Source organism: Rhodococcus sp. NPDC003382, assembly GCF_053589135.1.
This window is the reverse complement of the sequence record NZ_JBSFRH010000022.1, coordinates 1-104,332: the sequence shown is the minus strand read 5'-3', so window position 1 is coordinate 104,332 and position 104,332 is coordinate 1. Positions and strand designations below refer to the sequence as shown.

Annotated in this window: 90 protein-coding genes, 4 tRNA genes and 1 pseudogene; 38 read left to right on the top strand and 57 right to left on the bottom strand. The window is 67.7% G+C overall.

All coding sequences use genetic code 11. From position 1 onward, the window contains the following. Positions 1-102 precede the first annotated feature (102 nt). The 7 genes from ACWDUD_RS16635 to ACWDUD_RS16605 are packed head-to-tail and all read right to left on the bottom strand — an operon-like array spanning position 103 to position 8,238. The gene (locus ACWDUD_RS16635) at positions 103-1,452 is read right to left on the bottom strand and encodes a wax ester/triacylglycerol synthase domain-containing protein (protein ID WP_248673954.1); all 1,350 of its coding nucleotides are present in this window, start codon (positions 1,450-1,452) and stop codon (positions 103-105) included. 22 nt (positions 1,453-1,474) lie between these two features. Further along, on the bottom strand, positions 1,475-2,680 hold the full coding sequence (locus ACWDUD_RS16630) for a vWA domain-containing protein (protein WP_450110006.1): 1,206 nt from the start codon (positions 2,678-2,680) through the stop codon (positions 1,475-1,477). After that, positions 2,680-3,570: an AAA family ATPase gene (locus ACWDUD_RS16625; protein WP_450110005.1), complete on the bottom strand. Its 891-nt coding sequence runs from the start codon at positions 3,568-3,570 to the stop codon at positions 2,680-2,682. The genes ACWDUD_RS16630 and ACWDUD_RS16625 overlap by 1 nt, the downstream gene beginning before the upstream one ends. Further along, on the bottom strand, positions 3,567-4,442 hold the full coding sequence (locus tag ACWDUD_RS16620; RefSeq protein WP_450110004.1) for an XdhC family protein: 876 nt from the start codon (positions 4,440-4,442) through the stop codon (positions 3,567-3,569). Before ACWDUD_RS16620 ends, ACWDUD_RS16625 begins: the two co-directional genes overlap by 4 nt. Positions 4,443-4,461: 19 nt before the next feature. Beyond that, complete coding sequence (locus ACWDUD_RS16615; RefSeq protein WP_450110003.1) at positions 4,462-6,858, bottom strand: aerobic carbon-monoxide dehydrogenase large subunit; 2,397 nt, start codon at positions 6,856-6,858, stop codon at positions 4,462-4,464. Then, positions 6,855-7,352 (bottom strand): (2Fe-2S)-binding protein, encoded by a 498-nt coding sequence (locus tag ACWDUD_RS16610; protein WP_248673958.1) that lies wholly within the window; start codon positions 7,350-7,352, stop codon positions 6,855-6,857. The genes ACWDUD_RS16615 and ACWDUD_RS16610 overlap by 4 nt, the downstream gene beginning before the upstream one ends. 4 nt (positions 7,353-7,356) lie before the next feature. Then, the gene (locus ACWDUD_RS16605; RefSeq protein ID WP_450110002.1) at positions 7,357-8,238 is read right to left on the bottom strand and encodes an FAD binding domain-containing protein; all 882 of its coding nucleotides are present in this window, start codon (positions 8,236-8,238) and stop codon (positions 7,357-7,359) included. A 145-nt stretch (positions 8,239-8,383) separates the two neighbouring features. Between ACWDUD_RS16605 and ACWDUD_RS16600 the strand changes: the two genes are divergently transcribed. After that, a tRNA-Arg gene (locus ACWDUD_RS16600) sits at positions 8,384-8,460 on the top strand. Here the strand turns inward: ACWDUD_RS16600 and ACWDUD_RS16595 are convergent. The 4 genes from ACWDUD_RS16595 to ACWDUD_RS16580 all read right to left on the bottom strand — a co-directional run bounded on the left by ACWDUD_RS16595 (position 8,426) and on the right by ACWDUD_RS16580 (position 11,826). Continuing rightward, complete coding sequence (locus tag ACWDUD_RS16595; protein ID WP_450110001.1) at positions 8,426-10,114, bottom strand: recombinase family protein; 1,689 nt, start codon at positions 10,112-10,114, stop codon at positions 8,426-8,428. The two genes, ACWDUD_RS16600 and ACWDUD_RS16595, sit on opposite strands and share 35 nt — an antisense overlap. A 1-nt stretch (position 10,115) precedes the next feature. Next, positions 10,116-10,763, bottom strand: coding sequence for an ImmA/IrrE family metallo-endopeptidase (locus tag ACWDUD_RS16590; RefSeq protein WP_450110000.1), 648 nt, complete (start codon positions 10,761-10,763; stop codon positions 10,116-10,118). 27 nt (positions 10,764-10,790) lie between these two features. Continuing rightward, positions 10,791-11,180 (bottom strand): helix-turn-helix domain-containing protein, encoded by a 390-nt coding sequence (locus ACWDUD_RS16585; RefSeq protein WP_450109999.1) that lies wholly within the window; start codon positions 11,178-11,180, stop codon positions 10,791-10,793. A gap of 160 nt (positions 11,181-11,340) precedes the next feature. Next, positions 11,341-11,826 carry an antirestriction protein ArdA gene (locus ACWDUD_RS16580; RefSeq protein ID WP_450109998.1) on the bottom strand — a complete coding sequence of 162 codons (486 nt, stop codon included), beginning with the start codon at positions 11,824-11,826 and terminating at the stop codon, positions 11,341-11,343. Between the two features lie 24 nt (positions 11,827-11,850). Here ACWDUD_RS16580 and ACWDUD_RS16575 point away from each other — a divergent pair, with 24 nt between their 5' ends. After that, positions 11,851-13,428 (top strand): IS1634 family transposase, encoded by a 1,578-nt coding sequence (locus tag ACWDUD_RS16575; RefSeq protein WP_450109997.1) that lies wholly within the window; start codon positions 11,851-11,853, stop codon positions 13,426-13,428. Here ACWDUD_RS16575 and ACWDUD_RS16570 read toward each other — a convergent pair. The 9 genes from ACWDUD_RS16570 to ACWDUD_RS16530 form a co-directional block, all read right to left on the bottom strand. After that, the gene (locus tag ACWDUD_RS16570) at positions 13,388-13,789 is read right to left on the bottom strand and encodes an antirestriction protein ArdA (protein ID WP_450109996.1); all 402 of its coding nucleotides are present in this window, start codon (positions 13,787-13,789) and stop codon (positions 13,388-13,390) included. The genes ACWDUD_RS16575 and ACWDUD_RS16570 overlap by 41 nt on opposite strands. A gap of 139 nt (positions 13,790-13,928) precedes the next feature. Next, on the bottom strand, positions 13,929-14,309 hold the full coding sequence (locus tag ACWDUD_RS16565) for a hypothetical protein (protein WP_450109995.1): 381 nt from the start codon (positions 14,307-14,309) through the stop codon (positions 13,929-13,931). A gap of 32 nt (positions 14,310-14,341) precedes the next feature. After that, positions 14,342-15,352, bottom strand: a complete 1,011-nt coding sequence (locus tag ACWDUD_RS16560; RefSeq protein ID WP_450109994.1) for a DNA-methyltransferase — start codon at positions 15,350-15,352, stop codon at positions 14,342-14,344. Then, positions 15,349-16,302 carry a replication-relaxation family protein gene (locus tag ACWDUD_RS16555; protein WP_450109993.1) on the bottom strand — a complete coding sequence of 318 codons (954 nt, stop codon included), beginning with the start codon at positions 16,300-16,302 and terminating at the stop codon, positions 15,349-15,351. Before ACWDUD_RS16555 ends, ACWDUD_RS16560 begins: the two co-directional genes overlap by 4 nt. Next, entirely contained in the window at positions 16,299-18,449 is a 2,151-nt protein-coding gene (locus tag ACWDUD_RS16550) for a type IV secretory system conjugative DNA transfer family protein (protein ID WP_450109992.1), read from the bottom strand. Before ACWDUD_RS16550 ends, ACWDUD_RS16555 begins: the two co-directional genes overlap by 4 nt. Further along, entirely contained in the window at positions 18,439-18,666 is a 228-nt protein-coding gene (locus tag ACWDUD_RS16545) for a hypothetical protein (RefSeq protein WP_450109991.1), read from the bottom strand. The genes ACWDUD_RS16550 and ACWDUD_RS16545 overlap by 11 nt, the downstream gene beginning before the upstream one ends. A gap of 168 nt (positions 18,667-18,834) precedes the next feature. Beyond that, positions 18,835-19,032 carry a hypothetical protein gene (locus tag ACWDUD_RS16540; RefSeq protein WP_450109990.1) on the bottom strand — a complete coding sequence of 66 codons (198 nt, stop codon included), beginning with the start codon at positions 19,030-19,032 and terminating at the stop codon, positions 18,835-18,837. Then, the gene (locus tag ACWDUD_RS16535) at positions 19,029-19,310 is read right to left on the bottom strand and encodes a hypothetical protein (RefSeq protein ID WP_450109989.1); all 282 of its coding nucleotides are present in this window, start codon (positions 19,308-19,310) and stop codon (positions 19,029-19,031) included. The genes ACWDUD_RS16540 and ACWDUD_RS16535 overlap by 4 nt, the downstream gene beginning before the upstream one ends. A gap of 97 nt (positions 19,311-19,407) precedes the next feature. Continuing rightward, positions 19,408-19,716: a hypothetical protein gene (locus tag ACWDUD_RS16530; RefSeq protein ID WP_450109988.1), complete on the bottom strand. Its 309-nt coding sequence runs from the start codon at positions 19,714-19,716 to the stop codon at positions 19,408-19,410. A gap of 130 nt (positions 19,717-19,846) precedes the next feature. Between ACWDUD_RS16530 and ACWDUD_RS16525 the strand changes: the two genes are divergently transcribed. From ACWDUD_RS16525 to ACWDUD_RS16490, 8 genes are all read left to right on the top strand, one after another. Then, a complete protein-coding gene (locus tag ACWDUD_RS16525) occupies positions 19,847-20,521 on the top strand; it encodes an NBR1-Ig-like domain-containing protein (RefSeq protein WP_450109987.1) in 675 nt (224 codons plus the stop codon). 215 nt (positions 20,522-20,736) lie between these two features. Further along, positions 20,737-23,169: a type I restriction-modification system subunit M gene (locus tag ACWDUD_RS16520; protein ID WP_450109986.1), complete on the top strand. Its 2,433-nt coding sequence runs from the start codon at positions 20,737-20,739 to the stop codon at positions 23,167-23,169. Further along, positions 23,166-24,401 carry a restriction endonuclease subunit S gene (locus ACWDUD_RS16515; protein ID WP_450109985.1) on the top strand — a complete coding sequence of 412 codons (1,236 nt, stop codon included), beginning with the start codon at positions 23,166-23,168 and terminating at the stop codon, positions 24,399-24,401. The genes ACWDUD_RS16520 and ACWDUD_RS16515 overlap by 4 nt, the downstream gene beginning before the upstream one ends. Beyond that, positions 24,398-25,123 (top strand): TIGR02391 family protein, encoded by a 726-nt coding sequence (locus tag ACWDUD_RS16510; RefSeq protein ID WP_450109984.1) that lies wholly within the window; start codon positions 24,398-24,400, stop codon positions 25,121-25,123. Before ACWDUD_RS16515 ends, ACWDUD_RS16510 begins: the two co-directional genes overlap by 4 nt. After that, on the top strand, positions 25,120-28,206 hold the full coding sequence (locus ACWDUD_RS16505) for a type I restriction endonuclease subunit R (RefSeq protein ID WP_450109983.1): 3,087 nt from the start codon (positions 25,120-25,122) through the stop codon (positions 28,204-28,206). Before ACWDUD_RS16510 ends, ACWDUD_RS16505 begins: the two co-directional genes overlap by 4 nt. Then, positions 28,193-28,921: a M48 family metallopeptidase gene (locus ACWDUD_RS16500; protein ID WP_450109982.1), complete on the top strand. Its 729-nt coding sequence runs from the start codon at positions 28,193-28,195 to the stop codon at positions 28,919-28,921. The genes ACWDUD_RS16505 and ACWDUD_RS16500 overlap by 14 nt, the downstream gene beginning before the upstream one ends. 3 nt (positions 28,922-28,924) lie before the next feature. Then, on the top strand, positions 28,925-30,706 hold the full coding sequence (locus ACWDUD_RS16495) for an ATP-dependent nuclease (protein ID WP_450109981.1): 1,782 nt from the start codon (positions 28,925-28,927) through the stop codon (positions 30,704-30,706). Beyond that, the gene (locus ACWDUD_RS16490) at positions 30,703-32,145 is read left to right on the top strand and encodes a UvrD-helicase domain-containing protein (protein ID WP_450109980.1); all 1,443 of its coding nucleotides are present in this window, start codon (positions 30,703-30,705) and stop codon (positions 32,143-32,145) included. Before ACWDUD_RS16495 ends, ACWDUD_RS16490 begins: the two co-directional genes overlap by 4 nt. A gap of 142 nt (positions 32,146-32,287) precedes the next feature. Here ACWDUD_RS16490 and ACWDUD_RS16485 read toward each other — a convergent pair whose 3' ends face one another. The 4 genes from ACWDUD_RS16485 to ACWDUD_RS16470 form a co-directional block, all read right to left on the bottom strand. Next, entirely contained in the window at positions 32,288-32,905 is a 618-nt protein-coding gene (locus tag ACWDUD_RS16485; RefSeq protein ID WP_450109979.1) for a hypothetical protein, read from the bottom strand. A 110-nt stretch (positions 32,906-33,015) separates the two neighbouring features. Next, positions 33,016-33,783 (bottom strand): hypothetical protein, encoded by a 768-nt coding sequence (locus ACWDUD_RS16480; protein ID WP_450109978.1) that lies wholly within the window; start codon positions 33,781-33,783, stop codon positions 33,016-33,018. A 143-nt stretch (positions 33,784-33,926) separates the two neighbouring features. Further along, entirely contained in the window at positions 33,927-34,268 is a 342-nt protein-coding gene (locus tag ACWDUD_RS16475) for a hypothetical protein (RefSeq protein ID WP_450109977.1), read from the bottom strand. Positions 34,269-34,486: 218 nt separating this feature from the next. Continuing rightward, positions 34,487-34,846: a sigma factor-like helix-turn-helix DNA-binding protein gene (locus ACWDUD_RS16470; RefSeq protein ID WP_450109976.1), complete on the bottom strand. Its 360-nt coding sequence runs from the start codon at positions 34,844-34,846 to the stop codon at positions 34,487-34,489. A 190-nt stretch (positions 34,847-35,036) separates the two neighbouring features. Between ACWDUD_RS16470 and ACWDUD_RS16465 the strand changes: the two genes are divergently transcribed. Continuing rightward, on the top strand, positions 35,037-35,204 hold the full coding sequence (locus ACWDUD_RS16465) for a hypothetical protein (protein ID WP_248673960.1): 168 nt from the start codon (positions 35,037-35,039) through the stop codon (positions 35,202-35,204). A gap of 11 nt (positions 35,205-35,215) precedes the next feature. On the opposite strand, the gene ACWDUD_RS16460 is transcribed toward ACWDUD_RS16465, so the two are convergent. Then, positions 35,216-35,878 carry a PaaI family thioesterase gene (locus ACWDUD_RS16460; RefSeq protein ID WP_450109975.1) on the bottom strand — a complete coding sequence of 221 codons (663 nt, stop codon included), beginning with the start codon at positions 35,876-35,878 and terminating at the stop codon, positions 35,216-35,218. A gap of 236 nt (positions 35,879-36,114) precedes the next feature. Here ACWDUD_RS16460 and ACWDUD_RS16455 point away from each other — a divergent pair, with 236 nt between their 5' ends. Beyond that, positions 36,115-36,921, top strand: coding sequence for a DUF5602 domain-containing protein (locus tag ACWDUD_RS16455; protein ID WP_450109974.1), 807 nt, complete (start codon positions 36,115-36,117; stop codon positions 36,919-36,921). A 98-nt stretch (positions 36,922-37,019) separates the two neighbouring features. On the opposite strand, the gene ACWDUD_RS16450 is transcribed toward ACWDUD_RS16455, so the two are convergent. Both ACWDUD_RS16450 and ACWDUD_RS16445 read right to left on the bottom strand, forming a co-directional pair. Continuing rightward, positions 37,020-38,135, bottom strand: coding sequence for a glycosyltransferase (locus tag ACWDUD_RS16450; protein WP_450109973.1), 1,116 nt, complete (start codon positions 38,133-38,135; stop codon positions 37,020-37,022). 37 nt (positions 38,136-38,172) lie between these two features. Further along, the gene (locus ACWDUD_RS16445; RefSeq protein WP_450109972.1) at positions 38,173-39,318 is read right to left on the bottom strand and encodes a helix-turn-helix transcriptional regulator; all 1,146 of its coding nucleotides are present in this window, start codon (positions 39,316-39,318) and stop codon (positions 38,173-38,175) included. A 114-nt stretch (positions 39,319-39,432) separates the two neighbouring features. Between ACWDUD_RS16445 and ACWDUD_RS16440 the strand changes: the two genes are divergently transcribed. After that, a complete protein-coding gene (locus ACWDUD_RS16440) occupies positions 39,433-40,179 on the top strand; it encodes a Mut7-C RNAse domain-containing protein (RefSeq protein ID WP_450110009.1) in 747 nt (248 codons plus the stop codon). Positions 40,180-40,187: 8 nt separating this feature from the next. Here the strand turns inward: ACWDUD_RS16440 and ACWDUD_RS16435 are convergent, their stop codons facing one another. Together ACWDUD_RS16435 and ACWDUD_RS16430 are read right to left on the bottom strand one after the other, a co-directional pair. Next, entirely contained in the window at positions 40,188-40,592 is a 405-nt protein-coding gene (locus ACWDUD_RS16435; RefSeq protein ID WP_450109971.1) for a DUF1304 domain-containing protein, read from the bottom strand. Beyond that, positions 40,589-41,053, bottom strand: coding sequence for a hypothetical protein (locus ACWDUD_RS16430; protein ID WP_450109970.1), 465 nt, complete (start codon positions 41,051-41,053; stop codon positions 40,589-40,591). The genes ACWDUD_RS16435 and ACWDUD_RS16430 overlap by 4 nt, the downstream gene beginning before the upstream one ends. A gap of 88 nt (positions 41,054-41,141) precedes the next feature. Here ACWDUD_RS16430 and ACWDUD_RS16425 point away from each other — a divergent pair, with 88 nt between their 5' ends. Together ACWDUD_RS16425 and gdhA are read left to right on the top strand one after the other, a co-directional pair. Beyond that, entirely contained in the window at positions 41,142-42,179 is a 1,038-nt protein-coding gene (locus tag ACWDUD_RS16425; protein WP_450109969.1) for a helix-turn-helix transcriptional regulator, read from the top strand. Positions 42,180-42,521: 342 nt separating this feature from the next. Beyond that, positions 42,522-43,865: an NADP-specific glutamate dehydrogenase gene (gdhA, locus tag ACWDUD_RS16420; RefSeq protein ID WP_197256804.1), complete on the top strand. Its 1,344-nt coding sequence runs from the start codon at positions 42,522-42,524 to the stop codon at positions 43,863-43,865. 60 nt (positions 43,866-43,925) lie between these two features. On the opposite strand, the gene ACWDUD_RS16415 is transcribed toward gdhA, so the two are convergent. Genes ACWDUD_RS16415 through ACWDUD_RS16405 form a run of 3 tightly spaced genes read right to left on the bottom strand, consistent with a single transcriptional unit; the run spans position 43,926 to position 46,547 of the window. Beyond that, complete coding sequence (locus ACWDUD_RS16415; RefSeq protein ID WP_450109968.1) at positions 43,926-44,129, bottom strand: hypothetical protein; 204 nt, start codon at positions 44,127-44,129, stop codon at positions 43,926-43,928. Positions 44,130-44,141: 12 nt separating this feature from the next. After that, positions 44,142-45,407 (bottom strand): fatty acid desaturase family protein, encoded by a 1,266-nt coding sequence (locus tag ACWDUD_RS16410; protein WP_450109967.1) that lies wholly within the window; start codon positions 45,405-45,407, stop codon positions 44,142-44,144. 42 nt (positions 45,408-45,449) lie between these two features. Next, entirely contained in the window at positions 45,450-46,547 is a 1,098-nt protein-coding gene (locus ACWDUD_RS16405; protein WP_450109966.1) for a ferredoxin reductase, read from the bottom strand. A gap of 149 nt (positions 46,548-46,696) precedes the next feature. Here ACWDUD_RS16405 and ACWDUD_RS16400 point away from each other — a divergent pair, with 149 nt between their 5' ends. Both ACWDUD_RS16400 and ACWDUD_RS16395 read left to right on the top strand, forming a co-directional pair. Further along, complete coding sequence (locus tag ACWDUD_RS16400; protein ID WP_307846587.1) at positions 46,697-47,338, top strand: TetR family transcriptional regulator; 642 nt, start codon at positions 46,697-46,699, stop codon at positions 47,336-47,338. Positions 47,339-47,361: 23 nt separating this feature from the next. After that, on the top strand, positions 47,362-48,195 hold the full coding sequence (locus tag ACWDUD_RS16395; RefSeq protein ID WP_197256765.1) for an alpha/beta fold hydrolase: 834 nt from the start codon (positions 47,362-47,364) through the stop codon (positions 48,193-48,195). 11 nt (positions 48,196-48,206) lie between these two features. Here the strand turns inward: ACWDUD_RS16395 and ACWDUD_RS16390 are convergent, their stop codons facing one another. Next, entirely contained in the window at positions 48,207-48,788 is a 582-nt protein-coding gene (locus ACWDUD_RS16390) for a TetR/AcrR family transcriptional regulator (protein ID WP_197256763.1), read from the bottom strand. A gap of 91 nt (positions 48,789-48,879) precedes the next feature. Here ACWDUD_RS16390 and ACWDUD_RS16385 point away from each other — a divergent pair, with 91 nt between their 5' ends. Continuing rightward, the gene (locus tag ACWDUD_RS16385) at positions 48,880-49,728 is read left to right on the top strand and encodes an acyl-CoA thioesterase (RefSeq protein WP_307846585.1); all 849 of its coding nucleotides are present in this window, start codon (positions 48,880-48,882) and stop codon (positions 49,726-49,728) included. On the opposite strand, the gene ACWDUD_RS16380 is transcribed toward ACWDUD_RS16385, so the two are convergent. The 3 genes from ACWDUD_RS16380 to ACWDUD_RS16370 all read right to left on the bottom strand — a co-directional run bounded on the left by ACWDUD_RS16380 (position 49,713) and on the right by ACWDUD_RS16370 (position 52,768). After that, positions 49,713-51,080, bottom strand: a complete 1,368-nt coding sequence (locus ACWDUD_RS16380; RefSeq protein WP_197256760.1) for an MFS transporter — start codon at positions 51,078-51,080, stop codon at positions 49,713-49,715. The two genes, ACWDUD_RS16385 and ACWDUD_RS16380, sit on opposite strands and share 16 nt — an antisense overlap. A 76-nt stretch (positions 51,081-51,156) precedes the next feature. Then, positions 51,157-52,053 carry a type IV toxin-antitoxin system AbiEi family antitoxin domain-containing protein gene (locus tag ACWDUD_RS16375; RefSeq protein WP_197256758.1) on the bottom strand — a complete coding sequence of 299 codons (897 nt, stop codon included), beginning with the start codon at positions 52,051-52,053 and terminating at the stop codon, positions 51,157-51,159. A 172-nt stretch (positions 52,054-52,225) separates the two neighbouring features. Next, the gene (locus ACWDUD_RS16370; protein ID WP_307846583.1) at positions 52,226-52,768 is read right to left on the bottom strand and encodes a TetR/AcrR family transcriptional regulator; all 543 of its coding nucleotides are present in this window, start codon (positions 52,766-52,768) and stop codon (positions 52,226-52,228) included. Between the two features lie 214 nt (positions 52,769-52,982). Here ACWDUD_RS16370 and cmrA point away from each other — a divergent pair, with 214 nt between their 5' ends. Continuing rightward, positions 52,983-53,786: a mycolate reductase gene (cmrA, locus tag ACWDUD_RS16365; RefSeq protein ID WP_197256754.1), complete on the top strand. Its 804-nt coding sequence runs from the start codon at positions 52,983-52,985 to the stop codon at positions 53,784-53,786. On the opposite strand, the gene ACWDUD_RS16360 is transcribed toward cmrA, so the two are convergent. Further along, on the bottom strand, positions 53,783-55,585 hold the full coding sequence (locus ACWDUD_RS16360; protein ID WP_197256752.1) for a helicase HerA-like domain-containing protein: 1,803 nt from the start codon (positions 55,583-55,585) through the stop codon (positions 53,783-53,785). The genes cmrA and ACWDUD_RS16360 overlap by 4 nt on opposite strands. Positions 55,586-55,672: 87 nt before the next feature. Here ACWDUD_RS16360 and orn point away from each other — a divergent pair, with 87 nt between their 5' ends. Continuing rightward, the gene (gene orn, locus ACWDUD_RS16355) at positions 55,673-56,272 is read left to right on the top strand and encodes an oligoribonuclease (protein ID WP_197256750.1); all 600 of its coding nucleotides are present in this window, start codon (positions 55,673-55,675) and stop codon (positions 56,270-56,272) included. An 83-nt stretch (positions 56,273-56,355) separates the two neighbouring features. Next, positions 56,356-56,433 (top strand) — tRNA-His (locus tag ACWDUD_RS16350). A 160-nt stretch (positions 56,434-56,593) separates the two neighbouring features. Here ACWDUD_RS16350 and ACWDUD_RS16345 read toward each other — a convergent pair. After that, positions 56,594-57,733 (bottom strand): L,D-transpeptidase, encoded by a 1,140-nt coding sequence (locus ACWDUD_RS16345; RefSeq protein ID WP_197256748.1) that lies wholly within the window; start codon positions 57,731-57,733, stop codon positions 56,594-56,596. 350 nt (positions 57,734-58,083) lie between these two features. Here ACWDUD_RS16345 and ACWDUD_RS16340 point away from each other — a divergent pair. After that, a tRNA-Lys gene (locus ACWDUD_RS16340) sits at positions 58,084-58,156 on the top strand. Positions 58,157-58,208: 52 nt separating this feature from the next. Here the strand turns inward: ACWDUD_RS16340 and ACWDUD_RS16335 are convergent. Both ACWDUD_RS16335 and ACWDUD_RS16330 read right to left on the bottom strand, forming a co-directional pair. After that, complete coding sequence (locus tag ACWDUD_RS16335; RefSeq protein WP_197256746.1) at positions 58,209-58,976, bottom strand: L,D-transpeptidase; 768 nt, start codon at positions 58,974-58,976, stop codon at positions 58,209-58,211. Positions 58,977-59,149: 173 nt separating this feature from the next. Continuing rightward, entirely contained in the window at positions 59,150-59,371 is a 222-nt protein-coding gene (locus ACWDUD_RS16330) for a DUF3618 domain-containing protein (protein ID WP_197256744.1), read from the bottom strand. Positions 59,372-59,442: 71 nt separating this feature from the next. Here ACWDUD_RS16330 and bcp point away from each other — a divergent pair, with 71 nt between their 5' ends. Next, positions 59,443-59,916, top strand: a complete 474-nt coding sequence (bcp, locus tag ACWDUD_RS16325) for a thioredoxin-dependent thiol peroxidase (RefSeq protein WP_197256742.1) — start codon at positions 59,443-59,445, stop codon at positions 59,914-59,916. On the opposite strand, the gene ACWDUD_RS16320 is transcribed toward bcp, so the two are convergent. Next, positions 59,913-61,292, bottom strand: a complete 1,380-nt coding sequence (locus ACWDUD_RS16320; RefSeq protein ID WP_450109965.1) for a M20/M25/M40 family metallo-hydrolase — start codon at positions 61,290-61,292, stop codon at positions 59,913-59,915. The two genes, bcp and ACWDUD_RS16320, sit on opposite strands and share 4 nt — an antisense overlap. A 199-nt stretch (positions 61,293-61,491) precedes the next feature. Between ACWDUD_RS16320 and ACWDUD_RS16315 the strand changes: the two genes are divergently transcribed. After that, positions 61,492-62,355 carry a cyclopropane mycolic acid synthase family methyltransferase gene (locus ACWDUD_RS16315; RefSeq protein ID WP_197256740.1) on the top strand — a complete coding sequence of 288 codons (864 nt, stop codon included), beginning with the start codon at positions 61,492-61,494 and terminating at the stop codon, positions 62,353-62,355. A 90-nt stretch (positions 62,356-62,445) separates the two neighbouring features. Further along, positions 62,446-63,300, top strand: a complete 855-nt coding sequence (locus ACWDUD_RS16310) for a TetR/AcrR family transcriptional regulator (RefSeq protein WP_248673983.1) — start codon at positions 62,446-62,448, stop codon at positions 63,298-63,300. 15 nt (positions 63,301-63,315) lie between these two features. On the opposite strand, the gene acpS is transcribed toward ACWDUD_RS16310, so the two are convergent. Together acpS and ACWDUD_RS16300 are read right to left on the bottom strand one after the other, a co-directional pair. After that, positions 63,316-63,717 (bottom strand): holo-ACP synthase AcpS, encoded by a 402-nt coding sequence (gene acpS, locus ACWDUD_RS16305; protein WP_248673984.1) that lies wholly within the window; start codon positions 63,715-63,717, stop codon positions 63,316-63,318. Positions 63,718-63,734: 17 nt separating this feature from the next. After that, the gene (locus tag ACWDUD_RS16300; RefSeq protein WP_450109964.1) at positions 63,735-73,028 is read right to left on the bottom strand and encodes a fatty acid synthase subunit beta domain-containing protein; all 9,294 of its coding nucleotides are present in this window, start codon (positions 73,026-73,028) and stop codon (positions 63,735-63,737) included. Between the two features lie 927 nt (positions 73,029-73,955). Between ACWDUD_RS16300 and ACWDUD_RS16295 the strand changes: the two genes are divergently transcribed. The 4 genes from ACWDUD_RS16295 to ACWDUD_RS16280 all read left to right on the top strand — a co-directional run bounded on the left by ACWDUD_RS16295 (position 73,956) and on the right by ACWDUD_RS16280 (position 75,477). Then, positions 73,956-74,038: transfer RNA gene (locus ACWDUD_RS16295), tRNA-Leu, on the top strand. Positions 74,039-74,232: 194 nt separating this feature from the next. Then, the gene (locus tag ACWDUD_RS16290) at positions 74,233-74,655 is read left to right on the top strand and encodes a transcriptional regulator (RefSeq protein ID WP_197252928.1); all 423 of its coding nucleotides are present in this window, start codon (positions 74,233-74,235) and stop codon (positions 74,653-74,655) included. Next, positions 74,652-75,020 (top strand): DUF3817 domain-containing protein, encoded by a 369-nt coding sequence (locus tag ACWDUD_RS16285; protein ID WP_197252927.1) that lies wholly within the window; start codon positions 74,652-74,654, stop codon positions 75,018-75,020. Before ACWDUD_RS16290 ends, ACWDUD_RS16285 begins: the two co-directional genes overlap by 4 nt. Positions 75,021-75,045: 25 nt before the next feature. Beyond that, positions 75,046-75,477, top strand: a complete 432-nt coding sequence (locus tag ACWDUD_RS16280) for a protein-tyrosine phosphatase family protein (protein ID WP_450109963.1) — start codon at positions 75,046-75,048, stop codon at positions 75,475-75,477. Here ACWDUD_RS16280 and ACWDUD_RS16275 read toward each other — a convergent pair. Next, positions 75,474-76,715 (bottom strand): oxygenase MpaB family protein, encoded by a 1,242-nt coding sequence (locus tag ACWDUD_RS16275; protein WP_450109962.1) that lies wholly within the window; start codon positions 76,713-76,715, stop codon positions 75,474-75,476. The genes ACWDUD_RS16280 and ACWDUD_RS16275 overlap by 4 nt on opposite strands. Before the next feature lie 57 nt (positions 76,716-76,772). Between ACWDUD_RS16275 and ACWDUD_RS16270 the strand changes: the two genes are divergently transcribed. Next, on the top strand, positions 76,773-77,420 hold the full coding sequence (locus ACWDUD_RS16270) for a TetR/AcrR family transcriptional regulator (protein ID WP_450109961.1): 648 nt from the start codon (positions 76,773-76,775) through the stop codon (positions 77,418-77,420). Between the two features lie 181 nt (positions 77,421-77,601). Then, positions 77,602-78,888, top strand: coding sequence for an MFS transporter (locus ACWDUD_RS16265; RefSeq protein ID WP_450110008.1), 1,287 nt, complete (start codon positions 77,602-77,604; stop codon positions 78,886-78,888). Positions 78,889-78,951: 63 nt separating this feature from the next. Here ACWDUD_RS16265 and rdgB read toward each other — a convergent pair whose 3' ends face one another. From rdgB to clpS, 7 genes are all read right to left on the bottom strand, one after another. After that, positions 78,952-79,572, bottom strand: a complete 621-nt coding sequence (gene rdgB / locus ACWDUD_RS16260; RefSeq protein WP_450109960.1) for an RdgB/HAM1 family non-canonical purine NTP pyrophosphatase — start codon at positions 79,570-79,572, stop codon at positions 78,952-78,954. A 1-nt stretch (position 79,573) separates the two neighbouring features. After that, the gene (gene rph / locus ACWDUD_RS16255) at positions 79,574-80,362 is read right to left on the bottom strand and encodes a ribonuclease PH (protein WP_450109959.1); all 789 of its coding nucleotides are present in this window, start codon (positions 80,360-80,362) and stop codon (positions 79,574-79,576) included. 21 nt (positions 80,363-80,383) lie between these two features. Continuing rightward, positions 80,384-81,145, bottom strand: coding sequence for a cyclic nucleotide-degrading phosphodiesterase (locus ACWDUD_RS16250; protein WP_248674002.1), 762 nt, complete (start codon positions 81,143-81,145; stop codon positions 80,384-80,386). Between the two features lie 146 nt (positions 81,146-81,291). Next, the gene (locus tag ACWDUD_RS16245) at positions 81,292-81,918 is read right to left on the bottom strand and encodes a rhomboid family intramembrane serine protease (protein ID WP_197256203.1); all 627 of its coding nucleotides are present in this window, start codon (positions 81,916-81,918) and stop codon (positions 81,292-81,294) included. Positions 81,919-81,964: 46 nt separating this feature from the next. Further along, positions 81,965-83,074 (bottom strand): P1 family peptidase, encoded by a 1,110-nt coding sequence (locus ACWDUD_RS16240; protein WP_450109958.1) that lies wholly within the window; start codon positions 83,072-83,074, stop codon positions 81,965-81,967. Beyond that, positions 83,071-83,649 (bottom strand): oxidative stress transcriptional regulator AosR, encoded by a 579-nt coding sequence (gene aosR, locus ACWDUD_RS16235; protein ID WP_450109957.1) that lies wholly within the window; start codon positions 83,647-83,649, stop codon positions 83,071-83,073. The genes ACWDUD_RS16240 and aosR overlap by 4 nt, the downstream gene beginning before the upstream one ends. Before the next feature lie 25 nt (positions 83,650-83,674). Then, entirely contained in the window at positions 83,675-84,010 is a 336-nt protein-coding gene (clpS, locus tag ACWDUD_RS16230; protein ID WP_197256209.1) for an ATP-dependent Clp protease adapter ClpS, read from the bottom strand. A 68-nt stretch (positions 84,011-84,078) separates the two neighbouring features. Here clpS and ACWDUD_RS16225 point away from each other — a divergent pair, with 68 nt between their 5' ends. From ACWDUD_RS16225 to ACWDUD_RS16215, 3 genes are read left to right on the top strand one after another with little or no spacing between them, the layout of a single operon-like run. Beyond that, positions 84,079-85,413: a nicotinate phosphoribosyltransferase gene (locus ACWDUD_RS16225; protein ID WP_307846540.1), complete on the top strand. Its 1,335-nt coding sequence runs from the start codon at positions 84,079-84,081 to the stop codon at positions 85,411-85,413. A gap of 5 nt (positions 85,414-85,418) precedes the next feature. After that, positions 85,419-85,997, top strand: a complete 579-nt coding sequence (locus ACWDUD_RS16220) for an isochorismatase family protein (protein ID WP_450109956.1) — start codon at positions 85,419-85,421, stop codon at positions 85,995-85,997. Between the two features lie 25 nt (positions 85,998-86,022). Continuing rightward, a complete protein-coding gene (locus ACWDUD_RS16215; RefSeq protein ID WP_450109955.1) occupies positions 86,023-88,053 on the top strand; it encodes an ATP-dependent DNA helicase in 2,031 nt (676 codons plus the stop codon). 40 nt (positions 88,054-88,093) lie between these two features. On the opposite strand, the gene glgP is transcribed toward ACWDUD_RS16215, so the two are convergent. After that, positions 88,094-90,673, bottom strand: coding sequence for an alpha-glucan family phosphorylase (gene glgP, locus ACWDUD_RS16210; RefSeq protein ID WP_450109954.1), 2,580 nt, complete (start codon positions 90,671-90,673; stop codon positions 88,094-88,096). Between the two features lie 232 nt (positions 90,674-90,905). Here glgP and ACWDUD_RS16205 point away from each other — a divergent pair, with 232 nt between their 5' ends. From ACWDUD_RS16205 to ACWDUD_RS16195, 3 genes are all read left to right on the top strand, one after another. Then, on the top strand, positions 90,906-92,918 hold the full coding sequence (locus ACWDUD_RS16205) for an alpha-1,4-glucan--maltose-1-phosphate maltosyltransferase (protein WP_248673994.1): 2,013 nt from the start codon (positions 90,906-90,908) through the stop codon (positions 92,916-92,918). Between the two features lie 86 nt (positions 92,919-93,004). After that, complete coding sequence (gene glgB / locus ACWDUD_RS16200) at positions 93,005-95,158, top strand: 1,4-alpha-glucan branching protein GlgB (protein ID WP_231610882.1); 2,154 nt, start codon at positions 93,005-93,007, stop codon at positions 95,156-95,158. A 28-nt stretch (positions 95,159-95,186) separates the two neighbouring features. Then, positions 95,187-96,635: a metallopeptidase gene (locus tag ACWDUD_RS16195; protein WP_450109953.1), complete on the top strand. Its 1,449-nt coding sequence runs from the start codon at positions 95,187-95,189 to the stop codon at positions 96,633-96,635. Between the two features lie 72 nt (positions 96,636-96,707). Here ACWDUD_RS16195 and ACWDUD_RS16190 read toward each other — a convergent pair whose 3' ends face one another. After that, positions 96,708-97,595 (bottom strand): tetratricopeptide repeat protein, encoded by an 888-nt coding sequence (locus ACWDUD_RS16190; protein ID WP_450110007.1) that lies wholly within the window; start codon positions 97,593-97,595, stop codon positions 96,708-96,710. 93 nt (positions 97,596-97,688) lie between these two features. Further along, positions 97,689-98,048, bottom strand: coding sequence for a DUF3817 domain-containing protein (locus tag ACWDUD_RS16185; RefSeq protein ID WP_420752989.1), 360 nt, complete (start codon positions 98,046-98,048; stop codon positions 97,689-97,691). Positions 98,049-98,350: 302 nt separating this feature from the next. Between ACWDUD_RS16185 and ACWDUD_RS16180 the strand changes: the two genes are divergently transcribed. After that, entirely contained in the window at positions 98,351-99,469 is a 1,119-nt protein-coding gene (locus tag ACWDUD_RS16180; RefSeq protein WP_450109952.1) for an alpha/beta hydrolase, read from the top strand. A 95-nt stretch (positions 99,470-99,564) separates the two neighbouring features. On the opposite strand, the gene ACWDUD_RS16175 is transcribed toward ACWDUD_RS16180, so the two are convergent. From ACWDUD_RS16175 to ACWDUD_RS16165, 3 genes and pseudogenes are all read right to left on the bottom strand, one after another. After that, the gene (locus ACWDUD_RS16175; protein ID WP_450109951.1) at positions 99,565-100,341 is read right to left on the bottom strand and encodes an alpha/beta fold hydrolase; all 777 of its coding nucleotides are present in this window, start codon (positions 100,339-100,341) and stop codon (positions 99,565-99,567) included. Positions 100,342-100,508: 167 nt separating this feature from the next. Continuing rightward, entirely contained in the window at positions 100,509-103,793 is a 3,285-nt protein-coding gene (locus ACWDUD_RS16170) for a protein kinase domain-containing protein (protein WP_450109950.1), read from the bottom strand. 259 nt (positions 103,794-104,052) lie between these two features. Further along, a pseudogene (locus ACWDUD_RS16165) lies at positions 104,053-104,332 on the bottom strand (acetyl-CoA C-acyltransferase); the annotation flags it as partial.

Sequence of the window (104,332 nt, the reverse complement as noted above, 5' to 3'; positions counted from 1 at the left end):
CGTCTCACGGTGTACGGCGGCCCGACGGTGTGGGGGGGGGGGGCGAAGCGGGGGTTCGTGGGGGGGGGGTCCTGCCCCCCCCCCACCCCCACACCGCAGGGGTCAGCGCTGCAGCCGGGCGAGTATGTCGGCCAGGTGATTTGCCAGCTCGACCTGCTCGGGGACGATCGCGGGATCGGCCACCAGGGTGATCCCCAGCTCGCCCGCGTACGACAGCACCGCGAAGGTCACACCCGCGTTGCCGGGGGTGACCACCAGCGGCACCAGCGACCGCACCCGGAACCCGGCCAGTTCCACGGGCTCGGCCGGGCCGCGCAGATTGGTCACGAACGTGTGCACCATCCGCTGGTGATCGATGAACAACCGGAACAATCCGAGCCGGCTGAGCGCCCGGAACGCCGATCCGAGCGGCCCGCCGGACGACGCACGATCCGGAAGATGTTCGCGGGCAGCGCTCGTCGCCGCGACGATCCGCGCGAGCCGGGTCTCGTCGTCCGCGATCGCCGGTACCGAGACGGGGCGGACACCGGTGGCGTTGCCGAGACGGTCCGCGGTCGTGCTGCGGCGCCCCGAGATCGGCACCGACACCACCAACCGGTCGGGATGCTCCCCGCGAGCTCGCAGGACAGCCAGCATGGCCCCGGTCACTGCCGTCACGACGACATCGTTGACGGTGCCGTGGTGGCGGTGCGCCAGGGATGTGACGTCGGCCAGCGGAACGGTGATCCGTGTGAGACGCCGTCGGCTCGACGTCGGCCGGTTCAGCGAGGTCGGCTCGACGAGGCGAGGCCACCTTCGGCCGAAACCGAGTTCGCGCAACCCCGCGAATCCTCGGCGCATCGCGACCGGGAGCGCTCGCACGGCGGCGAGCTTCGCTCGCGCGGCATCGGCCGCCAACGTCTTCCGGCTCGGCGGTGGCTGCGGGAAGACCGGGCCGGCGACCAGCGGTCCGCCGTCGGTCAGCGCCGCCAGCACCGCCAAGCCGCCGAGGCCGTCGGCGAGCACATGGTGCAGGACCACGATCAGGGCACTTCGTCCGCCCGATCGGTCCGTCACCAGTCGCGCCTGCCACAACGGACGGTCGTGAGGAAGGGGGGTGCAGACGAATTCGGCTGCGAGGTCGAAGAGTCGGCGTTCGTCTGCCGGTACGGGCCAATCCTGTTCGGCCAGATGCTGTTCGAGGGTGAAACCCGGGTCGTCGACCCACACCGGACGGCCACAGCCGAACGGCACTCGCTGCAGTCGCTGTCGCAGCCGCGGAATCGAGGGAATCCGCTCTGCAAGGTGCGTTCTCAGCGTCGACAGATCGGGCCCGGGCGCTGCGTCGAACTCGAGGATCGCACCGATGTTCATCGGTACCGGTCCACGATCGGTCGCGAGCACGGTGAGGTCCGCCGGACCGGCACGCTCGATCCGGACCCGGTTCGATGTGTCGGGGTTCGCGTTCGACACGGAGATCACCTCCAGCACCGGATCATCGCGCCGCGACGACGGTTTCGAGCACGTCGTGCAAGGCGCCGAACGTGTCCGCGGGCAGCAGCGCATCGCAGTACGGCAGCGCCGCGGCCATCGCCCCGGTACTCGGCGTGAAGCCCGGGCTTCCGGCGCGGGGATTGAGCCACACGACGCGGTGCGCGCGACGGCGGATCCGCGCCATCGTCCGCGCCAACGCGGCCGGTTCGTCGCTGTCCCAGCCGTCCGAGGCGATCACGACGATCGCGCCGCGCAACAGGTGCCCGCGGTGCGATCCGAGGATCTCGGCGAGACTGCCCGCGATGCGGGTGCCGCCGAACCGGTCGGCGACCTTCGCGTTCGCCTCGTCGACGGCCCGCTCCACGGAACGGTGGGCAAGGGTCGCGGTCAGACGGGTCGGCGCGGTCGCGAATGCGAAGACCTCCGCATCACCGGACCGGACCGCCGCCCGCATCAGGTGCAGGTAGATCTCGGCGTAGCCGCGCATGGACCGGCTCACGTCGCACAGCACCACGATCCGGCGGCGGCGCCTGCGGGGCTGCGAATGCACCAGCCGGACGAGTTCGTAGCCGGTGTGCCGGGACCTCGCGATGCTCGCGCGCAGGTCGATGCGTCCGCTGGTGCGCTGTTCCCGACGGCGTGACCGGCGGGTCGGCCACCGCACCGCGAGTTGCTCCAGCGCGGCGCCGAGATCGCGCAGCGCCGCCGGATCCATGTCCCCGAACCTCTGGTCCGCGGACCCCGCCAGCGCGGAGGCCAGCTGCTCCCCCGGCCTGGTGCCGTCGCGGGTATCCACCACCGCGGAACGGGTGATCCACGGAACGGAGGCCGCGGCGTGGGAGGTGGAGGCACGGGCGTCCGCGGCGTTCGGCTTCCCGATCGGATCGGCGCCGTGCCGGGCGCTGTCGTCGGGCCCGGTGCGCCGCGCGTGCGGATCCAGTTGCAGCGCGGCGTGATCGAACACGGCGGTGAACGCGTCGTCGAATCCGGCGAGGTTGTCGTAGCGGTCGACGAGCGACAGCCGCGCAACCCAGTACAGGCGGCTGCGGGTGCGCGGCGGGTGCAGGTGCAGCGCGCGGCTGAGGGTCGCGGACGCGTCGGCGGGCACCGCGACACCCCCGGCACGCAACCGGTCGACGAGCGCGACCGCGAATGCGGCGCGGTCGACACCGCGCAGCACGCCTCCGTCGTCGGGTTCCTGCGGCATCACGGGGTTCCCGCGAACTCCCCGTAGGCGCCGCGGATCGTGTCGAGGTCGTCGGGGGTCTTGGCGAGGGCGGCCAACCCGGTCGCGTCGGACCGCACGAGATCGGAGACGCCGAGCGCGGCGAGCGCGGACACCCAGTCGATGGTCTCGGCGATCCCCGGAGCCTTGTCCAGGTCGAGGGTGCGCACGGTCGCGACGAACTCCGCGGCGCGGGCGATCAGCGCCGCGTTCGCGACGGGCACGGTGCGGCGCAGGATCGCGACCGCTCGTTCCCGGTCGGGATAGTCGATCCAGTGGTACAGGCAGCGGCGGCGCAGTGCGTCGTGCAGATCGCGACTGCGGTTGGAGGTGAGCACCACCACCGGCCGCCGGGTCGCGGCGAGGGTGCCCAGTTCCGGCACGGTGACGGCGAACTCGCCGAGGAATTCGAGCAACAGCGCCTCGAATTCGTCGTCGGCACGGTCGATTTCGTCGACGAGCAGCACCGGTGCGGTGGGGCCGCGGTGTCGCACGCACTGCAGGACGGGCCGTTCGAGGAGGAATTCCTCCGAGTACAGGTCGGCCTCGTGCAGGGTGTCGCCGCGAGACTCGGCGAGGCGGATGGCGAGCAGCTGCCGCTGATGGTTCCAGTCGTAGAGGGCTTCGCTAGCGGTGAGCCCCTCGTAGCACTGCAGCCGGATGAGCGGCGCGCCGAGTGCCAGGGCGAGTGCCTTGGCCGCGGTGGTCTTCCCCACTCCCGGTTCGCCTTCGAGCAGCAGCGGCCGGCCGAGTTCGACGGCGAGGAACAACGCCGTGGCGGTTCCCTCATCGAGCAGGTAGTCGTGCGCGTCGAACCGGCGGATCACATCGTCGACGTCGGTGAACGTCGGGGCCGGGCCGGGCACCGTCACGCCGCGTGCTCCTTCTCGTAGGCGCGGCGGCAGCCGGGGCAGCAGAACCACACATCGGTGCCGTCGCGGTTCAGGTGCGGGGTGGAGTCGGTGACAGTCACGGTCATGCCGCACACCGGGTCGACGGCGGTGATCGGCTGCGGCGCGGACACGGTCGGTGCCACCTCGCCGCTGCGGATCGTGCGCACCACGTCCGCGACGATGGACAGGCCGATCTCCGCGGCGGTGCGGGCTCCGATGTCCAGGCCGGCCGGGGTGTGGATGCGGGCGAGTTCGGCGGCGGTGGCGTCGAACTGCTCGAGGACCGCGGGCCCGCGCTTGCGGCTCGCGACCAGGCCGATGTACGCGGCACCGGCGTCGAGGCCGGAGCGGATCACCGCGGCCTCCTCCCCGCCGAGGCTCGCGACGATCACGGCGGTCGCCCCGTCCGGCACGTCGGTGCCGGGCAGCCGGACCACGGCGAGGTCGAGGAGCTCCCCGAACGCCGCGACCGCCTCGGCGATCGGTGACGTCCCGAAGATCGCGAGGATCGGCGCCGGCAGTTGCGGTTCCAGGAAGATCTCCATGGCGCCTCCGGATTGGCAGGGATTGACCGCGACGGTCGCGCCGGGCGCCTCGGGAAAGTCGCCCGCGTCCCCCGGCAGCACCCGCAGCAGCACACTCTCACCGGTATCGAGCGCCTCGCGAGCGGCGACGCGCACGGAATTCTCGGTGCACTGCCCACCGACGAAGCCCTCGATGGTGCCGTCGCCGAGCACGAGCGCGCAGTCCCCGGATCTCGCGGACGTCGGCTTCTGTGCCCGCACCACGGTGGCGCGGACGAACGGCCGGCGGTCGGCGGAAAGCTGCGCGGCCCGCGCGGTGAGGTCCATGGTTCTCTTCACCCTCCCGTCAGATCGGTGGTGTCGCCCGGCCCTGCATCGCCTCCCACACCCGCGACGGCGTCAGCGGCATGTCGGCGTGCCGCACCCCGAACGGTTTCAGTGCGTCGACGACGGCGTTGACGACGGCAGGCGGGGACCCGACGGTCGCGGACTCGCCGATACCCTTCGCGCCGATCGGGTGGTGCGGCGACGGGGTGACGGTGAATCCGGTCTCGAGGTGCGGCACCTCGAGCGCAGTCGGGATCAGGTAGTCCATGAAGGAACCGCTGAGACACGTTCCGTTCTCGTCGAATTCGATCATCTCCATCAGCGCCATCCCGATGCCGTCGACGATGCCGCCGTGCACCTGGCCCTCGATGATCATCGGGTTGATGCGGGTGCCGCAGTCGTCGACGGCGAGGAACCGCCGCACCTTCACCTGCGCGGTACCCGGGTCGATGTCGACGACACAGAAGTACGCGCCGTACGGGTAGGTGAGATTCTCGGGGTTGTAACAGATCTGGGCTTCGAGCCCGCCCTCGATCCCCTCCGGCAGGTCGCCGGCGCCGTACGAGCGCATGGCGATGTCCTGGATCGTGACGGCCGCGTCGGGGTCGCCCGCGACGTGGAAGCGTCCCTTCTCCCATTCCAGGTCGGCGACGGACACCTCGAGCATCCCGGATGCGATGATCTTCGCCTTGTCGCGGACCTTCCGGGCGACCAGCGCGGCCGCGGCGCCCGAGACCGGGGTCGAGCGGCTGCCGTAGGTGCCGAGCCCGAACGGGGTGTTGTCGGTGTCGCCGTGCACGACGTCGATGTCCTGGGGTGGAATGCCCAGTTCCTCGGCGACGATCTGCGCGAACGTCGTCTCGTGGCCCTGCCCCTGCGTCTGCACCGACAGCCGCACGACGGCCTTGCCGGTCGGGTGCACGCGCAGCTCGCAGCCGTCGGCCATGCCCAGGCCGAGGATGTCCATGTCCTTGCGGGGCCCGGCCCCGACGGCCTCGGTGAAGAACGACATGCCGATGCCCATGAGTTCGCCGCGCTCGCGCCGCTCCGCCTGTTCGCGGCGCAGCTCGTCGTAGCCGATCATGTCCATGGCCTTGCGCATCGTCGTCGCGTAGTCGCCGGAGTCGTACTTCCACCCGGTCTTGCTCATGTACGGGAACTGGTCCGGGCGCAGCAGGTTCTTCAGCCGCAGCTGCGCCGGGTCCATGTCGAGGTCGTAGGCGAGGCAGTCCACGAGCCGTTCGACGAAGTACACGGCCTCGGTGATGCGGAACGAGCACGCGTACGCGACGCCGCCGGGCGCCTTGTTGGTGTAGACGGCGGTCATGTGGCAGTAGGCGGCTTCGATGTCGTAGCTGCCGGTGAACACGCCGAAGAATCCGGCCGGGTACTTCACCGGGGCCGCGGTGCCGTTGAAGGCGCCGTGGTCGGCGAGGACCTGCGAGCGGATCGCCAGGATCTTGCCGTCCTTGGTGGCCGCGATCTCCCCGACCATCACGTAGTCGCGGGCGAATCCGGTGCTGACCAGGTTCTCGCTGCGGTCCTCCATCCACTTGACCGGTTTGCCGGTCAGCAGCGACGCCACGATCGCGCACACGTAGCCCGGGTAGATCGGAACCTTGTTGCCGAAACCGCCGCCGATGTCCGGGGAGATCACCCGGATCTTGTGCTCGGGCAGACCTGCGACCAGCGCATACAGGGTGCGGTGCGCGTGTGGGGCCTGGCTAGTGGACCACAAGGTCAGCTTGCCGGTGACGCGGTCCAGGTCGGCGACGGCCCCGCAGGTCTCCATCGGTGCCGGGTGCACGCGCGGGTAGACGATCTCCTGGCGGCTCACCACGTCGGCCTTCGCGAACGCGGCGTCGGTGGCGGCGGCATCGCCGGTCTCCCAGTCGAAGCAGTGGTTGTCGGTCTTGCCGTCGAGGTCGTCGCGGATCACCGGCGCGTCCTCCGCGAGTGCCCGGCGGACATCGATCACCGGGTCGAGCTGCTCGTATTCGACGTCGATGAGCTCGAGCGCGTCGCGCGCGGAGTAGCGGTCCTCGGCGACGACGAACGCGACCTCCTGCCCGAAGAACCGCACCTTGTCGGTGACGAGGACAGCCTGCACGTCGTTGGACAGGGTCGGCATCCACGCCAGGCCCTTGGCGGCGAGGTCGGCGCCGGTGACAACGGCTTTGACCTTGGGATGCGCCTGCGCGGCGGTGGTGTCGATGCTGACGAGTTTCGCGTGTGCGACGGGGGCGCGCAGGATCGCCAGGTGCAGCATCCCGGGCAACTGGACGTCGTCGACGTAGTTGCCGCGCCCCCGGATGAAGCGGGGATCCTCCTTGCGGAGCATCCGGCCGTGCCCGCACGGTGTGCGGTCGTTGTCTACGGTCTCGGGATCCTGCCGGTCGGGTTCGACGGCGGTCATGACACTGCTCCCTCGGATTCGGTGAGCTGTTCGGCGGGGGCGTGTTCGGCGGCCCAGCGCACCGAACGCACGATGGTCGTGTAGCCGGTGCAGCGGCAGATCTGGCCGGAGATCGCCTCGCGGATGGTGGCTTCGTCGGGGTCGGGATTGCGGTCGAGCAGGGCGCGCGCGGTGATCATCATGCCCGGCGTGCAGAACCCGCACTGCAGGCCGTGACACCGCATGAACCCTTCCTGGACCGGGTCCAGCACGCCGTCCTTCTCGAGCCCTTCGACGGTGAGGACGTCGTGCCCGCCTGCCATCGCGGCGAGCGTCGTGCACGACTTGACGGGTTCACCGTCGACGGCGACGACGCAGGTGCCGCAGTTGCTGGTGTCGCATCCCCAGTGGGTTCCGGTGAGCCCCAGGTGGTCTCGCAGGAAGTGCACGAGAAGCGTCCGAGGTTCGATCTCCGCGGTAACAGGCTCCCCGTTCACCGTCATCGAAACCTGCATGAGTTCAGCCCCTTTCGGAAACTGCGAGCCGTTCGACGGAGCGGCGCAGCGTGCGTACGGTCAGTTCCGACGCGAGATGACGCTTGTAGTCGGCTGTTCCGCGCTGATCGGCGTCAGGGTTGCACGCGGCCGCGGCTCGCGCGCCGGCCTCGCGGAACAGTTCTTCGGAAGGTTCGGCGCCGCGCAGGAATTCGCCGAGTTCGGCGAGCGCGTCGGGATCGGGACGCACCGCGGTGAGCGCGACCCGCGCCTGCTCGATCGTCTTCCCGTTCATCCACACTGCCGCCCCGGCGGCAGCGATGGCCCAGTCCCCCGCACGCCGTTCGACCTTCGCGTATGCGCTGGATCCGTTGCCGTGGCGCGGCAGGCGCACCTCGACGAGCAGTTCGTTGCTCGCGGCGGCAGTCTCGTAGGGACCGAGCTCGAAGTCGGCGAGCGCAAGCTCCCGGGTTCCGGACGGTCCGCGCAGCACGCACGTGGCGTCGAGCGCGGTGCACACCGTCGACAGATCCTCGGCAGGATCGGCCTGGCACAAGGACCCGCCGAGGGTGCCGCGGTTGCGGACGACCGGGTCGGCGATCACTTTCTCCGCGTCCCGGAAGATCGGGAACACCGCCGCGAGTTCGTCGGACTCGAGCAGTTCGCGGTGGCGCACCATCGCGCCGATCCGCACGACGTCGTCACCGACGTCGATGTAGCCCAGCTCGCCGGCGAGGTCGTTGATGTCTATCAAGAACTCGGGGTTCGCCAGCCGCAACTTCATCATCGGCAGGAGGCTGTGACCGCCGGCGATGACCCTCGCCTCGTCCCCCAGCTTGTCCAGCAGCGCGATCGCGTGGTCGACGCCGGTCGCGCGTTCGTACTCGAATGGCCCTGGTACCTGCATGTGAAACACCTCACATCCGGTTACATGCGCAGTGTATCGTCGCGGCAGGATCCTGCAGGAGAATCGGGCGATTCCGACCGGATCGACAACTCACCGCCTGCCCGAAATTCCCGATCACGGGCAGAGCAGATACGATGCTCCTCGCGCCTCCGTAGCTCAGGTGGATAGAGCAAGAGCCTTCTAATCTCTAGGTCGCAGGTTCGAATCCTGCCGGGGGCACCAGAATTGTTTCATTCAAACCTTCGTCCCAGGACGAAGGTTTGTTGTTTCTGCTAATTACCTCCGTTAACGACGGCATAGCCGACTCGTCAGGCCCCGTCGCACGCTCCCCCGCATCACCGGTTGCCGCGTTTCCGGTGAGCGTCTTGAACGGCTCGTGCAGCGTGACGCGCACGTCGTCGTCCTCGACGTAGATCTTCTCGAAGAACGCCTGGTTGTAAAGCCGACGTACGTGCGGCCCGGCTGCCAAGTAGCCGCGGTAGCAGTTGGTGGCATAGTCCAGCGCCCGTTGCAGGTTGGCTTCGACGTCGTCGATCGCCACGTTGGCCGCTGACAGCCGCTCTTCGACTGCGCCCAGTTGTCGCGCGATGCGGTCCTGCTCGCTCTTGAGGAGGTCAAGCGGCACGGCCCCGGCGTAATGGGCCTGGAGCAGCCGGGTGCGCTCGGTAAGGAGCCGCTCCTTCTGATTCGAAAGGTCCCGCACTTCGGCGTCGATGCCCGCACGCGTGGCCGCAATCTCGGCCCGCAGCCGAGCTTCGATCTGACGCCGCACCTCGGGATCGAGTTGGATCGTCCGATAGGCGTCCTCGACCAACTCCTCGACTACCGAGATGAGCACGGCTTTGCGGGTGCAGCCGTTGCCTTTGCTGTGGCGCCCCAAGCAGATGAAGTAGGGGTAGACCGTGCCGTAGCGGTTCTTGGACATCGTCACGATCAGGCGGCTGCCGCAGCCGCCGCAGAAGACGCTCGACTTGAGGTAGTGCGGGTGCTCACGGGAGCGCTCGCCGGTAGCCCGAGCGTCGAGCACCTCCTGTACGCGCGCCCAGGTGGCTTCGTCGATCAGCGGCTGATGCCGGCCCGGGTACTGGACGCCGCGGTAGGTCACCTCGCCCTTGTAGTACGGCGTCCGCAGGATCTTGTGCACTGAATTGATTGCCAGCGAGCGGCCCGGTGACCGGGTAGTTGGGCGTGAGGTCAGGCCGCGCTCTTCCAAGGCGACGGCGAGACGGCGCAGTGTCCAGTCCCCCGTCGCGTAGGCCTGGAACGCCCAGGTAATCAGCGGCGCGCGGTCCGGATCGATGGCGACGGTGCGAACCTCGCGCCCCTCGGCGTTCAAGGCGGCGACGTTGCGGTAGCCAAGCGGCGCTTTGCCGGGCGTGCCACCGGTCTTGACCTTCTGTTCCATCCCCTTGAGTACCTCGGTGGCCAAGTTGCGCGAGTAGAACTCGGCGATCGAGCTCATGATGCCGTGCAGCAGCATGCCCGAGGCGGTCTCGTCGATGTTCTCGGTGGCCGAGACCAGCGTGGCACCACTCTTGCGAATCGCCAGGTTGATTTCGACGTCGTCGACGCGGTTGCGCGCCAGGCGATCTACCTTGTGTACCAGGACGTAGTCGACCGGGTGGTCCGCGATGAAACGGAGCAGTTTCTGCAGTTCCGGGCGGTCGGCCGAGCGGGCTGATTCGCCCCGGTCGACAAACTCTTCCACCACCACAGCGCCGATGGCCGTGGCCTTGCGGCGGTTAGCTTCGCGCTGCGCCGGAATCGAGTAGCCCTCCGGATCGCCGTCCCGCTCGGCCTGCTCCTTGGTCGACACCCGGATATAGGACACCGCTACCGCCGGTTCGGCTGGGTCGGTGCGTTGCGACGGGTTCATGTCAGGCTCCTTGCAGGGCCGGAGCGGCCCGGTAGTAGCGGATCGTGGCGGCAGCGGAGGAACGGCGAGGCGGACGGCAGCGCGCCGTGCGCTCGACCAGGCCGGTCTGCGCCAGGCGGACGGCAATGGCTTGCTCGGATACCTGGAAGTGGCGGGCGAGGTCGCGCGGACGCTGCAGGCCATTGCCCCAGGCACGCTTGAGGAGGCGGCGCGGCACCAGCAGGCAGCCTGCGAAGTAGTCTGCGGCCTGTTCAGCTTGATCGGCAGCGGACGTGGTGGCGGAACCGGCGTAGAGCCGGCTGGCGGCACCGTGGTCGATGATGTGCTTGTACTCGTGGGCCAGCGTGAAGCGTTGGCGGGTAAAGCTTTCGGCGCGGTTGAGCTGGATGATCCAGGCGTGGCCGTTCCAGAAGCTGGCGCCGGACACTGGCGCCTCGACGTATTCGATTTGGAGCTTCGGCAGCTCAGCGATCAGATCGCTCGGGGTTGGCCCGTCGTTGATGCGGTGCAGTTCCAGCAGGCGGTTGGCATGCAGTTCGGCGACGCGAAGGGCTTCGGCGAAGGTGATGCGGTCGCGGGCGGGGATCACCGTGCGCAAGGAGGCCAGGACGCTGCGGTTCTCGTAGTGGTTAGTGATGCGGTGGGTCATGGCGTCTCCTTTCACGGTGAATCGTTGTTATTCGTCTTGCCCAGGTGCGGGACCGGCGGTGTGGTCGAGCGTCAGGCCGTGGCGCTGGGCGACGGCGGCGAAATGCTGCTCGATCTCACGGACGGCGTCGGCGGGCATGGCTTTGTACTTGGTGCGCAGGTACGGGGTCAGGGTGGGCAGTTCGCCTTCTGGAATCCAGTCGGCGGCGGCAAACAGGTCGGCGACCGGCAGTTCCAGCGCTGCGGCGATAGCGCGCAGGTTGTCAGGCCGGGGCTGGGGAATGTCGCCGAGTTCGAGCCGGGTGACAGTCGCCTTGGCGACCTGGGCGCGGCGGGCGACTTCGCTGGCTGATAAGCCGAGCTCGCCGCGTCGCGTGCGGATGGTTTGCGCCAATTTACCTGCTTGTTCGGGGTTCATATTTTTCCTCTCCAATTACTATTCTTATTATATTTCTCCCGTTCAATTCATTCAACGATTTTCGACATTTCCACAACGGCGAAAGCGACTAGTAGGCGAGGATTTCCTTGATAATTTCTGATTATTTTGGAGGCGTACCGCTTATCCCCGGCAGATGGGGCTATGCCCGCCCGTCAAATACCCAGATGCCGCCGTCATCGGCAGGATAGAAGTGCAGGTCGCCGTCCAGCTGCATGTCCCGGGCCAGCGCCTCGGTGTCGATGCGGGCGTAGGGGCGCAGCGAGTCGGGGACGGAGTTGTCGAGGAGCTGCTGGTAGCCGAGGTCGTCGATGAGCTGCTCGGCGTACGCCTGTTCGGATTCATAGTGGCCGAGGTAGGCCGCCTCGAAACGGTCGAGCGCCGTCTCGTCGCCGTCTTGGATGTCTGCCCAGGCGGCGAACGCCAAGCCGTGCGCCGCAATGCCGCGGGCGATGCGACTGACCAGTTCCAGTGAGTCGTGTTCGTAGATGCGCGCCTCGCCGAAGCCTTCGTAGTCATGGATGGCGTACTCCTCGGCACCGCCTGACTTGCACAAGTTGACGGAGATCTCGGGGGTCTGCCGATGTTTCCGCTGGTAGCGGGATCGCGTGCTGCCGATTCGGGGCACTAAACAGTCGGTAGGATCTGGCGGGTGGCGGCGTACATTCGCAAGGTCCGGACCGCGTCGGGGGCGACGGCGGTGCAGATCGCGGTCAAGCAGGGTGGTCGCCGGACGATCGTCGAGCATGTCGGCTCGGCCCACACCGACAGCGAATTGGCTGCGTTGATGCAGCTGGCCCGCAGCAAACTCCACGCCGGCCAGGAAGAACTCGACCTGGGACTGGATGTGCCCGACGACTCCAGGAAGGGGCCGTCGGTGATCACCGCGAAGCGCTCGCGTTGGCTGATCGAGATGATCGAGACCGCCTGGCATCGGATGGGTTTCGACGTTGTTGACGACGAGGCCTTCTTTCAATTGGTCCTCGCTCGACTCGTGGAGCCGACCTCGATGAGCGACACGGCCAGGGTCGTCGGCGAGATCGGCCTGGACCCGGTCCACCGCAACACCTACGCGAACGCCTTGAAGCGCTGCGCCACCCGTGATTACCGGGATCGGGTCGCGACGCGATGCTTCGAGCACGCCGCCGCAACCGGTGGCCTGTCGCTGGTGCTCTACGACGTGACCACCTTGTATTTCGAGGCCGAGAAGGAAGACGGTCTGCGCAAGGTCGGGTACTCGAAGGAACGACGGGTCGACCCGCAGATCGTCGTCGGCCTGCTCGTCGACCGGACCGGCTTTCCGCTGGAGATCGGTTGCTTCGAAGGCAACAAGGCCGAAACCCACACCATCGTCCCGATGATCCGGCAGTTCCAGGCCCGACACGACATCACCGGTGTCGAGATGGTCGTCGCGGCCGACGCCGGCATGCTCTCCGCTGGCAACCTCGCAGACCTCGACGCCGCCGGTCTGAAGTTCATCGTCGGCTCCCGGATCACCAAGGCGCCGGCCGATCTGGCAAATCATTTCCATTGGAACGGAGACGTTTTCGTCGACGGTCAGATCATCGACACCGTCACGCCCCGACATGCGAAGAGCAACGTCAACAACGTCAGGAAGCGGACCGAACCCGTCTGGGACGCGGCCGGGCATCCCCAGTCCTGGCGGGCGATCTGGCAGTACTCGACCCGTCGAGCGGTGCGCGACAACCAGACGCTGAACGCTCAGGAAGCCCGTGCACGGGCGGTCGTCGACGGCGGCAAGGCACCGAAAGCGACGCGATTCGTCAAGGCCACCACCAGCGGCCGCACCGTCGACGAAGTGGGCCTCGAGCGGGCCCGATCCCTGATCGGGTTGAAAGGTTATGTCACCAACCTGCCCGCGACCTTGATGGCACCGGGCGAGGTCATCGGCAAGTACCACGACCTGTGGCATGTCGAGCAGTCGTTCCGGATGTCGAAGACCGACCTGCGGGCCCGGCCGATGTTCCACCACACCCGCGACGCGATCGAAGCCCATCTCACGGTCGTCTTCACTGCACTTGCCGTCGCCCGCTACCTGCAGGCCGAGACCGGGACCTCGATCCGCTCTCTGGTCCGGACTCTGCGTCCCCTGCAGGAAATCGCCATCACGATCGCCGGCCACCCGCACACGGCAACCGACCCGCTCGATCCCGACGCGACCCGCATCCTCACAGCCCTGGGGCTACAGGTCCGCGGACCGGGGCACTAAACCTGTGCAAGTCAGGTTGGATGTCTGCCCAGGCGGCGAACGCCAAGCCGTGCGCCGCAATGCCGCGGGCGATGCGACTGACCAGTTCCAGTGAGTCGTGTTCGTAGATGCGCGCCTCGCCGAAGCCTTCGTAGTCATGGATGGCGTACTCCTCGGCACCGGGTTCGGGCGCGGCCGCCAGCATGGCCCGGATGTCGGCCTGGAGATCGGCGGGATCGCGGCCGGCATCCAACCAGGCGCCGTGCAGGCGGCCGGCGTTGTAGTCGGCCAGTGACGCCACGTAGATGCGTGGGCCGGGCGTCGAGCGACGCTCCGAGCTGGCTTCGTCCTCGCCGTGGGTTGAAGGTTGTTCATGGGACATCGTCACCTCCTTTCGTGTGCAGTTGATGAGTGGGCGGCGGGAGCAGGCAGTGAGGCGAACCTCGAACTGCCACTCCCGCCGCCCGTTCCCCTGATTGGAGGGGAACACCGAGCTGACCTCTCGCCTTGAGGGTCAGGACTCAGCCGACGCCGTCGCCGCTTGTCTTGCGACTCCCCCGCGGCGGGCTCTTGGGCGCCGCGCCGGCCGCGAACAGGGCGGCGATGGCCTCGCGGCGCAAGGCGGCCTCGCGTTCGATGTCGGCTAGCGCCGTGTCGGCCTTACTGGCGAGCTCCGGAGCGGACTTGGCCGCCTCGATGTGGGCGACCAGGGCGGCCCGGAATTCGTCGGTGATAGTGCTGCCGCGCAGCTGGGCGATCAGGCTCAGCTGGGCGTGCATTTCCGGTTCCAGCCGGATGGCCAGCGTCTTGACGCCGCCACTCTTGCTGGTCGGTTCGTCCGGAATGGACATGGCTACCTCCTCGGTGTTGGTGCGGCCGGTGAACGTCGGGATGACGGTCACTGCAGCCGCAGGGCACCGACGAGGCCGCCGGACTATCCGGTCGCGCACCGGGGTCCGGCCCGGGCGTCGCAGATCCTGGCCTCAGCCAGGGCGGCGAAGTCCCCGCTCAGTTCGATGCCGAGCCAGTCGCGCCGGAGCTGTTCGGCGGCTACCGCGGTGCTGCCGCTGCCGAGGAAGGGGTCGAGGACCAGGCCCGGCTCCCGCTCGGCGCGGCAGGCGCAGGTCGGTCCCAAGGCTGCCCGTGTGGCGGTGCCGCCGAGGGCCCGGATGGTCCGGCGGTGCCACGGGGCGCGGCAGCGCACGCAGCGGGCTTCCGGGCATCCGGCTTGGATGGCGCGGGCCGCCAGCGCAACCGGGTAGGTGGCGTGGTGGTCGCTGCGGGAACTGCTGGTGGCCAGATGCCAGACGTCGCCGGGGTTCTTGCCGAGCGGGTGCCCGACCCGTCCGGCGGCCTTCATCCTGGCGAGGCCGGCGGCGTCGTCCCCGTTGGGACCGCGCCAGGGCTCACGCGGCCGCCGCTTCGCCGCACGTAACCGGCTGGCCGGTTGGGAGCGGTGCGGTACGCGGACGGCATCGAGGTCGAAGAAGTAGCGCGGCGCCCGGGCTAGGACGTAGATGACCTCGTAGGTGCAGGACAGCCGGTCACGGACGCTGGTGGGCATCGGGTTGGTCTTGGCCCAGACGACCTTGTTGCGCACGATCCAGCCCTCAGCCTGCAGGGCCAGTACCAGCCGTTCCGGCGCTAAGGCCAAGCTCTTGGCGGGCGCGCCTTGACTGGCGTGCGTGAGGTAGCTGTCGCCTACATTCAGCCAGACGGTGCCGGTCGGCACTAAGACGCGCCGGAGTTCGCGGGCCACTGCCGTCAGGGCGGCTACCCAGTCATCGACATGCGGTTCGAGGCCGAGTTGCCCGGCGGCGCCATAGTCGCGCAGCCGAAAGTACGGCGGGCTGGTAAGGACCATGTCGACGCTGCCGCCCGGCAGGACGCGCAGGCGGGTGAGAGCGTCTCCGACCAGTACCTGGTTACGGGGCAGGCCGCTCACGGGGCGTCTCCGGCCACGAGGGCGGGCAGGTCGTGAGGGTCGAGGATTCGGAACAGCTCGTCCGGCAGTCCCGGGTCCTTGGCGATGGCAGCACCTAGGGCATCACGCCGGCGCGCCTCAGTGATCAGCCAAACCACGAGCGGAAAGACCCCACTGGCCTGCTGCTCAAGGCCGCTGCGGCGGTAGGCCTCGTACTCAGCGCACTTGCCCAACAGCCGCGGCAGGCTTTCGGTGCCGAGATCGAGTTCGAAGAACCAGCTGTCCTCGAAGTCACCTGCGGCTGTGACGGCGTACAGGTCCGGCTTCAGGGTGCTCAAGCCGCCGCCGAGGTGGGGATAGCGGCGATGGCAAGCCGGTTCGGTCTCGACCCGCAGCAGTTCGATTGCCCCGGTGGAGGCGGTCTGCCGCAGCCGCAGGTGCAGGTCAGCCACGGCCAGGGTGTGCTGCAGGAAATGCAGTGACGGCTCGAAGCTGCGCCGTCGAGGACCGGCGCTGGACTTTTCCCGAAGCAGTCGGTCGCCGGCCGCGTCGAGGTACCAGACGAAGGAGGCTGAGCCGGCACGGACTCCCCCGACCCGGCGCTGGAGGGTGCCGAGCAGGCGATCACGGCGCAGCCGCTCCAATACGCGCCGGCAGACGCGGGCGGCGGACACATCGCTGGCGTGGTCAGTGAAATGAAGGGCCTGGACCTGCCTGGTAGTCAGGAAGCGGTGGGCAGCCACGGTGTCGAGAATGGCCCAGTCCCGCTCCGACAGCCCGTCGCGAATCACCGCCAGCCGGCGCCGCCCGACCCGACGCCCGGTTAGTAAGGAGAGACGAGACGAATCGTCACGAGTCGTCACCCCTGACACGCCCGATTTCGCCCCCACCTGCGAAGAGATCTGCCCCGTCGACCACACGACCGGGTAGCCGGCCGGTACGCCGTCGCCTGGGGAGCGTCGGCCCGTCATGACGTCCCCCGGCGGCGTCGCCCCAAGGCCGCTTCGTCCAGTGGCACGTCGGGGTGGAGCAATTCGGCGAAGCCGGCTTCAATGGCGGCGCGCGGTTGCCCGAAGCGAGCCCGGGAACGGGCGCGGATATCCCCGGGGTCGCTGCTTGGCGGCGGTGGCGGCAGCGTCACGCCCGAGGCCCACGGCTGGGCGGCGTTATCCCGCAACAGGCTGGCGTAGACGTGGTAGGCCGGCAGGGCCGTGAAGTCCTCCGGGCTGAGCACGGCCTGCCCGGCGCACATCGCCTTGGCGTCGGCGGGGCTCAACTGGAAGCAGATCCGCGACCGGGCATTGGCCTCGAAAGCTGCCCGCATCGCCGGGGACAACTGGTCGCGGTATTGATGCGCCAGATGGAAGCCCGCACCGAGACTGCGCGACGTCGCTAGGGCGTCCGACAGGTCGGTCGGCAGGTGCAGGTAGTCCTGGACCTCATCGATGTAGACCATCACCGGCGGCCGCTGGTGGGCGGGCACAGCAGCCCGCTCACGAATCGCCTGCCACAGTTCGGCCAAGATCAGGGCGCTCAGCAGCTGCGCTGCCTCCGGACCGAGGACGCCCTTCTGAAGCGGGACCAGCAGGACCTTGCCCTCGGCGAGAACCTGACGCAGATTGAAGCGCGGACGGCGCTGCCCCAACGTGGCGCGCAGTCCCGGCTGCAGCAGCGGGCGCAGCTTGTTCTGGAGTGGTGCCACGATCTGGCTGCGCGCCTCGTCGGACAGCCCCTCGAACCACTGCCAGAACGGACCGGCCGCAATCGGATCGTCGCGCAAGGCGTGGGCCGTGGCCGCGCGCCGGAAGCCGTGATGGGTGAGCAGCAGGGGCAGCATCACCAGGCTGGCGTCATCCCGGCGCGCCAGCACCGCCAAGGCGTTTTGCAGGATGTCGGCACTGCGCGGTCCAAGGGCGTCACCGTGGAGGGCATGGAGGACGCCGAACACTGCGTCGGCGCCCAGCTCGGCCCGCCGGCCCTCCGTACGCATTAGCGGATTGATGCCGACCGGGGCCTGATCGAGCGGATCGAACACCACGATGTCGTCGCGGCGCGCGGCCGGAATGCGGGCCAGTACGTCGCGGACCAGATCCTTCGGCTCGATGACGACCACAGACCGGCCGGCTTGCATGTCGCTGACGATCAGGTTGAGCAGCAGGGTCGACTTGCCGGTGCCGTTGGGACCGAGCACCCAGGTGTGCCGCAGCGCATCGGTAACGCCGTAGCCCAACTGGCCGCTGACGCCGGGAGCGGTGGCCTGGGCGACGATCCGGGCATGAGGGTCGGCGAGCAGCCGGGGACGGACAGGACGAGGGTGGCGGGGAGGCAGGCCTGGCAGTTCGCGGTCGTCGTCGCTGATCGGCCAGCCGAGCAGCCCTCCGACCTCCTGGACGTTGAGGTGCAGCGGCCAGCGCCAGGGGGCGCGGGCATCGTTCAGGCCGCGCGGATGTTCGGCGGTGATGGCAACCTGCACGCCCGGACTCTCCGCCGTCCCCAGCGCTCCGAGCAGTTCGAGCAGCAGCGTGTGCCGACGATCGGCGGTGACGGCTGCGGCGCCCAGGCGGAAGGTCAGGGCGAATCCGTGCTGGCCCCGCTTGGCCTTGATCGCGGCGCGCCGGTCGGCATCGCGCTCGGGAAGCAGGCCGAAGCGCAACTTGTCGGTCCAGGTCTGACGAGCGGCGAGCCGCGCGGTCGGCACGGCCTGCGGGAACTTGCGCGGGCCGAGCACGGCCTGAATGACGAGCTGCTCGCCAGCTCGGACTCCGGTCAGGGCGCTGAGGACGGCGCGGGTCGTGGCGGTCGCGTCGGCGGGCTGCACGGCCCGGTCGCGATCCGTCAGGCGAATCTGGCGGACGGTCTGGACTGCTGCTCGCGCGTCATCCCAGTCGATGACCAGGGCGCCAGGCACTAACTGCTCGATATGACGGCGCAGGACCGCGCGGTAGCTCTCGGGTGCAGCCACTAGGTAGCGCACGCCTCGGTGGTCGGTACGGGCCTCCAGCACGATCGGCGGGGCGGCGCGATCGGCAGCCAGTCGGCGCAGGAGCGCGAAGGCAGCCTCTTCGGTCAGGACCGGCGGCCAGATGACTTCCTGCCACACCGATCGCTCACCCGTCATCGCGGACCTCGCGGGCAGGCGTGCCTGCCTCCGGCGGGCGTTCGGCAGGGGCTGCGCCCTGGGCGGCTGCCTCGGCTTCGGCCTCTGCCAGGGTCTGGGCAATGACGGCGCGGCTCAGCTTGCGCAGGTCGGGTGGCTGTCGCCGTATGGCGCGGATCGAAATACGGCGCTCGCGGCGGATTTTTTCATTGTTTGCATTTCGTCGTGTTCGTGACATGGGTACACCTCCTTTTTGGTTAATTGCCGCCAAGAGCGTTCAATTCGTTGATCGTTCTGTTCCTAGTGTGCGTTCAATTCGTTGAACGGTCAACCATTTGCGTGCATTTCACAACAGCGATAGGAACGGCATTTTCGGAGATGAAAGTCCGCCATTTTCAGGTCGGAATTACCAGCGTCCGCGGTACCGGCGCACGGCCGCAACGATGACCATTCCGAGGGCGAGCACGCCGAGCGCCGTCACCACGAACGGCAGCACGGCCCGCAGCACCTGCACGGCGCAGTAGAGGGCGACGGCGCCGACCAGCAGGCTGACGCAGGCGCCGACCAGCTGGTCGATCCACGACTTCGGGGCGGAGTCGCTCATGTCTGGCGTCGTGGTGTGCGGGTGTTGCGGCGCATATCCGCTCGGGCCTGCACATAGGCAGCTTCGAGGCGCTCGACCGATCGATCCGCTTCCGTCGTGATGCGTTCAATTGCAGCGGCCGTCTGGGCTTTCTGATCGCGCACTTGTTGACGGCGATCTGCATATTGTTCGATCGGGTCGACGATCAGCACGATGAACGCCTTGGCGAGCCCAATACAGATCGCCGACGCGGCGAGCCACAGGACGCAGAACTCAATCACGAGGCCAACGGTGGTCACGACGACCACTCTCCTATCCAGTCCCGCACGTCACGCGCAATCGAGCTCGCGACACCAGGGAGTCGGGCTGTCGATGACATGGTGAACTTCCTCCCGCTCAGAAGCGGAATCGAGCGACTTCGGCACCGACGTACTCAGCAAAGCAATCGACGATGTGATCGAGGCGCGCAGCCACATTGGGGTCGCCATTGCTCTGAAATGCTGCCTCGCGGCTGAGCATGCCAGTAATCTGCAGGCCAGTTGCCGCGACCATGCCAGCGGCCTGCACGCGGGTACTGGCGATGAGGCCACGGGCAACCTCGCGGTTTTGCAGACGAGCGAGATCTCTGCCTTCGGTGCGGGTGAAGGTGTCGGGTGTTTGGGCGGCGACAAGGCTGCTGTTGGGGCGGGAGACGATGGTGGACATTGGATTGCCTTCGCGTTTGAGGTCGGTCGGATCATCGAGGTAAGTCAGTGACTCCGACCCAATACTTCGACTGATTGCGAACATAGGCCGGGTACTTGGCGTTGGGCGAACTCCAAACCATGCTGGTGGTATGGGCAGTGGAGCGGCACTGACCGCACTGGGACACCAACTGCGATACCTGCGCCAGTCAGCCGGTATGACCCTGGTCGAAGCAGCCCGACAGCTGCGCGCCACCAAGGGACACCTCAGCAACATCGAGCGAGGGCGAGACCGTCCCGGACTGGCAATCGTGGCCTTCTACGAGGAGCGCTTCAACGGCGATGGACAAGCCTTCGGACTGTACGTCGAAAGCGTCACGTCTTGGCGACCACGACAGCGTCAACCAATTGCCTCACGTCCGCGCTACCCGATACCCGGCGATGGCTCGACGTTCGTCGCCGACATAACGGTGCCAGACGGCACGATCATGCCGCCATTCTTCATCTTTCAGAAGGTCTGGCGAGTACGGAACAGCGGGACCGTGCCGTGGATCGGTCGGTGGTTGGTACGGGAGGGGGTGCCGGGTGGCTACGGCGTGCCACGATCTCCTTACCGAGTACCCATCCCCGACACGCAGCCGGGCGAAGAGGTCGATCTCGTGGTGCCGGTGCAGGCCCAGGCATTGGAGGGATCGTCTCAAGCGCATTGGAAGATGAAGGACGCTGACGGCTGGGAGTACTTTCCGGACCGCTACCCTGCGGGGATCGTGCTGTCGATTGTGGTGCGAGCGGGGGCACCTGCGCCTGAGATTCAACGTCGTGACTAATGAGATCAAATCGGCATCGCCGCCACCGACCGTTGCGAGGGCTTGCGCATCATGTCGGCCTCGCTGATCGGAAACCTGTGCATCCGTCGCGTTGTCGGTGCCTTCTGGCATGCTGAGACGCGACCAAACGGAGAGTCAAGAATCTTCGCACATTTGTTCGAATAAATGGTAAAATGGCATCACGTATGCCTACGGACACAACAGGAAGACCAGCTGTGGCGCTTAAGAAGTCAGACCTCTACTCATCACTGTGGGCAAGTTGTGACCAGCTTCGCGGCGGCATGGACGCCAGCCAGTACAAGGACTACATCCTGACGCTTCTGTTCGTGAAGTACGTCTCCGACAAGGCAAAGACCGGCCGCGACGGCCTAATCGAGGTGCCCAACGGCGGCTCGTTCGACGACATGCTTGCCGCCAAGGGCGACAAGGAGATTGGCGACCGTTTCAACAAGATCATTGCCAGGCTTGCCGAAGCCAACGACCTGCGCAATGTCATCGACCAGGCCGACTTCAACGACGAGGAGAAGCTCGGCAAGGGCAAGGAGATGCAGGACCGCCTCTCCAAGCTAGTCACCATCTTCAACGACCTCGACTTCCGCGGCTCGCGCGCCGAGGGTGACGACCTGCTCGGCGATGCCTACGAGTACCTGATGCGCCACTTTGCCACCGAGTCAGGCAAAAGCAAGGGCCAGTTCTACACGCCGGCCGAAGTCTCCCGCATCCTCGCTAAGGTCGTCGGCATCGGGCCACAGACCCGCCAGGACCAGACCGTTTATGACCCGGCCTGTGGTTCCGGTTCGCTGCTGCTCAAGGCTGCCGCCGAGGCGCCGCGCGGCATGACGATCTATGGCCAGGAGAAAGACAACGCCACCTGGGCGCTGTCGAAGATGAACATGATCCTGCACGGCAATGAGATCGCCACGATCGAGAAGGGCGACACCATTACCAACCCGCAGTTCACCAAGGGCGACCGCCTGCGGACCTTCGACTACATCGTCATGAACCCGCCGTTCTCGGTGAAATCCTGGAATAACGGCCTCGAAAAAGACTACGGCCGCTTCGAGTACGGCCGCCCTCCGGAGAAGAATGGCGACTACGCCTTCCTGCTCCACGCGCTCACCTCGCTTAGGAGCACCGGCAAGGCCGCGATCATCCTGCCGCACGGCGTGCTGTTCCGCGGCAACGCCGAAGCTACTATCCGCACCCGCTTGCTCAAGCAAGGCTTTATCAAGGGCGTCATCGGCCTGCCTGCAAACCTGTTCTATGGCACCGGCATCCCCGCTTGCATCGTGATTCTCGACAAGGAGAACGCCCAGGCCCGCACTGGCGTGTTCATGATCGACGCTTCCAAGGGTTTCATGAAGGACGGCAACAAGAACCGCCTGCGCAGCCAAGACATCCACAAGATCGTCGACACGTTCACCAGGCAGGTCGAGATCGACCGCTACTCGCGCATGGTGCCGATGGGCGAGATTGCCGACCCGAAGAACGACTACAACCTCAACATCCCGCGCTACATCGACTCCTCCGAACCCGAAGACCTGCAGGACCTCAGTGCCCACCTGTATGGCGGCATCCCTAACGCCGACCTCGATGCACTCGCACCCTATTGGGACGCCTTCCCGCAACTCCGTGGCCAGCTCTTCAAGCCGAATCGGCCCGGCTACAGCGACCTCACCATCGACGTCAGCGAAGTTCAGCAGGCGATCCTGGACTCGACCGAGTTCCAGAAGTCTGCCGATGAGGCGAGGGCTCTCATGACCGACTGGTTTGCCGCCCATCGCGACGCGCTCGCGGCCATCGACGAGAAGACCAAGCCCATCGACCTGATCGCCACGATCAGCGACGACCTGCTCGTGCGCTTCAAGCCCGTGCCCCTGCTCGACGAGTACGACGTCTACGAGCAGCTCATGACCTACTGGCATGACACCATGCACGACGACGTTTTCCTGATCATGAACGACGGCTGGCTCGGCGCGGCCAAGCCACGCAAGACGATCGAGGACAAGGACCGCAAGCTGGCCGAGAGCCCCGACCTCGTCATCGGCAGCGGACGCAACGCACAGAAGTACAAGATGGATCTCATCCCGCCGACACTGATCGTGGCGCGGTTCTTCGCCGACGAGCAGGCCGAGATCGACGAACTGGCAGCCGCAGCCGAGGAAGCTACGCGTGCCGTCGAAGAGTACATCGAAGAACACGCTGTCGAAGACGGGCTACTGGCTGATGCTGTGGACGACGACAAGATTTCCAAGGCGCTCGTGGCCACGCGCCTGAAAGCGATCAAGGCTGGCGGCGACCCCGACGAAATCAAAGCGCTGCAACACGCTACCAAGCTGTACAACACTGAAGCCGCCGCAAAGAAGGCCCTCAAAGATGCCAAGGGCGAGCTTGACCTCGCAACACTCAAGAAGTACGGCGACCTGACCGAGGATGACATCAAGACACTGGTGCTTGACGACAAATGGTACGCAACGGTTGTGCGCCGCGTGGCCGGTGAAGTTGAAGCATTGACGCTCGACCTGGTTGCGCGCATTCAGCAGCTCGGTAAACGATATGCCGAGACAGTTAGTGAACTCGACGCTGAGCTGGAAGAAATCGAAGCCAAGGTTGCGGGTCACCTCGACGCGATGGGGGTTCGTTCATGACTGCCGCAGCAGGTTGGCCACGCGTACGACTGGGTGAAATTGGGCAGAGTTTGATCGGACTTACGTATAGCCCTAGTAACGTGAAGCGCTCCGGGACTCTGGTGTTACGTTCGTCTAATATCCAGAATGGAAGTCTGTCTTTTGACGACAATGTCTATGTCGACTCGATTATCCCCGAAAAGATTCGAGTGCGCGAAAACGACATCCTGATTTGCGTCCGAAACGGCAGCCGTCGGCTCATTGGTAAGAGTGTATTGCTCGACCATAGGGCGGTAGGTCAGACTTTCGGCGCTTTCATGGCAGTCTATAGATCCGATGCAAACCCATTTCTTCAGTATTTTTTTCAGTCCGATGACTTCAAGATCCAAATTGATGAACATTTGGGCGCCACTATCAATCAGATTACAAACGGTAGCCTTAATAGCTTTACTGTCGCGTTGCCAAGCGCAGCCGAGCAGGCACAGATCGTCGCGACGCTTGGCAGCATCGACAATCTGGTTTCCACCCTCGAACGCCTCCTCGCCAAGAAGCAGGCGATCAAGCAGGGAATGATGCAACAGCTCGTAACGGGCCGCACGCGTCTGCCAGGGTTCGCCGATCCGTGGACCGAAACCAGGCTTGGCACCCTAGGAAAGTGCATCCGTGGAGTGGGGTACGACCCTGGCCAAGATCTTTCGTCTAGCGATCGGCCACATACCATCCGACTGCTTCGCTCGAATAACGTGCAGCGCAGTCGGATCGACCGTGATGGTCTGCAGTTTGTTCACGAGCGCCGTGTTGCGCCGTCTCAGGTTCTTGAGTACGGCGACATCGTTATCTGCATGGCTAACGGTAGCCGTGCGCTAGTTGGGAAAGCTGCGCGCTTTGAGCCAGCAGTGGGTGAACCGCGCTACACATTTGGCGCTTTCATGGGCGCGTTCCGCACCGACAAGTCCATTGCAAGCTCTAGATTCGTTGCCGAGATTCTCGAAACGCATGCTTTTAGGGGATGGCTTGATGTGATCCTGTCGGGGTCAAGTATCAATAATTTGCGACCAGGAGACGTCGAAGGATTCACTACAATCATACCTGGTCTCACTGAGCAAATGGCCATCGCGGACACCCTCGCGGATGCAGATGCTGAGATTAACCTGCTGCACGAACGCCTTCGCAAGGCTCGCGACACCAAGACCGGCATGATGCAGCAGCTCCTGACTGGCCGTACGCGTTTGCCTGTGGAGGCTGCGTCATGAATACCGAGTGGGCGATCGAGCAACTTGACGATTTTATCAAGGCCACCACGGTGACCTATGTCCCTTCTCCGCCAGGCTCTGCTGGATTCCATAGCTACAAGACAGCGATTCCCGAGGATGAGATTGTCAAACGTGCTCAAGTCGTAGAACAGATCCTTGATCGAATCGTTCCGACTTGGCGAACGGACGTGCAGAAAAAGGACCGACAGAAGTGGTCAGTCCACTACGAAGCATCGATTCGAGCCCGTGAGGCGCTCGTTCGCGCCGAGGAAGTTCGGGAGAACCTCGGTGAGAACGCTCCGGAACTCTCTGCTGCCGAACTTCATCCGTGGATCTGGGAGGGTGCCAAGTCGCTCTGGCAGTCCGGCCACTACCGCGAAGCAGTCGGCGGCGCGATTCGAAAGCTCAATGCCGAAACACAGAACAAGGTGGGTCGTCGCGACGTAAGCGAAACCGACCTGTTCAAGCAGGTGTTTTCGACGGATGAGCCGAAACCTGGCAAGTCACGGCTGCGACGCATGAAGGACGACGGCAGCGATACTTACAAGTCGGTGCAGCGTGGCGTGATGACCTTCGCCGAAGGGGTCTTTGCGGGCATCCGCAATCCGCTGAGCCATGAGGTCGACCAGGAACTGTCAGAGCAGGAGGCGCTGGAGTACCTGGCTGCCCTCAGTGTTCTGGCCCGCTGGGTTGATGAGTCCGACGTGGAGGCTGCTTCATGAGTGATGTTGGACAAATTGAACGCAAAGCGCAGGACCGCGTGGTGGCGCTGTTTCGCGACCAGCTCAGCTACGAGTATCTGGGTAACTGGGAGTACCGTGACGGCAACTCGAACGTCGAGATCGAGCTGCTCGTCCAGAACCTCAAGGCACGCGGCTACGACGACAGCCTCATCAACCGCGCGCTCGACCAACTCGGCAAGGCTGCCTCGGTTGGTGCCGGTCACGACCTCTACGAGGCGAACAGGGACGTTTACGGGCTGCTGCGCTACGGCGTGAAGGTCAAGCCCGGTGTCGGCAAGCAGACCGAGACCGTCTGGCTGATCGACTGGAAGAACCCGGAGGCGAACCACTTCGTCGTCGTCGAAGAAGTCACCGTCGCCGGGCAGCACACCAAGCGCCCCGACGTAGTGCTCTACGTCAATGGGCTGGCGCTCGCCACGCTCGAACTCAAGCGCTCCAAAGTTGCCGTCTCCGAAGGCATCCGGCAGACCATCGGCAACCAGAGGCCGGAGTTCATTCGCTCGTTCTTCTCGACCGTGCAGTTCGTCTTCGCCGGCAACGACGTCGAGGGGCTGCGCTACGGCGTCATCGACACCCCGGAGAAGTACTGGCTGGAGTGGAAAGAGTCGTCCAACGTCGCTGACCCGCTCGACCGGGCCCTACTGCAGCTGTGCAGCAAGCCGCGGCTGCTTGAACTGATCCACGACTTCGTCGTCTTCGACGCGGGCGTCAAGAAGGGGCCGCGCCACAACCAGTACTTCGGCATCAAAGCCGCCCAGGACCGCATCGCCAAGCGCGAGGGCGGCATCATCTGGCACACCCAAGGCTCGGGCAAGTCCCTGACGATGGTGTGGCTGGCGAAGTGGATTCGCGAGAACCAGCCTGACGCCCGCGTCCTGCTGATCACCGACCGCACCGAACTCGACGAACAGATCGAGAAGGTCTTCAACGGTGTCAACGAGCAGATCTACCGCACCAAGAGCGGCGCCGACCTGATTAGCACGCTCCACGCCAGCGAGGAATGGCTGATCTGTTCGTTGGTGCACAAGTTCCGTGCCGCTGACAGCGACTCCGAGGACGATGAGGCGACCGCCGAATTCATCAAGGAGCTGCACGCCCGCGTCCCGAAGGACTTCAAGGCCAAGGGCAACATCTTCGTCTTCGTCGACGAGGCCCACCGCACCCAGTCCGGCAAGATGCACACCGCTATGAAGGCGCTGCTGCCCGAGGCGATGTTTATCGGCTTCACCGGTACCCCGCTGCTGAAGGCCGACAAGGCCACCAGTATCGAGACCTTCGGCAGCTTCATCCACACTTACAAGTTCGACGAAGCTGTCGCCGACGGTGTCGTCCTCGACTTGCGTTACGAAGCCCGCAACATCGATCAGGAACTGACCAGCCCCGAGCAGGTCGACAAGTGGTTCGAGGTCAAGACCAGGGGCATGACCGACCTGTCCAAGGCTGAACTCAAGAAGCGCTGGGGCACCATGCAGAAGGTCGTCTCAAGCGAGCCGCGCGCCAAGCAGATCGTCAACGACATCCTGCTCGACATGGAGACCAAGCCCCGCCTGATGGATGGGCGCGGCAACGCCATGCTCGTCGGCTCAAGCATCTACCAGGCCTGCAAGTTTTACGAGATGTTCGTCGCGGCCGGCTTCAAGGGCAAATGTGCCATCGTTACCAGCTACACCCCGAATGCCAGCGACATCGCTAAGGAAGACTCCGGCGCCGGCAAGACCGAGAAGATCCGCCAGTACGACATCTACCGCAAGATGCTGGCCGACTACTTCGACGAACCCGAAGACGCGGCCGTGAACAAGGTCGAGGAGTTCGAGCAGGCCGTCAAGCGGCAGTTCATCGAGAACCCTGGCCAGATGCGGCTGCTGATCGTGGTCGACAAGTTGCTGACCGGCTTCGATGCGCCGAGCGCGACCTACCTCTACATCGATAAGAAGATGCGCGACCATGGGCTGTTCCAGGCTATCTGCCGGGTCAACCGCCTCGACGGCGACGACAAGGACTACGGCTACATCGTCGACTATCAGGACCTGTTCAACTCCATCGAAGACGCCGTCGGCGACTACACCTCCGGCGCGCTCGACGGGTACGAGAAGAAGGACATCGAGGGCCTCCTGACCGACCGTATCGAGAAGGCCCGCGAGAACCTCGACGAGGCCCTCGAACGGATCCGCGCCCTCGTCGAACCCGTTGCGCTCCCGAAGAATACGCTTCAGTACCAGCAGTACTTCTGCGCAGTGGAGCAGGGTAACGTCGAACAGCTCAAGGCCAACGAGCCGAAGCGCGTCGAGTTGTACAAGGCAGTTGCCGCCGTCACCCGTGCCTACGCCAATCTGGCCAACGACATGACCTCCGCTGGCTATAGCGCGGCCGAGGCTGAGGCAATCAAGGCGGAGATCGCCCACTACGTCGACGTACGCGCCGAGGTGAAGCTGGGTGCTGGCGAAGATGTCGACTTCAAGCAATACGAAGCCGGTATGCGGTTCCTGCTCGACACTTACATCCAGGCCGGCGCATCTGACGTCGTCTCCAACTTCGAAGACACCGGCCTGATCGATCTGATCGTCAAGCTCGGTGCCGGTGCGGTCGACAAACTGCCTGCCGGGATCAAGAAGGACCCCGAGGCCGTTGCCGAGACGATCACCAACAACATGCGCAAGGTAATCGTCGACGAGCACGCCATGAACCCGAAGTACTACGACAAGATGAGCGAACTGCTCGACGCCATCATCGAACAGCGCCGCCAGCAGGCTATCGACTACCAGGAATATCTGGCGAAGCTGCTTGACGCCGCGAAGAAGCTCGGAGCCAAAGAGTCGGACGTAAAGTATCCCGACTGGGCGGACAACGGCGCACGACGCGCCTTGATCGACTTCGGATGGCCTGACCAGACGCTGCCGATCCAGGTCGACACTGCGATTCTGACGAGCAAGCCGCACGACTGGGTGGGTAACTCGATGAAGGAGAAGGTCGTCAAGCGAGCGATCCGCCGTACGCTGCCGGACGGCTTCGACCGACTCGACGAATTATTTGAACTGGTAAAGGCGCGCGATGAGTACCGCTAATGCCTACCTCACTGTCCGTGGCATTGACATTGACGTCATCTACAAGGACATCAAGAATCTCCACATCGGGGTCTACCCGCCGATGGGCCGCGTGCGCGTAGCCGCCCCGACACGGCTCGACGACGACCAGGTGCGCCTGGCCGTGATTCAGCGTCTGCCGTGGATCAAGCGGCAGCGTGACAAGTTGCGCTCCGCCGAGCGGCAGTCTGAGCGCGAGATGGTGACCGGCGAATCCCACTACGTCTGGGGTGTCCGTCGCCGGCTCAAGGTAGTCGAGCGAGCAGGCCGGGCGCACTTCGAGATTGACGGCGAGCGGCTGGTACTTTACGTACCTGCCGACACCTCGATTGAGAAGCGCCGTGACTACCTCGACAAGTGGTACCGCGACCAGCTTCGCCAGGCGCTTCCCGAACTTATCTCCAAGTGGGAGCAGGCGCTCGACGTGAGCGTGCCGAAGTGGACTATCCGCCGCATGAAGACCAAGTGGGGCTCGTGCAACCGCGAAACCCGGCACTTGTGGGTCAACGCCGAACTCGCCAAGAAGCACCCCGACTGCCTGGAGTACATCATCGTCCACGAGATGACGCACTACTTCGAACGCAACCACGGCGAAAGGTTTACGAGCCTGATGGATCAGTACCTGCCGGATTGGCGCAGTCGGCGAGAGCAGCTCAATAGGTCTCCACTTTCCGACGAGCAATGGAAGGGCGAGTAGTTGATGGAGATCCGACGCATCGACATTCAGAACTTTCGGGGAATCAAGTCCCTTACATGGAACATCCCAGCAGGCCGCCGCTTTCTGGCACTTATCGGGCCGGGCGACAGCACCAAGTCGAGTATCTTGTCTGCTATCGACATGGCGCTTAGCGACAGATGGAACTTGTCGTTCACAGACACAGACTTCTATCAAGCAGACGTGAATAACCCGATCTCAATTCGAGTGACGCTCACGGGATTGCCTCCCGAACTTCGCCAGCATCACGTGCTCGGTCTGCATCTAAGTGGTCTGGATGCCGCCGGTGAGCTTCATAAGGACCCCGAAGACGACCATGAAGTCTGCGTCACTATTTGTTTGACGGTCGACAGTGAACTCGAGCCTAAGTGGACAGTCTTCCGACCAGGTAAGGGCACGGACGAGGCAGCAGTTAGCTCGGCCGCTCGGCGCTTGATCGGTACCTACAAGGTGGACGAGCGCATCGATGCGCACCTGCGGTGGACCAAGACATCTGCTCTTGGCCGACTTACCCAAACCAAACACGGAGCCACGAAGCTTCTCGTGGAGGCCAATCGAACCGCCCGTGCAGCCGTCGCGGGCTCAATCCCAGAGGACCTTGGACAGCTGGCCAAGTCCATCCAGGAGAAGATGCATGACCTGGGGAGCGGCGTATTTGAGTCTTTACAGCCCGGTCTCGATCAGTCGCTTTCAAATTCATCGGGGAACCTTGCGCTATACGAAGGCACGGTCCCGCTGACCAATTACGGACTCGGTAGCCGGCGTCTCGCAGGCATCGCAGCGCAGCAGCTTGCACACGACGGCAAGGCGTTCCTCCTTGTCGATGAGATCGAGTACGGACTTGAGCCGCACCGATTGGTCAACTTGCTAGCACAACTCAGGCGCACAGACATTCCGGGCCAGGTGTTCGTCACCACTCACTCGCCAATCGTTCTAAGGCACCTTGACGCCGAGGATCTCGCTGTAGTTCGGTCGCTCGCTGACGGTCGGGTCGAGGTGAAGTGCCTTGCGGCGGGCGACGAGGAGATTCAGAAGCTGCTCCGGGCATCTCCGGAAGCATTCCTTGCGCGCCGAATCGCAATTGGTGAGGGGAAGACCGAATACGGCCTGTTGCTGGGCTTATTGGACCAGTGGGACGCCGAAGCTGCCGCAAATGGGACCCCAGTCAGTGCTGCGCTCGGTGTCGTCGCCGTCGAAGGCAGTGGCTCGGACACGGTCACACGCGGAGAGATCTTGGATGACCTCGGATATGAAGTCACCCTGCTAATGGACAGCGACGTCAACGATGTCAACGTCAAAGCCGACGCCTTCGCTGCCCGCCCCGGGGCCGAAGCAGTTCGATGGCGTGACGGCTTCAACGTGGAGCGTGCCGTTTGTGAGGTTCTCGATGCCGACGGCCTAACCGCACTCATCCAATTGGGTATCACACTGTCTGAACATCCCGACGACGGAGCAGCCAACTTCTTAACTCACCTTGGGAACGCCGGACTGCCGCGCGACCAGACCTCCCTGAATGTGGGAGATTGGGTTAGTTCGGGCTATTCGCTTAGCAAAGCGCGTGAACTCATTGCCAAAGTCGCCAGCAAGAAGAGCTGGTTCAAACAGGTACATCGGGGGCGCGCTCTCGCATCGCAGCTTATGGCCGCCCGACACCTCCAAGATTCTGACGAACTTGCCAAGGTGAACGCGCTTCGGGCAGCAATCTTCGATCCACGACAGAATGCTTCCGGGGAGGAGAAGGCGTCGAAAGACGAGATTGCATCGTGAATACTCCGCGTCTACTTGACCACCTGCCAGCCTCAGTCGAGCTCGCAGCCGGGAGCGGCAAGACTTGGACTCTGGCAGACAACGTGCGCAGTGTCGCTGGTGACGGCGGTCGAGCACTCGTGCTTACCCACACCGTCGCCGGTGTTCACGCAATGAGCTCCAAACTCGGCGAGTTGGATGTCGATCCTGATGCGTACCACGTCGCAACGCTGACGAGCCTTGCGGTCGAGCTCGTCAGCGCGTACTCATCCCACGCTGGATTCGATGTCCCCGAGGCCGTCGATCTCAGTCGCTCCGAGGAATACATTCAAGGCGCCATCGCAGTGCTTCAGCGGCAGCACATTCGAGACGTCTTCGGCCTGAGCTACACTCACTTGCTTGTCGACGAATATCAAGACTGCTCAACCAACCAACATGCCCTTGTGCGTGCACTGAAAACTGCGATCCCTCAGGCCATAGTCTTCGGTGATCGTTTACAGGGCATTTTTGGTTTTGCCGATCCGATTGTCGATTGGGACGTGGATGTCCTGCCAGAATTCCCGGATTTCCCGATGAACCATGTCCCGCGTCGCTGGCAAGGTCACAACGAAGATCTCGGCGCTTGGCTCCTCTCCGTTCGTCGTCAACTGACCGCCGGCAATGTGCTTGATCTCAGAAGCGGTCTCCCGAACGGCGTGACCTTCCTCTCTAAGACTGCTGCCGGCTTTGAACTGGTCAATGCAGCCCGACAGCGCCGGGGAGATGGCGAGACTGTTGTCGTTATCGCCGCACCGCATTTGCACGCCGCGCGAGCGGTTGCCTCACGTCTGTCAGGGTACGGATACGTTGCTATGGAGGAGATGGGCGGCAGCTTCATGGCGAAGTTGCTCGGATCTCTTGCGGGCCTCGAACCAAGCAACTACGCCACATGGCTGGCATCTACCGCAAAAGACTGTTTCACTGGCTACGGCAAACTCGATAGCGGTGTTATGGGTCGACTTGCCAAGGGCAAACCGGCGGCGACGCTCAAGCGTCCGGGTCTTGAGAAGACGCTCGCCGCAATCGACCGGGTCCAGTCGTCACCGGATCTTCGTGTGCTTGCCGAGTCTATGGATGCGATCCGTCTTGCAAGAGAGGCTCAGCTGCACTCCCGCGAAGCATGGCGTGACATGACCAAAGTCATCGAGGCTTGTGCAATTGATCCCGAGCGAGACATGTCTATCGAACTTGTGCGCGTCCGCGAGCGGGTGCGCTACGGCGGGCGGCAAAGCCAGTCGCGTGTGGTCTCTCGGACCGTGCTCATTAAGGGCCTTGAGTATGACCATGTCATCATCGCGAACGCTGCAGACATCAGCGACGCATGCAATCTCTATGTTGCGCTCAGCCGGGCACGAAAGAGTGTAACGATCATTGGTCCCAGTCCGCAGATAACCATTAAGGAGACACCGAATGGTCGATGAGACGCGATCTTGCGAGCATTCCTCAGGTCAGTCGTGATCCCCAGCTCGCGGGCGCTCCGCGACAATCAGCCGCACGTCCACAGTCCAACCTCCGCCTGCATTCGCCCGCTCATGACACCTTCAGTCAGCTGGCTGCAGGTCGTTACTCTGGACTCTTCTGAAAGCCGAAAGATTTCTTCAACAGCAGCAGACCTGCGATGGCCCCACCAACACCGGCGAGCAGTGCGGCAAAAGTTCCTGCCGCGAGTGGAGTGCGCCACAAGGGGGTTAGATTGGCTGCGCACTGGATGCCAGGTATTTCTACCCTGGGTGCCGGCTCGCCCCGAAGTGACGCGAGACATTGGGCGGCCAGTTCGGCGCGCTGCTCCACATCTAGGTTAGAGGCGGGGTTGGCTGTCGCCTGCTCGGCCGGCTGCTGCACCCACGCCACGAGGGCTTCTACCGTCTCAGTACTAACTGTGGCCGTCGGGCTCGCGACAACGAACAGAAGGAAGCCCAGACTTCCAAGGGCCCCGACGATCGCCATGATGGTAGGCCAGAGCGTATAGATCCCTGCGCGACTATTGACCTTGCGGGCCGTATCGCGCCAGGTGTACGCACGCACGTTAATTGCCGCCGATCGGGACGTGAACTTGGCAAAATCATCCGGCGCGAGGTACGTCCCGGAAGCGGTCACCTGCGGTCCCGTCGAAATCGTTCTTAGTTCCAGGGGAGCATCCCGCTGATTCTCCAGGACCACCTTCCGGTCGTCCGCGACCACCGATATGGTACGGCCCTCAGGGCTACGCTCGGCGATAAACACCCGTCCGGTACTCACACCGCTGCGAGCCTGATGGACAGCGGGTACTGGTTGGGGCTTGTTAGTAATTATCATTGGATCGCGTACGCCGTGCCGACCATCCACATGATCGGGTCAAGTAGTGCAGGATGTGAGACGTGCCATGGCGCCACGGGCGGCTCGATCAGTGCCTGTTCGGCAGCCATCTGGTCGCGGTCCTGGGGTCGTTGGTCGGCCGTACGATACGCCAGGAGAAGCGCTCCCGCAACCGTCACCACTGCCGGTTCGCTCACCTCAGAGCTAAATTCCCGACCATCGAACCTGGCGCGGACCGTGGCACTAATTTCATCGATCGACAGCCCGAAGTTGTAATTGCCTACGTCGAACCTCAACTGAGTGTCGATTTCTGGGACCTGTTGCCGGACGACCGCGGCGAGATCAGTTACTAGGTTGGGCTCGTTCGCGCCGAAGGTAGGGGGCCCATAGGAGTAGTCATAAGTGTGGCGGCCATCCGTCAGGATGCGTTGCAAGGCGGCCCTGGCGCGATTCTGGACGCGTTCTGTCAGTTGACTCCCCGCCTGCTGGGCCTTTGTTGTTGCAGGAGTAGGACCTGCGCCGGGTAGGACGGCTTGGATGACAGCCAGTGCCGGCACGCAGATGGCGCATTCGAAGCCCTGGTAGCGGCTGCCGTGCGAGGAACAGACCCATACAGAACAGATTGAACAGGTGGCGAGTGGTTCATCTGCATCAGCCTGGCTATTTGCGGGCAGGGAACGGGGCTGGTTGGGGGACTCGGAATGCAGGTAAGCACAGAGGTAGCAGCCCATACCACTGTCCAATCGCGAGGCAATGTGGTTCATTCTAGGGTACGACAGAAAGATCGGCCCTCTAGGCAAACCGGGCCATTTTCCAATCGCTTGGAATGCGCCTGCTGCGCGGTACTGGTGCGCGCTTCTCAGGGGTGGGGTGGCGGATCGTAGCGACGATCGCTTGCCCAGGATCGCTAGAACACTTCATTTGCGCTAAACAATGTCTCACCTCCTGTGGAGAACGTAGGCGAGTCCTGGTGCTGCTTACGAGGAAGAACGGTGAACTTCACCCTGGAGACAGAATGGTGGACATCGCTTGTAGAGTTTTCTGTGGCGTAGTCACCTGAAAGGACCGTGACACTTGCTTTGGCTTCCTTGGAAGTCTTGCTTGATGCGTCGCGGCTTACGGTGACTGCCAGATCGAACTCAATGCCGGTCGACTCATCAAGGAAGAACTTGATGTCATCTGTTTCGCTCTCCGACACGGAGCTGGCGGTCTGCATTAGTGTTTGTGTTATAAATTGTTTGACGTCCATTGTGGGACCTCCTCTCGTTATTATGATCCTTAGGAAGATGGCGCGCCCGTCTCCCGCCTTTCAATATCAACAACTTGCGCGCGGGAGTCAACCGGATTGATGAGAAATCTCAGGCCAGTTCCGTCCGGGCTCTTTCTGAATGTATCCGGTAGGGGTGTGTTCTAACTGTGCCCCAACCTATGCGTTGTTAAATGCTCAGCAGGGTTGCTTGAGTTGGTCTATTTCCACCGCTCCGCTGCCGGAGGTCTCATCGCCACCCCTGATCGCTTCAACGCCTTGCCGACCGTGCTCGTCCCCAGTCCCAACTCCTTGCCGATCCGCACCGTCGACCAGCCGGCTTCGTACAGTTCGGTCGCGCGGGCGAGCAGTCGTGGCGTCATCCGCACCCGCGACCGCAAGGCGACGCCTTCGCGGTGCAGGTGGGCGCTGACCGTCTGGCGGTGCATGCCGAACTCCTCGGCCAGCTCGTAGACCGTGGCGCCCTCCCGATAGCGCCAGACCAGCGCTTCAACCTCGGCGGGCTCCAGTTTGCGATTGGCTCGTGGTCGCGCCACCGACGTGCGTTGCTCCAGTGCCACGTCCACCGCACCCTGGTCCGCCCGCAGTGCGTCCCCAACACTCTCGACAAGATGCCGAAACGGGGTGCGTTGGCTTGAGATGGATTCATGGAGGCGCACCATCACCACTCTTTCGTCTCGCCTCCCGGCACCAGTTCTTCGCGGCACACTGGACCGGTAGCCGCACTCCGCCTGACGAGAGGAGCCGCTCGTGACCGAGACGACCGGCGAACACCCTGTCACTGCACGCGCGAACGGACCGACCGTCGTACTCGATCTTCTCGACGGCCTCGGCGTCGCGCTCGACCTCGCGCAGGCCCGGACACTGCTCGAACAGTTGCAGGCGGCGATTGCGAAGGCCGAGCGACTCGACGACTGACTCCCCCGGATTCAGTCCTGCGCGTCGATCTTGGCCCGCGCGTCCTCGATCCACGGTGGGGAGATGAAGATGCCTTCCGCTTCCACGCAGATCCCGTCGGGCCCGGCTATGTGGCCGGTGACGAACGCCTTGCGACCCTCGCGGCGGTCGAGCTTCGCCTCGGCGTGCAGGTCGCCGAGCGGGGTGGGCCTGCGGTAGCGGAGGGTGAGGGTGCCGGTCATGCCGGGTGAGCCCCCGACACGAGCGGCGTCGCCGAGGACCTGGTCGAGAACGAGCGCCGAAACGCCCCCGTGGGTGTGGCCGGCCGGCCCCTCGTAGCCGATGTGCAGGTGGAAGTCCGTCCAGACCCGGCCGTCCGGGTCGGTGTTCATCTCGAGCGGCGGAGCCACCGCGTTGCGCAGCCCTAATGCAGCGTTGCCCCAGGAACGGAATTGGCCGGCGTCGTTGAACCGTGTCCCGTACGGTCCGGGGTCGCGTCGCCTCCCGAGGATCGCCGCGGCCGCCGCGAGGTGTTCGCGAGCCCGGCGGATCTCGTCGTCGTCGGCCTGGGTGGAGATACCGAGCGGAATGAGCGCGCGGATGTCCTCGACCAGCGGCCCGTAGAGCGCCGCCTGGTGCGCGACCTCGTCTTCGGACAGGCCGTCGTTGATGTAGAGGCTGATGACGTCGGTCATGCGGGCTCCTGCGGTGTCGGGACACGGTCGCCGGATTCGAACTGCGCGGAGCCGAAGGTGTCAATCTCGCGTTCCGGTGACCGGGACAGGGTCCACGCGCGCACGGCCGCAACACCCCCCCGTCCGAGGGATGGTCCGGCGGCACGGCGTCGTCCGATACTGAGAGCACAGGAAAGAACCTCGATCGAGCGCGAATCCTGTAGTAGAAGAACGTATCTCGACGAGGAGGTCGGACGATGCGGCATCACCGGCTGTTCCGATCCGCAGGACTGGCGATTGCAGCGTTCCTGGTTGCGGGAGGGTTGTCCTGGTACAGCGCGACAGCGGCTCCGGACGGGAGCCGCACCTCCTTCGGATCCTCGGGGAACCTCGGCAACGGAGTGGTTCGAACCTTCGCCTCCGTGGACCCCGGCGGTGAACCGGCCGCGGTCGGCGTCCGGGTTTCGGCTGCCGCACTCGACGGCCTTCCCACCGAACCGGCCATGCTCATGCTCGATTTCCCGGCAGAGGCGTCCGCGACTGCCTTCGACCACCTGATGCTCAACTGGAACCCACACGGACACGAACCCGAAATCCTTTTCCGTAAGCCTCATTTCGACTTCCACTTCTACATGACCGACATGGCGTCGATCATGCGGATCGATCCGGCGGCACCCGAGTTCGGCACGCAGGCCGCCCACTTTCCCGACGCCCGGTACATGCCGCGCGACTACGTCTCCCCGCCCGGCGCGCTGGCGTCCGAACTGGCGGTGCCGTTCATGGGGACGCACTGGGTCGACGCGACCGAAGGCATGATCCCGGGCGTCTACGACTTCACCGAGACGTTCATCAACGGATCCTGGGACGGCACCTTCACGTTCATGGAACCGATGATCACCCGCGCATGGCTGCTCACCGAGCCGACCTTGAAGGAGAGCATCAAACAACCTCAGGCCTACCAGAAGTCCGCGTACTACCCCACCGTCTACACCGTCCGATTCGACGACAGCACACAGGAGTTCGAGATCACCCTGTCCGAGATGGTGTACCGCACCGGGTCCTGAGACCCGTGGCACCTATCCGCGGCGCGCTCAATCATCCGCTCTGACGATCGTCGGAGCGGATGACTGACGGCCGAGCGGGTCCGTGAGGGACATACCTATCACGGTGAGTCGTCCAGCGCGAGAAGCCGATCAGCGGCGGCCGCAGCGCCGTCGGTGGCCCTGATCCGGGTGCCGAGCGCGGCCGCCGCGGTCCGATAGCGCTCCGAATGCACCAGATCGTCGATCGCGTCGCGGATCTTGTCGGGGCTCGCCGTCCTGCGGAGCACCTTCCCGGCGCCGGCGGAAGCCACCGCCTTTCCGATCGCCGGCTGGTCGGTGAGCGGCGACATGGGCATGATCAGCATCGGAAGACCATGGGCAAGAGCCCGGAACGTGGTGGCGTGCCCTCCGTGCCCGATCACCGCGGAGCATTCCGGCATCAACTCGGTGTGCGGAACGTACCGGTGGACCGTCGCATTCGCCGGTACACGGAATCCCGCGGGGTCGACCGAGGGTCCGGTCGTGACGACCAGCTCGACGTCGGTGCCCTCGACGGCGTCGAGGATGTTCTGCAGGGTCCTGCGCTGGCCCGCGAATCCGGCCGTGCTGAGACTGGCGAGCACCCGTGGTGGGGTCCGCCCCACCGCCGCCTCCCGGACATCGTGCACGGCCCCGGTCCACACCACGTGCCCGTTCGTCCGCCCGGCTCCGTCGCGAGCTGCGGGATCGAACTCGGGGTCCGAGCACACCAGTTCGAGATCGGAGTTGTGCCACACACGCCGGGGACCGAGCCCTTTCGTTCGGGCGACGATACCGAACGGGCCGCGCCGGAACGATCCGTAGAACATCGCGTAGAAGGTGTGGAACAGCGCGACGTGTCGCAGTCCCTCACGGGCGGCCGCATCGAGCGCGTTGAACAGCATGCAGTCGACGACCACCAGATCGGCCGGATCGGCGCGCACCTCGTCCCGGAGATCCTGCCCGACTCCCGGTTCGGTGACCATCGTGATCCCCATTGTCAGGACCGTCCACGTGCTCAACTGGTCGTGGGGGCGCCACGGCGGGGAGTTCCGGTAGGCGCGGAATTCGAGCCCGGCCGATTCGATCTGCGACTGCTGCATCGCGTGCCCGAGAACCCGGACGCGGTGACCGCGGCGATGCAGTTCCCTGCCGATACCCAGCGCCGGCGGCACATTGCCGCCGGCTTCGAACGTCACGATCAGGATGTCGGACACGACGTTTCCTCCCTCTCCAGGACGCCCCGACCGGTAGCTACGGGTTCTGTTCGCTTCGTGCCGCCCCGACGAACGAGCCGTCCGGTCCGACCGGCGCACCGAAGTGCGGCAGATGGTGGGCGAAGAACAGGTGTGCGACGAGTTCCTGACGGCTGTTGACGCCGAGCTTGGCGTAGATGCTCTTCAGGTGGTCCTGGACGGTGTAGGGGCTGATGAACATTCGTTGCCCGATCTCCGCCCGCGTCTCGCAGGCGAGGACATGTCCGAGCACCTCCGCCTCCCGCGCGGTGAGTCGGTACAGGTCGGTCACCAGCGCGACGATCTGCGTGGGATGGGCCGGTTCCAGCGTGACGACGACCCGACCTGCCGCTCCCCGGCCGTCGAGCCGCCCTGCGCGCAGCACCAGCCATTCGCCGTCGGCGGTGCGCATCCGGGTGACCACCGCGTCGCCCGAATTCCGGAAACGCACGGCCGCCGCGACCGCGGGCATCATCCGGATCTGCGAGTCGCCGCCCATCCGATCGAGAAATTCCAATGCGCGCGGGGTCGCCGACTCCACCTCGTCGTCCTCGCCGACGATCACCACGGCGGGGCCGTCGGACACCTCCGCCACCACCTGTGGCGCCTGCCGGATCAGCGACAGGCGCAGGCCTTCGCCGATCTCGCGGGCGATCTCGGCGAGCGCTTTCACGTCCGCATCGCCGAACCGGTGGCCGGGTCCGCGCATGAGCGTCCCGCCGCCCCACACCCGGTTGTCGCGCCCACGGAACACCAGACGGACCTCGTCGTCCATCCCGAGCGGTTCGAGTATCTGCTGATACGGCAAGGCATCCCGGACATCACCGTCGATGGCGTCGCGGATCGTCTGGGCTCCCTCCGGTTTCCGGGCGAGCCTGCCGTAGGTGTTGGCGTAGGGCGAAGTGCCGTACTCCAGTTCGGCGACGATCTCGACCGCGCGGCCGGTCGGGTCCGTCACGTCGACCATCGTCGCCGACGTGATCATCAGCGTCCCGGGATCGGTCGTGCCCACCATGCCCCGATCGAACGGGATCCGTCTGCGGATCACGCTCAGCGCGGCCTGCGCGAAGTCGGACGGGCTGTCGGTGGCGAGCGCGGCATCTCGGATGGACGAGCGCAGCGACCCGACCGTCCGATTCGCGGCCACACCCCGCTTGTCGGCCATGCCCTCAGTATGCGCAGGTCGACTTCGCCGTCGGTACCCCTCACAGGTGGGGGTGCGTCGAGTGCACCCACCACGGGTTGCGCGGGTGCACGACACGGCCGGACGATGACAGCTGTGACCGGTTTCGTGGAGGTCCGCCCGTACGCCGAACTCAACGCGTTCGTCGCCGCCGAATGCCGGGGCGTCGCCTCGCGCCGGCCGTTCCGGCCCCACCAGACCGTCAAGGACGTCGCCGAGGCGAGGGGCATCCCGCACACGGAGATCGACCTGATCGTCGTCGACGGCGAGCCCGTCGATTTCGGATACCGGCCGCGCACCGGCGCCCGCATCGCGGTGTATCCGGTCTTCGAGGCGCTGGGCATCGAACCGATCGAACGGCTGCGGCCGGCGCCGCTGCGCGACCCGCGGTTCGTCGCCGACGTCAACGTCGGCAAGCTGGCCCGATACCTGCGGCTCCTCGGGTTCGACGTGCAATGGTCGCCCACCGCGGCCGACGAGACGCTCGCCCGGGTCAGCACCGACGACCAGCGCATTCTCCTGACCCGGGACCGCGGCCTGCTCGCCCGCAAGGTGATCACCCACGGTCTCTTCGTGCACGCGGTCGATCCGGTCGAGCAGGTCGTCGAGGTCGTCCGGCGACTCGACCTGACGCCCCGGCTCGCGCCCTTCACCCGCTGCATGCGCTGCAACGACCTGCTCGTGGAGGTGCCCAAGTCGGAGGTTCTCGATCAGCTCGAGCCGCTGACCCGCCGGTACTACGACGACTTCCGGCGCTGCGTCGGCTGCGGCCGGGTGTTCTGGGCGGGCTCGCACCACGATCGGCTCGTCACGCTCGTGGAGACGATCCGCGTGCGGGTTTGATCGTGCGCCTACGCGACGAGCAACGCCACCAGCGCGATCAGGGACGGCACGGACTGGCACAACGAACCGACCACACCCGACCCGCGGGGTCGGCTCATCGCCATCCGGTCCGAAGCGAACAGTGCGATCCCGGCCAGGAACATGAACGCGCACGTGTAGATCACGAGGGTGCGACCCGGGGTGTCCTGGCCGGCCCACCACAGGGCGACACCGACGATCGTGCCCGATCCGAGAAACAGGTTGTAGAAGCCCACGTTGAAGGCCCACATCCGAACCGGAGGGACGTCGGCGGTGGGCACGCGGAACAGGTCCCGGTGGATGCCGGGCCGGAGGAACAGGACCGACTCCCACGCGAATGCCAGCAGATGCACCGCGGCGGCGACGAGTGCGGCGACCTGGGCGACGACGATCATGACGACCCACTCCCTTCACCGAACCGGATGTCGTGCCGGCCGGCGAGCGCGGCCAGCAAGGGTGGCAGCTCGGCCTGGGCATGCTGTTCGCGCAACACACCGGCAAGGTCGGAGAAGAAGCCGCTCATCGCCGTACCGGCACTGACGAGAAGGAACACCGCGTCCGCGGTGAGCACCGAAAAGGTGTTCATCGTCCCCGCGGCGATGTCGAGGGAATCACCCGGCGCGAGATCGCAGCTCGCGCCGTCGACGTGGACCCGGATCCGGCCGCGCAGCAGGTGGTAGGTCTTGGCCCAGGACTCCGCGTGCAGCGGGGGCGGTTCGCCGAGACGTGGCGCCTCGACCAGCATGAGTTCGTATGCGCCGCCGGTGTGCTCGTGGGACGAGAGGACCGTGACATCGGCGTCCGGGAGCGACAGCCGCGTGCCCGAACCGGACCGTTCGAGATGAAACCCTGACATACCGTGACGTTAGATCCGGCGAAACCGACCGGGACATCCCAGGAATCGGGGATGTCGACGGCAGCAGGGACCGGCGCATACTGGGCTCATGCTCGAAGTGCGGGCGGAGCGACTGCGCCGGGACATCCTCGCGTTGGCGGGCACCGCTGCGGGCGTAGCCGAACTACACGAACGAGCCATCGAACTGGTCGATCGCACCGTGCGCAGCGACCTGACGTGCTGGGCACTGATGGATCCGCGGACGCTGACGTTCGGTTCGATGACCAGCGGACGCGTCCGCATCCCCAGCGAGTACGAACCGCTGCTCGCCGAATCCGAATGCGGCGGGCACGATCCCGCGACGTTCGCCGAGGTCGCCCGCAGCGGGCGGACGGTCGTCCGGGCGTCCGATCTACCGGCCACCGCCGTCGCGCGCAGTCTCCGGCACGGCGAGGTGTGGAAGCCGCTCGGACTCGACCGCGAGCTGCGGGTCGCATTCATTGTCGACGGATACTGCTGGGGTGCAGCAGGATTCGTTCGTTCCGGATCGGACTTCAGCGACCGCGAGGTCGAGTTCCTGACGATGGTGTCCCCGGCCCTGGCTACGGCGACGCGCGCCGCCGCCGTGCACACGCTGCGGCCGCACCCCGGGGACGATCCGGGTCCCGCGGTGGTGCTGACCGACCCGTCCGGCGACCCCGTCGGGCTCACCGCGGCGGCCCGTCTCTGGCAGGACCGGCTGACCGGCCCGGTGCGGCTGGCGGTGCTGTTGCGCGCCGCCACGTTCGGGGCACGATCGAGCCCTTCCGGCGTCTTCCGCACGCATATCAGCGACGGGCACGGGTACTGGGTCCTGGTGCGCGCCACCGCGCTCGACTCCGACGGCGACGACAGCCGCACGGTGGTCACCCTCGAACCGGCCCCGGCGGACGAGTTCACCCATCTCCTGTTCGCGGCATACGCGCTCACCACGCGCGAACGGGACGTGTGCACCGACGTGCTGGCGGGTTTGTCGACGGCCGAGATCGCACGTCGCCGGGGTATCAGTGCCAATACCGTTCAGGATCACCTCAAGTCGGTGTACGCGAAGACCGGCGCGGGCAGCCGGGCGGAACTCGCCGCACTCCTGGCCGGACGGCAGGGCTGAGGCGCTTCGCGCCGGTGTGCCGTTGTGGCGGTTGGGACCGCCAGAAGGGCACACGGTTCGAGGCCGCCGGGAGCTGGCGCCCGGGTCCGATGCGGTTCCGCTGCACTAACAGATCGCCGTGGTTGCCGCCATCCGAATCTTCACCCCGGACGAGCGAACCGCGGCGGGAAAATGCGCCGAAAATCCGATTCGAGGCTCTCACCTGCGGCGATCCTCCGGGGTCGTGGGCACTGTGTCTTTTCTCCCACCTGGGCAACCTGATGAAGGATCTGCCGTTGTTACGGCTTATAGTGAGTTAGGTAAATGTCATGTAACAGTGTTCTCACAGTCAGGCAGGTGGGCGTGTCGACCTCGGACCGCATCGAAGAGATCTACCAGCAGGTCAAGGCTCGCAACGCAGGTGAACCGGAGTTCCATCAGGCGGCGGCCGAGGTGTTCGAATCTCTGCACGTCGTGCTCGACCGGCATCCCCGTTACTTCGAATCCGGACTCATCGAGCGGCTCTGCGAGCCCGAGCGGCAGATCATCTTCCGCGTGCCGTGGATCGACGACCAGGGCAACGTGCACGTCAACCGCGGTTTCCGCGTGCAGTACAACAGCGTGCTCGGCCCCTACAAGGGCGGCCTGCGCTTCCACCCGAGCGTCAACCTCGGCATCGTCAAGTTCCTCGGCTTCGAGCAGATCTTCAAGAACGCACTGACCGGCCTGCCGATCGGCGGCGGCAAGGGCGGCTCGGACTTCGACCCGAAGGGTCGCTCCGAGCAGGAGATCATGCGCTTCTGCCAGTCCTTCATGACCGAGCTGCACCGCCACATCGGTGAGTACACCGACGTTCCCGCAGGTGACATCGGCGTCGGCGGCCGCGAGATCGGCTACCTGTTCGGCCAGTACAAGCGCCTCACCAACTCCTACGAGTCCGGTGTCCTCACCGGCAAGGGCCTCACCTGGGGCGGCTCGCAGGTCCGCAAGGAAGCCACCGGTTACGGCGCGGCGTACTTCGTCAACGAGATGGCCAAGGCGGCCGGCAGCACCCTCGAGGGTCGTACCGCTGTCGTCTCCGGCTCCGGCAACGTCGCGATCTACGCCATCGAGAAGATCCACCAGCTCGGCGGCAAGGTCGTCGCGTGCTCGGACTCGTCGGGATACGTCCTCGACAAGGCCGGCATCGACCTGGACCTGCTCAAGGAGATCAAGGAGGTCCGACGGGGCCGCATCTCCGAGTACGTCGACGAGCGCGGCGACGCCGAGTTCTACTCGGGCGGCAACATCTGGAACGTGCCGTGCGACATCGCGCTGCCGTGTGCCACCCAGAACGAGCTCGACGAGGCGTCCGCGAAGGTGCTCGTCAACAACGGTGTCAAGGTCGTCGCCGAGGGCGCGAACATGCCGACCACGCCGGGTGGCATCGCGGTCTTCCGTGACGCCGGTGTCGCGTTCGCGCCGGGCAAGGCCGCGAACGCCGGTGGTGTGGCCACCTCCGCGCTGGAAATGCAGCAGAACGCCTCGCGCGATTCGTGGCACTTCGACTACACCGACGAGCGTCTGGCCGGCATCATGCGCGACATCCACAGCACGTGTGTCGAGACGGCCGCCGAGTACGGCAAGCCGGGTGACTACATCCACGGCGCCAACATCGCCGGCTTCGTGAAGGTCGCCGACGCGATGTTCGCACTGGGTGTCATCTGATCCACCCCGATCCACACGAAAGGCCCGCTCGTTCGAGCGGGCCTTTCGTGTCGGTGCAGGTCAGCCAGTGGTGTCGTCGTGGTCGAGTTGCGCCTTGCGCGCAGCCTCGCGCATCTCGATACCGTCGGAGATCCAGTTGCCGATCTCGCGGGTGACGTCCCGCACGGCACCGGCGATGATGCCGGCGATGTTCCCGACGTGGGTCGCGGCGGATTCCGTCAATTCCTGGACCGTGTCCTTGTTGCGTTCGAAGCGTCCAACCATGCGCTCTCCCCCTCAGACGGTGTCGTGGACGAGCGTACGCGCAGCACGGGTCCCTCGCGCTTCCTCGAACTCCGCGCCGGGCTCGGGCTCGACAACCGCCGGTTCGGGACGTGGGCGGCGCTCGATCACGACCGCGGTCTCACGCTGGTCGGACACCCAGGAGGGCGGCAGCGCCAGCCGGAAGATCTTGCCCCACACCGACGCGACCTGCCGGAGCAGTCCCCCGGTGTTGTAGGGCAGGCCGTGCTTCTCGCACAGAGCCCTCACCTGCGGTGCGATCTGCGGGTAGCGGCGGGCCGGCAGATCCGGGAACAGGTGGTGTTCGATCTGGTGGGACAGGTTGCCGGTCATCAGGTGCATCAGCGACGACCCGCTGATGTTCGCGCTGCCGAGCAACTGGCGCACGTACCACTCGCCACGGGATTCGTCGGCGGTTTCCTCCTGAGTGAACGACTGGACGCCGGACGGGAAGTGCCCGCAGAAGATGACGGAGAACGCCCACACGTTGCGCACCAAGTTCGCGGTGGCGTTGCCGAGCAGGGTCGGAACGAACAGCGGGCCGCTGAGCAGCGGGAACACGACGTAGTCCTTGAGCACCTGCCGGCCGGCCTTGTGCCACCACCCGCGCGCGAGCGGCCCGAGTTCGCGGATGTCGCGTTTGCCTGCCAGCACGCGGTCGGCCTCGGCGTCGTGCAGCATCACGCCCCACTCGAACACCAGCATCAGGACTGCCGCATAGAGCGGATTGCCCAGGTAATAGGGCTTCCACGGTTGCGCCGGGTCCATGCGCAGGATGCCGTACCCGATGTCGCGGTCCATGTCGAGGATGTTGGTGTAGGTGTGGTGCACGAAATTGTGCGAGTGCCGCCACTGATCCGAGGGGCACACCGTATCCCATTCGAAGACACGAGAATTCAGTGCGGGCTCGCGCATCCAGTCGTACTGGCCGTGCATCACGTTGTGCCCGATCTCCATGTTGTCGAGAATCTTCGACACGCTCAGCGCGGCGGTACCGGCGATCCACGCAGGGGGCAGGAATCCGAGGAACAGCAGGCCGCGGCCGGCCACCTCGAATCCCCTCTGCGCCTTGATGACCCGGTAGATGTAGTCGCGGTCCTCGGAGCCGAGGGAGGCGACGGTGCTCTCCCGCAGGGTGTCGAGCTCCCGGCCGATCTCGTCGACCTGATCGCGGCTCAGGATCACCGGATCCGGGTCGGGGTCACGGTTTCCGGACAGGAACGGCAGGAAGGGTATCGCGGGTAGGGACAATCCGAACATGGTGTCCTCCAATGGTTTCGGGCCGATCGATATCGGCCGCGGCTACAGTTCGACCGCGACGTCACCGACCGGGGCGTTGACGCAGATCCGGATGCGCGTGTCGGGTTCGGCGTCGAGTTCACCGGTGCGGACGTCGCGGGTGCAACCGGATCGGCGGATCGAGGTGCAGGTGTGGCAGATGCCCATGCGGCATCCGTGATCGGGTCTCAGACCGGAGGCTTCGGCCTGTTCCAGCAGGGTGGCGCCGGTGTTGTCCGCGACCACGCCGGACGCGGTGAACCTGACCTCGCCGGTGGCGTCGCTCGTGTCGAGGACAGGAAGGGTGAATTCTTCGGTGCGCAAACGATGTTCGGCGCCGACCTCGCGGTAGACCTCGCGGACGCGTGCGGTCAGACCCGCCGGTCCGCACGTATAGGTGGGGGTACCGGCGAACCAGGGGACGACGGCGTCGAGGTGTTCGCGGCGGAAACGACCGCGCAGGTGGCCACCGTCCCCGCGGGTGTAGGCCAGGACGACCTCGACGTTGGCGCGTGCGGCGAGTTCGTCGAGTCGCGCACGTTGCGGCACGTCTGCCGGGGTGCGTGCGTAGTGCAGGAAGGTGATCGCGCCGGTGTGCCCCTCGTTGGCGAGGGTGTGCAGCATCGACAGCACCGGCGTGATGCCGCTACCGCCGCTGACCAGCAGCAACCGGTCCGGACGAACCGGCGGGAGAACGAAGTCGCCGTCGGCTGCCCCGAGGTCGACGACGTCACCCGGCCGGGCGCAGTCGTGCAGGTAGCGGGACACCAGACCGTCCGGGTGGGCCCGCACGGTGAGGACGATTCGGTCGTCGTACTGCGAGGTCGAGGGCGAGTAGCAGCGGGTGTGCCGGACCCCGTCGACGACGACGCCGAGCCGGATGTGCTGACCGGCCTCGAATCGGCAGCGGCGGGCCGGACGCAGCGTGAGCGTGGTCATCTCGGGCACGGTGCGGTCGATGTCGACGATCCGCGCCCGCGTGGCCTGTGTGGCGAGCAGCGGATTCAGCAGCTCGAGGTAGCGATCCGGGTGGTGCGGCCAGGACATCAGCCGCAGTGCGCCGGTGACCGCCTTCGTGGCGCGGCGGGCAGCGGTGGTGCGAGTGACGGGTGAAGCGACCATGGCGGGACCTCCCGACCGATCGGATTTCTAGTGCACACTTGTACACTGAATTAGTGTTGCAGCACTCACCCGCCCCCTGTCAACACGTGAGTGACCTCCGTTACACCGATTTTCGATTCGCGGAGGCCGCTCTGCATAGACTCGGACCCGTGTCCGTAGTTCCCGTCCCCGAACCCGCCAGCCGGGCCGCCCGCAAGGAACGCACGCGCCGCGCACTGCTCGACGCCGCACTCGAATTGTCGGCGGATCGGAGTTTCTCCACGGTGAGCCTGCGAGAGGTCGCCCGTCGGGCGGGGATCGTCCCCACCGCGTTCTACCGGCATTTCGCCTCGATGGACGAACTCGGCGTCACCCTGGCCGCCGATACGATGCGCGTGCTCCGGCAGGTGCTGCGCGATGCGCGCCGCGCCCGCAACGCCGGCGACAACGCCCGTGCGTCGCTGGCCGTCCTCGTCGAACAGATCCGCGCCCACGAGGCCTCGTTCCGCTTCCTCGCGCGCGAACGGCACGGCGGGCTGCCCGAGGTGTCCCGCGCCGTCAACGACGAATTGCATTTGCTCACAGTGGAACTCGCTGTCGACCTCGGCAGCATGGCGGGGCTCGGCGACTGGAGCGACGACGACCTGGAGATGGCCGCCGCCCTGCTCGTCGTCGCCCTGCTCGAGGTGGCCGTCGACCTGCTCGCCGTCGAAACGGGCGGACCGGACGAGGCCGCGGTGATCGCACGCGGTGAGAAGCAGATGCGCCTGATCATTCTCGGCATGGGGGCCTGGAAACCGGCCCACGAGTGACCGCTACACCGTACGGTGGCGCCATGTTCGAGATCAGCCGCGTCGCGCTCGGAGACCTCACATTCGACGTCCGCGTCGCCGGGCCCGAAGACGGCCCTCCGCTCGTGCTGCTGCACGGCTTCCCCGAAACCGGGCGCAGCTGGGAACCGGCGGGCCGGTTGCTCGCCGACGCGGGCCTGCGGGTGATCGTCCCCGACCAGCGCGGCTACTCCCCCGGCGCCCGGCCCACCGAGGTGTCCGCGTACGCGGTCGGTGAACTGGTCGGCGACGTCCTCGGCCTGCTCGACAGTTTCGGTATCGAGGCGGCGCACGTGGCCGGGCACGACTTCGGCGCGGTCGTCGGCTGGCATCTCGCTGCACATCATCCCGATCGCGTTCGCACACTCACCGCGGTGTCGGTGCCGCACCCCGGCGCCTACAGCTGGGCGCTGCAGCACGATGCCGACCAGAAGTCCCGCTCCGCGTACATCAAGCTGTTCCGGATGGAGGGCACGGCCGAGTCGGCGCTGCTCGACAACGGCGCCCGGCGGCTGCGCGCGATGTACAACCCGATGCCCGATCGCGCTGCCGTGGACGAGTACGTGCGGGTGCTCACCGCGCCCGGCGCGATGACCGCCGCCCTGAACTGGTACCGCGCGTTGACCAGGGACTTCCGCAGCATTCCGTCGGTGAAGGTGCCCACCACCTACGTGTGGAGCACCGCCGACGTCGCGGTCGGCCGGGCCGGCGCCGAACGGTGCGGCGAGTTCACCGAAGCGGACTACGACTTCGTCGTGTTGGACGACGTGAGCCATTGGATTCCCGAGGAGGAACCGGCGGCACTGGCGGAGTCGATCCGGGCACGCATCGCGGGCTGACGGGCCACCCCTCAACCGGCGTCACCGCTCCGCAGCGCGCAGAGCATTTCCAGTTCGTCGACGACCGCGTCGAGCGGTGCCGCACTGCGTTGCGCCTGCGCCAGGATCAATCCGCCTTCGAGCGCGCTGACGACCATCGTCGCGAGGGTCGCGGCGCGGGCCGGATCGACTCCGTCGCCGACGAGCCGCGCGCCGATCATCTCGGTCCAGCGCGCAAAGGAGATCCCGGCGAGGTCACGGGCCGACGCTTCGGTACCCAGCGCTGCCGCCACGATCGGGCAGCCCGCGACGTAGTCGGTGCCCTCGAGCCCGCGTCGCCACAGGTCGACGATGGACCGGACCGCGGTGACGGTGTCGCCGGAGTCCAGGATCCGCTGGATTCTGTCGGTCAGCTGGTCCGCGGCCGAGCGCGTGGCTTCCTCGATCAACTGGCTCTTGCCGCCGGGAAAGTGGTGGTAGATCGATCCTCGGGGGGCGCCGCTGTGGGCCAGGACATCGGCGAACGAGGTCGCGGCCACCCCACGTTCCCGCATCAGGGCCACGGCGCTGGCCGTCATCGCCGCGCGTGGTCCCCCGTCCTGTCGCCGTGCCATGACGCCCTCCTCGATCCGATGGGGATTGCCCTCTCGCATTATGTATGTTGTCATACTTAGAAGCCCAGTTCCAGGACGTCAGGAGTCCACCGTGACCGAACTCGACACCACCCGCGACACCGACGTCTGCGGAACCGGCACCCACGTCTTCGACGACGCCGTCGCCCTCGTCGCCGCCGACGCGCACCGCTACACGGGCCGCACGCACCCGGCGTACGCGAACATGGTCGGGCCGTTCGGCGGCATCACGGCCGCGACGCTGCTGCGCGCGGTCCAGCAGCATCCCGAGGTTCTCGGCGTTCCCCTCTCGCTCACCGTCAACTACTGCGGTGCGCTGGCGGACGGCGAATTCGAGATCGTCGCTCGTCCGGTGCGCACCAACCGCTCCACCCAGCACTGGTCGATCGAACTGTCGCAGGACGGGGCGGTCACGACCACCGCGACCGCGGTGTTCGGCACCCGACGCGAGACCTGGTCGTCGACCGAGGCCGTCGCACCCGACGCGCCCCCGGCGGAGGACGTCTCCGAGCAGTCGCTGCCGGAATTCATCGCCTGGGCACGCAACTACGAGATGCGTTTCGTCGAGGGCGCCGTGCCCGGCCCGGAGACCGGCGAGCACCCGGATTCGACGACGACGCTGTGGGTGCGGGACACTCCCCCGCGACCGCTGGATTTCGCAGCGCTGACCGCGCTGTCCGATGTGTTCTACCCGCGCGTGTTCCTGCGCCGCGGGCAGTACATGCCCGCCGGAACCGTGTCGCTGACCGTGTACTTCCACGCCGACGAGCACGCCCTGGACCGCCAGTCCGACGCGTCCGTCCTCGCGACGGCGCGCTCGCAGCATTTCGGCAAGGGCTATTTCGATCAGTCCGGCGAGCTGTGGAGCAGCGACGGCGAACTGCTCGCGACCACTCACCAGCTGGTCTACTTCAAGGGCTGACCACGACCTCCGGCCTTCAGGGGCTGCCCCACGGCCTCCGGTGCCCGCACGGCCAGCAGCGCCGCGAGGCCGGCGCCCAGCACCACGAGCAGCCCGGCGATGCCGGCGCGGTCCGTGCCGAAACCCCAGGCGAAGAACCCGAACAACGTCGGCGCCAGGAACGACACCGCCCGGCCTGTGGTGGCGTAGAGCCCGAACATCTGCCCTTCCCGGCCCGGCGGCGTGATCCGTGCCAGGAAGGTGCGTGCCGACGCCTGCGCGGGCCCGACGAACAGGCACAGCAGCAGCCCGAAGATCCAGAACAGCAATGGTCCGGACACCGCGAGCAGAACGACGCCGACGACGATCATCGCGGCGAGCGAGACGACGATGACCGCCTTGGGACCGACCCGGTCGTCGATGCGGCCCGCGACGAGCGCACCGAGCGCGGCCACGACATTGGCCGCGACACCGAACAGCAGCACGTCACCCGTCCCGATGCCGTAGACGGTCACGGCCAGTACCGCCCCGAACGTGAAGACCCCGGCGAGACCGTCGCGGAACAGCGCCGACGCGCCGAGAAACCAGACGGTGCGGCGATCCGCGGTCCACAGGTCCCGCAGATCGCGCCACAGCACCCGGTACGCCTCGGTGATGCGGCCCTTCTCGGCACCGGGGTGGACACCGGTCGGCGGCAGTTCGGGAACAGCGAGCAGCACCGGGATCGCGAAGATCCCGAACCACGCGGCGGCGAGCAGCGCGACCAACCGGATGTTGGTGCCGTCGTCGGTGCTCAACCCGAGGAATCCGCGGGTGTCGCCGTCACCGGCGATGAAGCCCGTGTAGCACAACAACAGCAGCACGATGCCACCGAAATAGCCCATGGACCAACCGAATCCGGAGACCCGTCCGATGTTCTGCTCGGTGGAGATCTGCCGCAGCATTGCGTTGTAAGGCACCTGGGCGAGCTCGACGATCACCGATCCCACACCGAGCAGCACCAGCCCCAGCCAGAGGTAGTGATAGTCGTCGCGCACGAAGTACATCCCGGCCATCGCGGTGACGGTGACGAACGTGAGCACCGCGAGGGAGCGTTTGCGACGGCCGGTCGCGTCGTAGTGTTGCCCGGAGATCGGCGCGGTGACCGCGATGACGAACCCCGCGATGCCCAGGGCCCAGCCCAACCACGTACTCGCGGAGACGGTTCCGGGCAGGTCGTCGCCGACGGCGTCGGTGAGATACACGGAGAACACGAACGTGAGGATCACCGCGTTGAACGCGGCCGATCCCCAGTCCCACAGGCCCCACGCGAAGACCTGCCGCCGCGTCGTCGCCGTCCCGATTCCCGCCGGCGCGGCCGTGTGTGCGCTCATTCCCGCAGCCTAAACCGGCCGTTCGAGAACCGCCCCATATGACTGTTGGTGTGCCGATATTTCGGTGCACCAACCGTCATGTCCGTCTTGTACGTGCGCGGGCACGCTCGAAACGCTGTACGACCACGTCGAAGTGGTCCAGTTCCATCCAGCTCCACCGGATGACCTCGAACCCGAGGTCGCGCAGGGCGTCCTCCCGGAACTTCTCGGCGACGAGGTCACGCCGGTCGGAGTACTTGCCTGTCCCGTCGAACTCTCCGACGATCCCGAACTCCTCCCAGAAGAAGTCGAGGCGGAAACGGCGACCGTCGCGTGTGACGACCTCGTGCTGGAGGTGTGGACGGGGCAGACCCGCGTCCTCGATGCGTACCCGCGACAACGACTCGCCGACGCTCTCGCTGCGCGCGTCCAGGAACCCTGCGACCGCCCGGGCTCGTGCGATGCCGTTGAGGCCGCAGGCGGAGTCGAGGATGCGCGGTAACGCGGCTGCCGCCGCGGGGTCGCTGCGCAGGAGCGCATCGCCGATGACGACCGCCTGCGGGCGCGGTGCGGTCCGCGCGACGTCCGCGATCGTCCGCGCCACCGACGTCACCGGCACGTCGTCGACGGTCGCGAGGTCTGCCTCCGACAACCGCGCCGCATGGAAGTGCAATCGTCCCCGCCGTCGTGCGCCCGCGCTCGGTGGCCGCGACACGTGCACACGTGTGAGCGGAAGATTCCATACCGGCGCCCCGTGCAGGACCGCGGCGGAGACGTGGCTGATCACGTGTCCCGGGCTCAGCGTCGAGCCGAGATGCCGCGCGAGCACGCGGTGCCGGCCGGTGTCGTCGAGCGCGTCGTGGTCGCACCTTCGCAGATGGACGCCGTGCGCGATCGGAGCCAGTTCACCGCGTCGAAGGTCGCGCGCGATCTCGAAGGCGGAGACGCCGGCCGCGAGTAGTTGTGCGCGCGTGAGCACTCGTGGATCCCCCATGCGGGTGATCGTGCCGCAGCGTCCGTCGGCGATCCGCCCGGAGACCACCGAATCCGCCGCGCCTGTGGACGGAGCAGCTGCCTGTGGACAACTTGCGGATGAGGACTGCGGCGCCCGAAACAGCGGTTGGTGTACCGATATTTCGGTACACCAACCGTCGTTCTCGACCTGTCTAGACGGTGGCGCCGGCGAGTAGGCCTGCCACCGACTGCCGCATCACGGCGGCGGCCTCGTCGACCCCGAGTTGCAACTCGTCGCGCAGAACGGCCCACGAGCCCCAGGTCGCGGCGGCTCCGAGCGCGTATACCAGGCGGTCGCGCCGGTCCCGGTCGAGGTTTGCGAGTTCGCGGGCGAACAGGATCTTCACCTCGTCGGTGACCCGCGCGATGCAGCGCGCGCGATGAATCTTGAGCGCTTCGGAGAACTGCTGGCGCAGGAGCGACGCCCGCGCATACGGAGCGATGAACTCGAGCAGCCGCGCGCGCTGCCGGCAGAACCCGTCGATCCGTTCGGACAGCGGGAGGTGCGCCGGCACCGGCTCGAACATTTCGTCCTGGCGGCGCAGCATCTCCGCGCCGGTGAATGCCATCAGGGTGTCGAGGTCGTTGAAGTTGACCCACAGTGCCCGCAGCGAGACCCCGGCCTGTTCCGCGACCTGCGCGCCGGTGGGCTTGAGCATGCCCGCCCGGAGCAGCTCGATGTGTGCCTCCACCACTGCCCTGCGAGTGCGTTCCGCGCGGGCTGTTCGACCGTCCGTGACAGTTGTGACCACGATCCCTCACTTCGTTCGACCGCACCGAGCCGGTAGGCCTCGGCAGCGCTTCGCAACCTGCCCTGCGAACAATACCGACCAACCTCCCCGTTTAGGAGAATTGGTTCGAACGACACGGCCGATGAGTTCCGGCCCGCGGCGACTAGGCTGACCCACCGTGACTCTGCCGAACCCCACCCCAGACGCCCGCGCGGTCGTGACCGGCGCCTCCTCCGGTATAGGTGAGGCCCTCGCCACCGAGCTCGCAGCGCGCGGCCACTCGCTCATTCTCGTCGCCCGTCGCGGCGAAGTGATGGAAGAGCTCGCCACGACACTCCGTCAGAAGCACGGCGTCACCGTCGAGGTGCGCGCCTGCGACCTGTCCGACCGCGACGCTCGCGCCGAGCTGGTCGAGGAGCTCGCCGACCGTCACGTCAGCATCCTGTGCAACAACGCGGGTATCGCCACGTTCGGCCCCGTGTCCGGCCTGGATCCGGCGTACGAGCGCGCGCAGGTCGAACTCAATGCGGTCGCCGTGCACGACCTCACCCTCGCGGTGCTGCCGCAGATGGTCGAGCGACGCGCGGGCGCGATCCTCAACGTCGGATCGGCGGCGGGCAACATGCCGATCCCGAACAACGCGACGTACGCCGCGACGAAGGCATTCGTCAACACCTTCTCGGAGTCGCTACGCGGTGAGCTCAAGGGCACCGGCGTGAACGTCACCCTGCTCGCCCCCGGCCCGGTGCGCACCGAGACCCCCGATCCGGCGGACGCGTCGATCGTCGACAAGCTCGTCCCCGACTTCCTGTGGATCTCGAGCGAGCACACCGCGAAGGTGTCGCTCGACGCGCTCGCCGAGAACCGCATGCGCATCGTGCCCGGCCTGATCAGCAAGGCGATGTCGGTCGCGGGCAACTACACGCCGCGCGCGATCGTCGCCCCGATCGTCGGCACCTTCTACAAGAAGCTCGGCGGCTAACGCCGCTTACGGCCGGTGCCGAAGATGCTGCGGGAGATCTCCCGACCCGCAGCCGAGGCCGCCGACCGCAGGAAACTCTTCATCGCGGAGCTGCCCAGCACCTGTTCGACGATCGTCGGCCCCTCGTCCCGGGGGGCCGGCATCGTTTCGGACAGGTCCGGCAGTGGCGGCACGTCCAGCGGCGGATCGACGTTCGGCGCGCCCGCGACCTTCGCCGTCAGCATCTCGTACGCGGATTCGCGATCGATGGTCTGCCCGTACTTCGCGAACAGCGGATGGCCCTGGGCGGCGGTGCGGATCGCGTCGTCGCCGACGGTGTCCATCAGCGACCGTGGCGGCCGGATCCGGGTCCATGCGACCGGCGTCGGGGCGCCCTTCTCGGACAGCACGGTGACGATCGCTTCACCGGTCCCGAGCGAGGTCAGCGACTTCTCCAGGTCGTAGAACGCCGTCTTCGGGTACGTGCGGACCGTCTTGGTGAGCGCCTTCTGGTCGTCGGGCGTGAACGCGCGCAACGCGTGCTGCACCCGCGCACCCAGCTGGGACAGGATCGCGTTCGGGATGTCGGTGGGCAGCTGCGTGCAGAAGAACACGCCGACGCCCTTCGACCGGATGAGCTTGACGGTCTGCTCGACCTGCTGCAGGAACGCCTTCGACGCGTCCGCGAACAGCAGGTGGGCCTCGTCGAAGATGAAGACGAGCTTGGGCTTGTCCAGATCGCCTTCCTCGGGCAACGTCTGGAACAGGTCGGCGAGCACCCACATCAGGAACGTGGAGAACAGCACGGGACGCGCGGCCTGGGCGCCCAGCTCGAACAAGCTGATCACCCCGTTGCCGCCGAGGATGCGCAGCAGATCCTCGGTGTCGAACTCCGGTTCACCGAAGAACGTGTCGCCGCCGTCGGCCTCGAGGTTGACGATCGCGCGCAGGATGACGCCCGCGGTCGCGGCCGAGACGCCCCCGATGCCTTTGAGGTCGGCCTTGCCCTCGTCGCTGGTCAGGTACGCGATGACCTGCCGCAGATCCTTGAGATCGAGCAGCGCCATGCCCCGCTGATCGGCCCAGTGGAAGATCAGCCCGAGCGTCGATTCCTGGGTGGTGTTCAGGCCGAGCACCTTGCTCAGCAGGATCGGACCGAACGCCGTGACGGTCGCGCGCACCGGGATGCCGATGCCCTCGGTGCCGAGCGAGAAGAACTGCGTCGGGAATCCGGCAGGGGTCCACGACGGATCGCCGGTCTCGGCGGCGCGGGTGACGAGCGCGTCGCTGCTCTCCCCGCGCGCGGACAGACCGGACAGGTCGCCCTTGACGTCGGCCATCACCACCGGCACGCCCGCGGCGGACAGCTGCTCGGCGATGCCCTGCAGGGTCTTGGTCTTGCCGGTACCGGTCGCGCCGGCGATCAGACCGTGCCGGTTCATCATGGCCAGCGGAATCCTGACCCGGGCGTTCGGAGCGACGACGCCGTCGTGCACGACGGTGCCCAGTTCGAGGGCGGCGCCGGAGAAGGCGTAACCGGCGGCGATCTCCGCGGCCGGGCCCGCGGGTTCGGCCGCCTCGGGTTCGGCTGCCTCGGCGAGCGCACTCTCCGAGGTCGCTTCGGCCCCGGCTTCGGCCTTCCCCGCCGCAGCGTCGGCCTCGGCCGCGGCGGCGGCCTCCTCGGCCTCGCGTTGGGCGCGTTCGGCTGCAGCGGCGGCTTCGGCGGCTACGCGGGCCGCTTCCTCGGCGGCCGCCTTCGCTGCCTTCGCCTTCTCGGCGGCGGACAGCGCCTCGTCGGACCGGGTCGGATCCACGGTCATGTTCAGCCCTCCTCGAACCAGCACGGCCGGCGTCGGTTTACACCGCAGACCTTATCCCGCTGACGCAGCTGACTAGTCTGTACTCTCGTGCAGGACAAACTTGTTTGGATCGATTGTGAAATGACCGGTTTGCGTATCGGTAGCGACAAACTCATCGAAATCGCCGCGCTGGTCACCGACAGCGACCTCAACGTGCTCGGCGAGGGCGTGGACATCGTGATCCACGCCGACGACGATGCGCTGGCCGCGATGCCGGACGTCGTGCAGCAGATGCACGAGCGCTCGGGGCTGACCGAAGAGGTGCGCCGCTCGACGGTCACGCTGGCCGAGGCCGAGAAGCTCGTCCTCGACTACGTGCGGGCGCACGTGCCGGAGCCCGGGACCGCTCCCCTGGCCGGCAACTCCATCGGCACCGACCGGCAGTTCATCTCCCGGGACATGCCGGAACTCGACAACTACCTGCACTACCGCATGGTCGACGTCAGCTCGATCAAGGAACTGTGCCGACGCTGGTACCCCCGCATCTATTTCGGCCAGCCCACGAAGGGCCTGTCGCACCGCGCGCTCGCCGACATCAAGGAGTCCATCCGGGAGCTGCGCTACTACCGGCGCACCGCGTTCGTCGCCCCGCCCGGGCCGTCGTCTGGGGACATCACGAGCGTCGTAAAGGATCTTGGACCGGCCTGACCAGGCGATTCGTCGTTTTCGGGTAGAGCAGGCTAGTATTTCAATCGCAGTCGCAACCGGCTCCGGCCGATAGCGGATGCAATGGTGAGTGTAGTTCAGTTGGTAGAGCACCAGGTTGTGATCCTGGCTGTCGCGGGTTCGAGTCCCGTCACTCACCCCCAAGAAAGGCCCCGACCGCAAGGTCGGGGCCTTTCCTTTTTGCGCCTCCCGGCCGAGGACCGTGCGCCCACAGCCTCTACCCACTCCTGACCCCCTTACGACGACGGAGGGCGACCAGAATCCGGTCGCCCTCCGTCGGGGTGCACAGCCCGTGCCCCGGGGTCAGGTGTTGGCGTTGCCCGCCTTCCACGTCGACCACGGGATGTTCCAGTCGCCGAGACCTTCGGTTCCCTCCAGGACTCCGCCGACCGTGTTGCGCACGATGACGATGTCGCCGCGCTTGGTGTTGTCGAAGATCCACTTCGCGTTCGCCGGGCTGAGGTTCAGGCAGCCGTGGCTGACGTTGCGCACTCCCTGATCGCCCAGCGACCACGGCGCGGAATGGAAGAAGATGCCGCTGTAGGACATGCGCGTCGCCCAGTCCACCGGCGTGCGGTAACCCTGCGGCGAGTCGGCCGCCACCCCGTACGTGGACGAATCCATGATCATGTGGTCGAAGCGGTCGCCGATCGTGTAGACGCCGTTGGGGGTGGGGGTGCTGTCCTTGCCCATCGACGTCGGCATCGACATGATCGCGCTGCCGTTGCGGTTGACCACGACGGTCTTCGTGTTGTCGTCGACGTCGATGATCACCGCGTCGCCGATGGTGAACGACGAGTGCACGTCCGACTGGCCGAACAGTCCGTCACCGAGGTCCTTGCCGTACGCCTTCACGTCCACGGTCACGGTCGTGCCCGGCGTCCAGTAGTTCTCCGGCCGCCACCGCACCTCACGATTGCTGAGCCAGTAGAACGCACCCTCGACGGGCGGATTCGTGACGATGGTGATGGCCGCCTCGGCCGCGCGCCGGTCCGGGATGTTCTCGTCGAACTGCACCGCGACGGGCTGGCCGATACCGACGACCGAGCCTTCACCGGGCAGCACGTAGGGCTGGGTGAGGTTGCCGGGCGCGCTCGTGGTGAATGTCGCGACGGACGTGGTCGCCCCGCCGAGCCCGTACGCGACCGTCTCGAGCGTGTACTTGCGGTTGTAGCCCAGCGGTTCGGAGTTCGCCCAGGTGGTGCCGTCCGGCGCGAGCACGCCGGCGACCGACGCCCCGTCGGGATTGCGGAGCGTGACGGAATCGAGCTTGCCGTTGACGACCGAGACGGTCACCGGATCGATCGGCGAGAAGCCGACACCGCCGTCGACGACGCTGGAGGACACCGTGGGCTTGATGAGTGCGGCGAGGGGATTCGAATCGATGGGGACCTCGTCGGCACCGCCGGCCGAACCGCCGGCACATGCAGTGACGAAGGTCATGACACCGACCAGTACCGCCCCCAACACCGCCACGGTCGTACGCCGGGAGCGGCGCCGCGGCGTCCGCACACTCTTCTCGATCACTCTCAACCCTCCGATTCCGGACCTCCCCCAGGCCGCAAAACTGCACGTCAATGCGTGTCTCATCGATGATGCCAGCCGGTGAAGACCGAGACCAAATCTGAAACCTCGACGACGAATAACGTTCGAATACCAATCGCCCCGCCACCCACTCGCGTTACCCGCAGACATCGAGGAAATCGCCGTTGACCAGGCGATTTGGCGCCGTACAGCGGAGTGTGTAATCTTCTCTTCGTCGCCGGGACAACGGCCCGGAGACAAACCGCCAAGCGCCATTAGCTCAATTGGCAGAGCAGCTGACTCTTAATCAGCGGGTTCGGGGTTCGAGTCCCTGATGGCGCACAACAGAAGGCCCGCACCGAATTCGGTGCGGGCCTTCTTCGTTCTCCGGGTCTCACCACTCGATGACGACCGGGTCCCCGATCTTCACGTTCTCGAAGTACCACCGCGCGTTCTCGGTGCTGAGGTTGATGCAGCCGTGGCTGACGTTCGCGTAGCCCTGCGAATCCACCGACCACGGTGCGGCGTGCACGAAGATTCCGCCCCACGTCAGACGGACCGCGTATTCGGTGTCGATGCGGTACCCCTCGGGGTCGTCGATCGGAACACCGTAGGTCGACGAGTCCATCACCAGGTTCCGGAACTTCTCGAGCACCGGGAAGGTCCCGGTCGGCGTCTCGTATCCGGGCTTGCCCATCGACGCCGGCATGGTCCGGACGATCTCCCCGTTCAGGGACACGGTGAACTGGTGCGTGGACAGGTTCGCAACCGCGACGAATTCGTCGCCGGTCCGGAACTGCGTCCGGGTGCCGCCGGCCAGGACGGTGACAGCGGTGTGGCCCGGCCAGAATCGGTCCGGAACCCACTCGAGGTGACGGTCGTCGCGCCACCGGAAGGCGCCGGCGACGGGCACGGACGGGATGACCGCGACGGATCGTTCGGCGGCGGCCCGATCGGTCACCGTGGCGCCGAAGCGGACGGTCACCGGCTGCGCGATACCGACCACGGCTCCGTCCGAGGGCGCCAGCGCGGCCACCGGGGGCCCGCCCGGGGGCGCGATGCCGATGCGACCGGCGGAGGCGGCGGACCCCGTAGCCAGCGCGACGCTCGCGGCGAGGATCGCGACCAGGACGAGTCGTGCAACATGCTGCGCAGTCCGCATGACCGTCACCCCTTCGAAGACGAGACGATCGACGTCTTCTCAGTGAACCACGCCGAGATGTGAACCACGCCAAGATCGAAGTCGCAAGAAAGTGATATGTCACAGCGACCGACGCAAAGACGAGGGCACCGCCGTCCGTGAACGGACGACGGTGCCCTCGGATCGACGGATCGTCAGCGCAGCAGTCTGCGCAGAACCAGAGCGCCCACGACGACGCCGACCGCGATGACGGCGTACTTGACGTTCGGCTGATTCACCTTGGCGACGAGCGTCTGCTTGGTGTTGGCAACAAGAGTCTTCGGATTGGTCCGCGCACTCAATTCGTCGAGCGTGCTCGCGAGCTGGTTGCGGGCGTTCTCGATGTCCCGCTCGATGGCCTCGGTGTCCCTACGCACGTGATCCTCCAGGAGTCGCTGTGTGTGCTGCGACCACGGTAGTGGACGCGCGGTCCACTACCGTGGCGGACGTGACGGATAACAGCAGACTCGCCCCCGGCGACCCCGCGCCCGAGTTCACCCTCCTCGACGCCGACGGCAACGAGGTGTCGTTGTCGGACTACCGCGGCCGCAAGGTGATCGTGTACTTCTACCCCGCCGCGAGCACGCCCGGCTGCACGAAGCAGGCATGCGACTTCCGCGACAACCTCGCCGAACTGAACGACGCCGGGCTCGACGTCGTCGGGATCTCCCCCGACAAGCCCGCCAAGCTCGCGAAGTTCCGCGACAAGGAGGAGCTGACCTTCCCGCTGCTCTCCGATCCGGAGAAGACCACGCTCACGGCGTGGGGCGCGTTCGGCGAGAAGAAGATGTACGGCAAGACCGTGACCGGCGTGATCCGCTCGACCTTCCTCGTCGACGAGGAGGGGAAGATCGAGGTGGCGCAGTACAACGTGCGCGCCACCGGGCACGTCGCGAAGTTGCGTCGCGACCTGTCGGTCTAGCTCGCGGACCGCTCGGCCAGGGACCGCAGGAGCAGCGCCTCCGCGACGGCGAGGTTCTCGATCTCCGTCGGATCCACGCTCTCGTTCGGAGCGTGGATGACGCACCGCGGCTCCTCGACACCGATCAGCGCGATCTCCGCTCCCGGCACGGCCCGCTGCAGGGCCGTGCACAGCGGGATCGAGCCGCCCTGGCCGGCGGTTCCGACCTCGCGCCCGTACGCGGCCGCGAGCGCCGCGCGTAGGGCGGCGTATCCGGGGCCGTCGGTGGCCGCGCGGAACGGTTCGCCGAGGGCTTCGCGCTCGATGCGCAGGTGCGCACCCCACGGCACGTGCGCTTCGAGGTGGGCGACGAGGGCGTTCTGCGCGACCAGCGGGTCCAGACCCGGTGGCACCCGCAGGTTCAGCCGCGCCGAGGCGCGGGGCGCGATCGCCGCCACCGAGCCGACGACGGGCGGTGCGTCGATGCCGAGCACGGTCAACGCCGGCCGCGCCCACACGGCGTCGGCGACGGTGCCGGTCGACAGCAGCGACACCCCGTCGAGCACACCGGCGTCGGCGCGGAACCGGTCTTCGGGATAGGGCACCCCGTCCCACTGCCCGAGGGTGTCGAGGCCGTCGACGACGGTGTTGCCGTGTTCGTCGCGCAGGGTGTTCAGCAACCGGACGAGGGCGGCGAGCGCGTCGGGGGCGGCGCCGCCGTACTGCCCGGAATGCACTTCCCCGGCAAGGGTTTCCACATGGACGACGACGTTCGCGATACCGCGCAGCGACGTCGTGACGGTGGGCCGGCCGACTTCCGCGTTGCCGCAGTCGCCGATCACGATCAGGTCGGCGGCGAACAGGTCGGGGCGCTCCGCGACGAGGTGTTCGAGCCCGGCCCCGCCCATCTCCTCGGACCCTTCGACGACGATCCGCACGCCCACCGGCAGGGGCCCGTCGGCGAGGGCCGCGCGCAGCGCGAGCAGGTGCATCACGATGTTGCCCTTGCAGTCCGCGGCGCCCCGGCCGTACCAGCGACCGTCCCGTTCGGTGAGATCGAAAGGCGGCGTGAGCCAGAGGCTTTCGTTACCCGGAGGCTGAATGTCGTAGTGGCTGTAGAGCAGAACCGTGGGAGCTCCGGCCGGGGCCGGACTGTGTCCGACGACGGCGGGGCAACCGTCGGACGTCTCGACGAGTTCGATGTGCTCGATACCGGCGGCGGCGAACGCGTCCCGTACCCAGCGGGCGGCGGCGAGGCACTCCTCCGCGGGGAACTGTCGCGGGTCCGCGACCGAACGGAAGGCGACCAGGGTCGCGAGTTCGGTTCGGGCGGTGGGCATCGCGGCCCGGATCCGGTCGCGGATCCGCTGCAGGGTGTCGGTGTCGGTCACGCTCACACGCCTCCTCGGTGTGTCGGACGAAGGTCTCACGATCGGGCACCGGTGCTCGTCCTGTTCGGTTCCCGTCGCAATCGTAGGATCGTGCGCCGCCGTCTGCCGTTCCGGTGCCGCACGGCGCGCCGACCGCGTAGCGTTGTTTCTCGACATCCGGGCCACCGTCGAACCAGTTCCGGCCCGTGGACGGAAAGGCACTGCGATGCCCACCGAACTGTCACCCTTCTACAAGCAGGTCCAATCCCACTACGACCTGTCCGACGAGTTCTTCGCCCTGTTCCTCGACCCGTCGATGACCTACAGCTGCGCGTACTTCGAACGGGACGACATGACGCTCGAGGAGGCCCAGCTCGCCAAGATCGACCTGGCCCTTGGCAAGTGCGACCTGCAGCCCGGCATGACGCTGCTCGACATCGGCTGCGGCTGGGGATCGACGATGTTCCGCGCGGTCACCCACTACGACGTCGACGTCGTCGGCCTGACCCTGAGCCGCAACCAGTACGAGCACGTCGCGGCCGAGGCCGCCCGGCTGCCCGGTCCGCGGACCGCGCGGGTCCTGTTGCAGGGCTGGGAGGAGTACACCGGCACCGCCGACCGCATCGTGAGCATCGGAGCGTTCGAGCATTTCCGCCGGGAACGCTACGACGAGTTCTTCGAACGGTGTCACCGGATGCTGCCCCCGGGTGGGCGGATGCTGCTGCACACCATCATCGGGCACACCCTCGCGACGCTGAAGTCCCGCGGCATCCCCGTGACCCGCGAGAACGCCCTGTTCCACCTGTTCATCAAGCGCGAGATCTTCCCCGGCGGGCAGCTTCCGCAGCCCGAGGTGGTCGTGGCGGGCGCCGAACGCGCCGGGTTCCGCGTCGAACGCGTCCATCCGCTCGGCCCGCACTACGTCCGCACCCTCGAGCACTGGGCCGCGGCGCTGGCGGACCGGCGCGCCGAAGCGGTCGCGCTGTCCTCCGAGGAAATGTACGAACGCTTCATGAAATACCTGCGCGGATCGGCCGAGCATTTCCGAACCGGACATATCGACGTCATGCAGTTCACCCTCGCCGCATGAGCACCGTGAGCACGCTCGGCCGTGTTTGCTGCGACTCGCCCTCACGGCAATCTCTCGGCATTCCCGCGCACTGCGGCTAGCCTGGGGCGCGTGGAGTCTGCAACGAACGTGCGCAAAGCACCGCGCCGGATCGATCCGGCGTTGGAAGTACAAACAGCGCCACAAGAACTCGTGCCGCGGCGGCGACCGACGCAGGAACGCAGCCGGCGCAAGTTCGATGCCCTGCTCGCCGCGTCCCGCGAGCTGCTCACCGAGGTCGGATTCGAGTCGTTCACCTGCGAAGAGGTCGCGTCCCGCGCGGACGTGCCGATCGGCACGCTCTACCAGTTCTTCGCGAACAAGTACGTCATCGTCTGTGAACTGAACCGCCAGGACCTCGTGGGTGTGCAGGAGGAACTGGCCCAGTTCAACGGCAAGATCCCGTCGGTCGACTGGCTGCGGTTCCTCAACAGCTTCGTCGACCACATGGCCGGGCTGTGGACCACCGATCCGTCCCGCCGCGAGGTGTGGCTGGCGATGCAGTCGACCCCGTCGACCCGCGCGACCGGGGCCATTCACGAACGCAAGTTCGCCGAGCAGGTCGAGCGGATGCTCGCACCGCTCACGCCCGACACACCGAGGCCGCGCCGCAAGCTGATGGCCGAAGTCCTCGTCCACGTCGTCTACTCGATGCTGAACTTCTCCGTGCAGGACGATCAGACCCACGCCGACGCGGTCGTCGAACTGAAACGGCTGATGGTCGCATACCTACAGGTCGCCGAACAGGACTCGAGGGCCCGGGCGAAGAAGCGCAAGCGGCTGCAGGCCCGCGCGGAGGAAGCCGGAACCGGCGACGGGGACGGCAGCCGCGAGAAGGGCGAGGCCGCCGACGCGGACACGGTCCCCGAATCGGGCACGGCCCCGGAAACGAGTGAAGCCGAGGAGGCTGCAACCTCCCCGGCTTGAACCGGTCGACCGGATCTACGCGTCCGGGGCCTCCTCGAGAACGACGAACGCTCCGGCCATGTCACCGTCGTGGGTGAGCGAGACGTGGATGCTCATGCCCGCCAGATGCTCGGCGACGGCACCGTGCAACCGGATACCGGGCCTGCCCCACGCATCCGAGACCACCTCGATGTCGCGGTGGATGCCCTCCGGCAGCACCGGTGGGTGACCGAACAGTGACGCCGACCATGCCTTGATCAGCGCTTCCTTGGCCGCCCACCGGGCTGCGAAGTGGCGTCCCGGACGGGAGCTGCGGGTGTTCGCGTCGCGACGCTCCCCCGGCGTGAAACTCGTGAGCATCGTGGTGCCGGGACGACCCAGCTGCTCCTCGAACTCCGTCACCGAGACCAGGTCGAACCCGACACCCGCAACTCCCATCCGGCGCTACTCGTTTCCTACTTGCAGCCGGGCAGACCCGAGCGGTACACGTCGTCGTCGCCGAGACGCGCGTCCGCGCTGAGCAGCACGTCCGCCTCGAGCTGACGCGACGCCGCCGCCGGAACCCCGTCGCCGCCGAGGCGGCGATCCGCCGGACGCTGGTACAGCGCGGCACCACCGGTCATCGCGTCGGCCAGGCGGCGCTTGCCGGCGACCGTGCGCTGCTGCGCCTGCGCGAGGTAGGTCTCGCGCCGCTCGGCGGGGATCGCCTCGACGAACGCCTGCGGGTGCACCACCGCGATCAGTCCGGACACGTGCCCGAACCCGAGGCTGGTCAGCAGACCGGCCTTGAGCGCGTACTCCTCGCCGAACCGGATCGGGGTCCGTGCCCACACCAGGTGCTCGAACTGAGCCATCTTGTCGTCGACGCAGTCCAGGCTGCGGTTCGGCGGGACGACGCCCTGGCTGAGGACCTGGCACAGGCCGATCAGCTGGAACGCTGCCGCGCCACCCTTGGCGTGACCGGTCAGGCTCTTCTGGGACACCACGAACAGCGGGTTGCCCTCGCTGCGGCCCAGCGCACCGGCCAGACGTTCGTGCAGCTCGGCCTCGTTCGGGTCGTTCGCCGCGGTCGACGTGTCGTGCTTGGAGATCACGGCAATGTCGTCGGCGGTGACACCGAGCTTGCGCAGCTCCCGGGCCAGGCCGGACTCGAGCCCACCGCGACCGGCGCCGAGAGCACCGATACCCGGAGCCGGGATCGAGGTGTGCACGCCGTCGGCGAAGGATCCCGCCCAGGCGACCACACCGAGAACCGGCAGGCCCATCTCCAGCGCCAGGTCACCGCGCGCCAGCAGCACCGTGCCACCACCGGCCGACTCGACGAACCCACCGCGACGGCGGTCGTTGGCCCGCGAGAACCGGTTGTCGCTGATGCCCTTGGCGGTCATGTCCTCCGACTTGGCGGTCGCGGACATGTCGCCGAAGCCGACGATGCCCTCGATGCCCAGGTCGTCGAAGCCGCCGGCGACGACCAACTGCGCCTTGCCCAGCTTGATCTTGTCGACGCCCTCCTCGACGGACACCGCGGCCGTGGCGCACGCCGCGACCGGGTGCACCATCGCGCCGTAGCCGCCGACGTAGGACTGCACGACGTGCGCGGCGATGACGTTCGGCAGGGCTTCCTGCAGGATGTCGTTCGCGCGGGACTCGCCAAGCAGCGTGTCGATGTACAGCGACCGCATCGAGGACATGCCGCCCATGCCGGTGCCCTGCGTGTTCGCCACCAGCGACGGGTGCACCCAGCGCAGCAGTTCCGACGGGGTGAAGCCACCGGTGAGGAACGCGTCGACCGTCGTGACAATGTTCCACAGGCCGACCCGGTCCACCGACTCCGCCATGTCCGCGGGGATGCCCCACTTGGTGACGTCGAATCCGGTGGGGATCTGGCCGCCGACCGTGCGGGTCAGCTTCGCCTTGCGCGGCACGCGGATCTCGGTGCCGGCCTTGCGGGTGACCGTCCAGTCGCCGGACTCGGCGTCCACGGACGCGACCGTGTTCTCCGGGTCGGCGTCGACGAACGCGCGGGCCTCGGCCTCGGAACCGACGACGAAGGACAGGTCCTTGTCGAGGAACACCGAGGTCAGCAGCGGTGCGGTGTTGTCGACCATGGCGCCGTCGTCGGCGTAGCGGCGGATGCCGCAGCGCTCGACCACCGCGTCGTGGTAGCGGTCGGCGATCTCCGCCTCCGGCACCAGTTCACCGGTCTCGGTGTCGTAGAAGCCGGGCTTCGGGTCGTTCTCCCACTCCACCAGGCCGGTCACCCAGGCCAGCTCGAGCACACCGGCGGCCGACAGTTCCTCGTCGACCTCCATCTCGAAGCGGGTGCGGGCCGAACCGTAGGGGCCGAGCTCGCCGGCGCCGACGATCACGACCAGGTCGGCCGGGTCGACGTCGAGCTTCTCCCAGGCCGGGACGGGCAGGTCGGCGTCGAGTCGCGGCGCGGACGGCAGGGCCGCGATGGTGCCCGACTCGTCCTCGGCCTCGGTCTCGGCGGCCTCGGCCGCGTCCTGGGCCTGCTTCGCGAGGGTCGGCAGGTCGACGTCCGCCTCCGACAGTCCACCGGTCAGGTCCGCGACCAGCGGCTTGTCGGCGGCGAGGCGACGAGCCTCCGGGCCGACCAGCTTCAGCAGCTCGGTGGCCATCTCCTGCGTCGACCAGGTGCGCACACCGGCCGCCTCGACGGCCTCGACCAGCGGGTCGTTGCCGCCCATCAGGCCGGTGCCGCGCACCCAGCCGATGAGAGCGTGCGCAAGGGTGACGCGCTCGGCCCACGTGCGCTCGGCGTTCCAGCGGTTGACCACCGCGTCGAGCGCGGCCTTGGCCTCACCGTAGGCACCGTCGCCACCGAACTTGCCGCGGTTCGGGGAACCGGGCAGCACCACGTGCAGGTGGGTGTCGACGTCGCGGTCGTTGCCGATCGCGGCGAGACCGGCGATGAGCCGCTCCACCGACCACAGCAGCACCCGCATCTCCATCTCGGCGCGGGCACCCGCGTCGGCGAGGGAACCGGCCACGCGCGGCGCGGCGAACGGGAACAGCAGCGTCGGGGTCAGCGCGTCCTTGATCAGCTTCTTGGCGCCGCCCGCGTTCTCCACGGTCTCGGTGCCGATCCACTCGATCAGGGCGTCGACGTCCGCGTAGGACGCCATGTTCGCCGGGACCACCCACAGCGCCGCGCCGGCCCGTGCGCTCTTCGCGTACAGCTCCTTGTAGAAGCCGAGGCGGCTGTCGTTGAGGCTGGACGTGGTCACGACCACGGTCGCGCCACCGCCGAGCAGCTTCGCGGCGACGGCTGCGCCGATGCCGCCCTTGCTGGCGCCGGTCACGACCGCGACCTCGTTCGCGTATTCGGCGTCGGTGACCTCCGCGGCGACGGTCGCGATGCGGCCGAAGGTCTCGGCGAGCACGGTGCGGCCGGCCTCGGTGGCCTTGCGCTGCCAGAAGGAGGCGTGCGCGGCGACGGTCGCGCCGGAACCGGCGAACCGCTCGACCTCGATCGCCGCACCCAGCCACACGCGGGCCAGGTCCTCGCGGGCGGTGGCCCAGCGGTCGTCGATCAGCACGGCCTTGCGGGCGTCGAACGCCGGGGCGACCTGACGCGGCCAGTCGGAGCCGAGCTCCGCGGAGACCAGATCGACCAGTTCGCTGTCCGCCTTGTCCGCCAGACCCGAGGTCTGCTCGGCCAGGCCGAGCTGCTCGAGCACGAGGCGCGCGGCGTTGGCGAGCACACCGTCACGGCCGGTGATCTGCTCGGCGAACTCGCCGAGAGCAGCGGCGTCGACGGTCGCTCCCCCGCCACCACCGGCGGCCGGCATGGACACCGCGATACCGCGGCGGCCGGCGACGGACTGCACGGCGGCGTCGATCAGCGTGTCGACGGCGGCGGCGTCGGAGAGGGCGCCCTGCGACAGGCCGCCCAGGTCGCCGCCACGGATGGAGGCGCCGTCACGGCTGCCGAGTGCGACCTCGGCGGTCACGTGCTGGGTCCAGCCTTCGCCCAGGCCCCACACCTTGGTGACGCGCTCGGCGATGTAGGCCGGGCGCTTGCCGGACGGTCCGAACACCTTGCGCAGGTGATCGTTGATCGAGTCGGTCAGCACCGGGCCGAAGGGGCGGTAGGTGCGGGCCAGACGGTCGACGGTGGCTGCCAGCGCGCCCATGTCGGCGTCCGCGGCACCGTCGATCGCGCCGAGCGACAGCTCGGAGCCGAGGTCGACGAGCAGCTGGTTGCGGCGCGAGGACACGCCGTCGCACAGCGCCTCGATGGTGTCGACGGGGCCGATCTGGTCGGGACGCAGCTTCGTCCACAGCGCGATGAGGACCTTGGTGGCGTCGGCGGCCTTGAACGCGATGTCGTCGGGACGCGGTCCACCGGCCGGTGCGGCGGCCGGAGCCGCTGCCGGGGCGGGAGCCGCGGCGGCCGCGGGGGCCGCCTCCGCTGCCGGAGCAGCGGGCTCGTCGTCCTCGACCGGGGCCGGATCGACGTCGGTCGAGTACACGATCGACGCCTCACGCTCGATGTTGAGCACCTCGACGGGCTCACCGAAGCGGCCGGGCAGCTTCAGGGTCTGCGACGCCAGGTTCGCGACGGTCGGGGCGGCACCGAGGCCGACCTCGACGAACCGCTCGACACCGAGGCCACCGTCCTCCTCGGGGGCGAACAGCAGGTCCTGCGTCTCGATCCAGCGGACCGGCGACGCGAACTGCCACGCAAGGAGCTCGGCGAGCACGACGCGGGTCAGCTCGACCGGCTTCGCGGCCCAGGCGTCGAAGTCCGCGAGGACCTCGGCGAGGGGCTCGGAGGGAACCAGATCGGCGATCTCCTGGATGAACTCGCGGCCCAGGTTGAACGGCTTGGGCACGAGGTTCGGGATGTAGCGGCCGATGAGGATGTTCGGGTCGATCTGCTCCGGGAGCAGGTGCAGCAGACGCTCGCGGAAGTCGTCCACGCCGCCGCGCAGGACGGTCGAGTGGAACGGCACGTCGATACCGGGGACCAGGATGAACGCGCGCTTGCCGCCGAACTCGGCGACCTTGCGCTCGATCACGGACTCCAGGGCCTCGAGACCCGCGACCGTGCCCGCGATGGCGTACTGGGAGCCGCGCAGGTTCAGGTTCACGATCTCCAGGAACTCGCCGGCCTCCGCGGCGACACCCGCCACGAAGTCCTGCAGGTCCTCGTCGGCGACACCGAACTGCGACGGCCGGATCGCGGCCATGCGGTAGTTCGAGCGGCCGTGCTCGTCACGCGGGACGAGGGCGTGCATCGCCGAGCCGCGCTGGAACACGACCTCGAGCACCGCCTCGAGCGGCAGCACACCGGCGACCGCGGCGAGCGCGTTGTACTCACCGACCGAGTGGCCCGCGAGGAACGAGCCCTCGACGAACGCGCCGGCCTCGCGGAGTTCGGCGATCTGCGCGACACCGAGGGTCGCCATGGCGACCTGGGTGAACTGCGTCAGGTGCAGCACGCCGTCCGGGTGCTTGTGGGTGACGCCGCGGGCCTTGAGCACGGTCGGGTTGTCGCGCACGACGGCCAGGATCGAGAAGCCCAGCGCCTTGCGGGTGTGCTTGTCGGCGCGGTCCCAGATCTCGCGGGCGGCCTTGCTGCGGGCGCGGGCGTCGAGGCCCATGCCGGGACGCTGGATGCCCTGGCCGGGGAACGCGTAGACGGTCTTCGGGGCGGCGGTGCGGCCGGTCGCGACCATCACCAGGTCGCCGTCGACGCGGCAGCCGACCTCGATGATCTCGGCGCCCTTGTCGGTGCCGACGCGGTCGACGCGCACGTCGATCTGCGCGCCCGGACGGACCATGCCGAGGAACCGGGCGGTCCAGGCGGTCAGGCGGCGGACCGGCAGCTTCGCGTCGGCCTCGATCGCGGTCACGACCTGCTGGGCGGCGGCCGACAGCCACATGCCGTGCACGATCGGCGAGCCCAGGCCGGCGAGCAGCGCGGCGTTGTCCGAGGTGTGGATCGGGTTGTGGTCGCCCGAGACGCGAGCGAACGCGCTCATGTCGGTCGGGGCGACGATCACGGCATCGCGGCGGCGGCGACGCGGGGTGTCCGCGGCGTCCTCCGACAGCGATCCCCCGGCGCGGACCGGGTCGGCGAGTTCGACGGTGCCGGTGCGGCCGCGGATCGCGAACCGCTCGATCAGCTGCGCGACGACGTTGTCGCCGGAGCCGTCACCGTTGTCGGCTGCGATGTCGACACGCACCTCGACGACACGACCGAGGTCGGTGTCGGCGACGTCGGTGACCTGCGCCTTGACACCGAGGATCGCGGGATCGGTCGGCAGACCGTTCTTGACGTCGATGGCGTGGTCGAGGTGGACCAGATCGAGCATGCCCTCGATGACCGAGAGGTTGTCGTCGGTCTTGGACGCGCCGAGCGCGGCGAAAACCGCGGGCCAGCACGCACCGACGAGCACGTCGGGCACACCGTTCGGGCCGGTGGTCAGGTTGGCGGGCAGGCCGGCGCCGGTGACACCGGCGTGGTCGGCGATCTTCTCGGGCAGCCAGCCGAGGGTGATGCGGGCGGCGCCCTTCTTCACAGCGGGCAGTTCCTGCCCGGCGGCGACACCGAGCAGCGCGGACATCGACGCGGCGGCGTCCTCCTCGGTGACGACCGGCGCACCGCCGGTGCGGACGGAGGCCGGGACGGTGATGCGGATCTCGACGGCCTTGTCGCGCAGCAGCGGCACGCGCAGGCCGACGTGCTCGTCGTCGAGGACGCTCAGGGTCGCACCGGTCGGGGCGTGAACGGCGGCGCCGTCGGCCTCGACGGTCCACTCGGCGACATCACCGAGACGGTGGACCGGGTTGAGGGTCTGGCGCCCGGCCCACGCGACGTCCGGAGCGGACAACACGGCGTCGAGCAGCCCGGCGGCGCGGTCCTGGTGACGACGCGCGACGACCTGCACCGGCTCGGCGCCGGCGGCGAGCAGCTCGTCGACGGTGGCCTTCTCGAAGCGGTCGAGCAGCTCACCGACGGGCTCGTCGGCGCGGGTGATGCCCGCGACGGCGACGGTGCCCGGGATGACGCAGACCTGGTCGGCGGTGTAGCGCGGGTCGTGCGCCTGCCACAGCGAGTCGGACCGCCACCAGCGACGCACGTCCTGGTCGACGACCGGCACGAAGTTCACCGGCTTGCCCGGGGTGCGGCACAGGGAGATGAAGAACGGCACGTCCGCCGGGTGCAGCACGACGTCACCGGCGTCCGGGTACTGCCCGGTCAGCGCCTTGAGCGCCGCGTAGGGCCGCTCGAGTACGGCGTCGTCGTCGAACAGCGTCGGGATCGGGCCGCGGTCGACCGGATGCAGGCGGGCCTCGGCACGCTGCAGCATCTCGCGGAAACGCTCACGCCACGACACGTCCAGCCACGGGCTGGTGTGGGCCTCGGCGACGGCGTCGCCCAGGTCGGTGCCGCAGTCGAACTCGCACGCGGAATCGGTGCCGACCGCGAGCTCGAGGTAGCGGGTGAGCCACTGCAGGTAGGTCATCTCGGCGACGTCACCGAAGTACGGCTTCGCGGTGATGTCCAGCGCGGCGATGATCTCGTCCCGGCGCGCGGCGACGGCGTCGGCGTCACCGGCGACCTCGTCGAGCAGGCGGCCGGTACGCGATGCGGCGTTGTCGATCTCGTGGATGTCGGCGCCGAGCTGGCTGCGGCCCGATGCCATTCCGCCGGACGCGGTGCCCGCACCGACCCAGTCGGGGGTGCCGGGGGTGTCGACGAGCAGCTGCTTGACCTCGGGAGCGGTGGTCGCCTCGAGGGTCGCCATCGCGGCGGTGCCGACGAGGATGCCGTCGAGCGGCATCGCCGGGAAGCCGTACTCGGTGGACCAGCGGCCGGTCAGGTAGTCGGCGGCCCGCTCCGGGGTGCCGATGCCACCGCCGACGCACAGCACCAGGTTCGGGCGGGTGCGCAGCTCGGCGTAGGTGTCGAGCAGCAGGTCGTCGAGGTCCTCCCACGAGTGGTGACCACCGGCGCGGCCGCCCTCGATGTGGACGATGACCGGGTAGTCGGGGACCTCGTTCGCGATGCGGATCACCGAGCGGATCTGCGCGACGGTGCCCGGCTTGAACGCGACGTGGCTGATGCCGGCCTCGGTGAGCTCCTCGATGATCGAGACCGCTTCCTCGAGCTCCGGGATACCGGCGGTGACGACGACGCCGTCGAACGGCGCGCCCGCAGCGCGGGCCTTCGGCACGAGACGCTTGCCGCCCACGTGGAGCTTCCACAGGTACGGGTCGAGGAACATCGAGTTGAACTGCACGGCGCGACCCGGCTCGAGCAGCTCCTTCAGCTCCTCGACGTGGTCGGCGAAGATCTGCTCGGTGACCTGGCCACCACCGGCGAGTTCGGCCCAGTGGCCGGCGTTCGCGGCGGCAGCGACGATCTTCGGATCCACCGTCGTCGGGGTCATGCCCGCGAGCAGGATCGGCGAACGGCCGGTCAGGCGGGTGAACGCGGTCTCGACACCGAGGCGGCCGTCGGGCAGAGCGACAGGCTTGGGCGCGAACTCGGTCCACGCACGCGGCACCTCGGGCTCGGCGCCCGGGGTCAGCAGGTTGCGCTGGCCACCGCGGGTTGCGGCGGCGATGATGCCGACGCCCTGGCCGCGCAGACCGGCGGAGGTCATGCGGGTGAGGAGCTCACCGGGGCCGAGGTCGAGGATCCACGAGGCACCGGAGGCGACGGCACCCTCGACGAGGTCGACCCAGTCGACCGGGTCGACGAGGATCGCCTGCGCGAGGGAACGGGCGAGCTCGACGTCGAGGTCGCAGCGCGACGCCCAGTCGGCGACCTGCTCGACCGCGTCCGCGAGGGCCGGGTGATGGAAGCCGACCTCGGCGGAAACCGGCTCGAAGGTCGGGTCGAACACGGCACCGCCGCGCTTCTTCGACTCGCGCTCGCGGGTCTCCGCGGCGGAGATCTCCTCGCAGCGCTGCTGGACGCGTGCGAGCGCGGCCGGCGGGCCGGACAGCACGACGCGACGGCGGCCGTTGCGGATCGCCACGACAGCGCTGCGCTCGGGGTCTTGGCCCTCGAACACGTCGGCGACGATGGCGCGCAGACGCTCGGGATCGACACCCGCGACGGCAAGCATCGGGAAACGCTCGGCACCGGAGATGAGGCCGCGGCGGCGGCCGACGAGGGTCGCGGCAGCACCGATGAGCTGCGCGATCGCGAGGATCTCGGCGTCCTTGCGACCACCGGCTGCGACGGCCTCGACCGACAGCACACCCTGGGAGTGGCCGATCGCGGCGGTCGGCGCGTGCGCGGACACGTCGAGACCCTGGTTGGCCAGGGCGCGCAGGGCGGCGACCTGGGTGAGGAACACGCCAGGGAGGGACACCGCGGCGGAAGTCAGTGTGGCGGCGGACGGGCCCGCGGCCGGCTGCTCGTCCTCGTCAGCGACGTCCTGCTCGAGGATCCATGCGACGGGGTCGAAACCGGCGGGGCGCACGACCACCAGGTCGTGGGCGACCGGAGCGAGGGCTGCGGCGGCGGCGTTGACCAGGTCCGTCAGGACCGGCTCGAGGCCGTTGTCACGGCTGAGTTCGTCGAGCGAGCTGAGCCAGGGAGCACCCTGACCACCGAACGCGAGAGCGTAGGGCTCACCGGCGAGAATCTTGTCGACCAGTGCGCCGGAGCGCGAAGTGGTGACCCCCCGTTCGTTTGTGCGTCGTGATGCCTTCGAGTTCCGTCCGTTGTCGGCTGGTGTGGTCTCGTCGATCGTCACGCGTGTTGTTCCTCTCCTGAACACCCCTGCGGTCGAGGCGTGAATCCTTTGGAAGCACTCGCCGTCGTTGGCGTGTTGCATGGGCTCTCATCTGCTCTTACGTGCGTGGCCCAGATTGACACAGAATCATGAGGAATTCCTCATGTTTTGTTTCGTGAAGAGTGTCGCGCGGTGCCCTGACCAGTGATTTGTCTCACAGTAACGGCGAAGGTAACCCGCGAGTAGGTGTCGTAGGTGCTGGCTGCGCCGGTGCGTGGACGTCCACGAACCCGAGGAAACCCTCACGTTTATTGTTATCTAATCGTTACTATCTTGACGAGCGAGCGGCGGCGTGCTCGAGCAGCGAAACTTGTCGGACCCGAGCGTTACCTTCACTTCGTTCGAACACACTTTCGATTCGAGGGGCGCAATGGTGAGACCGGTCAAGTACACGAAAGAGATGCTCGAGGAGGCCGTTCGGTTGTCAGCCAACCTCTCCGCTGCGATACGACTGATGGGCGGAAGACCCGACGGCGGCACGCACGCGCACATCTCCAGAAGGGTCAAACGACTCGGAATCGACACCTCGCACTTCACCGGAGAGAACCCGCAGAAAGGTCGTCCCCCGAAGAATCGCCTCCGCTGGGACGAGATTCTGACGCTCAAACCCGTCGCTTCGAACCGCCAGGCTCCGAAGCGGTTACGGAGGGCTCTCATCGAGTCGGGACGACCCCACAAGTGCGAGGGGTGCGGAATCGGACCGGTGTGGTGCGACGAGCCGTTGGTATTTCACGTCGATCACATCGACGGAAACCACTTCGACTCCCGACCGCACAACGTGCGATTCCTGTGCCCCAACTGCCACAGCCAGACCCCCACGTGGGCGGGACGACGCAGGTTCAGCTTCGAATCGGAGCAGTCGGGTTCGTGACGTATTGTGTCCGTGGCGCGCGAGTGGCGGAATGGCAGACGCTCCAGGCTTAGAACCTGGTGCCCTTGAGGGCGTGGGGGTTCGAGTCCCCCCTCGCGCACACGTAGCAGTACCGTGAACTGCGGAAACGAGGTCACGAACTCCCGGGTTCGTGACCTCGTTTCGTTCACAACTGTCGAATACCGCCTCGCGCGGGTTTCCGACTCATCGCCCACCGGAAACCCAGCGTGACCTGGCGCACGGCAACCGACCGGTCTTGGCAGGTCGGCGCCCCATTCGGGTACCGTCGATGTCGTGTCCGAAACTCGTCGTCCGCCCCGCCGGGTCGCGCTGATCGTCCTGGTCGTCGTCGCGGCGACCGGATGCCTCGCTCTCGGGTACTGGCAGTGGACCCGTTTCGAGGCAGTCGGCGGTACCGCCCAGAACCTGGGATACGCCTTCCAGTGGCCGGCGTTCGCGTTCTTCTGCGTCTACGCGTACCGACGGTTCGTGCGCCTCGAAGCCGAGGAGTCGGAGGCCGAGCAGACCGGGGATCCGCGGCCGTCCGCATCGTCCGAGCCCACCGAGATTCCGGAACACCTGCTGCCCCCGCGGCCCGGCCGGAATCTCGAACCGGCCGACGACGCCGACCTCGACGACCCCGAGGCCCGGCAGACACTGGAGTACAACGAATACCTCGCGCAGCTCGCGCGCAGGTCCGGAAGGAGCGGTCAGTGAGCACCACCCCCGAGAAGACCGGCACAGCGCCGCGGACCCTCAGCGACGCCGACCGGAAGAAGATCTCCTCGGCGCTCCTGCGATACCGCGTCCTCGCCTACGCCACCGGCATCTGGCTGCTGGTGCTGGTCGGCGAGATGATCGCCAAGTACGTCATCGGCATCGAGAACGTCCCGTCGTGGATCGCGATCGTGCACGGCTGGGTGTACGCCGTGTACCTGGTGCTCACGTTCGACCTGTCGATCAAGGTCCGCTGGCCGCTGACCCGGACGATCGGAACGCTCATCGCCGGCACCATCCCGTTCCTGTCGTTCTTCGTCGAGCACAAGCGCACCCGGCAGGTGAAGGCCGACTTCGGGGTCTGACACCCGCCCCTGCGGCACCCGACCTGTGACACGCGAACCTTGGGACCCCGCGGCGGCGGGAGTCCTGCGCCTGCCGTCGGGCCGGCTCGTCCGGGGCCGCGGCCTGCGCCATCCGTTGCCCGACGGTCCGCTCCCGACGTTCGCGGTATACCTGCAGCGTCGCGATCCCCCGCCGACACCGTGGCCGTCACGCTGGGTGCGATGGCCCGATTTCCGCCTCCCGACCGACCGTGTCGACGCCGCGGCCGCGATCCACGAGGCATGGGAGCGCGCCGCCGACGAACGAGTGGAGATCGCGTGCTCCGGCGGACTCGGACGCACCGGCACCTTCCTCGCCTGCCTCGCCGTCCTCGACGGCGTGCCACGCGGCGAAGCGGTCACGTTCGTCCGCCAGCACTACTCGCCGCGCGCCGTCGAAACACCTTGGCAGCGAAGGTATGTCACTCGCTTCCGCTAGACGTTCAGCTTGCCGACGGTAGGCTCCGCGGCACCGAACTTCAGGCTCAGTTCGCGCCGCGCGGCGCGATCCCCCACCCGCTCGAGGAATCGCCGGCCCGCCGGGGTGCGGTTGATCACCGTCGACTTGACGACGTTCCCCGCGATGACGGGCGCGACGGCCAGCGGCGGAACGGAGGGCAACCCCAGATCACGCAGGCCCTCGGCGCCGAGGAAGAAGCGGAGCATGCTCAGCAGGCGCAGTCGCTCGTAGTGTCCACGCAGTGTCGGGAACCGGCGGTAGTTCAGATCTCGCTGGCCGTCGACGAGGGCGCGGGACAGATCGGCACCGGCGGGCGTGACGTCGTCCTGCACGAGCACGACGTGGTAGTTGAAACGGTGCTGCTGACGTTCGCTGTCGAACAGCCACTCCTCGTCGATGCCCATGAGCCAGCCCACGTACTTCCACAGGTGCATGACCGCGCGGGATTCGTCGCGTGAAACCCGGTAGCCGAGGGCGCGGACGCCGAGCAGCAGTGTGCCGTTGAACAGTCCGAGGGTCGCGGCCTGATCGGTCTGGTTGATGGGCAGACCCCAGCGCTGGACGTCCCAGCGGCCGTTGGTCTCGAATCGGTGATTGACCAAGGCGTGCATGGCACGCACGTGCACGGTCAATTTGAATCCTTCACCGCCACGGCGCATCCCGCCCGGCTCGCCGACCGCGGTGCCCCACTTCTGGGTTTCGCCGAGTCGTCGCATTGCGGTGGAGCCGGTCAGACCTCCGGTCGCGACCAGCAGGTCCGGCGGGCCACCGAAGCGGTAGCCGCCGATCAGCGAGAGCTGGAGCAGCACGTCGTTGCGGCTGCGGCCCATGCGGCGGAACGCCCGCGCGCCCTTCTCGAGCAGGTCGAAGTCCACCCAGTCGGGCACCGTGTCGACGACGGCGAAGAACTCGCGCAGCGCCTCGGGAGCGTCGGGGACGGTGTCGATTCCGTGTTCGAGGGCCTGGTGGAACTGCCGCATGGTGACGCGTTGCGGGTCGGTGCGGTCGCGGCGCATCGCGTGCACGAGGGACGCCCCGAGCTCGTCGCGCGCGAACATGCGCCGGCCGATCCGATCGAGCAGTTCCTCGTCGACGGTGTCGACCTTGGCGAAGTGCTTCAGGGGCCGGCCGATGCGCTCGTTGCGCGGGCGGATTCCGGCGAACCGCGCAGGGTACGGACCGGCTTCGGCGTCCGTCGACAGCTCCCGTGTCATCATGCGGGTCATGTTCACACGAGCGTTTACTCGCGTTCAATTCCCATTTCGGCGGCACCCGTGACGACACCCGACCGCCGGCAGATGCGGCGCACCCCGCGGCAGGACCGGTCCCGTGCGATGGTCGAGCGCATCGTCGACGCGGGCCGGGCAGTTCTGCTGGAACACGGCTACGAAGGCGCGTCGACGAACCGGATCGCCGCCCACGCGCGCATCAGTCCGGGGTCGCTGTACCAGTACTTCCCGAACAAGGACGCGATCGTCGCGGAGGTCGTCGATCGGTGGACGACGGAACTGCATGCTCGCATTTCGCGCGTGTTCACGACGGCACTGGAGGGACCCACCTGGTCGTCGTCGGTACGGGCCACGATGCTCGAACTGCTCGACGCGCTCGGCGAGAACCCGCGGTTGCTGCGGGTGATGATCGAACAACTCCCCCGCACCTCGGGCAGTCGCCTATCGGAGTTCGAGCAGCGCATCGAGACCCTGTTCGCGGTGTGGCTGCGTTCCAACCGCGCGCATCGCTCGGGCCGGCCTCTCGACACGATCGCGTGGATGCTGGTGCGGACCGTCGAGAACGTCGCGATCGCGTACGTCCTGGAGCAGCCCGACATCGATCGCGAGACGGTCGCGGACGAGATGACCGCGATGGTGACGACCTACGTGCAGACGGTGCTGCAGGGCGGCTCCGCCGCCCGTGTGCAGTAGTGGCGGCTCCGACCGCCAGAAAGGCACACCGGGGGTTTCATCCCTCCTCTCCTCGGGTACTTGCCCGAAATATCGGATTACACCGAGGGGAACATTCGTGAAGATCGGTCCGGCAGACCAAACCCTGGAGCCTCGTCGAGAATCACCAGGTCAGGTGCGGCGGGCCATCGGCGCGTCCGCGATGGGCAATTTCACCGAGTGGTTCGACTACGGCGTCTACGCCTACACCGCCACCTACATCGCCGATTCGTTCTTTCCCGGCGACCTCGAGTCCGCCACACTGCTCACGCTGGGTGTCTTCGCCGTCTCGTTCCTCGTGCGACCGCTCGGCGGCTTCGTGTGGGGCCCGCTCGGAGACCGGCTGGGCCGGAGGCAGATCCTCGCCCTCACCATCCTGCTGATGGGTAGTGCGACGGTGCTGCTCGGCGCCGTGCCCTCGTACACGTCGATCGGGTTCTGGTCGCCGGTGCTGCTCGTCCTGCTCCGCATGATCCAGGGCTTCTCGACCGGCGGCGAATACGGCGGCGCGGCGACGTTCATGGCCGAGTACTCCCCCGACCGCAAGCGCGGCTTCTACGGCAGCTTCCTCGAGTTCGGCACGCTGGGCGGATTCTCGGTCGGAGCGATCCTCGTCCTGATGATCGACCTTCTCTCGACGGACGCATTCATGGCGACGTGGGGCTGGCGCCTTCCGTTCTTCGTCGCCGGTCCGCTCGCGCTGGTCGGCCTGTATCTGCGTTCCAAGCTCGACGAGACGCCGGTGTTCCGGGAACTCGAGGAGGCGCACGAGGAGGAGAGCAGCGTCGGTGCCGAGTTCAAGGACCTCATCGCCCGGTATTGGCGACCGATCGTCAAGCTCATGGGCCTGGTCATCGCCCTGAACGTGTGCAACTACACGCTGCTGAGTTACATGCCGACCTATCTGGAGAACCGGATCGGGCTGACGAGCACGGCGTCGCTGGTTCTGGTGGTGATCGGCCAGCTCGCGATGATGGCGGTGATCCCGTTCTCGGGCGCGTTGTCGGACCGGGTCGGCCGCAAACCGCTGTGGGCGGTCTCGATGGGTGGCCTGCTGGTTCTCGCGATCCCGATGTATCTGCTGATGTCGGTGAACTTCGGCTGGGCGATCGTCGCGTTCACCACTCTCGGCCTGTTGTACGTCCTGCAGTTGTCGACCATTTCGGCGACGTTCCCCGCGATGTTCCCCACGCACGTGCGGTTCGCCGGATTCGCGATCTCCTACAACGTCGCGACGTCGCTGTTCGGCGGGACCGCCCCCGCGGTCAACGAGTGGCTGGTCGAGCGGACCGGCAACGATCTCGTGCCCGCCTTCTACATGATGGGTGCGTGTGCGGTGGGCCTGGTCTCGCTGTGCTTCGTGGCCGAGACGGCGGGCGCGTCGCTGCGCGGACGCGGCATCCCGGGCATCGACACCCCGGCGCATCCCACCGTCCTGACGCAGACCTGACGAGCCGGAAGGCGCTCCCCGCCCGCACATTCGGGCAGGGAGCGGCCGCGTTCGGTCCCGGGCTCAGCCCCTGGTCAGCGCCTCGAGCGCCGGCACCAACAGCGCGAGGGCACGCCCGCGATGCGACGCCGCGTCCTTCTCCTCCGCGCTGAGTTCGGCGGAGGTGCGTTCCTCCCCTTCCGGCCGGAACACCGGGTCGTATCCGAAGCCGTTGGTGCCGCGCGGCGCGCGTTCGATCGTGCCGCGCCATTCGCCGCGCACCACGGTGACCGCCGCGTCGTTCCCGGCGGGAACGGCCAGCGCGCACGCCGACACGAACGCGGCGCCGCGTCGTTCGTCGGGAACGTCAGCGAGCTGGGCGAGCACGAGGGCGGTGTTCGCCTCGTCGTTGCCGTGCGCGCCGGACCAGCGCGCCGACAGCACACCCGGCATGCCGTTGAGGGCGTCGACCTCGAGCCCGGAGTCGTCGGCGACGCACGGCAGGCCGGTGGCGAGCGCACCGTCGCGGGCCTTCGCCGCGGCGTTCTCCTCGAAGGTCGCGCCGGTTTCCGGGGCCTCCGGGAAGGTCGGAACCTCGTCGAGGCCGACCAGCTCGATACCGTCGATCCCGGCGCGATCCAGGACGCGCTGCAGTTCCCGCAGTTTCTTCGCGTTCCGGCTCGCGACGAGCACCTTCACCGTCATGTCAGGCCCCGAACTTCTTCTTCACGGGTTCGACGATCTCCGGCTCGGGAAGCACCCCCGGGTACGGCTGCTCGAGCACCTCACGCTGGATGCGGCACAGTTCCTCGATGCCGGCGAGCGCCGAGTCGAGCAGCCCGTCGAGCGTCGAGCGCGCGAAGGTCGCGCCTTCACCGGTGCCCTGGATCTCGACGAGGGTGCCGGTGTCGGTGGCGATGACGTTCATGTCGACCTCCGCGCGCGAGTCCTCCTCGTACGGCAGGTCGAGGCGGATACGGCCGTCGACGACGCCGACGCTGACCGCCGCGATCTGGCACGAGATGGGCTGCGGATCGGTGAGGCGGCCCGCGGCGCGCAGCCAGGTCACCGCGTCGCACAGCGCGACGTAGGCACCGGTGATCGCGGCGGTGCGGGTGCCGCCGTCGGCCTGCAGGACATCGCAGTCGAGCGCGATGGTGTTCTCCCCGATCGCCGCCAGGTCGATGCAGGCGCGCAACGAGCGGCCGACGAGTCGGCTGATCTCCTGGGTGCGTCCGCCGATCTTGCCCTTCACCGATTCGCGACCGCTGCGGGTGTGGGTGGCAGCCGGCAGCATCGCGTATTCCGCGGTGAGCCAGCCCAGGCCCGATCCCTTGCGCCAGCGCGGCACGCCTTCCTCGACGCTGGCCGTGCACATGACGCGGGTCTGCCCGAATTCGACGAGCACCGAGCCCGCGGGGTGATTGGTGAATCCTCGGGTGATCCGGATGTCGCGGAGCTGATCGTCCGCCCTGCCGTCTTCTCGTGTGGTCACCCGACGAGCGTAGGCGATCGGTCAGATGCGGTAGACGTCCCCGGCGGAGACGGCGTGCACCGGGCCCGAGTACTCCGCTTTCGCTTCGGCGATGACGTCCTCGCGCGACGTCCACGGCGGAATGTGGGTGAGCAGCAGCTCCCCGACCCCGGCCCGCGCGGCGACCTGGCCCGCTTCGGTGCCGGACAGGTGCATGTTCTCCGGTCGTGCCGCGGGGTCGTGGGTCCACGACGCCTCGGCGAGCAGCACGTCGGCGCCGCGCGCGAGGTCGACGACCTCGTCGCACATGCCGGTGTCGCCGGTGTACACGAAGGTGCGGCCGGAGTCGCTGGTGATGCGGAACCCGTATGCCTCGGGCGGATGGTTGACGCGACGGGAGCAAACGGACAGTGCCCCGAAGCGGAAGTCGCCGCCGTCGGTGAGGGCGTGGACGTCGAGGGTGTCCGACACGTCGTCGACCTCGCCGGCGCATTCGGCGGAGGCGACGCCCAGCCGGTGTGCGGCGTCGCCGGGCCCGTACAGCGAGACGCGGCCTTCGGGTCGGTTCGGGGAATAGCGACGCCACACGAGCAGACCGGGGATGTCGAGACAGTGGTCGGCGTGCAGGTGCGAGAGCAGGATGGAGACCTCGCCGGGATCGGCATGCCGCTGGAGTGCGCCGAGGACGCCGGGACCGAAGTCGATCACGAGCGGCGGGGTGTCCGGGGCGGTAAGCAGGTAGCCCGACGCCGGAGAATCGGGCCCGGCGACACTGCCCGAGCAGCCCAGAACGGTCATGCGCATAGAGGTCATGCTGCCACGTCGCACGTCCTCGTTGAAGCAGAGCCCGATTACGACCCGGCAACTCACAGTTACACGAACAATGTGACGTGGAGGTCGGGGAGGTGAACGGATCGTCTACGTCTCCGATCCGGAGGGTCCGCCGCTCCTCAGCGCGGCAGCGTGCCGGGCGGGATCGCTGCCCGGCGGGCCCGGCGGGCGTCGGCGGAGAGGACCCACGCGGCGAGGACACCGCCGATCGCCCCGAACAGATGACCCTGCCAGGACACGTGGGGGTCGCTGGGCAGCACTCCCCACAGCATGCTGCCGTAGACGAGCAGCACGACGACACCGATGACGATCTGTCCGGTGTGCCGAGTGAACCAGCCGCGGACGATCAGGTAGGTCAGCCAGCCGAACACCAGTATCGACGCACCGATGTGGATGTAGCCGGGACCGGCGAACAGCCAGGTTCCCACTCCCCCGACGATCCAGATGATCGCGGTCGCGGCGAGGCCCCGGGCGATCCCCGACAGCAGCACGAGGAATCCGAGGACGAGCAGCGGCACGGTGTTCGCCGACAGGTGCGCCCAGCCGTCGTGCAGCAGCGGCGCGAACAGCACTCCCGACAGGCCGTCGATGGAGCGCGGTGCGATCCCGGCCGCGTCCAGGTCCGCGGAGGTGACGGAGTCGACGCCTTCGATCCCGTAGAGCAGTCCGACGAAGCCACCGATCCACAGGGCGGCACGTTGCCACATCGGCCGGGTCACGGCGCCGGTTCCGGTCGGTTCGGTCATGGGTCCATTGTGCTGTGCGCGGCGGCCGCGCGCCGCGATGCGACGGTCACCGCGCGTCGAACGCGGTGCCGTACACGTCGCGATAGGAGGGGATGCCGGCGAGCCCGGTCGCGCTGAGCAGCGCGTCGACGATCGCCTGTTGCACCACCTCGGCCGCGGCCTCGCACACCGCGGCGAGCACCGGCAGCTCCGACGCGAACGCGTCGGGCAGCAGTCCGGGCGCGGGAAGATCGGCGGTGCCGGTGGACAAGGCGAACAGGGTGTCCCCGTCCAGTGGTGAGTGGGCCGGACGGATCGCGCGGGCCAGGCCGTCGTGCCCGGCGACCGCGACGCGGCGGCACGCGGCCGTGCTCAGCGTCGCGTCGGTCGCGACGACCCCGATCGTGGTGTTCAGGACGGTGCCCTTGGCCCCGAGCAGGCGGCCGGTCTCGAGGTCTGCGGCGGTCGGTGCGGTCAGTCCGAGCGCTGCCGCCCGGCCGGGTCCCAGTCCCCAGGGCAGGCCGGTCTCGGGGTCGACGACGGACCCGACGGGGTTCGCGACGACCAGGGCCGCGACGGTCGCCCCGGCCGCGGCGCCGTCGCCGATGCGGACGCTCGCGGTCCCGACCCCGCCTTTGAGGCTTCCCGCGCGTGCACCGACGCCGGCGCCGACGCAGCCGCGCGGGACGCTCGTCGCTGCGTGCGCGGCCGCGGTCGCGGCGTATCCGCTGTCCGCGGTGGGCCGGGTCGACCAGTCCCCCACCGGCAGGTCGAAGATGACGGCTCCCGGGACGATCGGCACCACGAGCGGTGTCTCGCCGTCGAGGCCCATCACGATGCCGCGACCGTGTTCCTCGAGCCACCGCATTACCCCGTCCGCGGCGGCGAGGCCGTAGGCGCTGCCTCCCGTGAGCAGCACCGCGTCGACGCGTTGCACGGAGTGGCTGGGGTCGAGGAGGTCGGTTTCGCGGGTGCCGGGTCCGCCGCCGCGGACGTCCACGGCCCCGACCGCGGCCCGGTCGGCGAGAACGACGGTGCACCCGGTGGCGGCGCCGGAACCGGGCACGCCGGGCGCGGCCACGGTGACGGTGTCGTCGAGGAGGTGGTGGTGTCCGACGCGCAGGCCCGCGATGTCGGCGAGGGAATCGGTGGGGCCCGGTGACAGCGTCGGGCTCACGGCAGCAACGCCTGCACCAGCGAGTCCTGCATCCAGGTCAGCCAGTGATAGACGTCGAGGTGCGGCGCGCGGGGATCGTCCTCGTCGAGGGCGTCGGGGGTGTCGGCGTCGATGCCGAGGGTGGTGCCGAGCGCGAGGCGCACGTCGTTGAGCCCGTACAGCCAGGCTTCGGCCTGCTCGGGGTTGAGCACGACCTTGCCGCCGGTTTCCGGGACGGTCCGCAGGATCACCGCGCCGGCGGCGAGTTTCGCGTCGATGATGTCCGGTTCGTGGAGGCTGCGCAGGGCACCGTTGAGGTCGGCGGCTTCGTCGTCGGGATGCCTGGTGCTGTCGGCGTCGGCCCGGTGGAAATCCGGCAGCAGCCGCGCGAGGGCGGGCACGTCGGGCGGAGTGGAATTACCGGTGCGCAACCCGGTGATCACGGCGAGGTCGTCCTGCGGGGTCTCGGCGGCGCGTTCCTCGAGCATGCCGAGCACCGAGGCGACCAGGGATCGCAGGACCGACGCTTCGTGCGCGTCCATCTCGGACCGCAGTTTCACTCCGCTGAGCGAGTTCTTCCTGCTCCACTGACGCACGTCGCCCGGCTCCTCCTGTCGGTGCTCATTCGTCGCGCTGCATGGTGGCCCACAGGCCCGCCGCATGCAGGCGCTGGACATCGTGCTCCATCTTGTCACGCGACCCACTGGAGACGACCGCTTTGCCCTCGTTGTGCACTTTGAGCATGAGCTCGGTGGCCTTGGCCTTGCTGTACCCGAAGAGCTTCTGGAAGATGAACGTGACGTAGTGCATCAGGTTGACCGGATCGTCCCAGACCACGGTGACCCAGGGCCGATCCACCGCCTCGATTTCCTCGACGATCTCGGCTTCCGCCGGCATCGCCTGACCTGCCGCCATCACCGGGACGTCGAACGGTTTTGTCGTGGAACACGGCGCCATGTTTCCAGGGTACGGCGTTCCCGCGCGGTGAAAAACCCGCCTCGGCATCCGCAATCTAAGGTGATCGGGTGGCTGCAGACCGTATCGACTCCAACACCACTGGCCCCGTGAGCACCGCGCTGTTCACCGACATGTACGAGCTGACGATGCTCGAGGCCGCGCTCGCGGACGGTACCGGGCATCGGCCGTGCGCGTTCGAGGTGTTCGCGCGGCGACTGCCCGCGGGCCGTCGGTACGGTGTCGTCGCCGGGACGGCCCGTCTGCTCGACGCCCTCGCCTCCTTCCGGTTCGGTGACGCCGAGCTCGACGTCGTCTCCCGGTTCCTGTCGCCGTCGACGGTCGAGTGGCTGCGCGCCTACCGCTTCTCCGGAGACATCGACGGTTACGCGGAGGGTGACTTCTACTTCCCCGGCTCGCCGATCCTGTCGGTGCGCGGCTCGTTCGCCGAGTGCGTGCTCCTCGAAACCCTGGCCCTGTCGATCCTCAATCACGACAGCGCGATCGCGTCGGCTGCGGCCCGCATGGTCAGCGCCGCGGACGGGCGCACCATGATCGAGATGGGCTCGCGCCGCACCCACGAGGAGTCCGCGGTCGCCGCGGCACGCGCCGCCTACCTGGCCGGGTTCGACTCGACGTCGAACCTGGAAGCGGCACGGCGCTACGGGATTCCGGCCGCGGGCACCGCGGCGCACGCGTTCACGCTGTTGCACACGACGACGGCCGGCCGCAACGAGGAGTCCGCGTTCCGCAGCCAGATCGAATCGCTCGGCGTCGACACCACGCTGCTCGTCGACACCTACGACATCACGGCGGCGGTGCGCACCGCGGTCGAGGTCGCCGGTCCGCAGCTCGGCGGGGTCCGCATCGACTCCGGTGATCTCGGTGTGCTGGCCCGGCAGGTCCGCGAGCAGCTCGATTCGCTGGGTGCGACCGGCACGAAGATCGTCATGTCCGGTGACCTCGACGAGTACGCGATCGCGGGACTGCGCGCCGAACCGTGCGACGTGTACGGCGTCGGGACGTCGGTGGTGACCGGTTCCGGCGCCCCGACCGCGGGCATGGTCTACAAGCTGGTCGAGGTCGACGGCATCCCCGTCGAGAAGCGCAGCGCGCACAAGCAGTCGCGGGGCGGCGCCAAGCGCGCGGTGCGGTTCGCGCGGCCGACGGGCACCCTCACCGAGGAAGTGATCTACTCGGCGCACCTGCCGGCACCGACCGGTGAGGGCACCGCGCGCGAGCTGATGGTGCCGCTGGTGCGCGGTGGCGAACTCGTCGAAGGGCTTCCTACCCTGGAAGAGAGCCGGGCGTTCCTGGCGGCCGGCTTGGTGAGCCTGCCGTGGGAAGGCCTGATGTTGTCCGAGGGCGACCCGGCAGTTCCCACCCGTTTCGTCGGTCAGGGGTGAGGACGATGACACGCGCTCTGATCATCGTCGACGTACAGAACGACTTCTGCGAGGGCGGTGCGCTCGCGGTCGCGGGCGGTGCCGCGGTCGCGGCGGACATCAGCAACTACGTTGCCGAGAACTCCGGCCTCTACGCCCACGTGGTTGCGACCCGCGACCATCACGTCGATCCGGGCGACCATTTCTCCGAGGAACCCGATTTCGTCGATTCGTGGCCGCCGCACTGCCGGGTCGGGACGGCAGGCGCCGAGTTCCACCCGAACCTGGACCTCACGCGGGTCGAGGCTGTGTTCTCCAAGGGTGCGTTCGAGGCCGCCTATTCGGGGTTCGAGGGCACCGGTGAGGTCGGCGAGTCGCTCGCCGACTGGCTGCGCGAGAGCGGGGTCACCGCGGTCGACGTGGTGGGCATCGCCACCGATCACTGTGTGCGCGCGACCGCACTCGATGCCGTCGAAGCCGGTTTCACCACCCGCGTCCTGTTGCGCTACACCGCGGGTGTGTCCGATGTGACGGTCGAGGCGGCGTTGGAGCGGCTGCGCGCGGCGGGCGTTGAACTGGTCGGTCAGGTCGGCGCACGAACCTGACGGTGGGGACCGATACCCTGACCCGGTGCCCGAACTCCCCGACGTCCCCGAACTCCTCCGGACCGCGGTACACGCGTTGGGGGGCACGGAGCGGCGCAACCAGCTGACGATGGCGTCGGCGGTCGCGCACTGCCTCGACACCGGGGAGCACCTGGCCGTGCAGGCCGGCACCGGTACCGGTAAGTCGCTGGCCTACCTGGTGCCGAGCATCCGCTATGCCGTGCGCACCGGGCGCACGGTGATCGTCTCGACGGCGACGATCGCGCTGCAGCGGCAACTGGTGGACCGCGACCTGCCGCGCCTGGCCGACGCCCTGCACGAGTCGCTCGGGCGGCGCCCGCGCTTCGCGATCCTCAAGGGTCGCGGAAACTACCTGTGCCTCAACAAGATCCACACCGGGCTGGCCGAGGAGCCGCCGGTCGGCGAGCAACTGTTCGACGCGTTCGCGCTCTCCCGGATCGGCCGGGAGGTGCGGCGCGTCACCGAATGGTCGTCGAGCACCGAGACCGGCGACCGCGACGACCTGACCCCGGGCGTGTCCGATCAGGCGTGGCGGCAGGTCAGCGTCACCGCCCGCGAATGCCTCGGCAAGGCACGGTGTCCCGTCGGCGAGGACTGCTTCGCGGAGATCGCGCGCGCCGAGGCCTCCCAGGTCGACATCGTCGTCACCAACCACGCGCTGCTCGCGATCGACGCGATCACCGGCATCGCGATCCTGCCCGAGCACGATGCGGTGATCATCGACGAGGCACACGAACTCGTCGACCGGGTGACCGGGGTCGCGACCGCGGAACTGTCCGGCGGCACGATCTCGGCGGCCGCGCGCCGCTGCACCAAGCTCGCCGAGGACGAGGACGTCGACAAGCTCGAGAGCGCCGCCGAGAACTGGGAGATGCTGCTCGAGGAACTTCCGCCCGGCCGGTGGGATGTGTTGCCGGACGGGGCCGCCGCCGCGCTCGCGGCGGTGCGGGACGCCGCGTGGTCGCTGCGCACGGCCGTCGGTCCGGCCAAGCCGGGGATGGACGCCGAGGCCGCCGCGGCACGCACCCAAGCGGTCGCCGAGGTCGACGAGGTGCACGACGGCGCGGTGCGCGTGCTCACCGCGTTCGACGAACCGGACCCGGCGAAACGGCAGGACGTGGTGTGGCTGGCCGCCGACGAGTTCCGCGGTGCGGTGCGCCGCACGGTGCGGATGGCTCCGCTGTCCGTCGGCGGGCTGCTGCGGTCCCGGTTGTTCGGTGAGGCGACGGTCGTGCTCACCTCGGCGACGTTGACGGTCGGCGGCTCGTTCGACGGCCTGGCCGTGAACTGGGGACTGCCCCCGCAGGCGCCGACGCGCAGCGACACCGGCGCGGCATCCGGCATCGAACCCCCGTCCGACGACGGCGACCTGAAGTGGAACGCCCTGGACGTCGGGTCGCCGTTCGACCACGCCAAGGCCGGCATCATGTACATCGCCAAGCACCTGCCGACCCCGGGACGCGACGGCCTGTCCCCCGCCTACCTTGACGAGATCACCGAGCTGATCACAGCGGCCGGTGGCCGCACGCTCGGGTTGTTCTCGTCGATGCGCGCCGCGAAGGCCGCCACCGAGGCGGTGCGGGAGCGGCTCGCCACCCCGGTGCTGTGCCAGGGCGACGACGCGACCGGTGCCCTCGTCGAACGGTTCGCGGCCGACGAGGCGACCTCGCTGTTCGGCACGCTGTCGCTGTGGCAGGGCGTCGACGTGCCGGGGCCGTCCCTGTCGCTGGTGATCATCGACCGCATCCCGTTCCCGCGGCCCGACGACCCGCTGCTCGTGGCGCGGCAGCGCGCCGTCGAATCCCGCGGCGGCAACGGGTTTCTCGCGGTCGCCGCGAACCACGCGGCGCTGCTGCTCGCCCAGGGCGTCGGCCGGCTGCTGCGCAGCACCAGCGACCGCGGGGTCGTCGCGGTCCTCGATCCGCGGCTCGCGACGGCCCGATACGGCGGTTACCTGCGCGCGTCGCTGCCGTCGTTCTGGGAGACCACCGACCCGGAGATCGTGCGCAAGGCACTGACCCGGCTCCGGGACTGACCGCATCGGGTCGGCCTGCCGGTGCCGGGCCGCACCCGGCCTACGGCAGCACGACCAGCCCGAGTTCGGCGGGCGTGGCGAGCAGCTCGTGCTGCGGCAGCACCCGGACCGTGTATCCGACCGCACCGGCGAGCGGCAGCGCGACCTCCGCCTCGAACACGTCGCCGGTGCCGTCGGTGCCGCTGTGCCGCATCGGCGTGGTCGTGATGTCGCTGAGGGTGTCGTCGACACCCACCCGGCCGATCACCACCTGCACCAGCACGTCCGCGGGGTTCAGCCCGCCGAGGTGCACGTGCGCGGTGAGCGACAGCCGCGCGCCGATCTCGGCGCTGTCGGGCAGCCCGTCGCTGTCGACCTGCGCGACCCGCACCGACGGCCACGCCGCCTCGATCCGGTGCCGGTAGTCCGCCAGCGCCTTCGCGCCGGTGAACCCGTCGGCGACGACCGCGCGGGCCGCCTCGGCGGCCGGGGCGTAGTACTGCACCGCGTAGTCGCGGACCATGCGCGACGCGAGCACCTTCGGCCCGAGGTTCTCGAGGGTGTGGCGCACCATCGCGATCCAGCGGGTCGGCACCCCGTCGGTGTCCCGGTCGTAGAACCGCGGCAGCACGGACCGTTCGAGCAGCTCGTACAGGGCGCTGGCCTCGAGGTCGTCGCGCCGGTGTTCGTCGACGACCCCGTCGGCGGTCGGGATGGCCCAGCCGTTCTCCCCGTCGTACATCTCGTCCCACCAGCCGTCGAGGATGGACAGGTTGAGGCCGCCGTTGAGCGCGGACTTCATCCCGGAGGTGCCGCACGCCTCGAGCGGACGCAGCGGGTTGTTGAGCCACACGTCGCAGCCCCAGTAGAGGAAGCGGGCCATCGACATGTCGTAGTCGGGCAGGAACACGATGCGGTGCCGCACGTCGTGCCGGTCCGCGAACCGCACGACCTGCTGGATCAGCGCCTTGCCGCCGTCGTCGGCGGGATGGCTCTTGCCGGCGACGACGAGTTGCAGGGGCCGGTCCTCGTCGAGGAGCAGCGACCGCAACCGGTTCTCGTCGCGCAGCATGAGCGTGAGCCGCTTGTAGGTCGGCACGCGCCGCGCGAAGCCCACGGTGAGCACGTTCGGGTCGAACACCTCGTCGACCCAGCCGAGTTCGGCAGCGGTGGCGCCGCGTTCGATCCAGGACGCGCGCAGCCGTCGCCGCACCTCCGCGACGAGTTGCCCGCGCAGCGTGTTGCGGGTGTCCCACAGTTCCTGCGACGGAACGGTCTGCAGCAGTTCCCAGCCGCGGGCCTCCTCGACCCGGTCGGGACCGGCGAGCCGGTTCGCCAGGGCGATCCATTCGCGGGCGGCCCAGGTGGGGGCGTGCACGCCGTTGGTGACCGAGCCGATCGGCACCTCGTCGGCGTCGAAGCCGGGCCACAGCCCGTCGAACATGCCGCGGCTGACACGGCCGTGCAGCGCGGAGACGCCGTTGCTGCGCTGACCGAGCCGCAGACCCAGGTGCGCCATGTTGAACACGTGCGGGTCGGATTCGCGGCCGAGCGCGAGGATCCGGTCGACGGTCAGGCCGGGCAGCAGCGACGACTCGTTCTCCCCGTTCGGTCCGGAGAAGTAGTGCCGCACCAGGTCGATCGGGAACCGGTCGATGCCGGCGGGGACCGGGGTGTGGGTGGTGAAGACGGTTCCGGCGCGCACGGCCGAGAGTGCTTCGTCGAAGTCGAGGCCCGTGGTGGTGACCAGTTCGCGGATGCGCTCGGCGCCCGAGAAACCGGCGTGGCCCTCGTTCATGTGGAAGACCTCGGGGTCGGGCAGCCCGTGGATGCGGGTGTAGGCGCGCACGGCCCGCACGCCGCCGATGCCGGCGAGGATCTCCTGCTTGATGCGGTGGTCCTGGTCGCCGCCGTAGAGGCGGTCGGTGACACCGCGCAGTTCCTCGTCGTTGGCGGCGATGTCGGAGTCGAGCAGCAGCAGCGGCACCCGCCCGATCTGTGCGATCCACACGCGCGCGGCCAGCTCGCGGTTCCCGGGCACGGTGACGGTGACCAGTGCGGGACTGCCGTCGGATTCGGTGAGCAGCCGCAGCGGCAGACCCTGCGGGTCGTAGGCCGGGTAGTGCTCGCTCTGCCAGCCGTCGGCGGTCAGGGACTGCCGGAAGTAGCCGGAGCGGTACAGCAGTCCGATACCGACGAGCGGCAGCCCGAGGTCGGAGGCCGCCTTGAGGTGGTCACCGGCGAGGATGCCGAGGCCACCGGAATAGTTGGGCAGGACCTCGCTGACACCGAATTCCATGGAGAAGTAGGCGATCCCCGTCGGCATGTCCTTGCCGCGGGCCTGCTGTTGCTGGTACCAGCGCGGCCGGGCCAGGTACTCGTCGAGGTCCGCGGCGGCGGCATCGAGCCGCTGCACGAAGTCGGGGTCGGCGGCGAGTTCGTCGAGCCGCGACGGCGGCACCTCGCCGAGCAGCCGGACCGGGTCGTGCCCGACGAGTTCCCACAGGGCCGGGTCGACGGTGGCGAACAGGTCCTGGGTCGGCGGATGCCAGGACCACCGCAGGTTGGCGGACAGTCTTTCGAGCGCGGCCAGCCGCTCAGGAAGGTGGGCTCGTACGGTGAACCGACGCAAGGCTTTCACCCCGCGAAGACTACCGAGTTTCCGGCGTTTCGCGAGGCAACGGGCTGTGACGTCCGTCCGGGTGCCGAACCGCCGCCGGGCGGGCCGGTGAGCGCCCCGCGGATTCCCGCGCGGGACAGGCAAACCGGCCGCATGGTCGGCCCTGAATCCGCACCTCGATTACGGTTGAGTACGAACCCACCGCGTGGTTCGCGTCCGGTTCCCCACCGGCCCGACACGGAACGGAGTACATGTGACAGGTCGTCTCGCCATCGACGACGTCCAGCCCCAGATCGCGGGTGGACGCTATCCGGTCAAGGCCGTCGTCGGCGAAGTCGTGCCGGTGTCCGCGGTGGTGTGGCGGGAGGGGCACGACGCGGTCGCCGCGACACTCGCCGTGCGCGGACCGGGGACCGATCCGGAGACCGAGGGCAGGCTCGTCCGCATCCCGATGGTGCCCGGGACGATGCCCGACACCTTCCACGCGACGTTCACCCCGACCAGCCCGGGTACGTGGAACTACCGCGTGGAGGCGTGGAGCGATCCGGTGACGACCTGGCGGCACGCGGTGGATGCGAAGATCTCCGCCGGTCAGGGCGCCGAGGACCTCGCGAACGACCTCGAGATCGGCGCCGCGTTGTTCGAGAAGGCCGCGAAGACGGTGCCGCGCGGCAACCGGCCCACGCTGCTCGCCGTCGCCGCGGCGCTCCGGTCGCCGCGGGCGCTCGCGGAACGGGTGGCGCCGGCCTTCGCCGCCGACATCACCGAGATCCTGCGCGCGCATCCGCTGCGCGAGCTGGTCACCCGCGGGCGGGCGTACACCGCGCTCGCGGACCGCCGACGCGCCCTGTTCGGCTCCTGGTACGAGTTCTTCCCGCGGTCGACGGGCGGCTGGAACGAGGACGGCACCCCGCGGCACGGCACGTTCGCGACCGCCGCCGCGGATCTGCCGCGGATCGCGGCGATGGGCTTCGACGTGGTGTATCTGCCTCCGATCCATCCGATCGGCAAGATCAACCGCAAGGGACCGAACAACAGCCTCGTCGCCGGCCCCGGGGACGTGGGTTCGCCGTGGGCCATCGGATCCGACGAGGGTGGCCACGACGCGATCCACCCGGAACTGGGCACCGATCGGGACTTCCGCGACTTCGTCTCCCGCGCAGCCGAACTCGGCCTCGAAGTGGCATTGGACCTGGCTTTGCAGTGCGCGCCCGACCATCCGTGGGCGGCGGAGCATCCCGAGTGGTTCACGGTGCTGCCGGACGGCACCATCGCCTACGCGGAGAACCCGCCGAAGAAGTACCAGGATATCTATCCGGTCAACTTCGACAACGACCGCGACGGCATCTATGCGGAGGTGCTGCGCGTGGTGCGGCACTGGGTCGACCGCGGGGTGAAGATCTTCCGGGTCGACAACCCGCACACCAAGCCCCCGGACTTCTGGGAATGGCTGATCGCCGAGGTCAAGCGCACCGATCCCGACGTACTGTTCCTGTCCGAGGCATTCACCCGGCCCGCCCGCATGTACGGGCTGGCCCGCCGCGGATTCACCCAGTCCTACACGTACTTCACGTGGCGGGAAACCAAGTGGGAACTCACCGAGTTCGGGCAGGAACTGGCCGCGAAGGCGGACGAGGCCCGGCCGAACCTGTTCGTGAACACCCCGGACATCCTGCACGAGACGCTGCAGCGCGGCGGCCCCGGCATGTTCGCGCTGCGCGCGGCTCTGGCCGCGACCCTCGCCCCGACGTGGGGGATGTACTCCGGGTACGAGCTGTACGAGCACGTCGCGCTGCGACCGGGCAGCGAGGAGTACCTGGATTCGGAGAAGTACCAGCTGCGGCCCCGACGGTTCGAGGAGGCACGCCGCCGCGGTGAATCGCTGGAACCGTGGATCGCGGCGCTGAACCGGATCCGCCGAGCGCATCCGGCGCTGCAGCAGCTGCGCAACATTCATTTCCACCACATCGACAACGACGCGCTGATCGCCTACTCGAAGTTCGATCCGACGACGGGAGACGCGGTGCTCACCGTCGTCAACCTCGATCCGTACGCCGCCGAACAGGGCACTCTGTGGCTGGACATGCCGGCGATCGGACGCGACTGGCACGAACACCTCACCGTCCACGACGAGGTCAGCGGGGAGGAATACCACTGGGGCCAGGCGAATTTCGTGCGACTCGAGCCGTGGCGGGCCGTCGCCCACATTCTCGTGTTGCCCCCGATCGGGGTGCCTGCGCGCACCACCCTCGCCTACAGGAGGTAGCCGTGACCCCGGAGAAAGGTTCCACCCCGAACCGAGCGGACTCCCCCGCCGTCTCGACCCGCCGGCACGCACCGGCACCCGAGGATCTGGCGCGCCTCGCCGCCGGTGAACATCACGACCCGCATTCGATTCTCGGGGCGCACCCGCACGCGGAGGGCACCTTGATCCGCACGCTACGTCCCGGCGCGGAGAAGGTCGCGGTCCGCATCGGCGGCGTCGACCACCCGCTCGAGCCGGTCGGGTCCGACGTGTTCAGCGCGCTCGTTCCGGTGCACGATCCGGCCGACTACCGGCTGGTGGTGACCTATCCGTTCGACCACACCGTCGTCGTCGCCGACGGTTACCGGTTTCTCCCGACGCTCGGCGAACTCGATCTGCACCTGTTCGCGGAGGGCCGCCACGAACGGCTGTGGGAGATCCTCGGCGCGCACCCCCGCTCGTACGACACCCCGGACGGCACGGTCACCGGCACGTCGTTCGCGGTGTGGGCGCCCGGGGCGCGCGGGGTGACGGTGACCGGCGACTTCGACATGTGGGGCGGACGGACCGCACCGATGCGGGTGCTCGGGTCGAGCGGCGTGTGGGAACTGTTCGTCCCCGACGTCCACCCCGGCGCCCTGTACAAGTTCCGGGTGCACGGTCGCGACGGCTCGGTGCGCGAGAAGGCGGATCCGATGGCCTACGCGGCCGAGGTCCCGCCCGCGACCGCGTCGGTGGTGACGACGTCGCGGCACACCTGGCAAGACGACGAGTGGCTCGAAGCGCGGGCAGGCTCCCAGCCGTGGCAGGAACCGATGAGCGTCTACGAGGTGCATCTCGGATCCTGGCGGCCGGGCCTGGGCTACCTCGAACTGGCCGACCAGCTCGCCGAGTACGTGACCGAGACGGGGTTCACCCACGTCGAGCTGCTCCCCGTCGCCGAGCATCCCTTCGGTGGCTCCTGGGGTTACCAGGTCACGTCGTACTACGCCCCGACCTCCCGGTTCGGCACGCCGGACGAGTTCCGCGAGTTCGTCGACCGGCTGCACCGGGCCGGGATCGGCGTGATCATGGACTGGGTTCCCGCCCATTTCCCGAAGGACGACTGGGCGCTCGCCCGGTTCGACGGGAGCCCGCTGTACGAGCATCCCGATCCCACGCGCGGCGAGCAGCTCGACTGGGGCACCTACGTGTTCGACTACGGCCGGCGCGAGGTCCGCAACTTCCTGGTGGCCAATGCCCTCTACTGGGTCGAGGAGTTCCACATCGACGGCCTGCGGGTCGACGCGGTCGCGTCGATGCTGTACCTGGACTACTCGCGGCCGCACGGTGGCTGGACCCCGAACATCCACGGCGGTCGCGAGAACCTGGAGGCGGTGGCATTCCTGCAGGAACTCAACGGCACCGTGCACAAGCTGCATCCGGGTGTGGTCACCATCGCCGAGGAGTCCACGGCGTGGCCCGGGGTGACGCGCCCGACCAACGTGGGCGGGCTCGGGTTCGACATGAAGTGGAACATGGGCTGGATGCACGACACGCTCGGCTTCGTCTCCCGCGATCCCGTGCACCGCACCTACCACCATCACGAGATCACCTTCTCGCTGATGTACGCGTGGAGCGAGAACTTCATGCTGCCGATCAGCCACGACGAGGTCGTACACGGCAAGGGCACGCTGTGGACCCGGCTACCCGGCGACGACTTCACGAAGGCAGCGGGACTGCGCACCCTGCTGGCGTACATGTGGGCGCACCCAGGCAAGCAGTTGCTGTTCATGGGGCAGGAATTCGGGCAGGTCGCGGAGTGGTCGGAGGAACGGGGCCTGGACTGGTGGCAGCTCGACGACGAACACACCGGTGCTCTGCACGGCGGGATCCGGCAACTGGTCGGCGACCTCAACCGCACCTATCGCGACCATCCCGCGCTGTGGACGCTGGACACCTCCCCCGGCGGGTACTCGTGGATCGACGCGAACGACGCGGTGAACAACGTGCTCAGTTTCCTCCGGTACGGCAGCGACGGCTCGATCGTCGCGTGCCTGTACAACTTTTCCGGGAGCACTCACGCCGACTATCGTGTCGGATTACCCGAAACGGGTCGGTGGGTGGAAATCCTCAACACGGATGCGACCGCCTACTGCGGCAACGGGACCGGAAATCTCGGTGCCGTGACGGCGACGGCGCACTCCTGGCACGGGCGCCCGGCATCGGCTCGGGTGACCCTGCCCGCCCACGGTGCGATCTGGCTGGCACTGCACCGGTGACCGCGGTCCTCCGACGACAGGAGCGATCGTGACAAGGACGGGCTGGGCTGCGCGGTTGGCGCTCGGAGCGCTGGCGACTGCCCTGCTGGCGGGGTGTGCGGGCAAGGTCGAGGGCACTGCCGTCTCGATCTACGACAACCCCTTCACCGTCGCCGGTCTGCCCGTGTCGTCCGGCCCGTCCGGTCCCCGAGGTGGGGTTCCGGACGCGGAGGTCACCATCGTTAACGGCGACGGCGGCGAGGTCGACGCCCTGGTGGGCAACGCGATCACCGACATCGAGGCGTACTGGGAACGCACCTTCGGGTCGATCGCGAAGGGGTCGTTCGAACCCGTCTCGACGCTGCTGTCCTGGGATCCGTCCGAACGGCGCGGACCCGATTTCTGTGGCGAATCCACCTTCGACTTCATCAATGCCGCGTACTGCGCCGGCGACGACGTGATCGGCTGGGACCGGGAGTTCCTGCTGCCCGAACTGATCGACACGTTCGGTCCGATGTCGGTGGTGATGGTGCTGGCCCACGAGTACGGGCACGCCATCCAGTACAAGTCCGGCATCGTCTCCGACGACGACCCGGGCATCGTGTTCGAGCAGCAGGCGGACTGTTTCGCCGGCGCGTTCATCCGCCACGTCGCCGAGGGCAACGCGGAGCACTTCCAGCTCAACACCTCGGACGGGCTCAACTCGGTGCTCGCGTCGATGGTGCTGTTCCGCGACATCGATCCCAACGATCCCGATGCCGTTCACGGTTCGGCGTTCGAGCGCGTCACCGCCATGCAGATCGGGTTCTCCGACGGCGCCCGCTCCTGCACCCGCATCGACGCCGCCGAGATCGAGTCCCGCCGCGCCGATCTTCCGCAGTTCTTCGACAGCAGCGACGACGGGGAGCTTCCCGTCACCGCCGACTCCGTCCAGCAGATTCTGCGCTCGTTCGACCACGTGTTCGATTTGTCGTCGCCGCCCGAGCTGGATCTGTCCGGTTCCGATCTCGGCTGCCCCGACGCGAAGGCGACCGCACCGGTGTCCTACTGCCCGGCGACGAACACGATCGGCGTCGATCTGGAGGAGCTCGCCGAACGCGGGGCTGCTCCCGAATCCGGGTCGGGTCCGTTCGAGGCGGACGTCCGCGGCGACTACAACGCCTATGTGCTGCTCGCCTCGCGATACGCGCTCGCAGTGCAGCGGGAGGCCGGGGCATCGTTGACCGACCCGCAGACCGCGCTGCGGACGGCGTGCCTGGCCGGCGCGATCAGCGCTGCGCTGAGCCCGACGAACACCGACCTGACGAACAACCCGGACGAGGACCTGGTGTGGTTGTCACCCGGGGATCTCGACGAGGCCGTGTCCGGTCTGCTCAGCGACGGTCTCGCCGCGAGCGACGTCAACGGCAACACCATTCCCAGCGGCTTCGCGCGCGTCGACGCCTTCCGCACCGGTGTGCTCCGGGGTGAGGCGGGCTGCACCGGCCGCTACCACTGACGGCAGTGACAACAGGCGAACGGCCTGGCCACGGCAGTGCCGTAGCCAGGCCGTTCGCCTGAGTGCCGGTGTTCAGTACAGCGCGGACGCCAGCTTCCGTCGCGCGGCGACGACGAACGGCTCGGCGGGATCGAAGAGCTCGAACAGCTCCAGCAGCCGGGTGCGCGCGGCCGTCTTCTCGTCCCCGGCGCTGCGGGCGACGAATGCGATCAGCCGGGCGAAGGCCTTCTCCGGGTCCTGCGCGAACAGCTCGGCGTCGGCGGCGGCGAGCTGGGCGTCCAGGTCGGCCGGCGCGGCGTCGGCACGCTCGATCGCGTCGGCGGGCACCTCCTGGGCGCGCGCGAGGAACCGCACCTGGCGCACCGCGGCGAGCGCCTCGGTGTTGTTGGGCTCGGAGTTGAGGATCAGGTTGTAGGCGGCTTCGGCACCGGCCAGGTCGCCGGCGTCGAGCGCCTGCTCCGCCGCGACGAACCGCGGGTCGGGCGGGGTCTCCTGCGGTTCGCCCGTCGGCGGACCCGACAGCTTCCCGGCAACCGCGTTCTGGATCGCGCCGATCCATTCACGCAGCGCCGACTCGGGCTGCACCCCCTGGAAGTCGGCGAGCGGCTGGCCGGCGGCGATCGCGACGACCGTCGGCACCGATTGGACGCCGAACGCCTGGGCGATGCGCGGGTTGGCGTCGACGTCCACCTTCGCGAGCACCCAGGTGCCGCCGCCCTCGTGCGCGAGCTTCTCGAGGACCGGGGACAGCTGCTTGCACGGCTGGCACCAGGTCGCCCACAGATCCACGATGACCGGGACCTGCATGGAACGCTGCAGCACCTCGGCCTCGAACGTGGCCTCGGTGACGTCGATGACGGGCGCGAGCCCACCGGGGGCGGCGCCGTCGCCGGACGGGGGCGGGGGTGGGGGCGCGGACGCCCTTTCCTTCAGCGGTGCGAGATCCACCGCGCCGGAGATCGCCGCTGCTGCCGCGGCGGAACGTGCTGGACGGGAACCGGGTCGAGTCACGCCGTCCAGTCTGTCACGTTTCGGGGGTAGCTCGCCGCCCGGTCAGGACAGTGCGGGTTCGGTTTCGCGCGCCGCGGAATCGGAAAGCTCGCCGAGGCGGCCTGTGCGCACCGCCCAGCGCTCGAAGACGACGGTGCCGAACGGCGGGACACTCGAGACCAGCGCGAGGAAGGTCGTCTTCAGGTCCCACTTGAGCGACCACGCGGTTGCGAGCGCGACGACGACGAACAGCATGAATCCGGCGACCCCGTGCACCATGCCCGGAATGCGGATGGCCTCCTCGTGTCCGAGCACCCACTTGAAGAACATCGCGATCAGCAGGGCCAGCCAGGTGATCGCTTCCCAGATCGCTACGAGCCGGAATCGCTTCGCGGGGGTGGACAGGTCGAGGAGGTTCGTCATGGTCGCCATTGTGCCCGAGTCCTACGACGACCCGTCGTTGCCGTGAGAGACGTCACCGTCCCGCCGCGGTGCGCCGGGGACGGTGACGGGTGTAAAGGCCACTGCACCTGTAGAGGACGCTGCACCGGCCGGCGCATCCCCCGTGGGCGAGAAACAGGTACCTCACGCGGGTCATTCGACCGGTGCGGGACCTTTCGCCCCACGCGACCATATGTCCTGCCAATGAGCTGCCACCCATCGCGAATTCCGGGTTCTCCACTGCTCCGACACCGCTCGCCGACGCACTCCGGACCGGCCCTCGCATGACCGCACGGAAGGGACTTGCACCGATGACGACGATCGCGACGACCGGCCGGCCCCTGGAGCCCCACGATGTGGGCGGCGGTGGCGCGCAGGAGGGGCCAGGAGTCCATCACCGGCCGACACTCGTGCATCGGCGGCATTTCCCGGGTACCAGCGTGCAGGCGCGACTCCTGTCCCGATCGGTCCGGATGACCCTGCGCCCCGTGCTGTCACTGTGGGCGCGCGCGTCCGCACTGCCGTGGCCTGCCGACTTGATCGACTCGGTGGGAAATCTGTTGCCGCCGATCGACGGCACCCGATGCCGGCCCGCGCAGCTCCCGAACTGCGAGGGACTCTGGGTCGAAGCCCCCGACGTCGGTTCCGACCGCGTCGTCCTCTACTTGCACGGCGGCGCTTTCCTGTGCTGCGGAGTCCGCACCCACCGGCGGCTCGTCTCGCGAATTTCCGCCGAGGCGCAGGCGCCCGTGCTGATGGTCGACTACCGCATGCTGCCGGCCCACTCGATCGACGACGCGATCGACGACAGCGTCGACGGTTACCGCGCGCTGCTGGCCGCGGGCTGGCGTCCCGAGCAGATCGTGATCGCGGGCGACTCCGCGGGAGGCTACCTGTCGTTCATGGTGCCGCTGCGCCTCCGCGACGAGGGTCTCCCCGCGCCGGCCGCGGTCGTGGCACTGTCGCCGCTCACGGAGTTGGATCCGGGTCGCAAGCTGGCTCACCCCAACGCGGATCGATGCGCGCTCCTACCGGTCAGTGCCGCGGCGGAACTCTTCAGGCTGGCCCGGCACATCGAGGCACGGAAAGCCACGGACCCGGGCGCGCAGGCCCGGATGTGCCCGGTGGATCACGATCTTCGCGGCATGCCCCGCACGCTGATCCAGGTCGGATCGGACGAACTGTTGTTGCCGGATGCCGAAGTGATGGCCGAGCGGCTGGCCGCGGCCGGCAGCGAATGCGACCTGCAGATCTGGGAGCAGCAACTGCACGGGTTCCAGTCGGCAGCCGATCTCCTGCCCGAGTCCAGGCGCGCGATCACCGAAATCGGCCTGTTCATCCGGCATGCGGTCCCGGACGGACAGTTCGGCGCGGGGCGTCCGGGTGACCCCTTCGATTCGTGACCGCGAGGCAGTGAGGGCAGCGCAGCGCCCGCGTGTCGGATGACAGGTCGCCCGGGACGAGTGGTCTCAGGCCCGGCGAGCGGCGAGACCGGTACTCATTGCTCGCCCCTGGTCGGCAGCCAGTCGAGGACGGTCCGCATCGCGTTACCGAAATAGTCCGGTGCGGTGATCGGCCAGTCGTGGCCTCCCGCGACCGTGAAGACCGGTGGCCGCCCCAGGGAACCTCGAAGAGCTTCGAGACGCGCGCGGGTGACCAGGCGGTCTCCGCGGCTCCACAACAGCGACACCGGCAGGTCTCCTCCGGCGATCCGGTTCAGCTCGGGTACCAGGTACCCGCCCGAAGTGACCGGAGCGCTGGGCCGGATCGGCCGGGGATCTCGGACGCTGTTGCAAATGGTGGCCGTGTGACGTGGCAGGACGGTCGTGGCACGCATCCGGAGCGGCAGGGACTTCCTGTCACCGAGCTGGGACCCGGCACTCCTGATCTCCGGCCACGGCCCTCCGCCCACCGAGTTCACCAGGACGAGGCGTGCAACGCGATCCGGATCCGCGTCGGCGGTCTGGATGGCGATCGCTCCCCCGAACGAGTGCCCGACGAGAGTCACGGGACCGAGATCGGCGGCGTCCAGGAACCGACCGAGCCAGGCAGAGCAGTCCCGCAACGTCCGTCGATCGAGTGGACGGCCCGCCACTCCAGCGAAGCCCGGTATCAGCGGGGCGTAGACACGGAAACGGCGGGCAAGCCGTTCGAGGGCGTGACGGTACGTCAAAGGTGTCGATCCCCCACCCGGAACGAAGACCAAGGGAGATCCTTGTCCGAGCACGCCACACACCCCCGTCCCGGCGTCGAGTCGAACAGTTGTCCAGGGCATCGCCGCAGGGTGATCGGCGGCTGGGGTGATCGGCGAGAGGTGTCGGTGCTGCATCGGGTCGGCCTTCGATCGAAACGGTGAGGCGAGTCACACGATGCCGTCACCGCCGCGCGGAAGCGACGGCCGAAATACCTGGAGACATACCTGTATCTGCAGGTTCCCGGTGCCTAGTCGTGCGACTGCTCCGCAACCCAGGCCGCAACCTGTGCCCGGGAGGTGAATCCGAGTTTGGCCAGAATGTGCTCCACGTGACCCTGTGCGGTGCGCGGGGAGATCACCAGGCGACGGGCGATGGCCTGATTCGTCAGGCCTTCCCCGATGAGGTCCGCGACCTGGCGTTCCCTCTTGGTCAATCGCGCCGGCTCATCGGTTCTCGACGGGGAGGCGGCCGGTGGTCGCTCGTGGAGGGCGTAGGCGATGGCCGCGTCGAACCCGAGTTGCTCACCTTCCCGATGGGCGGCCTCGAAGGCCCTGTCGCCGAGTGTCTCCCGGGTCCTGCGGGCACATTCGTCGTGGTGGACAACCAGTGTCGAGTGAATGATCGGAGAGATGCCGACCTCCTTCGCCAACCCGTCCGCGGCGCCCATGAGAACGGCGGCCCGACGCGCATCGCGTCGGTCGAAGCTGATCCAGGCCAGCGCCTCGAGGCAGGCTGCCACGTTGTGGGGATTGCGGACCTGCCGGGAAATCTGCAGTGATTCTTCGAGGATCGGGACCGCTCGATCTGCGTCACCCTGCTGCCACAGAACAACTCCGAAGGCGAACAGCGAATACGTTCTGTAGATCTTCTCCCCGTGCATTCCGGTGATCTCGAGGGCCCGCTCGTGGCATTCGATCGCCTGCTCGGTCAGTCCGGACAGCCCGTAGGCCGTCGCAAGTGCGACCAGGGCGGAGATCTCGGACGCCCGTTCTCCGCATGCGCTGAACCCTGCACGGGCGGATTCGAACTGGGAACACACATGTTCGAGATCACCGCTGAGGAGACCGAGCGTGCCTTCGGCGAAGGACACGTACGCGCGGATCAGGGGGTCGGTGGTCTGCGCGGCGAGCATGCGTCCTTGCTCGACGAGCGCTGCCCCGACGGGGAAGTCCCCCAGGAAGCCCACCACCACGCTCGCCGTGTAGATCGCCTTGACCCATTCGAAGGTGAGTGGGCCGCTGTAACGAGCCAGCAGCCGGTCGTACCAGCGCCACGCCTCGCTGTAGAGGCCCTGGGAGGTCCAGAACCTGAACAGCGCGGCGGCGATCCGCAGCCCCGCGGCAGGATCGTCCTCGAGACTGAATTCGAGGGCCTCGCGCAGGTTCGGTTGTTCCTGTTTCAGGCGGGCGATCCAGTCGAGCTGACGGGCGCTGATCCAGTCGGCTTCCGCCTCCAGCGCCATCGCCTCGAACCGGTCCCGGTGCCGGCGACGCACGGCCACGGCCTCACCGGACTGCTCGAGCTTCTCGGCGCCGTAGTCCCGCAGCGTCTCGAGCATCCGGAATCGCACCACCGACCCGGTTTCCTCCCGGATCAGGATCGACTTGTCCACCAGGGAGGTCAGAGTGTCGAGGACCTCCCCCGCCGCCAGACCCTCGCCGCACACCTGCTCGGCCGCGTCGAGGTCGAAACTGCCCGCGAACACCGACATCCGGCCCCACACCAGTTGTTCGGTTGGGGTGCACAACTCGAAACTCCAGTCGATGCACCACCGCAGGGTCTGCTGCCGCGTCGGCACACCCCGGCTGCCGCGGGTCAGCAGGACGTAGCGGTCGGTCAATCGCTCGAGGATCTGCTCGGGCGACAGCGCCCGCAATCGGGCCGCGGCCAGCTCGATCGGGAGCGGTAACCCGTCGAGCCGGTGACAGATCCGTGCAACCGTCGCCGCGTTCTCCTCGGTGAGCGAAAAACCCGGCACGGCGGCTGCAGCCCGGTCGACGAACAACTTCACCGCATCGAAGCGGGACAGCGCCCGTACCGAGGACGGCCCCTGCTCCGGGTCCGGCACCGCCAGCGGAGGAATAGCCAGCACCGCCTCCCCGCCGAGCCCCAACGGCTCACGGCTGGTGGCGAGAACCCGCACTCCCGGACACCGTCGCAGCAGCAACTCCACCAGATCGGCGACCGCGTCGACCACGTGCTCGCAGTTGTCGAGCACCACCAGCATCTGCCGCGGGATCAGGAACTCGACCAGCACCTCCCACCTCTGCCTGCCCGACTGATCCCGCAGCCCCACCGCCGCGGCCACCGCGTCCACCACCGCCGCCCCGTCGTTCAGCTCACCGAGCTCGACCAGCCGCACCCCGTCGGCGTAGTCGCGCTGCACCGCCGACGCCACCCGCACGGCCAGCCGCGTCTTGCCCACCCCGCCGATCCCGGTCAACGTCACCAGCCGCGAACCGGTCAGCAGGTTCTTCGCCGCGGTGAGCTCGTCCCGGCGGCCGACGAAACTGGTCAGATCCAGCGGCAGATCACCGGTCGCGCCCGCCGGAACGGACACCGCGAACCCACGGCCCGGCGGTACTCGCTCGGCATCCCCGAGTGACCCGGGTCCTCCGACCCCGCCCTCGCTCTCGGTGGGCAGGGCCATCTCGTCGACCGGGAAACCGTGGTGGCGCTGCAGCAGCCGCAGCTCCTCGCCGAACTCGGCGGCCGTGGCCGGACGCTGGTCCGGGGTCCGGGCCATCGCCCGCGCAATCAGGGCGGACACGTCCTCGGGGATCCCGTGCTCCCGCAGGTCGGGTACCGGTTGCGAGGTGATCCGCAGGAACTGCGCGACCACCTGCTCCCCGCTGAGCCGTTCGAACGCGGCGTGGCCGGTCAGCGCACTGAACACGGTGGCGCCGAGACCGTAGACATCGGCCGCCGGGCCGGGCGGATCCCCGGCCAGCACCTCCGGCGCGGTATAGGCCGGCGACCCGGTCACGGTGCCGGTGGCGGTGCGGAAACCGCCGGCGACCTGCGCGATACCGAAGTCGGCCAGCTGGGGTTCGTCGTAGTCGGTGAGCAGAATGTTCGCGGGTTTGACGTCGCGGTGCACGATCCCGAGGCGGTGCGCCGACTCGATCGCACCGGCCATCTTCACCCCGAGCCGCAGGGCCTGATCCAACCGCAGCGGACCCCCGAGGCGGATCCGCGCTTCCAGGGACCCGTGCCGGTGGTACGGCATCACGAGATAGGGGCGGCCGCTGCCGGTGGTGCCGACCTGCAGGATGTGGACGATGTTCGGATGCCCGGTCAGCCGGCCCATCGCCTGTTGCTCCCGGAAGAACCGCGCCCGGTTCTCCTCGTCGAGGTCGACGGTGAGCACCTTGACCGCCACCGTGCGATCGAGGCCCGTCTGGGTGCAGCGGTAGACCGCCCCGAACCCGCCGCGTCCGATCACCTCGACATCATCGAAACCGGCGCCGGCCAGCTCCCCTGCCGGGTCGGCCGGGAACCTCTGTGTGTCGACCGGATCCGCGTCACTCATCGGAACGTGCTACTCACTCCGCCGACTCGCAGTTCCCGCGTGCCGGTCCCGACGGCTCGACCGGCGCACGTTCCCTCCGTGACGCCACCTCCCGAGGCGTGCTCTTCAGGATATAGCCACGTGCTGGTCCGCCACGGGCCTTCGACAGCCCGGAACGGCGGAGGACCTCCGGCGGTCGGAGTCGTGAGACTCGTCACGCCGAAGGTCCTCATCCGGAGCGCACGTCGTGTGCCCTCCGCAGCCTTGTGGAAGCCGGGAACTACGCCTTGGGCACGCGCACGATCAGGGCGTCACCCTGACCGCCACCACCACACAGTGCCGCGGCACCGACCCCGCCACCGCGACGCTTCAGCTCCAACGCCAGGTGCAACGCGATCCGCGCCCCGGACATCCCCAACGGATGCCCCATCGCGATCGCCCCACCGTTGACGTTCACCTTCTCCTCATCGATCCCCAACTCCCGCGCCGAGACGATCCCCACCGCCGCGAACGCCTCGTTGATCTCCACCAGATCCAGCTCGGCCGGATCGATCCCCTCC

Bases quoted from the DNA above. Each gene is read 5' to 3' on its own strand.
- ACWDUD_RS16630 (WP_450110006.1), bottom strand. From the start codon at position 2,680: ATGCCGCAGGAACCCGACGACGGAGGCGTGCTGCGCGGTGTCGACCGC.
- ACWDUD_RS16620 (WP_450110004.1), bottom strand. From the start codon at position 4,442: ATGGACCTCACCGCGCGGGCCGCGCAGCTTTCCGCCGACCGCCGGCCG.
- ACWDUD_RS16615 (WP_450110003.1), bottom strand. From the start codon at position 6,858: ATGACCGCCGTCGAACCCGACCGGCAGGATCCCGAGACCGTAGACAAC.
- ACWDUD_RS16610 (WP_248673958.1), bottom strand. From the start codon at position 7,352: ATGCAGGTTTCGATGACGGTGAACGGGGAGCCTGTTACCGCGGAGATC.
- ACWDUD_RS16605 (WP_450110002.1), bottom strand. From the start codon at position 8,238: ATGCAGGTACCAGGGCCATTCGAGTACGAACGCGCGACCGGCGTCGAC.
- ACWDUD_RS16595 (WP_450110001.1), bottom strand. From the start codon at position 10,114: ATGAACCCGTCGCAACGCACCGACCCAGCCGAACCGGCGGTAGCGGTG.
- ACWDUD_RS16590 (WP_450110000.1), bottom strand. From the start codon at position 10,763: ATGACCCACCGCATCACTAACCACTACGAGAACCGCAGCGTCCTGGCC.
- ACWDUD_RS16585 (WP_450109999.1), bottom strand. From the start codon at position 11,180: ATGAACCCCGAACAAGCAGGTAAATTGGCGCAAACCATCCGCACGCGA.
- ACWDUD_RS16570 (WP_450109996.1), bottom strand. From the start codon at position 13,789: ATGTCCCATGAACAACCTTCAACCCACGGCGAGGACGAAGCCAGCTCG.
- ACWDUD_RS16555 (WP_450109993.1), bottom strand. From the start codon at position 16,302: ATGACGGGCCGACGCTCCCCAGGCGACGGCGTACCGGCCGGCTACCCG.
- ACWDUD_RS16550 (WP_450109992.1), bottom strand. From the start codon at position 18,449: ATGACGGGTGAGCGATCGGTGTGGCAGGAAGTCATCTGGCCGCCGGTC.
- ACWDUD_RS16545 (WP_450109991.1), bottom strand. From the start codon at position 18,666: ATGTCACGAACACGACGAAATGCAAACAATGAAAAAATCCGCCGCGAG.
- ACWDUD_RS16540 (WP_450109990.1), bottom strand. From the start codon at position 19,032: ATGAGCGACTCCGCCCCGAAGTCGTGGATCGACCAGCTGGTCGGCGCC.
- ACWDUD_RS16530 (WP_450109988.1), bottom strand. From the start codon at position 19,716: ATGTCCACCATCGTCTCCCGCCCCAACAGCAGCCTTGTCGCCGCCCAA.
- ACWDUD_RS16525 (WP_450109987.1), top strand. From the start codon at position 19,847: ATGGGCAGTGGAGCGGCACTGACCGCACTGGGACACCAACTGCGATAC.
- ACWDUD_RS16515 (WP_450109985.1), top strand. From the start codon at position 23,166: ATGACTGCCGCAGCAGGTTGGCCACGCGTACGACTGGGTGAAATTGGG.
- ACWDUD_RS16510 (WP_450109984.1), top strand. From the start codon at position 24,398: ATGAATACCGAGTGGGCGATCGAGCAACTTGACGATTTTATCAAGGCC.
- ACWDUD_RS16505 (WP_450109983.1), top strand. From the start codon at position 25,120: ATGAGTGATGTTGGACAAATTGAACGCAAAGCGCAGGACCGCGTGGTG.
- ACWDUD_RS16500 (WP_450109982.1), top strand. From the start codon at position 28,193: ATGAGTACCGCTAATGCCTACCTCACTGTCCGTGGCATTGACATTGAC.
- ACWDUD_RS16495 (WP_450109981.1), top strand. From the start codon at position 28,925: ATGGAGATCCGACGCATCGACATTCAGAACTTTCGGGGAATCAAGTCC.
- ACWDUD_RS16480 (WP_450109978.1), bottom strand. From the start codon at position 33,783: ATGAACCACATTGCCTCGCGATTGGACAGTGGTATGGGCTGCTACCTC.
- ACWDUD_RS16475 (WP_450109977.1), bottom strand. From the start codon at position 34,268: ATGGACGTCAAACAATTTATAACACAAACACTAATGCAGACCGCCAGC.
- ACWDUD_RS16460 (WP_450109975.1), bottom strand. From the start codon at position 35,878: ATGACCGACGTCATCAGCCTCTACATCAACGACGGCCTGTCCGAAGAC.
- ACWDUD_RS16455 (WP_450109974.1), top strand. From the start codon at position 36,115: ATGCGGCATCACCGGCTGTTCCGATCCGCAGGACTGGCGATTGCAGCG.
- ACWDUD_RS16445 (WP_450109972.1), bottom strand. From the start codon at position 39,318: ATGGCCGACAAGCGGGGTGTGGCCGCGAATCGGACGGTCGGGTCGCTG.
- ACWDUD_RS16435 (WP_450109971.1), bottom strand. From the start codon at position 40,592: ATGATCGTCGTCGCCCAGGTCGCCGCACTCGTCGCCGCCGCGGTGCAT.
- ACWDUD_RS16430 (WP_450109970.1), bottom strand. From the start codon at position 41,053: ATGTCAGGGTTTCATCTCGAACGGTCCGGTTCGGGCACGCGGCTGTCG.
- ACWDUD_RS16425 (WP_450109969.1), top strand. From the start codon at position 41,142: ATGCTCGAAGTGCGGGCGGAGCGACTGCGCCGGGACATCCTCGCGTTG.
- ACWDUD_RS16415 (WP_450109968.1), bottom strand. From the start codon at position 44,129: ATGGTTGGACGCTTCGAACGCAACAAGGACACGGTCCAGGAATTGACG.
- ACWDUD_RS16410 (WP_450109967.1), bottom strand. From the start codon at position 45,407: ATGTTCGGATTGTCCCTACCCGCGATACCCTTCCTGCCGTTCCTGTCC.
- ACWDUD_RS16405 (WP_450109966.1), bottom strand. From the start codon at position 46,547: ATGGTCGCTTCACCCGTCACTCGCACCACCGCTGCCCGCCGCGCCACG.
- ACWDUD_RS16395 (WP_197256765.1), top strand. From the start codon at position 47,362: ATGTTCGAGATCAGCCGCGTCGCGCTCGGAGACCTCACATTCGACGTC.
- ACWDUD_RS16390 (WP_197256763.1), bottom strand. From the start codon at position 48,788: ATGGCACGGCGACAGGACGGGGGACCACGCGCGGCGATGACGGCCAGC.
- ACWDUD_RS16380 (WP_197256760.1), bottom strand. From the start codon at position 51,080: ATGAGCGCACACACGGCCGCGCCGGCGGGAATCGGGACGGCGACGACG.
- ACWDUD_RS16375 (WP_197256758.1), bottom strand. From the start codon at position 52,053: ATGGGGGATCCACGAGTGCTCACGCGCGCACAACTACTCGCGGCCGGC.
- ACWDUD_RS16360 (WP_197256752.1), bottom strand. From the start codon at position 55,585: ATGACCGTGGATCCGACCCGGTCCGACGAGGCGCTGTCCGCCGCCGAG.
- ACWDUD_RS16345 (WP_197256748.1), bottom strand. From the start codon at position 57,733: ATGACCTTCGTCACTGCATGTGCCGGCGGTTCGGCCGGCGGTGCCGAC.
- ACWDUD_RS16335 (WP_197256746.1), bottom strand. From the start codon at position 58,976: ATGCGGACTGCGCAGCATGTTGCACGACTCGTCCTGGTCGCGATCCTC.
- ACWDUD_RS16315 (WP_197256740.1), top strand. From the start codon at position 61,492: ATGCCCACCGAACTGTCACCCTTCTACAAGCAGGTCCAATCCCACTAC.
- acpS (WP_248673984.1), bottom strand. From the start codon at position 63,717: ATGGGAGTTGCGGGTGTCGGGTTCGACCTGGTCTCGGTGACGGAGTTC.
- ACWDUD_RS16275 (WP_450109962.1), bottom strand. From the start codon at position 76,715: ATGATGACACGGGAGCTGTCGACGGACGCCGAAGCCGGTCCGTACCCT.
- ACWDUD_RS16265 (WP_450110008.1), top strand. From the start codon at position 77,602: ATGGGCAATTTCACCGAGTGGTTCGACTACGGCGTCTACGCCTACACC.
- rdgB (WP_450109960.1), bottom strand. From the start codon at position 79,572: ATGACGGTGAAGGTGCTCGTCGCGAGCCGGAACGCGAAGAAACTGCGG.
- ACWDUD_RS16250 (WP_248674002.1), bottom strand. From the start codon at position 81,145: ATGCGCATGACCGTTCTGGGCTGCTCGGGCAGTGTCGCCGGGCCCGAT.
- ACWDUD_RS16245 (WP_197256203.1), bottom strand. From the start codon at position 81,918: ATGACCGAACCGACCGGAACCGGCGCCGTGACCCGGCCGATGTGGCAA.
- clpS (WP_197256209.1), bottom strand. From the start codon at position 84,010: ATGGCGCCGTGTTCCACGACAAAACCGTTCGACGTCCCGGTGATGGCG.
- ACWDUD_RS16220 (WP_450109956.1), top strand. From the start codon at position 85,419: ATGACACGCGCTCTGATCATCGTCGACGTACAGAACGACTTCTGCGAG.
- ACWDUD_RS16185 (WP_420752989.1), bottom strand. From the start codon at position 98,048: ATGACGAACCTCCTCGACCTGTCCACCCCCGCGAAGCGATTCCGGCTC.
- ACWDUD_RS16180 (WP_450109952.1), top strand. From the start codon at position 98,351: ATGACCGCACGGAAGGGACTTGCACCGATGACGACGATCGCGACGACC.
- ACWDUD_RS16175 (WP_450109951.1), bottom strand. From the start codon at position 100,341: ATGCCCTGGACAACTGTTCGACTCGACGCCGGGACGGGGGTGTGTGGC.
- ACWDUD_RS16170 (WP_450109950.1), bottom strand. From the start codon at position 103,793: ATGAGTGACGCGGATCCGGTCGACACACAGAGGTTCCCGGCCGACCCG.